Origin of the sequence: Stieleria maiorica, from assembly GCF_008035925.1 — a bacterium.
GTDB lineage: Bacteria > Planctomycetota > Planctomycetia > Pirellulales > Pirellulaceae > Stieleria > Stieleria maiorica.
This window is the reverse complement of record NZ_CP036264.1, coordinates 57,672-173,014: the sequence shown is the minus strand read 5'-3', so window position 1 is coordinate 173,014 and position 115,343 is coordinate 57,672. Positions and strand designations below refer to the sequence as shown.

Below are 115,343 nucleotides of genomic sequence, written 5' to 3'. Positions count from 1 at the left end.
GTGAACCCGAGTCCGAAGGCGGCGCCGACCAGACCGAAGTTTCGCGCCCGCGTGTCGTCATTGGAAATGTCCGCGATGTAGGCGTTGCCGACGGTGAAACTGGCGCCGAAGACGCCCGAAATCAATCGGGCCAGGAACAACAACCACAGGCTGTTGGCAAACCCTTGGATCATGAAATCGACGCCCAATCCGAACAGTGCGACCAACAAGATCGGCCGCCGACCGAATCGGTCCGAAAGCCCGCCCAGGATCGGCGCGAAAAAGAACTGCATCGTCGCGTAAGAGGCGACGATCAATCCGTAGTACCACGAGGCCCCCGACTCATCCAGCCCCGACAATTCTTGGACCAGTGCCGGCAACACCGGAATCACGATCCCGATACCCAGGATGTCGATAAACAACGTCACCCAGATGAACAGCATCCCGGGTTGGCGGCGCTTCGGCGGTTCGGCCGACGCGACGTCTCGGGGCGGGGGGACAGCGGGCGAGTCGGAAGCGGGCTGGGCGGAAGCGATCGCCGTGTCGTCGCCGGACGTTTCGTTCGGCTCAGGCTGATTCATGGGGGACGTTCGGGGGGAGGGTGGTCAGTCGGTCGCAGGACGCAAGCGTTGGGGGCCGCACGAACCGGCGGGACCCTCGCTTGCGAATCACCGCGTGGGGGCTAAGCCGCCAGATTCGTACCGACGTCGGTTCGATAGGCACTCGCCGCGGGCAAGATTCCCGCCAAGGCGGCCAGAATCAAAACGAGCGGGAAAATGTACCACTCATAGGCGCTGGTCGTTAGTATCCCGACTTGGACCCCCGTCCGATCTTCAATTTCACCGCTGAACGCCCAGATCGACGCATGTGCCAAAAACCACCCCGCCAGGGCACCGATCAACGCGACCAGAAAACTTTCCAACAGAATCACCCCCGTGACCGTCCCGCGGCGGGCTCCCAAGGCCCGCATCACCGCGATGTCTCGCCGCCGGTCGTTCATCGAGTTGTAGATCGCGACCAACACGCCGACGGCCGCCACGACACAGGTGATCAGCGTGATCACCAACAAGGCGGCCAACAACGGGCCGATGATCGCATTCATCAGTTTCGCGATCTCCCCGACCGGCGCCGCCGCCTGGCTCCGCAAACTCTCGTTGACTTGGTTTTCCAGCACCACGCCCATCATCGGCATGCCGGTCCGCACCAAGATCGACGTCACTTCGCGCTCGGGGATCGTCAACGGCATCGCTCCACCCGGATCGTCCGGAGCTTCACTCGGCGGCACGATCGTCTCCTCGCCGGTCAGCGGCTTGGCGTGGTTTTCCTGCAGATAAAACCCTTCCAAGTTCACGAACGTCGCTCGGTCATTGGGCGTTCCGGTCGGTGCCAAAACACCCACGACCGTGAACTTTTGGCCATGCCCTTTGCCTTCGGGGTCACCGTGTGTGGAGCTGAACGTGTCCCCGACAGACAGATTCATGTGCGCCGCGACGCGCGATCCCAGCACGGCTTCATAGTAACCGTAGTCGTCGGAATAGGACTCGAGCGCGCGGCCCTCGCGCATCGTGAAGGGTTCTTCCAGCGTCGGCCCGTGCCGCAGTTTTTCAAAGAAGTCCGGCGTGGTGCCGACCACACGGAACTCGCCCAGGTAATCGCCCAACGCCAACGGGATCGCATACCCGCCAGCGATCATCGGGTAGTAGACGCCGTCGCGCTCGCCGAGTGCCGGGTCGCCGCCGTACTTGCGAACCATTTCGGCGCGGGCCGGCGCGTCAAAGAACTCCATGTACTCGGTAAACGGCAGGTTCTCGATCGGTTGGCTCAAGTAGTAAACGCTATTGAGCGTCAGCTGCAGCGCGCTGCCTTTGGGACCGACGACCAGGTTGTAACCGACTTGCGCGTTGCGTGAAAACGCTTCGGTGACGATCCCAAAGACCGCCAGCACCATCACGACCAACGCCACACCCAAGGCCAGCGAAATCGTCGTCAAGACACTCGAAAGCGATCGATAGCAGAAGTTTCGCCAAGCGATTCGGAGCAGCCACATGATCAGGTTCTATTTCGGTTGGGCAGAGTTCGGATCGGCAGAGTGTTGTCGGTCGTCGTTACAGGGTCTGGAAAATACGATTCAGTTCATCCAGATGTTCGACGCGCTCGAACCGCTTGGTCACTTCCATCGAGTGGGTGACCATCATCAGAGCGATGTTCTCGTCGCGGCACGAGCCGATGATCAGGTCCAGCACGGTGTCGCTGCTGGCCGGATCGACGTTGGCGGTCGGTTCGTCGGCCAGCAACAGCTTGGGTTTACCGGCCAGTGCGCGTGCGATGGCGACGCGTTGCTGTTGCCCGACCGAAAGCTGGCTGGGACGATAGCTGGCGCGATCCGACAAGCCGACTTTGCCCAACAGGTCAAAGGCCCGTTCGGTGTCGATCGCACGGTTGCCGAACGCCATCCCCAGTTGGATGTTTTCGATCGCCGAGAACGCAGGCAACAGATTGAACGTTTGAAACACATAGCCGACCGTGGCGGCGCGACAGCGATCGCGGCCTTGTTCGGACAGCCGGGTCAATTCGATGCCGGCGACACGGATGCTGCCTGAATCGGGCGTCAGCAATCCGGCGATCAAATGCAGCAGCGTGGTCTTGCCGCCGCCACTTTGCCCGATCAACGCCATCTGCTCTCCGGCGTCGATCGTCAGCTCGGGGATATCCAGCACGGTCAACTTACCGCCACCGGGCTGGTCAAACGTCTTGATCACGTCGGTGAGCTTGAGCACCTCGGATGATTTCACAGTCGGTTGTTCGGTCACGGTTGGATCGGTGTGGGAGGGTCGGATGGCTGTCGTAGCGGAGGGTGTCAACGGCTTGTTGATTTTCCGAATCCAGGGTGCCTATGCTAGCCCGACGCGTGAGCGAGGGGCAGCGCGGCGTCCCCTCGCTGGCGCGTCGCGCCCGGAATCATTGCGCATGGATTTGGCATGTCGGATAAATCGACTAGCCGTCATGTCTTTCGACGGTCTCACATCGAGGACGAAACTCTTGGCGAGTTCCGATACCTCGATGACTCAAGTTCAACCCCGGCCGCGCATGGCGCGTTGCAGTCCGCGGTCGGAGTCGCGTTTCTTCAGTGTTTCTCGTTTGTCGTGCAGTTTCTTTCCCTTGACCAGCCCCATCACGCATTTGGCCAGGCCTCGGTCGTTGAAATAGACCCTCAAGGGGATCAGCGTCAGCCCCCGCTCGTGGGCCCGGCCGGCGAACTTATCGAACTCGCGGGCGTGCAGCAGCAGTTTTCGGGGGCGGCGCGGGTCGTGATTCCACATGCCGGCGTTGTTGTAATGGGCAATGTCCGCACCGATCAGCCACAGTTCGCGGTCTTTGACGCGAATGTGGGCCTCGTCCAGCGACAATTTGCCCTCCCGCATCGATTTGACTTCGCTGCCCATCAGCATCAACCCGCACTCGATCGAGTCCAATATCTCGTACCGATGGCGGGCCTTGCGGTTTTCCGAGACCATCGTGAATCCCGAGTCGGCTTTCTTGCCGGCCGCCGCACCTTTCTTTTTTGATTTTTTCTTGGCCATGGTGGGGGGATTGTATCCGGACTCGAGTCGTTAGCCATTGCCCTTGAGACAGACTCATTACAATACGGGACCCGAAAGGGTTCACTGTTTGTCCGCGCATCTCGCTCCGTGTTTGTCCATGGCCTTCCGATTACCCGTCGTCGCAGATCCTGAAATCCCCGTCGGAACCGCACTCAGCGGCAGCGGTCGCTTGCCCCGCTGGCTGAAACGCCCCATCCCCAAGAGCAACGCGAACCATATGACCGAGGGGTTGTTGGAGGAGTTGAAGCTGGAGACGGTGTGCGACAACGCCAAGTGCCCCAATCGGATGGAGTGCTACAGCCAGCAGACGGCGACGTTCATGATTTTGGGCAACGTCTGCACCCGACCCTGCGGGTTCTGTGCGGTCCACCGCGGGCGTCCGCCGGAGTTGCCCGAATCGGATGAACCCCAGCGTGTCGCCGAAGCCGCCGCGCGGTTGGGGCTCAAGCACGTCGTGATCACCAGCGTCACACGTGATGACCTGCCCGACGGAGGTGCCGACCACTTTTATCGCTGCGTGGTCGCGGTCCGCGAGCGCTCGGGTGCGACGACCGAAGTGCTGACGCCGGACTTCGTCGCCTGCAAAGACGCCTTGGCGCGGGTGATCCAGGCCAAGCCGACGGTGTTCAATCACAACATGGAAACCGTCCCGCGACTGTACCGCCGCGTGCGTGGTCCCAAAAGCGATTACCAATGGACGCTGGGCATGATGCGAAAGGTCAAAGAGTACGACGCGGAGGTGAAGACCAAGAGCGGCTTGATGCTGGGACTGGGGGAAGAACGCGGCGAGCTGCTCGACGCACTGGCGGACCTGCGCGAGTATGACGTCGACTTCCTGACGCTGGGCCAATACTTGCAACCGGGCGAAAAGTACCTGCCCGTGGTTCGCTACGTTCCGCCGGAAGAGTTCGAAGAACTCGGCGACATCGCCAAGGGCATGGGGTTCAAAAAAGTCGCCAGCGGCCCCTTCGTCCGCAGCAGCTACCACGCCCGCGACATGGCCGAAACGGACGTGTGACTCCGGCCCAGACAAGCAAGGGGTCAAAAAATGGGCTGGTCAAAAAATCGTCGGCATGGGGGATCGCGACAGTTGTGGCCCTCTCATTTTTTGACCACCCAATTCTTTGACCAACATTTCTCCATGACCGTCAAAGCAGGTTGACAGTTCGTCAGCACCAATCCTGCCAGCGGATCACCGCCTCACTTCATCGGCGAGTAATCGGTCGCCTTCATGTAGATCGATTCGGGTTTCTTTGCCAGGCCGCCGACGCCGGATTCTTGAGCCGCCTTTTTCCACGCCGGGTCGGATCCGAACGCCTTCCAGGATTGCTTGGCCGCGTCGGCGCTTTCGTGCTCGATGATGTAGATCAACGTGTCGGCGGAATCAGGCTCATCGGTCGGATGCCAGTAGGCGACGGACTTGATGCCGTGTTTGGCGAACAGATCGATCGTGTGGTCGCGGAACCGGGCGTCCAGTTTTCCGAGTTTGTCTTCGCGCGCTTTGTAGATCCGCAACTCGAACACGTCGTCTTCATCGCCCTCGGCGTTTTCATAGCTGGGCGAATAGTCGGTCGCCTCCATATAGATCGATTCGGGCGGCTCGGCCAATCGTCCGACGCCGGATTCGGCCGCCGCCTTCTTCCACTCGGGATCGGCAATGAAGGCTTTCCACGATTCGGCCGCGGCGTCACGACTGGCGTGTTTGATCACATAGATCAGCGTGTTCTTAGATGCTTCTTCGTCGGTGGGAACCCAGTAGCCGATCGATTCGATGCCGTGCTTTTGAAACAACCGCATCGTGTGGTCGCGAAAGCGGGCGTTGAGCGCATCCAGTTTGCCTTCGGCGGTCTTATAGATCCGCAGCTCATAAACGTCCGCGTGAGCGTCGGGCGCAGTGAGCAACAGGGCGGCAAGCCATCCGAAAGTGGCGACAAGAACGGTTACTCGAGACGACATCATGGCGGGATCCGGGTGTGGAGAAAAAGACATCAGTGGGGCAACAAGAATACCAGATCCCTGCCGCAGCAACCTGCGGCCGACAATTTTCCTACCCCACAATCTTATTGCCCCATCCGTCACGCCGCCTGCACATTGCAGAGAGATCCGGCCAGGAACAGAGAAGGTGGGAGGATGGGGTCAAAAAATGTGTTGGTCAAAAAATCGTCAGGCACGAGATGGTGATCGCTACAGCTGCGGCCCTCCCATTTTTTGACCACCCAATTTTTTGACCAACGAAACGGGATGTTCCGAATCCTCCCCATGTCCTGTCCCGGGGCTCGCAACGACCCTCTGTGCAACGAATCGGCTCAATCCTTTGGGATCACGGTTTGCAATGCCCCATTTGTATGGTCGATGACACCTGTTCCCGGAGGCCAATGAGGAAACCAGTCATCCTTGGTGCGAGCCGTTTTGGAAACGTTCTCGACTTCAAATCGATAGGCTAGCGAGCCGATGCCACCCACCTGTTCTTGGGCCAGCTGACCGGACTTAGGATACAGCGTGCCTTCAAACCGACCCAAGGATGTCACCTCGCATTTCAAGACCGGTTGATTGTCGTGGTAGATCACCTGCCGCAAGACGAGATGCTCCGCAGTATCCGAAATCTCTGCTTCGGCAAGCATCTCGTTGCCTGTCTTGGCTTCCAGTTGCAAAGTAGGCACACCTAAACGCTCACCCCGACCGACAACGCGGAATTTGAAAGGATGCTTGTCAAAAATCTTTCCGCTGGCATCCGCATACTGAGGGATTCCGTGTGGCCCAGACGTGAGAAATGCGTCGAATCGATTTTGATGGTACGCATGAGAACCTCTTTCATTTGCATAGATCAGGCCCTGAAGCCGCTGCCCCTTCAGTGATTCTTTGCGTTCGTATTCGCGATACTCCTTTCCATTCCAGCCAGCAAATCGCTGAAGCAGCGATGGATCAGCCGAATTGGATTCGTCACTTTTCTCGCGATAGGTAATAACGAGCCGATGGATCGTCTCGTCGGTGGCGTCCAACACCATGACATTTTGGAGTCCGAGTGATTTGCCGTCAGCGGTCACCAGGGTCGACTCGTAGTCAAATTCCCAGCCGCTATAGAGCTGGACTCGTTTCAAATGAACACGTGCCAAATCCTCGGCGGAGAGCTCCTCCGCGTCGCATGAAGCGGAAATGAGGATTAAGCAGAGTGAGGCGCATGGAATCAAGTGTCGAACCGCAGGCATTTCCGGTGTCTCCAATGATTTAAGCAGCAGAAGGCTGCCGGGGTTAACGTCAATCGCTAAGTTTGAGTGGGACCCGGTTGCTGAGCGCGCGAACGCTCGGAAGAAGTGGGCCCGCGCGGACCGTTCCTCTGGCGTCGGCCAATTCGACTTGCCGGGCAAGTTACACGCAGTCCGCAACGTCACTCAAAAAATGGCTGGACCGGAACGACGACCGAGTGTCCTGGTGTACCAGGCCAATGGTACGGCATCCAGGGTGTCCTGTCAACGAGGTCGTCGGGATATCGTTTGCCGTCACCGATGGGTAATCTCCACAGGCAGAACAACGGTCGCGTCACGCACCGACAGCGGACGAGGCTCGGTCGATCCCATTGGTTTGCTCACGACTGTTCCCCGCTTGTAGGGACTACCAGCGCGATGACCGAAATCAGATGCCCGGGGTCTGTCCCCGGTTGAGCAGGTCCAAGCCCTGGCCAACTTCAGCCGACAATCTTCCTACCCGCTGTCGCGCCGCCTACGCGTTCCAGACACACCGAGCAAGGAACCGAGAAGGAGAGAGAATGGGGTCAAAAAATGCTCAGGCACGAGGGTGTGATCGCTGCCGCTGCGGCCCTCCCATTTTTTGACCACTCAATTTTTTGACCAAACCATTTCTTCAGCCGGCGACCGCCTGCCATGCGTCACCTGAATAGACGATCAGCCCGGGGTCTGTCCCCGTGGGACCGGGGAGGTCATCTTGACTGCGCCTGGTGTCGAATTGATGACTCGCAAATGCCGCAAGAACCGTAAAATGCGTTCTTTTTCGGTTTGGCATTCAGGGTGCATCCAACGGTCATCTATGTAACTCCATCAGATCCCCGTTCCCGGAGTCTTATTGATGCTGATTCGCCTGTTCGCCTTGCCGGCCGCCCTACTCGCCCTGGCCCTCTGCTTGGCCAATTCCAGTGCCCAGCAACCGATCGTCGGCGGCTGAGCGCCGGCTCATTGGCAGGCGGCGTCTAGAACCCGTCGTGGTCGGCGCGATCGCGTTCGGCGATCGTCATTTTGTACATGTCGTGGATCAATTGAACATCGCATTCGCGTTGTTCCACGTTTCGACGCGAGAACATCCGTTGCTGGGTGCTGACCATGACTTCGGCCGGCAGCAAGGATTGTTGGCCGAACAGCCGCGCGTAGTTGACAAAACTGGGGACGTTGGACGTGGCGAAACCGTACAGCATGCTGCAGACGCCGATGACCTTGCCGGTAAAGATGCTGGTGTTGATGGCGGTTTTGCTGTAATCGCCCATGATGCAGCCGAGGAATTGCATGCCGGTGGCGATCTTTTCGTTCCCGTACTCGATGTTGATTTTGCCGTACGTGTTTTTGAGGTCGCTGTTGCACGTCCCGGCGCCCAGGTTGATCCAGCTGCCCAGGTAACTGTGTCCGAGAAAGCCGTGGTGTTGTTTGTTCGTGTAGGGCTCGATCACCGACGCTTCGACTTCACCGCCGATCTTGACGGTGTGCCCGAGAGAGACGCCGTCTTTCAGCGCGGCGTGTTCGATGATGCGTGTCCCGCGTCCGGCGTAGACCGGCCCGGCCAAAAAGCAAAACGGACCGACTTTGACGTTCTGGTCCAACAGGATCGGACCGTCGCTGGTATCGACGGCGGCGTATTGACCGATCGAAACGCCATCGGCGACGAACACACCGTCGGAGGTTTCGGTGTAGCCGCCGCGGCCGAGTCGCCACTGCATCGCGGCCGGCATTTCTTTCATGTGCCAGGCTACGACGTCATGCGGCCAATAGAACGCCGGCAGGTCGTCCGGGCTGATCGGCAGCGAGTCGGTCGGCAATTCGGCGGCGAGTTCCAGAAGCTGTCCGACGACTCCGTCATCGCTGAGCTTATCCAGATCGCCGACGGACTTGCGCGCCGGTTTTTGAAACGGCGAAATCGGCTCGGCGACGATCTCATCGGCGGCGGGCACCGCAGACTTCAAAATCGATGTTTCCCGGGCCGTCAGCCGGGCGGCCAAGATCGCGCCCGTGCGTTCGCATCGCAGCACCCCCGCCGTCGTGCTGTTGCACAGTGATTTCAGCGCCGCCAGCACGTCGACCCGGGGCACCAACCGCGCGTTGATCAACAGAACCTCTTGGCCTTGGACGGATTCCCGTGACGGCGCCGCAAGCTCTGACTCCAACCATTGGATCGGCGCCAAATACTTGCGGATCGCGACGGTCAATTCGCCAGGCAGATGTCTGAGCCAGTCGACCAACTGGTAACTGGCACAGGTGATCGCATAGGCCGGACGGGCGAGGGTGATCGGGTGTAGCCTGCTGACGGATTCGTCTTCGAAACAGATCAGTTTCATGGTGCGGTTTCTTGGCATGGCGTTGGGGTTGTATCGGTCGCGCAGTGTACCCGAACCGTCGCGATCTTCCGATGCGGTTTCGAGCGACGGGTGAGGCTCGGAGGCCGGATTCGCCGCCGCGGCGGGCTAGGGTTACTTACCTTGTAAACAACCCGATGTTCTGGTGATTGCCGATGTGTCGCCCCGATTCCCGCTCGCTCTGGCTGATCGCCCTCACGGCCGGCGGATGGTGGTTCGGCTCGGCAACGTGCCAGGACCCGACACCGGCAGCACTTCATGACGTGGCGTCGAGCCACAAGCCCGCCGCCGTCGTGATTCCAGATGGTGCAGTGCCGCACGATGAATTGGTCGGACTCGTCGCGGGGCTCGGATCCGAATCGTTCGCCACCCGTCACCGCGCGGAATCCAAGCTGATTGGCTATGCGATCGGCGACCAGTCGGTGGCCGAGCAGGTCAAAGCGTTGCTCCGCGACAATCCGTTTCCGCCCCAAGACATCGAATGCTATCTCTCCAAACGGCGATTGCTGAACCGGCTGGAAATGCGAGAACGCGACCTCTTGATGGAACGATTCTTGTATGATCCCGCCTTCGACCGAAGCTCGCTGCCTGGATGGGAACAGTTTCGCCAATGCGCGGGCGATACCCACGACGCCCGCTTGGTGTTTCGTTGTGCCGTCGAAGATCGTCTCGGCATCGGCCGCTTGCTGGCCGATGGGCCGACCGAAGCGGTGCGTCTGACGGAGTTGGAGACACTGGATCGACACGACAGCGCCGGGTGGTCGGTGGCACTGACGCTGGCGTGTCGACAACAGCGGACCGTCGCCGATCCCCAGACGGTGCGATTGGTCGCATTGCTGCGTCATCCGGGGACCGGGCCGGCCCCCTGGCGCGAGCATGAACAACGCGTGTTGTCGCGCATCATCGCCAGCCTGCTGACATCCACACCGATCGACCTGCGGGATCGATTGGTGATCGGATTGCGCTACGGATGCGACGACGTCGTCGAGTCAGATTGCCGATCCACATTGAACGATCCCGATGAATCGCCGTCACGGATCGTTGCCGCACTGTTGGCCGCATCGAAGCTGGATTTCGCGCCGACGGAAATCGACCAATGGATCACCAGCTATTCCGGCGACGATCGCGTCAGTCATGTTTGGCGTTCGATGATGCCGCCCAAGACGACGCATCGAACCCAAGTCCGCGACGTCGCGCTGGCGCTCAAGCTGCATCGCGCTGGGATCGATCCACGGACGCGAGGGTTTGACGCACTGGCGGCCGACCCGATCCTGGTCTTCCGCCCCTACAGTCTGGGATTCGAAACGGAATCCTCGCGCCGGCGAACCCATGCCAACCCGTAGCACACGCTGCCCGCGACATGCATCGGCAATTTGCAATGTTCAATTTGCAATTTGCAATTTGCAATCCACCTCGATCATGTCTCCCCTGCCAGTCGTCTACTTCAGTTAGTATTCAATTTATTCCGGTCCGTCGCCGTCCTCTCCGAGGTCGGCGTGAAGCAAAGCTTCGCTTTTGCGATCCGCCGAGTTCGGAGAACACGGCGACGCTCCCAACGCAGCGTCAATCCGAGAATTGAGCTGCGGTAGATTGCTGGTCATACACCAACTCCGGCGGGTCTACCCCGCGGCACGATCAATCCGGTCCATGATCGCTCGGCCGATGCCGATTCGATCGCAGCGGTCGATCACAATCAACTCACACTGCGTCGCGTCGGCCTGTCGGATCGCCGTGAACAGGTTCCGGGCGACTTCGTGCAAGTCACCGGACTGGCTGAGCGATCGATACCAGCCGAAAGCGGCGGCGTCCGTCTCCGACAGCGGCGCGAACGTAATTCGTGCCACTCGGGCCGGTTCGATTTCTCCGGGCTGCCAATTCTCGACCAGCCTCAGCGGCTTGGTCGGTGAATAGTGCTTGGCCAACATGCCGGGTGCCGGCATCGCGGCAGGTGGAGCGGTTTGATGGGAGCCGTCGGCGGGCGGGTTCTTTGGAGTGGCCTCGGGGACGATGACAGTGCCGAAGGTATTTCGCAGTTGTTCGACCGAGATGCTTCCCGGACGCAGCAGTTCCACCCCGTCACTTCGCAGACGGATGATCGTCGATTCCAAACCGCACTGGCACTCCCCGCCGTCCAAGATCATCGCGACTTTGTCGCCGAGCCCCTGCCGGACATGTTCGGCCGAAGTCGGGCTGACGTAGTTGGACGGGTTGGCGCTGGGCGCGGCGATGGGAAAGTCGCACGCGGCCAACAGGGCCCGCATCACCGGATGGCTGGGGACGCGGACGGCCACGGTCGGTGCCCCGGCAGTGACTTCATCGACCACATCAGCCGACCGGGGAACCACAACGGTCAACGGACCGGGCCAGAACGTCGCGGCGCGCTGCCACTGGTCGGCCAACCAATCGGGAGCATCGACGCGGACCCAGCGGCGGGCCGACTGGTCCGATTCGACGTGGATGATCAGCGGGTTGTTGGCCGGTCGCCCTTTGGCTTGAAAGATCTTTCGAACCGCAACGGGATTGGTGGCATCGGCGGCCAAGCCGTAAACGGTTTCGGTGGGCACGCCGACCAATTGTCCGTCGGCGAGCAGTTTGGCGGCTTCTGCGATCGAAGCGGCCGAGGCGGATTGGATCTTGGAATCGGCCACGGGACGCTCAGCCGATCACATCGCGTTGCATCGTCGTCAATTCGGCGATCCCCTTGCGGGCCATCGCCAGCATCGAGGCCAATTGGTCGTCGTCGAAGGTGGCTTCTTCGCCGGTGCCCTGGATTTCGACGAATTTGCCGCTGCCGGTCATGACCACGTTCATGTCGACGTCGGCGGCGAAATCGAGTTCGTAGTCGAGATCCAGTTTGACGGTGTCCTTGATCACGCCCACACTGATCGCAGCGATGGAGTCGCGGAGCGGGCCTTCGCCGATCTTTGCATCGGGTAATTCATTCATGACGGCTTTGGCCAGCGCGATGAATCCGCCGGTGATCGACGCAGTTCGCGTTCCGCCGTCGGCTTGCAAAACGTCACAATCGACGACGATGGACCGTTCGCCGAGTGCTTTCAGATCCACGACGGCACGCAACGAGCGGCCGATCAAACGCTGGATTTCTGTCGTGCGTCCGTCGACCTTGCTGCGTTCACGTCGCTTCCGCGGCACGGTGCTGCCGGGCAACATGTTGTACTCCGCGGTGACCCAGCCCTTGCCCTTGCCTTCCATCCACGGCGGAACACTCGGTTCCACCGAAGCGGTGCACAGGACGATCGTGTTGCCGGATTTGTAGAGGACGTTGGCGGGATGGTGGGCGAGGTAGCCGAGTTGGATCTCGACCGGACGGAGTTGGTCGTCGGGACGCATGGAGGGGTTGTGTGGGGTGGTGGGTAGAAACGGGGCGTCCGAGTCGCTCGCCGGAACGTCAGGTCCTGATCGAGGCGGTATCGGCGATGTGCACAGAATCGCACTCATCGTAGATCAAACGTAGCTACCTTCGCCAGAAGGTGGTTCCGCTGTGGTGCTCCACGCTCTGGCGAGCGTCGCTACGTCCGAGTTTCTCAACGGACGTGTTTGCTGATCCAATCCCGGCCGAGCAGCCAGACCAGCAGGCCCTTCTGGGCGTGCATCCGGTTTCCGGCCTGACGGACGATGTCGCTTTGATCCCCGTCGATCACCTCGTCGGTGATTTCTTCGCCACGGACGGCCGGCAGGCAATGCAGGACGCGGGCCGTCGAAGGAGCGGCGTCGAGCAATGTCTTGTCCAGCTGGAACGGTTTGAAGGCCTGGCGGCGCGCGACCACCTCGGCCTCTTGCCCCATGCTGGTCCAAACATCGGTGTAGATCGCATCGGCCGTTTTGACGGCGGCGGCGGGATCATGCAACGTTTCGATTTGGGCGTTCGGATAGCTGGCATTGATCTTTGCCAACCAATCCGCATCCATCTCGTAGCCTTCGGGACAGGCCAATGTGAATCGCATTTGCAACATCGCACAGATCAGCGCCAGGGACTGTGACACGTTGTTGCCATCACCGACGAACACGAGATGTTTGCCGGCGTAGGAGCCGAACGCCTCTTCGATCGTCAAGACGTCCGCCAATGCTTGGCAGGGATGACACAGGTCGGTCAGGCCGTTGATGACCGGCATGGCGTCAAAACTGGCCAACAATTCGACCTGGGCGTGCTGCTTGGCACGACACACGACGGCGTCGACGAATTGGCCGAGCACGTTGGTAAAGTCGGACGGTGACTCGCGTTTTCCCCAGCCGACATCGGAACCGAGAAACAGACTCTCGCCGCCCAGCTGTGCCATCCCCGCCTCGAAACTGACTCGGGTGCGCAGACTCGGTTTTTCAAACAGCAGTGCGATGACTTTGTTTTTCAAGATGTTGGGACGATCACCGGCGGCCAACTTTTGTTTGACGACGCCGGCTGTCCTCAGAATCAGCTTCAAGTCGTCGGGACTGATGTCGAACAGGGATAGGAAGTGTTGCATGAGAAGAACGGCTCACTTGCCAGCGTGATGAGAAACGTGCATTGGCACGACAAGGTTAGTTACTTGTAGATTTCGGTACCGACGCCTTCGGAGGTGTAGATTTCCAACAGCAGCGAATGTCGCAATCGTCCGTCGACAATGTGCACCTTGCCGACGCCTCGGCCGAGCGTTTCCAAACACGCTTCGACTTTGGGAATCATACCCGAGGCGATGTGTCCGGAGTCGATCAAGGCGCGGGCTTCGGTTTCGCTGAGCGAGTGGATGATCGTGTCGGGATCATCCTTGTCCATGCGAACGCCGTTGACATCGGAAAGGAAAACGAGCTTTTCGGCCCCGAGCGCCTGGGCAACCGCCATCGCCGCGGTGTCCGCATTGACGTTGTAACCACGCCCATCTTTGCCTTCGCAAAAACTGGGGATCACCGGGACCTGGTCGGTGTACAACAGCCCTTCGATGACGCTGCGGTCGACTTCGGTCACCCGGCCGACGTGCCCCAAGTCTTCGCCGCTGTCGAGTTTCAACTGCTCGCCGAACAACACGTTGGTGCTGTGCACCGACAGATTCATCGCCCGGCCGCCGAGCCGTTCGATCTCGTCGGTCAAAAACTGATTGACCTCACCGGCCAACACCCTGCGGACGACCTCCAGCGTCGAATCGTCGGTGTAGCGGCGGCCGTGAATGAACTTCGGTTCGACGTTGGATTCGGCCAAGGCACGGTTGATCGCTTTCCCCCCGCCGTGGACGACGACCGGCTTCATGCCCACCGTTTCCATAAAAATCACATCCAACAAGATGTGCATCAGGGCATTTTCGTCATCCAGGACGCTGCCGCCCAGCTTGATCACGGTCGTCTTGCCGCGGAACTTGCGAATCCATCCCATCGCTTCGATGAGGGTATCTGCTTTGGCAATCGCTTCTTGCACGCGGGAGACTCCAAACCGTGGGAAGGTTAAACTGTGCATGTCGAAATGGGCGAAACGAAAAACGGACCATGCTAGGTGCCCGCCCGATGGGGGTCAATTGCGTGCCGGCCCGATGGCCCCAGGTATCTGGAAAGAACCGCGCCGCCGACCAAATCCCGGCCCCCTCGTGCATCCTTTGGAGAAGAAATCTTGATGAAAAAAGCGAATGTCGTCGTCGTCGGCGGGGGGCAAATGGGACGCGCCCTGGTCGGCGGAATGCTCGCCTCCGGTTTCGCTGCGGCCGACCAATTGACGATCATCGACCCCAACCCCGAATGCCGGCAGTGGTGGGCCCAGCAACACCCGGACGTCGCCACGGGCGAGCAAGTCCGTGACCACGCCGCCGGGACAGACGTCTTTTTGCTGGCCGTTAAACCGTATCTGGTTCCCGACGTCGCCGCGGGAATCGCAAAAACGGTCGACCGGCCCACGCTGGTCGTTTCGATCGCCGCGGGCGTCCCGCTGAAAACGCTCTGCGACCACGCCGGCCACCAGCGTGTCATCCGCGTAATGCCCAACACACCCAGCCTGGTCGGTGCGGGGGCGAGCGCGTTTTGCGTCGCCGCGGGCGTCACCGACGAGGATTGTCAGTGGATCCGGCAAGCACTGGCGGGCGTCGGAACAGTCGCCCAGGTCGCCGAAAACCAAATGGACGCGGTGACCGGATTAAGCGGTTCCGGACCGGCCTACATCTGCTTGGTGATCGAAGCCCTGGCCGATGGCGGCGTGCTGGCCGGGTTGCCCCGACCGCTGGCGATGACGCTGGCCGCCCAAACGGTCCTGGGCACCGCCAAGATGGTGATGGAAACCGGACGTCATCCCGGCGAACTCAAGGACGCCGTCGCCAGCCCCGGGGGCACCACCATCGCCGCACTGAAAGTTCTCGAGGAGAAGGGGCTGCGGGCCGCACTGATCAACGCGGTCGAAACGAGCGCCCGACGAAGCGGGGAGTTGGGTTGATTTCAGGTTTCAAGTTTTGGCCTCGTTCCGGCGACTTCGCCTGGGAACAGGCGGAAAGGTCAAAAACTTTGGTGGTCAAAAAATGACGGGCGGTCGCCCGACCGCCGCAAGCGACTCCCCTGGGGTTTTCCCATTTTTCGACCAGCCCATTTTTTGACCAACCCATCTTCCAGCCAGCCGGCAACTGACTTGGAACTTGAAACTCGAAACCTGAAACTCTCCTAAAGCTCCAAGAACAGCCGCGCCGGGTCTTCGATCACTTCTTTGATGGTGCGCAAGAAGCTGACGGCTTCGCGTCCGTCGACGATGCGGTGATCGTAGGTCAGCGCGACGTACATCATCGGCCGGATTTCGACTTTGCCGTCGATCGCCACGGGACGATCTTGGATCGAGTGCAGTCCCAGGATGCCGCTTTGCGGCGGATTGACGATCGGGGTGCTCAGCAGCGACCCGTAGATCCCACCGTTGCTGATCGTGAACGTTCCGCCGATCAGGTCTTCGGCTTGCAACCGGTTTTCGACCGCTTGTTTGGAAAAGTCGGCGATGGTCCATTCGATTTCGGCAAACGACAGGCGTTCGGTGTTGCGGACGATCGGCACGACCAATCCCTTGCCGCCGCCCATCGCGATCCCGATGTCCTGGTAATTGCGATAGATCGCGCTGTCGTCGCGGATTTCCGCGTTGACCGCCGGGAATCGTCGCAGCGCTTCGACGCTGGCCTTGGCAAAGAACGACATGAAACCGAGCTTGACGCCGTGCTTTTCCTGGAAGGCGTCCTTGTACTTTTTGCGCAGATCCATCACGGGCTTCATGTCGATTTCGTTGAACGTCGTCAACAAGGCCGCGGTTTGTTGGGCGCTGACCAGCCGCGACGCGATCGTGCGGCGGAGCATGCTGAGCGGTTTGACCTCTTCGCTGCGATCGGGCGCGCCGGTCACCAGAGTGCTGGCCGGTTTGCTGGCCGCGACGGCGGTCGAAGTGGCGGGTTTTGACGCCGGGGGCTTCTCCGCTGGTTTCGGCTTGGATGCTGCGCCGCCCTGTTCGAGAAACTTCAGGACGTCTTCTTTGAGCAGCCGGCTGCCGGGTCCGGTTGCGGGGACATCGGATGCGGACAGCCCGTTTTCATCCAGCAGGCGTTGGGCAGCCGGCATCACAAAACTGGCGTCGGAGCCGGCGGAGGTCGCCGCCGAGCTGGACTGCGCCGCATCATTTCCGCCGCCGGACGTGCCGGCGTCTCCGTCGGGGCGTGGGGCGACGCGAATCTTTGCGATCACCTCGCCGATCTCGGCAAAGTCTTCGGATTCCTTGCTGATGTTTTCCAGGAATCCGGCGGCCGGCGCGGGCAGTTGAACCGAGGCCTTCTCCGTTTCGATCTCGACAAGATCTTCGCCCTCGTCGACCCAATCGCCTTCGGATTTGATCCAGGTGCCCAGTTGGACTTCGGTGATGGATTCACCCACGGTCGGCACTTCGACGTCTACGATTTCGCTCACGGTTTCCGGCTTCCCAAACAGGATTGGACTTCGACATTGGTTTCTCAGGCTGCGTCGCCGAGCGACGGGCCGCCGACAGGATAACCAGCCGGGGTCGCAGTGTCATCGACGGGGCCGCGGAGAATTGCCGCCCCTTGCTCGCGCTGCGGGCGAGTAAATCAACAAAACCGTCAGCCGCGGAGCATGCGAATCAAGTCGTCGTTGGACAGTTTGGCGGCCGCCTCGGTCCCCTCCATCACGCCGGCGACCAGATCGCGTTTGGATTCGTGCAGCGCCAGAATCTCTTCTTCGATCGTGCCCCGGGCGACGATCCGGTACACCATCACGGGTTTGTCTTGCCCCATCCGGTGGGCCCGGTCGGTCGCCTGGTCTTCGACGGCCGGATTCCACCAGGGGTCCATGTGGATCACGTAGTCGGCCGCGGTCAGATTCAGCCCGGTTCCGCCGGCTTTCAGCGAGATCAGGAAGACATCGGCGCTGCCGGATTGGAATTCGTCGACGGCCACCTGGCGGGCCTTGGCCGGCGTCGATCCGTCCAAGTACTGGTAGCTGAATCCACGCTCCTCGAGCGCCCGGCGGATCAAACCCAAGTGTTCGGTGAATTGGCTGAACACCAGCGCCCGGTGACCTTCCTCGCGCAGGCTGTCCAGCGTTTCACAGAGCTGGTCCAGCTTGGCCGACGAATCGGTCCACTGCTCGTTGACCAAACCCGCATGGCAGGCGATTTGCCGCAACCGGGTCATCAGCGCGAGGATCTTGAAGCGTTGATCCTGGATGTGTGGCAGGGCTTCGATCGAATCGATTTCGCCGATCGCCGCCAAACGCACCTTCTCGTACTCGGCGCGTTCGGCCGGACTCAAGTCGACGTACAGGTTCATCTCGGTACGGGGCGGCAATTCCGTCAACACTTCGGATTTGGTCCGCCGCAACACGAAGGGTTTCAATCGTTCGGCCAATGCCCGCCGCGCCGGCTGGCTGCCTTCCTTTTCGATCGGGGCGGCGAAGCGTTTGCGAAAATGCTCCCAGCCGCCGAAGACACCCGGCGACACGACGTGGAACAGGCTCCACAATTCACCGAGATGGTTTTCCACCGGCGTTCCCGTCAGCGCGACCGTCCAGTCGGCGTCGATCCCGGCGATCGCCTTGCTGGTTTTGCTGCGGCTGTTCTTGATCGCCTGGGCTTCGTCCAACACCATCGTTGACCAATTCACACCGGCAAGCGCCTCGGCATCTCGCAGCGCCAATCCGTAGCTGCAGATCACCAGGGAACCAGGGCCGACCGATGGCAGGAACTCGCCGCGTTCGGTTTCTCGGTACAAGTGAACGTCCAAACCGGGTGCGAATCGCTCGGCTTCACGCTGCCAATTGAATCCGACACTGGTCGGCGCGATCACCAGCGCCGGGCCGTCGGCGGATCGATCCAACAGGACGGCCAGGGTTTGCAGAGTTTTGCCCAGCCCCATGTCGTCGGCCAAGATCCCGCCGACGCCCCACTCGGCCAATTTCCGCAGCCACTTGAAGCCGTCGACCTGGTAGTCCCGCAAATCGGCATCCAAGCCTTTCGGCACGGCCGGGTCAAGCTTTTCCGCTTTGGCCAGACGTTTGACGCACTTCTCCCACGCCCGACTGGCTTTAACGGCGACGTCGGCATCGACCAGTTCGCGGATCGCCGGGGCCGCGGTCGCGTCCAGTTTAAGCGTCTTGCGATCGGTGTGCGTTGCCGCCTGCAGTCGCTTGAGCCGCTGACGCAGCCCCGCGGAGATCCTAGCCCACTGCCCGTCGGCCAGTTTGATGTAATCGCCGATGCCCGTTTGATCGTCGTCGGGAAGCCCGTTGATCAAGTCGCCCAGCGGCATCGAATGTTCGCCGAACGTGCATTCCCCGGTGATTCCGAACCAGTTGCGTTTGTTGGTGATGTCGACCTTGACGTTGCTGCTGGACAGATTGCCGAGCACCGTGACCGGCTTCTCACCCGTGCGGTCCCACAAAACTTCGACGTCGCTTTCGGGCGATTGCAGGTCCTCGATCAAGCGTAACGCGACACCGAAATCTTCGATCGTCCCGAACCCGTCTTCGGGATCGATCGACAATCCCCAACGAGCAAGCAACCGGTCGATCTGTTCGGATTCGTGCGTCACCGTGCGAACGAGCTGCACTTTCTGACCGTCAATCTCGGTGGCCACCACCATCGGATCGGACAACGGACGCCGCAACACCCCGGCGGCGTCGCGGATACGGATCCCGAAATCCAGCCGACCGTCGGCACGGCTGCGCAGCAGAATCGCCGGACGGCCTTCGGCCAACCGGATCGTGCCCGCGGTCGAAGGCGGCAACAGAACGGACAACCGCTTCTGAAACTTGACCAACGGCTGAACTAACTCTTCGAGACGATTCCGGGAAACCGGCGGCAATTGAACCAGGGAACGAATCAAATCGGATTCCGCCTCGGTCGCGTGGCCGATCAGGATCCTGTTGTTCTGCAAATCGAATCGCAAGAAGGCTTCGCGGGAGACGATCACTTGGGTAAGGAACGTTCCGCCCATTTCGTCGCAGAACAAAATGCGAAAGCTGTCGTCGGCAGATCCGATGGCAAGATAATTCGGATAGGTTTGCACACGGATCGGTTCGCGGTCCCAGGCGACATTGTCCTGCCCGACCAACTGTTCGAGCGCGGCCACCGGATCCAATTCGTACCCGTACTGACTGTAGTAGCTTGTGTTCCGTTCGATCAGGCCCACCACCCGCTGGTCGGCTTCGGACAGCGGAATCGAACGATCGTTTAGCAAGTGGTCTAATCGAATCTTTTTGCCTTTGGTGTACCCGTCACCACGTTTCTTTTTTTGCTGAAGCAGTGGCTGGATCGACAGGTACCCCCCACGACTCTCACTGAAATCCCACAGCACGCGCTGCGGAACCGACTCGGCAAGCGGCGGCAGCAAATCGTCATCGCGATCGACGACGTCCGAAAACAGGTCGTTCTGGTCGGCAACGATCTGATTCAGCTGAGCGATGGCGATCGCCGAGGGGTCCGGCAGAAACGATTCCCGCGGCGGTTCCTCCGACAGCATCTGGTCACGCTCGATCTTGGCCCGCAAGCTCCGATCCTGATCCAGTTGCTCGATCGCGTGAATAATGAATTGATAGCAATGCAAACAGGGGTCCATCCCCTCGGATTCCTCGCAGTTGCATCCGGCCGGCGAAGATTCCTCGTCAACGGACAAGTAGACGTTGTGGACCTTCCCATCCTTGCTCCACGTCCCCTGCATTTCTCCGCAGTCATACACCCGATCGATTCGAATATCCGCCCGCGTGGACCGCTCCCTTTTCGAGCGAACATGCGCGGTTTGCACCGAACCGGGAAACTGCCCCTTGAGCTCTCGCAGCCAGTCGATCCACGACTTGGGATCCAGAGCATCAAATTCCGGTTCGTCGAACCAATCGCCGTCGTCGCCGAAGAGCGACATCAACTGACCTAGATCCCCGGAATTGCGTCGCGACGCGAGGACTTTCCGAAGTTTTTCCACTTGGCTTTGAGATCGCGACACGTTGAACTCCGTTTCGGGTGATGGGGGCGTCAGGCGAGTAGCAATTTAACACCGGCCGCTCATTCAGACGAGTTCGTTACCGACTGGTCGGCGAAATCCTGCTTCACCCGCATCGGGACCGCGATTTTCCGCAGTCGAAACTCGCGGAACAGCAGGATCAGATTGATTGCTAGCACCCCCGACCCCACCGCTAGGATCAAAATCGCCACCTCCGCCGGCAACCCCCGCGAGCTAAACGCTTCATTCCAAGTCCACATCCAGTTGCTCGCATGCAGTGCGGAATAGTTCATGGAGATGCGACCTTGCAGAGCGACATCGATGATCGCCGGCACGATCACCCCCATGAAATAGACGACGATCGCCGCAACCAGGGGGGCGACAAAGGAAGGGCCGAACCGCTTCAAAAAAGGCATCGACAGCAACCGAATCGCACCCAAATACCCCAGCAGGTACCCGGTCATCATCGCCGCAAAACTCAGCACCGGTGTGTCCGGCCCTGTCGCTCGCGCCGCCCCCATCTGGCTGCCGAAAACCGCCACGCCGGCCAGCACCACCAGCCCTGCCACACCGGTCGCGACGACGAACATGAATCCGGTCCCCGGTCCGGGCATCCACCACGTGAACAACATGCGGGTCGCGTAGGTCGCCGGCAGACCGCGGCGGACGCGGGGGCTGAGCTCCGACGACTCGCCGCACATGAACATCCCGACCAGCAACCAGAAGATCCCCAAGTACAACAAACCATCGTTGATCCATTCGAGGTCGCCGGTCGCCCAGGCGGCATACGCGATCGTCACCACCCAGATCGCTTGCTGGCAAAACAAAATCACTCGCAACCGCGTCGATCGGTTCTCGGTGACCGGGGCGATCCGAGCCGCCGCTGCGGCAACGAACAGGACCACAAACGACGCCGCAACGGTGAACGAGGACAGAAACCCAAACCAGGTTCCACTCCATTGCTCCGGCAGGACCATCGAAAACACGAATCCACAGCACACAAATTCGACGAATACGATGAACGCGACCAAGGCGACCAGCAGAAACGTTTGCAACGTTCGCCCCTTGGCCAACGTCGACAGCACCAGCGCCAACGCGGTCAAAACCATCGCGGTGATAAAGATGATGGCGACCACCAAGACGATGGTCAGCAACCCGATCCCGCGCAGCAGATAACAAAACGCCAAACAGGGCACGATCGCGGAAAAGTAGATCAACATCTGCAGCACGGCACTGTTCATCTTGCCCGACACGATCCCCCAGGCCGTCAGCCGCGTGATCGCCAACATCTCGTACGTGCCTTCATCCAATTCGGCCGCCAGGGACCGAAACGCCACCAAGGGGACGAAGGCGAACATCGAAATCGACAGGATCAAAAAGTAGCCGATCATCATCGTGTCGCCGGTCGGGATGTAATAAACATCCGGCGCGTTGAACACGATCCCCATGATCGTCCAAGCACACGACGCGGCCAGCAAGCAAAAGAACGTGATCAGGAACTGTTTGCTCTTGAGCGATTGACGGGCTTCCTTGACCAGAATCGGATTCAACAAGCTCGTCAGCCGCTCGGTCGCCCGGTCGATCCAACCCCACCACCCGCTGCCCTCGGGGTCGAGCGCAAGGGCCGGATAGGGGAACGCCTGACCGCCGCCGCCGAGTGAAAGCGTCGCATCGACCGACGACGACGGATCTCCATCGGCCGGCGTCGTGGTATCGCCCCGGTCGGGTATATGCGACTCGGTCATTGCACGTGCCCCGCAGTGACCTTCAAAAACAAATCCTCCAGCGACTCGTCGACCAGCCGGTATTCCAGCACGTTGACACGGGCGTCGCACAGGCGATGCAGCACGTCGATCTGGCGATCACGTTTCCCGTCGATGCGAAACCGCAACGAGCCGCCCAGCTCGACAACTTCCGAGACATCCTCCGATTGCTCCAAGACGTTCTTCGCCGTTTCCGTTTCTCCGTCGATGACGACGATGATTTCCAGATGCGGCTTCGAGTTGCCTTTCAAACCGGCCACGGTGTCGTTGGCCAGCAAGCGCCCCTGTTCGATGATCCCGACCCGATCACACATCTCGGCCAATTCGCTCAAGATGTGGCTGCTGATCAGAATCGTCTTTCCGTCGGCCGCCAGAGATCGAATGATGTGTCGCAATTCGATCCGAGCGCGGGGGTCCAATCCGGCGGCGGGTTCGTCCAGGATCAGCACGGATGGATCGTGGATCAGTGCCCGCCCCAAACACAGGCGTTGCCGCATCCCTTTACTCAAACCGGTGATCGGTTTTTCGGCCATCGATCGCAGGCCCGTAAAGTCCATCACCCAGCGGATCCGACGCGTCCGCTCTCGTCCGACCAGACCGTTGGACCGCGCGAAGAAGTCCAGGTACTCCGCACAATTCGTGTCGCTGTAGGAACCGAAGGAGTCGGGCATGAACCCCAGCCGTCGGCGGACGCGGTCGGGGTCGTTGACCGAGGACAGGCCTTCGACAAACGCATCGCCATCGCTGGGCAACTCCAACGTGGCCAGAATCCGCATGCTGGTCGTCTTGCCGGCTCCGTTGGGACCGATGTAGCCGAACACGCTGCCGCGGGGCACCATAAACGACACATGGTCGACCGCGCGGGTGTTGCCGAACAGCCGCGTCACGTCTTGCAATTCGATCATCGGCCCTTGCCAGGGCGTCGGCGGAACCGCGGCGGTTTTTGGCATCGTCGCATCGGTCATGGCAACAGCCCTCCGATCATTCGGACGCATTCGTCTTGAACACACTGCCGCAGCGCAAACTGCTCCTCCGGGACCACGGTCAGGGCCAAAAACGATCGCCACGGCGGATTGCGTGAGAACGTCAACAGTTGCTCTTCGATCCCCGTTCGGTCATTCATGGAAACGCGGTTTTGATACGGCGTGGGCATCTGGGTCGAATCCGGATCGACGACGCCGAGCGCGATTGCCGAGAACACGTTGGAGTCCGCTTTGTCGAGCGTCACGCTCGCACCGCCGGCCACATCGCGGGCGATCCAATACTTGCCTTTGTCGTCACGCACGCCCACGATCGACAACGGCGTGGCCAGGTGGTTGGTCAAGGTGACCGCATCGCCGCCCCACGTGATCTCCAGCGGACATTCGCCTTCGCCCGGCCGCGTGACCAGGTAATGAACCTGAGTCCGTGTGGGTAGAAAGTCACCGGAATAACGTCGATCGTCCCCGATCTGGTCGATCAGGTATTCGCCCGGTCGTGAGTCGTCGGCGACGTAGTAGTTGTAGTGGTTCATCATCTCCGAATGATGGACCGGCAACACAAACGCATCACCGTCAAACCGCAACCCCCGTTGATTGTCGACCACGGTGTAGTAGGTCTGGCGCGACTGGTCGACGATGGGATAACGAGGTGTTTTTCCCTCGCGCGATTCCGAGACCGGATGCCGGCCATCGATCCAGGTCAGCTGACGAATCCGGGCTCGATTGTCGAACCCATCGGACAGGAACGCATAAAACGCTAATCCCATCGTGGTCAGGAAGGCGAGCGTCGGAGCGAGGAAGTACAGCAAGTAAAGCCGCCCACGTCGCCGCAATCCGAAGTACAACAGCGGGCCCATGACCAACACGAACAGCCCGTTCAGGATGACAAACATCGTCACCGGCGGTTGACCGACCGTCGACATCAACCAAGCCCAGTAGCTGTCGTTGCCCGTGGCATAATCTACCCCGTTGCGCTCGCCCCAGCGCTGCTTGTCCATTTCCAGCGCTCTCCAAAACTGGAACGACCCCGGAAATGGATCCTCTTGGCCGATCAGGACAACGCGTCCCCAGCCGTAGTGCATCACGCCCAACCCGGCCGCCAGTTTCTTCCGCGACACCGTCTGTACCATCGGATGCTTGGCCGCCATCAGATCCTGATAGACCGACTTCCGCGTGGTTTCGCTGGCCGCCCCGTAGGCGTAGGAGTTGGAATAATACGAGCCATAGTTCCACGGCTGGTACTGAATCGCCGACAGGTCGTTGGGCTGATTGAGCGCCAAAGACGTCGCCTGATTGGCCGTGTACCGAAACACTTTGTTGATGTCGACTTGCTCGCCCGCCAACCAACTCGCCGACTCCAGCGTCGACGAACGCTCTGCCCTTTGAGTGGTTGGCGATTGCGACGCGGACTGTGTGGTTGCCGGTTGAGCGGTCGCCGGTTGCGGCGCCGCATAGGCCCAAATCTGGCCGCCGGCTGAAACCCATCGCTTGATCTCCGCCAAACGCTCCGGCTGTTCCTGCTCGATGCGTTGCAGCAACGGATAGGGCGCCAGGATCAGATCCAACTGGCTGTATCCGATCCATGAGCCCTGCAATGCGTCTTCGTCAATCAACCGGAATCGCGCCCAGCCATAGACGACATCGTCGATCAATTTCCGCGCCTGTTTGTCATCCAATCGCTTGATGTCGGCTTTGGTGCTGATCGGCCCTTCACCCAAGACGGTCACGATCGAACGAACATCGGGAAACCGGGCCCAGGCCGCGGTGGAGGTCGCCGCGTCGCGGGGAATCATGATCCCGATCGACATGTATTGCCCCCAATCTTTGACTGTCGCCGGGATCATCAGCTTCGAAGCAACCTTTCCCAACCGGCGACCGTCTTCGATGATCTGGACCGAACACGATTCCCAGCGATAAAAGTGCGGAACCAGGACCGGCAGATCAAAGGTCTTGACGTCCTGCGGAACCGTCGCGTCACAGGCAAATTGAAAGTCGAGCTCCGTCGCGTATTGGGTCCGGGGCCGGAACAGGATCCGCAACCGTCGTTGACGGGTGAACGACTTGCCGATCGCCTGAAACCGCAACGTGATCGGCTGGAACCCCTCGTTGCCCAACCGCTCGGTGATCACAAACATCGTGAACCCGGCTTGGGCCGGATTCGACGGCGCCGCCCCCAACTGGATCTCTTCGGCAGCGGCCGGAACCATCATCAGCGCCCAGCAAACTGCTACGCCCACGCAAAGAATCTGTCTCATGGGGCCTCGCCGTCGCAATGGACGGGCCCCGGTGTCACTGGCCCCGGTGTCACTGGCCCCGGTGTCACTGGCCCCGGTGTCACGTCGGGCATCCGGGTCGCCGGCACGTAAACCTTGGCCGGTTGCTCGGGCCCGATCGCCGCCGAACCGATCGTCGAAAACAAACTGGCCAGCGAAAACGTGGCCACGCACATCAACAACGGCAGCGTCACGACGGCGATCAAGACCGTTGTCAGCACGGCCCACGGCTGTCCGTTGCTGACCGCTTGTTGGACCACACCCATCGCGGCGGCGCACACGGTGACCAATCCGATCAACCATCGCAGCGAGATCTTGGGCAGAAAGGGTTCGGACGCGGTCGGGTCAGCCATAAAACTCTCTTTCCCCAGGGGCAATCGTTCCCCCAACATAACAAATCCTTTTCGACTCCGGCGGCTGACAACCGCTGCAGGGAAATTGGTCAAAAAATGGATTGGTCAAAAAATGGGGTGAACCCAGAGAACGCTCGCGTGGGGGTCGGAAGGTGGTTTGTCATTTTTTGACCACTTCATTTTTTGACCAATCACTCCCTGAAACAAAAAAACCGGGCCCGACAAGTTTCCTTGTCGGGCCCGGTTGTCGCGGGTGATTCGTGCGACCGCTGAGCGGCGATCAAAGACACTCAGCGGCTGGGTCGAAGGGCACGATCAGTTGCAGTTGGTGCAACCGGCACCGGTCGCCATCGGGGCGGCCGCGGCACCGTAGCTGTACACGGGCACTTGGACCGTCGTCGGAACGGGTTTGCAAACCTGAACCTGGACTTCCTTCATGGTCGTTTCCGGGATGCACACGGTGTACTCTTCCGGCACCTCTTCGGTCACGTTTTCACAAACGGTGACGTTGTAGGTTCGGACGCGTTCCTGTTTGACGCAAACGGTGTAGTTGACGTCGCGTTGGCGAGTCTGTTCTTCCATTCGAGTCTTGGTGACCGTGCGGGTGCCCTCTTCCGTCTTGTAGGTCGTTTGGGGCACCATGCGGGTGCGGGTTTCGTTCACCATTTTGGTGACCGGAACCATCTTCGTGTGGGTCTCGTTGCGATACTTGGTGACTTCGCGAGTCCGCTCTTCTTGCTTCGTCGAGCACAACGTCACCATTCGCTTACGGGTCTCGGGGACCATTTCGCAATACGGAACTTCGCGGGTGCGAGTTTCGATCCGAGTCTTCGGAACGTTGACCGTGCGTTTCCGCGTTTCGGTCACCATTTCGCAGTAGGGAACCTGACGTTCATGCGTTTCCATTCGCGTGCGTCGGACCGGAACTTCGCGGGTATGCGTCTCGGTCTTGTACTTGGTGACGTTACAGGTTCGTTCTTCGGGACGCATTTTTCGAACCTGGACGGTTCGCATGCGTTGCTCGGTGCGGTAGCGAGTGACGTTCACCAGACGCGTCTTGGTTTCTGGACGGCAGCGGGTGACCGGGACCTTGCGGGTCTTGGTTTCGGTGACGCAGTGCGTCGTCGTGTAGGTGTACGGCTCCTCGGTGGTCTGACGCTCGTAGGTCGTGACCGGCACCTCTTTGGTGACCAGGTTGGGCACCCAGACTTTGCGGTAGGTCACGACGGGGGCGCATCCGCTGCCGCCGACAACGCCGGCCGCACCGCCACAGGGATCGCACGCGGTGGCGCATCCGCCGCAGGGGTTGCAGGCAGTGCTGCATCCGCCACAGCTTCCGCATCCCGCAGCAGCGGCGGTTTCAACCGCCTGGCATTCGTAGCTGCCGTGGTCTTCGGTGACCGTCTTCATGGTCGTCACCGGGACGCACTTGGTGACCGTTCGTGTCGCGGTCTTGGTTTCCGTCACCGGCGTTTGAACCGTGTAGGTCTGCTCGACTTCTTCGGTGTAAGGGACCATCACCGTGTAAGGCTGCTCGACTTGCTCGGTGTAGGGGACACAGACCGAATAGGGCTGCTCGACCGTTTCGCAGTACGGGACCTGGACGGTGTACGTGTGCGGTTCGGTGTAGGGAACCTGAACGTTGTAGGTTTGCGTCACGGTGTCGGTGTACGGAACGCATACCTGGTAGGTCTCGGTCCGCATCTTCTTGACCGGAACCTGGACGGTGTATTCCTGCTCGACCGGTTCGGTGTAGCGGACACAAACGTCATAGTTTTCGGTGCGGGTCTTTTGGACCGGAACGTGAACGGTGTATTCCTGCTCGACCTGCTCGGTCACCGGAACGGTGGCCATGTAGGTTTCGGTTTCCTTGTAGGGGACACAAACCGTGTAGCTCCGTTCGACCTCGGTGGTCTTGGGCACGCACACCGTGTACGTCTGCTCGACCTCGGTCGTCACCGGGACCTGAACCTTGTAGGGCACTTCCTCGGTGTACTCCACGGGCACGCAAACGGTATAGGTTTCGGTTTTGGTGCGAACCTCCGGCACGTTGACCGTGTAGGTCTGTTCGCGGGTTTGCACCTTGGCCACCTGCCGCGTCACCGTCCGCATGCGGGTGCGGGTTTCGGTCTTGTAAGTCGTCGTCGGAACCATGCGGGTTTCCGACACCAGCTGCGGTCGCATGACCGTGCGGGTTTCATAGGTCACCGTGGGGCAATCAGCCCCGCCGGCCGCGACACAGCCCGAGCCGCTTGAGCAGCCGGTGCAATCGCCGCATTGGGCAAAGACGTTGGCCGCACACAACAGTGCGATGCACAGTCCTGCGAAGCCTCGATTCATGTTCTTGTTCATTCCAGTGAGTCCTCCAAAAAGTCTCACAGCCAGAGAGCCGATGATGAAAATACGGGAGAGTTTTTAACGGCTGCGTAGTTTGGGCTACTGCCCAGCCCCATGAATGTAGACCTGCCCGATCCCCTGTCAACAATTCGCAACGGACAGGAAACCCGAATCGCAGATTTTGCCTAAGCGATCAAAGCAGCACCACGGAAACCGAGCCGCACCGCTAGCGTCTGTCGATCCGACAGGGATCGACCGCGTCATTGGGCTGAAGCGAAAAAGTTCGGTAATTCCCGCATCCGCAATGTTTTTTTCTCAAGCGATCGGGCTCTCGGTGACGACACAGGTCCCGCGTTTGCCGCGGCGTCGTTTTGATCGGAATGGATTGTCGCAAGAAGGCGTCGAGACCCGATCAATGTGCACCGGTGACCAGATCGGACCGCACACCCGTGTTCGCATTGACGACAAATTGGCTCTGCCCCAGCGTCAGCGGCGTTCCCGCAGCCGGCCGCCGAGATTCCGACTCCACCGGACCGCACCAGACGCTTGCTCGCGACGTATCAACCAAGGCGTCCGAGGCATTCGATTTGCCCCCGGTGAACGTGGTTCCCATGCTGCTAGGATCCCATGGGAAGATCCCATGGGAAACAGAGGAGTGATTCGCATCGCGGGGTCTTCGGTGGCGAGGCAGCGCCGTCGGACTCAGGATGACGCACGGCCTCGGCCACGTGATTCGACAAGCCACACTTGATCTGCGCTGGGCGAGGAGTGAAGCATGATCTGGCGGTAGCGGATTCGTTGGAACGGACGAGCACCACTCGCGTCAAAGCAGGACAGCTTGCCGTTTCTGGGATTCGCCCCCGCTGCCAACCGCCTTCCACTAGGGCGGATGATCTGACCACAAGGTGGGTTGACAGGCAACTGAGACGGTTTGGGCGGGCAAAGGCCGGATTCGTTGGGGTTCGAAGGTGGCTGATGACGCGTTTTCTCGTATGATTCTTTGGTGAGGTAGTGCCGATGAACCGACGTATGTATGGATGTGCGTTCATCGATGAGTTTTTCGAGGCGGCCCGGGACAAGTCGCCTTCGCTCGATTTTATCCGCGTGGTCTGAGGCGTGATATGACTCGATCCACTTCCCCGTTCGGCACTGACGACGGCACCGGCCGCCCCGGTGAGTCGCCAGAGACGATTCGGCTGATCTGCGTCGGCGACAAGCAGACGCTTCCGCGCGGGTTCTCTGACAACGAAGTGCTGGCTCTCGATTCCTCCGCGACCGTGCTGGACCAGCTGGCTAGCCCCTCGATCGAGGGCGTCTGGATCGCTCGCGACTTGTTGCCCGAACTGGGCGAACTGCGGGGGATCTGTCAAAGCGGGCTGATGCTCCGCGATCTCCCCGAAGGCGCTGCGTTGCTGGATCACAAGATCCGCGTGCTGTGGGCCAACCGACGCCTGAAGGCTTGGGCCGGGAAGCTGGACGAAGATCCGACCGGCGAGACGATCTACGACCTGCTGGGCAACCCGGACATCATGGGGTCGGATCTGTGCCCCTTCCACACCGCGTTCTCGACGGGCGAGGAAAGCAGCGGAACCTTCCAAACCTCGGACAACCGTTTCTTCCAAGTCCGGGCGGCCCCGGTCGGGGACAATGCTGCCGAGCCCCATTTGGTGGTGACCGTCGGCGACATCACCGAAGAAATCCTGCAACAACAAAAGCTTGCCGCGATCCACCGCGCCGGACGCGAGCTGGCTGATTTGCGGCCGACCGAAATCTACCAGATGGGTGTTGACGAGCGGATCGATCTGCTGAAAGACAACATCCGCCATTATTTGACCGATCTGCTGAATTTCGAAGTGATCGAGATTCGGCTACTGGAACAGGCCAGCGGCAATCTGGTCCCCCTGCTGAGCGTCGGCATCGATCAGGAGGCGGCCGACCGAAAACTGTTCGCCCACCCGCAAGGCAACGGGATCACCGGGTACGCCGCGTCGAGCGGAACGAGTTACCTGTGCTATGACGTCGTCAACGACCCGCTGTTCATTCCCGGCGTGGCCAACGCACGAAGCTCGCTGACGGTCCCATTGATCTTGAACGACCAAGTGCTCGGGACCATCAACGTGGAAAGCCCCGAAGTCGCCGCGTTCAGCGAAAGCGACTTACAGTTCCTGGAAATCTTTGCCCGCGACATCAGCTTCGCACTCAACACGCTTGAGCTGTTGGTCGCCCAGAAAGCCGACACGGCCCAGCAGAGCTGCAACGCGATCCACAGTGCCGTCGCCTTGCCGGTCGACGAAATTCTCAACGATGCCGTCAACGTGATGGAGGACTACATCGGCCACTCGCCGGAAATGGTCGATCGCATCCGGCGAATCTTGAAAAATGCCCGCGACATCAAACAAACGATCCAGCAGATCGGTCAACGGCTGACACCACTGGAAGCCGTCCCGCCGGGGATCTCCTCGGACGAACACGCCCTGCTTCGCGGCAAACGCATCCTGGTCGTCGACGAAGACAGCACGGTCCGCGAAGACGCCCACACGCTGCTGGAACGCTATGGATGCATTGTCGAAACCGCCCGCGGCGGCGATCAGGCCGTGTTGATGGTCCGTGACGCCGGGGAAGACGACAAATACGACGTCATCATCAGCGACATTAAATTGCCCGAACACAGCGGGTTCCAATTAATGATGCGGCTGAAAGAAATCATCGATCCGGTCCCGATGATTTTGATGACCGGATTCGGCTACGACCCGGGCCACTCGATCGTTCACGCACTGCAAAATGGTCTGCATCCCAAGGCACGGTTGTTCAAACCGTTCCGACTGGATCAGCTGATCGACGTGGTCCAGACCGTGCTCCAGGCCGGCGGCGTCGCGCCGCAGGCCGATGCCAATGCCGATCAGGCCACCACAAAGTCCACGGTCGGCTAGGCTTTGTCCCCAAACTCGGCAACTGGCGTATGTGGATGTGGTCGCGGAATTCGCCAAGAATTCCGGCTTTTCCCGTGTGGACTGCCGCGCGTCGAAAGCCTTGGCGGCTTCCGCTACAGCGATCGCGGTGCCGCATAGGGGTTGAGTCGTGGCCGCACCGATTCACCGGCCGGCCCTCCGGGGCCGACGTGTTGCGAGTCCGAACGCGCGCAGACGTCGTCGTCACAGTAGCTGAAATCTCCCCCCGTGGCGATGCTGCGAATGTCGTCACACAGTTGCTGCGTTTGCCGCCATCGAGACCGCGAACGCAAACCTCCCAGACGGTGATCGCGATAGGCCAACGCGAATTCCAGCGGCCCCTCGGCCGTCCGCACGGTCACGACCACGAAATGCAAGCGATGAAAACACCCTGCCGGCCGCACCGACTCCACGCCAACATCAATGATTGAGGCGGGGGGAAACCGGTACCGCGAATAATCGCCTTCCATCGCCACGCCGAACGCATCGACGCGAATCAGCATCACGTCCTCGGCGGTGTCCAGCATGGTCGCGTTCCAGTTCTCGCGCGGCACCCATTCGACCAGGCGGGCCGTCTGGATCCAGTCAAGCTGTCCCGCACCAGCCTCCTGATCCGCGCGCCGCCTCCGCAGGCTGCGACGCAACCGACGCACCAGCCACTGGTTCATCGGCCACTCGGGATAGGTGCCCGCCCAAGAGATTTGGGCGACAATGATCAACGGAACCAGGACGGCCGCGGGCAACAATGCGATGCCCGATCCGACCCATGCCGACAAGAGAAACAACGGGGAAACGAAGCCGACCATCAGCACCGGGGCGAGCAACAACGACGCGTTGAGCATCAGTTTCCAGCCGAGCGTGAGCACCCGGCCGGCGTGGGGTTCCGGGACCGGTGTCACCGTGGCGAGCATCGAGTCGGCGGCGGACGGGTGCATGGAACAGGGCCGATCGGGGACAGCGTCAGGCGTGAAGCATCAAAACCCCAGGTTAATGGTCCGCGACCATTTTCCCAACGGATTTCCACCGCCGCCTGGTAAGTTCCTCGCGCGGCAGTTCGGATTAGACACCCCCATCAACCCTTCAATCGGAAAATCATGGACCTGGAATCGCAAGCACGACAACTGGTGGAACTTCTTGACGAAAAACGTCAGACACTGGTGCTGGCCGAAAGCTGCACCGGCGGGCTGGTCGCGGCCACGCTGGCCACCGTACCGGGCGTGTCGGCTTGGCTGGCCGGATCGCTGGTCGTCTACCAAGAAGCGAGCAAGCAGCGCTGGCTGGGTGTGGCCGAAGAAACGCTCGCCGAACACACCGCCGTCAGCGCCCCGGTCGCGCATCAAATGGTTGCCGGGGCGCTCCAGACGACCCCCCATGCCGACCTGGCGGCCTCGGTGACGGGGCACCTGGGGCCGAACGCCCCGGCAGAATTTGATGGTCTGATTTACGTCGGCGTGGGTCGACGCGGCCAGCCGCCGCGCACCTGGGGCGTGGAGCTGAAGGCCCCCAAGCGTGTCGGCCGGCAACGCGAATCGGCGCTCGTCGTGATCGAAACCTTGATCGGGGTCCTGGAACGGCTGAAGTAGTTTCAGGTTTCAGAGGAGAAACGCCCGCGCGGCGAAAAAACTTCTGGGCAACTTGCACAATTGGCGTTGACGCTTTCTTCGACTTTCTCAATATTCTCGTCTCGTCAGAAGCCGATAGGTTTTCTGCGAAGTGGGAGAATTTGCCGCCGAGGTGCGTTTTCGCCTCGGGACTGGTGATTTTGCTAACACCACCCGACCTCCATTGAGTCGTGACCATATGGGTAAAAAATCAAAGCGGTATCGCGCCGCGCTCGAAAAGCAACCAGCCAACACGCTTCCTCTGGACGAAGCGGTCACCGCGCTCAAGGCGTACGATTCGACCAAGTTTGATCAAACGGTCGAAATCCACATGCGGCTGGGCGTCGATCCGAACCAAGCCGACCAGATCATCCGCGGTTCGCTGGTGCTTCCTCACGGGATCGGAAAACAGCAACGCGTCGTCGTGTTCGCCAAGGGCGACGCAGCGAACGCCGCGAAAGAAGCGGGTGCCGATGAAGTCGGCCAAGAAGACTTGGCCAAGAAGATCAAGGACGGTTGGACAGACTTTGATGTCTGCATCGCCGCACCCGACATGATGGGATTGGTCGGCCCCTTGGGACGCGTTCTGGGGCCTCGTGGTCTGATGCCCAGCCCACGTGCGGGAACCGTCACCCCCGACGTCGGCAAGGTCGTCAGCGAGTACAAGGCCGGGAAGGTCGAGTTCCGCAACGACAAGGGCGGCAACGTCCACGCGATGGTCGGGAAGATGAGTTTCGAAGCTGACAAGCTGGTCGACAACATCAACGCGTTCATCCAATTCGTGGACGGCCTGAAACCGCAGACCATCAAAGGCACGTACGTCAAAGGCGTGGCGATCTGCGCAACGATGAGCCCGAGCGTGCGAGTCACGTGCTAGTCGGCGTCCCCGTCATCCCCACCTCAGTGAACCAATCTGATGAGTAAGTACGTCAAACAACTCGTGACCCGCGACATCCAGCGGCAACTCGACGGCGTCCAAGACGCCGTCCTGGTCAGCACCGTCGGAATGGATGCGAACACGACTAACGAACTACGTGGCGAATTGGCCGAGAGAAACATCACGATGTTTGTCGTGAAGAACTCTCTCGCCCGACGCGCCACCGAGGGAACCTCGTTGGCTGCGGCCTTCGAAGGTGCCAGTGGCCCTGTGGCAGTGTGCTACGGCGGCGAAGACTTTGTGTCGCTGGTCAAGGAAGTTGTCCGTTTGGACAAGGACGACGACAAATACGAGAAGTTCTCCACCACCGGCGGTGTCATGGACGGCGAACGTCTTGACGCCGATGGTGTCAAGGCGGTCAGCAAATGGCCCAGCCGTGAAGAACAAATCTCGATGCTCGTCGGACAAATTCTGGGCCCCGGATCCACGCTTTCCGCCGCGATGCTGGGACCTGGAAAAACGCTGAACAGCCAGCTGAAAAAGATCAGCGAAGGCGACGAGTAGTCGACCGCCACAGCTATCACCCCCCATTCCGTTTTTCAAACAACCGACCATTCGTTTTTTAAGGGAAACCTGTCATGTCTGATGAAGCCACTGCGGTTGCTGAGTTCAGCGCCGAAGCTAAAGAAATGGGCGACAAGATCGCCGAACTGACCCTCAAGCAAGCCAAAGAGCTGAGCGACTACCTGAAGGAAGTCCACGGCATCGAACCGGCCGCCGGTGGCGGTGTGGTGATGGCCGCCGCAGCCGGCGATGGTGGCGGTGAAGCCGCTGCCGAGCAAACCGAATTCGACGTCGTCCTGACCGGCTTCGGCGACAAGAAGCTGAACGTCGTCAAGGTCGTCAAGAACCTGACCGGCGCTTCGCTGATGGAAGCCAAGAAGATGGTCGAAGGCGTTCCCGCGACCCTCAAAGAAGCGGTCTCCAAGGAAGAAGCCGAAAAGGTCAAGGCCGAGATCGAAGAAGCAGGCGGTTCGGTCGAACTCAAGTAGTTCGAATACGACCACTGCAATCGCATCCAAAAAAACTCTGCGCCCCGAGCTCGCTCGCGGCCGCAGAGTTTTTTGTTGCGCCGACTGGCCTCCGCAGCGCGTCGATTGAATCACAACTGCAAACTCAATGCGATCATGCTAGCCCGACGCGTAAGCGAGGGGCCATGGGGCGCCCCTCGCTTACGCGTCGGGCTAGCACTTGGCGGCTTCCGCTACAGTTCCAGCACCTGCTCGACGCGCGGGGCGCCGTACTCGGCCGCCGCCGTCTGCACGACCAGATTGGGCGCCAACTGCGCCGTCCCGGCGTGATGCGTATGGCCACACAACACGGTCAAATGGATCTCCGGCCGTTCAAAGGCAAATCGCTTTAACACCGACCCGACTTGGCCGCAGACAAAGAACGGAGCCCAAAAGTCATCGGTCGTCTGGCCTTCGTACCAGCACGCGTCGCGAAACGGTGGCACATGTGTTGCCACAATCACGCGGTCCGCAGACGCCGGCAACGCGAGCAGCTTTTGCCGCAATCGCTCGGCCGACTGGGCACCTTGCTCGCGCATCAGCCGCGGCCAACGGATCGGATCGACCTGACGAAAATCGTCGATCGCGACAAAGTCATTCAGCCGCACGGGCGAGTTTTCATAGTCACCTTCCGTCCCATCGCCCCAACCGTCTTCCCCCGTCAGAAACTGCCCCGGCGTCAGCTCGACCGGACCGGCATCGGTCAAGTAGCACAGCGACGGATACTCACGTGCGAGCGACGTGACGCTGCGCCGCGTCGCTGCGATGGACGAACCGTAGAAGTCGTGATTGCCGAGCACGAAATAGATCGGCAATCGAATCACCTCTCCCATCCGCCGCAACTGAAAAACCACGTCTTCGGCTTCGGAGAGGTCACCGGTGATCACCAGCACATCGGCGGCGGCCTGGCGGACCTGGTCGATCCAAGTGTCCCAGTCCTTCAAGGCGACGTGGTTGAGATGAATATCAGACGCCCAAGCGAGACGCATGGAAGGACTCCCGGGGAGGAACCGCCTGGCAGACCGGACGGGGACCGGCCACGCCTTGCTCCCAGGATGGACCTGGGCTGCGCAAAATCATTTCGATTTTACCGCGTTTTCTTTCGCAGGATCTTGGCGTTTTCGATTCCGCTAAATCCTACTGGGATCAGCCGTTTGGCGCCAGCCTGCGGGCCTCCATCGACGCTGGGGCCCGAACGCTTGCGCGAATCGGCTGATGCCACTCGTGTTTCGCCGCCCGATGGCGACTGCGAGTCGACCATCCATCGCGGACTGATTGCGCTTGAATTCTGAACCACTGCAGAATCCAGATTTTCCTCGTTCCCGGGCTCCGCCTGGGAACGCACTGCAAGCGTGGCTCCCGCCACACGCGGTCGATCCGGACTCGAGGCGGAGCCTCCGAGACCCTCCGTTCCCGGGCAGAGCCTGGGAACGAGACGTGGGTGGGTACTCGACGACCGTTACTGTGCCGCGGCGGCCAGCTTCGATGCCGCGGCCAGGGCCTCCGCCTTGTCGGTCTTTTCCCAGGTGAACGTGTCGCCTTCGCGTCCGAAGTGACCGCCGGCGGTGGTGACCTTAAAGACAGGGCGACGCAGTTTCAGGTGCTCGATGATCCCGGCCGGGGTGAGCGGGAAATGCTCGCGGACGAGTTCACACAGCCGTTCGTCGGAAATTGCTCCGGTCCCTTCGCTGTCGACGTGCACGCTGACCGGTTCGGTGACACCGATCGCATAGGCCAGTTGGACCTCGCAGCGTTCGGCCAGCCCGGATGCAACGATGTTCTTGGCCACGTAGCGGGCCATGTAGGCTGCACTGCGGTCGACCTTTGTCGGATCCTTGCCGCTGAATGCCCCACCGCCGTGGCGTCCCCAACCGCCGTAGGTATCGACGATGATCTTGCGTCCGGTCAGGCCACAATCGCCGTGGGGTCCACCGACGACAAATTTGCCGGTCGGGTTGATGTGGTACTTGATGTCACCCTTGTCCAAGCCCTCGGGCAACGACGGCTTGATGACGTTTTCAATGATGAACGTTTTGATTTCGTCGTTGGTGACGTCGGGATCGTGCTGGGCACTGACGACCACGGTATCGATCCGAACCGGCGTGTTCCCTTCATACTCGACCGTCACTTGGGCCTTGTTGTCCGGCCGCAACCAGGTGACTTCTTTGTTGAATCGGGCTTCGGTGATCCGGTTGATGATGCGGTGCGACAGCGCGATCGGCAACGGCATCAACTCCGGCGTGTCCTTGCAGGCATAGCCGAACATCAACCCCTGGTCACCGGCACCGACTTCTTTGCCGCTGGCGCTGTCCGAATCGACACCCTGAGCGATGTCGGGGCTTTGGGTATCCAGCGAGACCATCACGGCACAGGTGTCGCCGCAGATCCCCATCTGGTCGTCGGTGTAACCGACTTCGTTGATCGTTTGCCGAACGACGTCGGCATAGTTGACCTTGGCCTGGGTGGAAATCTCACCGGCGATGATGGCCACACCGGTCGTCACCATGGTTTCGCAAGCGACGCGGCTGTTGGGGTCTTCCTCAAACAGGGCGTCCAGGATGGCATCAGAAATTCGGTCGGCCAACTTATCGGGGTGGCCCATACTGACCGATTCGCTGGTAAACAAAAAACGAGCTTGGCTCACAGATCTACTCCAATACGGAATAAGGGGCGGGTAAGCCGTCAGTCCAGACAATTCGGAGACGTCGGCGCCGGCGTGAAGTCGTTACAATAGTGATCCGATAACGTAGTTTGGACAGACCCTGCTGAGAACCGCAAGTCGGCATTCTGGCAGCGGAATTGTCTCGGATCTCGCGAAACGCCGCTTCTTGAACTCCACACCACCCCGAAACGATTCAGCGCCGACGCAGCCCGGCCCGGAGATCCAGCCGCATCGCGCGCCGCCCCTGCTGCTGTCCCTGGTCTTGCACGTGGTGTTGTTGATTCTGATTGCCTGGATCGCATCATCCGCCCCTAAGGGCAGCGGGGAAGCCGTTGACCGCCAGATCGGCATCGCGGTCGTCCACCGGTTGCCCGATCGCGACCGCTACGACGAGGTCACCGCGGAATCCGTGGAAACGGTCCAGGACGACGCCACCGACTCGGCCAGCGCGTCGGCCGCCGCGGCTCCGCCGGCGGACTTTTCGCCGCCGATCGACCTGCAGGGCGTCCTGTCCGCCATGCAATCGACACCGGCCCCGGAAAGCGGCAGCGGGATCGCCGGCGATGTCAAATTCGACTCCGACGCACTGGGCGACGGCGCGGGTGCGCCCAGCCGGTCCTCAACCGGGCAACAAGCAACGGCAAAACTTTTCGGGGTCTCCGGCAGCGGCACCCGATTCGTCTATGTGTTCGATCGCAGCGACAGCATGAACGGTTTCGGCGGGCTGCCGCTACGCAGCGCCAAACGCGAACTGATCCGCAGTCTGCAATCGCTTTCCCCCCAACAGCAATTCCAGATCATTTTCTACAACGAAAACGTCAAACCCTTTCAGTTGTCCGGGATGCCGATGACGATGGTCTCCGGCGAACCGAATCATCTGAAACGCGCCGAGCGTTATATCGAAGCGATCCAAGCTTTCGGCGGCACCAAACACAAAGGCGCCTTGCTGATGGCGCTGCGACTTGCTCCGGACGTGATCTTTTTTCTGACCGACGCCCACATCCCGCGGCTGTCCCAACTGGAACTCCAGGTGATCCAAGACCGTGCCGAGCGCGCCGGCACGACGATTCACGCCATCGAATTCGGCAGCCGCGCCGGCCCTACACCGGACAGTTTTCTGAAACAGCTGGCCGCGATGAACAACGGACAGTACCAATACGTCGACGTGCGGCAACTGCGGTCGGAACCGGCCCAATCACAAGCGGGCGAGGGGATCGAGCGGTGATCCGGACAAGGTGTTACACCAACCCGTTGCCGCAGCTTGTCACGGCCTGCTTGGTCGTGTTTGCAGCGGGGTTTTCAACCAGTGGAACGGCCGGCGGCCAGGCCTCCGCAGCGGCCCGGCCCCCGCACCGCGTGCGGTTGTCACCGCCGCTGGCATCGACCGCCGATTCGACCCAGCACTGGTACGCGCGCCCCCTGACCACGCTGGACGGGACGATTGTCACGTTCGACACCGACCAACTCTCGATCCTGATCGGCGATCAAACCGCCCCCACGCGGGTCGCTTCGGAACGCGTCAATGCGATCGAACTGACCGACGCTCCGGCCGATCAGGTCGCCGCGCTGGACTTGTTCCATCAAGGCGACTTCGCCGCCGCGCTGCCCGCACTGGTTCGCTGCATCAGTGACCAGGACGCCTCCGACCGACCGCCGGTGTGGCGTCAACAATGGCTGTCGATGATGGCGGCCCAGGCGGCGCTGCGATCCGGCCGTGGCGACATCGCGTTGGAGCTGGTCCGTCAGCTCGACGCCCGCCCCTTGCCCCTGATGATCCTGGGAATCCTGCCGATCGACTGGACCGGGACCGTCGGTGACGATCCGACCTTCGTCCAGACCGCCGCCGAACACGCCGCCTCCGATTCCCTGGCGGTCAAACTGGTCGTGGCCAGTTGGCTGCTGCGGTCACCAAAGTATCGCAGCGCCGCCGAAGCCGCGCTGGTGCGTCTGGCCGGACAAGAGGATCGGAGAACGATCGCACTGCTCGCCAGGCAGTTGACACACCGCACCGCGCCTCCCCCGGTCATCAAAGCCAATTTGAATTCCATCGAAGCGGAGATCCAACAGTTGCCGATGGCCCTGCAAACCGCCCCGATGATCTCCATGCTGAATCTGGTGCGCCAATCGGGCCTCGAGGACGCGGCAAAGAAATGGCAGCTGTTGTTGGAACTGGCTGCACCGACGTGGCATCCCGATTTACCCCCTGACGTCACCACACCGTAGCGGAACTCGCCAAGAGTTTCGGCCGTTCCCGACACAGACTCGTTGCGAGGCTCCGACTCGCAACGGAGGCGGAGCCTCACGCCAACTCGTCCCCAGGCCGGACTCTGGGAACGCGACAATGTGACCTGACGCATCCAATTCCATGCCCGACCGCAAGAACATCGAAGCGATCTTTCTAGAGGCGGTCGAGTTGCCCCCGGATCAGCTCTCTTCGTTTCTCGATCGACGCTGCGGTGACGACGCAACGCTGCGCGCCGCCGTGATGGATTTGATTCAAGCCGATCGGCAAGCCGGTGACGGAGCGTTTCTGCGCTCGCATCTCTTTGCAAACGACACTCCCGCCCCGGAAACCGATCCGCCCGTTGAATCAGTCGGCGATGGCAGCGATCGATTCCGCATCTTGCGCGCCTATCGCCAAGGCGGTCTCGGTGAAGTCTTGTTGGCCCACGACCGCCAACTCGATCGCGACGTGGCGGTCAAGCGAATCAAACCACGCTGGGCCGACAACAACGAGGCCCAACAACGATTCCTCCAAGAAGCCAAGGTCACCGGTCGGCTGGAACACCCGGGGATCGTCCCGGTTTATGCGATGGGCACCTGGCCAGACGGGCAGCGCTACTATGCGATGCGGTTCATCGAAGGCGACACGATGAAGGACTCCATCGAGCGTTATCACCGTCGGCTGCAACATTCCGATTCCGACGACGTCAAGCGACTGCAATTGCGAGACCTGCTGTCACGATTCGTCGACGTTTGCAACACCATCGAGTACGCGCACAGCCGACGTGTCCTGCACCGAGACATCAAACCGTCCAACATCATGGTGGGCCCGTATGGTGAAACACTGGTCGTCGACTGGGGGCTGGCGAAATTGTTGGACGAACCGGTCGACGAATCGATGACGGCCGATCTGGCACGAGAGCTAGCCCAAGGCGATGGTTCGACGCCGACACGCGTCGGCGGAACCGTCGGCACGCCGCAATACATGAGCCCCGAACAGGCCCGGGGACAGTTGGAATCGATCGGCACGCGGACCGATGTCTATTTGCTCGGTGCAACCCTGTATCAAATCCTGACCGGTCGCCCGCCACACCATGAAGATTCCATCACCCGTTTACTTGAACGCATCGCCGCCGGAACCCTGACTCGCCCCCGTGAGATCGCCCCCAACATTCCGCCGCCGCTGGAGTCGATTTGTTTGAAAGCGATGGCGACCGAACCGGCAGACCGCTATGCAGACCCGAACCAAATCGCAGACGACGTCAATCGCTGGATGGCTGATCAAGCCGTCTCCGTTCACACCGATTCGATTGCGGTGCGGATGAATCGCTGGATGCGACGCCATCGAACGGCCACCAGCACCCTCGCCGTGGCCGTCGTGCTGTTGGCCATCGGCGGCGTGTTGGGTTCCATCCTTTGGAACGTGGCCAACGTCCGCAAGCTACAAGCCGAACAGGAGCGTCGTTCCAAACGCTTGGAATTGGAAACCAAAGATCGCCAGCGGCTTGCCGAGTTGCAAACGGCCGCCGACGCCGCGGAAACCTTGGCCCAGATCGAAGTCTCCCGCGACCGATTCTCATCCGCCTTGGATGTCCTGCGCAACGCCCTGCCCAGCCTGCAATCCGAACCCCGTTTGGCTGACCAAGCCGATCGGATCGGGCACCAGGCCGACCGTCTGAAAGCCCTCGTCGATTTCTACGCACTCGCCGAAACCGTCGAGCAACAGAATGTGCTCAGCCGTGACACCAAAGCCTTGCTGGCCTGCACGACCGCGCTGAAACGATTGGGAATCTGGGACCGCGCCGATTGGTGGTCGGGGCTGCCCGACAAAGATCTGTCGGCCGAACAACTCGATCGGCTCCAGTGGGACGTCTACCAGCAATTGATGTTGATGGACGCCATGTTGGTCAAATCGATCGGCGTCCGACTGTCCGGCCAAGGGCGCGTCGGCGGTGCGGGTGCGATGCTGCGAGCGGCCGGGCGGCTGCTGACCACCAACGCCGGGATGACCGAAGCCCAAGCCGCATTGGTGGTCAGTGATCGCATCGATCGATTTCGCGTCTCGGAGTCGACGCGGCTGTACCGATCGATCGCAAAGATGCGACTGGGCCAGGGGACGCGTTTGCAGGGCCGAGACTTGGGGCAAACCCGTAACGGCGCCGATGCCCACTCCCTGGCGGTGCTGAGCATGATCGCGGCGATCGACCCCAGTTTCGAATTGGTCTTTCGCGGCTACCAAGGCGACGATTCATTGCTGACCGCCCGTGATCTTTTTGCACGCTCGGCGGCGCTGCGCCCCAAATATTACGGAACCCACTTGGGGCTTGGGCAAGTCCATTACTTGATCGCCGAGCGTCGTGACGACCTGCACTGGGAAGACCTGGCACCGGCGCTACACGCCTTCGGACAATGCATCACTTTGTTGCCGCAGCGATGTTTTGCCTTTGCCGATCGATCCAGCACCTATCGCTGGCAGGCCGACTTGATCGCCAAAGACCAACGTTACAGCCCCGGCGAACGTCGCCGGCGGGTCACCGAACGGTTGCAATGGAGTTTGGAGGACGCACAGCGCGCCATGCGATCCTACGATTCCCATCCCTGGGTCGGATGGCAGGCGGGACAGGCATACGCCCAGGTGAACCAGGTCGATCGGGCGCTGCGATTGTGGATCAAGACCGCCATCGACACCTATCCCCTGGGAGACATCGCCGACGTGCGGTTCGTCGCCGTGGATGATTTGCGGGGACGGGCTGAAATCGGCGACTGGCTGCAGCAACAACTGGCCAAACCGAAATCGGACATGCGTTTCGATCGCGTCGTTGGTTTCACCGCCTTGGCCGGCGTCCGACTCAATCAAGCCCGTGAAGAAGAGGCCTTGGCGGCGATCGAGTCCGCTCTGGCGGTCGAGAGCGACAACATCGACGCGCGGGCCATTCGCGGCATGATCTTGTTGCGCGAGCGCGCCTCGGAAACCGCCCACGTGGATTTCCGAGCGGTGGTCGATGTCGATCCCGATCATCCGCTGGGTGCCTTCGGCCTGGCACAGTGTCTGGAACGGCAAGACCGGTTCGCCGAAGCGGCGGAAATGTTCTTGACCGCCGAGAACGCGGCGCTGACGGGAGAAAACCAAGCAGCCGCGGCGCTCGGACGCTGCCGAAACGCGGCACTCGCCGGTGACCTCGTGACCGCAGAGGTTGCCGTTCGACGCGCGCTTGACGTGGAACCGGCTTGCGATTTGCTGTCCACCGTGCGAACCATCGCGAGCGAACTGAATCGCATGACGCATGCCGAACCGGTCGACCAAATCCGAGTCGACGCGTTAAAAGGATTCATCACGTCGCTGGCCAAGCTGCCACGGGCGACCAAGATCGAAGTGATGCCGGCGGCGCAGCCCGAACGCGTGACCGCCGCGTCGATCTTGAACGGCGGCTTCGAACTCGATTCGATGCGTTACTGGAGTTCCGATTCCGGGGCACCATGGGAAACCACTCCCGGATTCCATTGCTCCGCACAGATCTCCCGGCAAGCCCATACCGGAAACCACTCGCTGCGAATCGAAGCCTCCACTCTCGATGAGCCCCCTCCCGGCAACACCCCCGCAGGAAGAACCGGACAGGAGTTTTCCGTCGTCGCCGGCCGGCAGTACTCGCTGTCGTGCTGGGTCAAAGCTGAAAACGTCTCCGAAGCTGCGATGCGAATCCTGGGTCCCAATGGCGAGACGCTAATGGAATTCGATGCCGGGACGTACCCATGGCGGAGGGTCGCCGGATCGCTGCGGGTGACACAGTCCGCCGACGGGCAACACGTTGCCCCCGGCACGATCATCCCGGTCCGAATCAAAATCGTCGCCAGAGGATCGGGCACACTGTGGATCGATGATCTGACCTGCGAAAGTCAAACGCAGAAAGAGTGACATGCCAGCGGGAAGCGTCTTCGAGCGGCCCACGCCACCCTTGTTCCCGAGACGCATGCCAGCGGGAAGCGTCAGCGAGCGGCCCACGCCCCTTGTTCCCGGGCTCCCGCCCGGGAACACACGGTCCCCGAGGCGGCATGCCAGCCGGACACGTGCTGGCATGGGGGGCCGCTCGCTCTCGCTTCCCGCTGGCATTTTTTTTCCATTTTTGTTTCAGGGGTTTCTCGGGGGCTCTCGCAGGGTCGTGTGAAAGGCAACTCATTCGCTTTAAAACACCCCAAACGCCCGCGAGAACCATGAAACGCTCCACCCTGCTGACCGTCGCTGCTGCCGCCCTGTTCACCGCCGCACTGGCTTGCTCACCGACCCAAGTCTCCGCCCAATCGGCGGGATCCTGGGTCGACATCGCCCGCGGAAAAGCCGGATCCGGCGCCAACGCGTCGGGAATGATCCAAATCGCGAAATCCCGCAGCAGTTCGAAAAGCGGGGTCGATTTCGGCCACGGATTTGCTCTCGGCGCCGGCCCCAACGGCATCGCCCTGAGCAACTCGATCGGGGTCGGTGCCGGCCAAGGCGGGGCGGCCCACAACGTGCAACTGAACATCGGACGCGGCGGAGCCCACGTCAGCCACGGCGGGGTCGTTTCCCAAGGCGGAAACCGACGCGTGATCAGCGGCGGACACACCGGGACGACCTCCGGCGGCAAAGTCTACGGTGGTAGCCACTCGACCGGATTCGGACAGCACACCAAAGCCTATTCCAAGAGCCATACCCGGCAGTGGGGCGGTCAGGTTTATCAGCCGCAAACGACATACAGCCAACCGGCCTACTCGCAACCGACCTCCTCGCGAGGCCGCACGATGACGAACCGTGTCATCCGCAGCGGCGGGATCCGAATGTTCGGCCGCTAAACCGAACCCAACGCCGCCCCTCGTTCCCAGGCTCCGCCTGGGCTGCGCAAAACCGGGATTCTGAGGTGGTTCAGAATTCAAACGAAATCATTCCGCGACGGACGGTCGACTCACAGCCGACATCGGGCGACGAAACACGAGTGACATCAGCCGATTCGCGCAAGCGTTCGGGCACCGGAGTCGATGGAGGCCCAGCGTCCATGAAGCCCGTAGGCTGGCGCCAAACGGCTGATCCCAAGAGGATTTCGCGGAATCGAAAAAGCCAAAATCCTACGAACGAAAACGCGAACGCATCGAACGATTTTGCGCAGCCCGGGCTCCGCCTCAGGTTGCACGCGGTGTGTGGCCGGAGCCACACTCGCATTGCGTTCCAAGGCGGAGCCTCGGAACGAGACAGACGCATTCCAACTCCAATTCTTCAGGACCCATCCCATGTCCATTCGACTCCTCAGCGGAACCGCCGCAACACTGCTCCTTTCGCTCGCCGTCGTCGCCCAAGTGCCGCCCCCGACGGCCGCCGAGCCCCAGGGCGAATTGACGCTCAAACCGGTCCCGCCCCTGCTGCGTCTGCACCTTCCGATCCTCGGGCGGCAACGCGGTGTGTTGATTGAGTCCGTCTTACCGGAGTCGGCTGCGGCCAAAACCGGACTCCGCGACGGCGACATCTTGCTGGAAGCCGGCGGACGAGCGGTTTTGGCCGACGATTCGCTGGACACTCCGGACTCCTCGTTCCCGATCGTCGTGTTGCGTCGTGGTCGGACTCGCGTGCTGCATCCCACCGTCGCCGAACACCGTTTCTTTGACCGAATGTTCGGCCCCCCGATTCCGGGCAATCCACCGACCGGAACCAGTGCCAGTGCCTCGGCGATCAGTTCCGGTTCGGGCAGTCGCGCCGTCTCGATCAGTCGTGCGGGGGACCAAATCGCGATCGAGATGTCGCTGCCGGAGTTGGCCGACGATCCGATCCGTTTGCGAGGCACCGCGGCAGAGATCGAGCAACAACTACAGCAGAGCGCGATCGGCGAAGCCGTCAAACGTGAAGTCCGCGACGCCTTGCGACAGGCACGATGAGCAAACCGGGTGACGCAATCATGTTTAGTCGGCGACCTGCCGACGCACCTGATCCATCGACCAATCGGCATCAACAGCGATCATGATCCGTTCACTCAATTCCGGATCTTGGAAATAGTTGGACACCGCCTGGCCGCTGACCAGATACGCCTCATGTTCCAATCTCTGGATCTCGGCCAACCCGTCATAGCGAAAATTCTCGCCGCTTTCCCACTGGTCCAACATGTACTTGCAAAGTTCGTCGACGTAACGGTCGGCCCGTGCCCGTTCGACCGCCAACCACCACTGCGTCGGCTTGTGGCTGTACTCGCCGGCGAACTGTTCCCCCAGCGACTTCGACTGATACTGACGCCAACTGCGGATCAAACTGTTGCGTCGAGACTGTTGGACGAGATCCTGCTGCGGAACCAACTGAATCAATTCCTTCAATTCCGGTGTCATCCCGTCCTGGTCGACATAGGCCTTGATGACGCGTCCGGCCACCAAATCAGCGACCTCGGCAACGCCCATCAAGACATTGAAATTCACCCCGCCCCTGACCGCTTGTTCCCGAGTTTCGCGCGACCACTTCAGCAACACCCGCACGGCATCAAACTGCAACGTTCGCCACGCATCAAATCGCTCGGCCGCCGGATACACGTGGGGATCCAAGTAGGCTGCGAGATTGAATCGCGCAAAGTCTTGATGAAGTTGCATTCGGGAATCGGAATGCACGTTCAGGACCTGCATGACCTCCTTGAACGAAACATGCTGACCGATGCTTTCGGTCGCGGCCAACTCCTTTGCGATGCGGTCCTGGCGCCCTTCCTGACTCACGGCCGGCTTCAAGGCCAATGTTTCAAGTCGCCGAACGTAGGCCGGATCCAAGATCGCAACCTTGTCGGCAGTCGGATCGACGTGGGGCAATTCGATGGAATACATCTGTTGTCGCCACGCGACACGAGGGGCGGGCGTGGTCACATAGCGTGCCGCGAGCAGCACCACATAGGGCAAAAACAACGCGGCGGCGATAAAACCGACCATCGGTGCCACGTAGACTTTCCCCTTCTCTCCGGCCATCCATTTCGACGTCAGATGCCATGATGCCAGCAGCAGGATTGCCGACGACAAAAGCAACACGGCAGAGGCACGCGTGTAGAACATCAGCAAGCCGGCCAGGACAAACGCCGCCAATTGAACAAACACGGGACCGGCAAAAAACGCCAACGTCGGACGTGGCGACCACTGAGAAACCAATTGCGTCAGTGCAAACCCCGCAATGACGACCATGGCGGTGATCACCAACCGATTATCCCAGCTCCACGCAACCTCGCGGTCGACACCCGACGCCTCGCGATAGGTTCCCGCCAACACCATGATTGCAAGGACGATGGCCGTGGCACACAGTGTCGGTCCGACGCGCGTCAACCAGACCCTCGTCGGAGAGATGCCGCGGTCATACAAGAACACACATCGTTTCCGCACCGAATCGCTGTAGAACGTCAGCGCGGCGATCATGAACAACGGCAAGATGGAAATCGAATAGCCGACCACCAAGAACTCGTTATTCGGCAACGCAGTGAACAAAGCACCGGCGATCGCCATCATCGTCAGCAAGACGAGCTGCCAACGGATCGGCCGCACCTGCAACCACAACAGCGCGAACAGCGGTCGTGGCCGGCCGAACACCATCGCCCCGGCCAGCTTGGACGACGTCACGTCCGGGGGAGGTCGAAACGCACCCGTCGGCGAATCTGCGAGCACTCGCCCCGCACCCCGAGATTCCGGCCAAGTCAATCGCCGCCAGGCGGCCAGCAGACTGAGCCCGGCAAGCAACAGCAACGCCACCGCGATCAGCAAGGCGAACGTCCCGGTGTTCTGCTCGATCACCCGCTGCGGCGGACCGCGAAACTGTGCCGCGGGAAGGATGATGATTGACGCATAGACGACCGCCCAAATCGCTGCCATCAACAGCGGGAACAACAGTACCAGAGCCGTGATCGGTGAGCGAAACCAATAGGCCGTCGTAAAGCTGGACAACATCACCGCGATGCTCAGAGCCACCGCGCCGGCGCAGTGAATCCAGAACGGCTCGGGCAGTCCGCTACTTTGGCGAATCCGATTGATCCAATAATCGCTGAGCGCAGACCAATACATCAGAAAGCAACCGGTCGCGACGATCCAAGCCAGCAACAAACAGACGCTGGTGACCAACAACTTGCTCGCCGCGATCGTTTTCCAGCCGGCGGGAAGGGTTTGCAACCAAGCCAGCGAGCCGCTCTCTTCTTCACCACCGATCAACACGGCCGGCGCACCACAGGCGATCAACATCGGCAGCAGCATCCAGATCGCATAGGCCAACCCCATCCGCTCGGTTCCGACGTGCGTGAATCCGGTGAACAACCCCAACAACAGGAAGAAGCCCACGATCATCGCCGGCGTGGCGATCGCCAACGCCCGAACCGTACGCGCGTCTTTCCAAATCATTCGCTGCAGGATTTTATGGTTCATCGTCGTGCTCCACTTACCGGACGCGGTTCTTCAAACGTTCGATCGACTCCACACCTTGCCACCAAAACATCGGACGAAACACTTCGTACAAACCTGCTTCGGCCGCCGAGTGCGTGAAGTTTGGAACGGTCCAGATTCCGGCCATCGATCCCGATCGCCAATGCTGTTCGGCAAGCATCACTGTTTGATCGACAAATCGTTCCCGCCGTAGCGACTCAATCGATCGAATGAACTCGATCTGTGGGAGCGATGGTCTGATGCCAAAGTAGGTTGATGGATCAGGCTCGGCCGCTCCATATTGCCAAGACTTGATCAGGCTGTTGCGACGAGACTCCAAGACCAGCGAATCGTCGGGAAACAATCCGACCAGTTCTCTGCTGATTTTTGGCGTCAAACTGTGTTCGTCGAGATGTCGGTGCAAAATCTCTGCGGCACACCATTCGGCATATTCCGTAATTTCACTCATCTGCTGGAATGCAGCTCGGCCCAAACGGGCTTCCTCACGCACCATCCGTGACCATTTCAACAACACCCGGGCGACACGCAATTCGACATTGATTTGATCGGTGCCAAAGCGGCCAAGTGAACCCGCGTCTGCTCCGGCGGTATATCCTTCGGGCCAATAGGGAATGCGGGCGACCAATTCATCGAACGAAACGAATTCACCGACGCTCGTCTCAGACTCCAATTCCAGCGCCATTCGTTCGTCGAACCGATCACTTTTGGGCGAAAACAGCAATTCGACACGCAGGTGAGTGTTCCAAAACACGTCCTCGTTCGGGGCGCCTGCCGCAAAGATCTGGATGGGTTTGTCACCCGCCGGTCGCTGCGGAAACTGATAGGCCAACATCCGGGTCCGCCACTGCGTCTGTTCGGCGGGGGTCGTCGCAATTCGCGTTGCTAGAACCAACAGGTAGGGCAAGACCAACGCCAGCGCGAAGTAACCGACAAATCGCGCGGTGTAATCCCGCCCCATCGATCCAGACAACCAACGCGGTGTCAGCCGCCACGAGGCGAACAAAAACACCGGGATCGACACCAGCGCCGCCCACAGAGCGCCTTCGTTGTAGGCGTCAAAGAGCGGGTAAAACAACAGGAACGCCAACACCGCGAATACGGGCGCGGCCAAAAAGGCAAACACCGGCCGCGGCGCCCACTGTGAGACCAATTGGCACAGCGCGTAGCCGACAAAGATCAACAGCGTGCACAACAGAAACTCATCGGACTGCAGTCCCCCAGGGTACACCATGCTGCAAAGCAACTGGCTTGCCGACATCGCCAGGAAAACGATTGCGACCGCGATCGCCGTCGGCATCAACCGCGTCCGCCAAATCAACGTCGTTGACACACCGCGGTCGGCCAGGAACACACCGCGGCGACGGACCGAATCGCCGTAGAATGTCGATCCGGCGATCCCGAACAAGGCCACCGCGGCCACCAAGCTGGCCAGTTCTTCACCGGCGCTTCGTCCCCAGACAGCGGCCGTGATGCCGAGTGCCCCGAGCAGCGTCATGATGGATAGAATCCAAACGTTCTGCCGCGCGGCCTGCCACAACAGCGCCTGCGTTTTGGTCGGACGCCGATGGATCAACGAGACACCGTACCACGAGGTCGGCACCGTGCTGGGTGGTCGAAAGGCGTCGCCGGAGACACGCTGCTTGATCCGCCTGCCGAGCGATTCATCGGGACCGGCCAGCCGACGTCTAGCCATCCACTGATGGAGTGCAAAGAGCAAACCGATCGCCACAACGATCGGCGACGTCAGCACCGACCAGAACTGCAGCGCCGAAATTGATTGCCATCGCGGACGCCCCTGCAGCGTCGTTTCCAGCAGGTATTCCTCGACGCTGACAAACGCGATCGCAAACACAATCATCGCCGGCAACACCGCCAACAGCGCGTTGATCGGTGACCGAAACCAATACGCCGTAATAAAACCGGTCAGCAGTAATGCCAGACTGAACACCCAATTGGGAACGACGGCGACCGCAGACCAATCCGGCAGGTTGCCCGTATTCTCGGCCCATGCGACTACATGTTCGGGCAGAATCACCCACTGCAACCAATACAGAAAACTGCCCAGCATCCAAACGCCCACCAATGCCGCCAAGGCGACCAGCAACTTGCTGATCGAAACCCCACGCCAACTGGCAGGCAACGTCCGCAGCCACGCCAGCGATCCACTTTCCTCTTCACCGCCGACCAACAGCGCCGGTGCACCGAAGGCGAGCAGATTTGGCAGCACGATCCAAATCATTCGCGCCAGGCCCAGTCGTGTTTCATGGTGCAGATCCGTCACCGTGTCGGCGATCAACCACCACAACGCGTTGAATCCGATGATCGCCATCACCGTCGCGACCGCCAACGGCGCCAGCGTTCGCGCGTCTTTCCACATCAAACGCTGCATCACTTTCCGGTTCATCGATCGGTTCCAAGTAGGCGATGGTTCGAATGGCTCGGGCATAGGCGTTGAGGTCTCGTTCCCGGGCTCCGCCTGGGAACGGAAGTTTCTAGAGGCTCCGCCTCGGGTTGCACGCGGTAGGTGTGGCGGGAGCCACACCTGCAGTGCGTTCCAAGGCGGAGCCTTGGAACGAGGTATGTGTTCTTGACGTTTCAGGACCGTACGCTCGCGCGAAACGGCTATTCCCACGTTTGATCAGATTCAATCAACACGCCGTTACACCGCCGGCACGCCCGGCTCGGGGTTGGTCGTTTCTCGCTGCTGCGTCGGCCGGACCGCGTTGGTGTCGCAGACCGCCACAAAAACCTCTTCTAACGTCGGCGTCTCCTCGTCGACTTTGATCACGCCGGAATCGTCGCCGTAGTCGCTGCGCCAGTCGTCGGCCAAGTCGCGGACGACCCAGCGCATCTGCCGCCCGTTTCTCGCTTCGGTTAAAACTTCGCCGCGCGGCATCACGACGGCGGCATCACCGTGTTCCAACGTTGCGGTGACGACACGCGTCGAATCACGCAGCGCCTCCAGCGGCTGAACAAGTTTCAAATCGCCTTGATGCAGGATGCCGATCCAGTCCGCCACCCGTTCGACCTCGTTGATCTGGTGACTGGAAAGCAGCACCGTGCGGCCCAACGATGCCCGATCAACCATCGATTCCAAAAACTGACGACGAACCATCGGGTCGAGCCCGCTGGTCGGTTCATCCAGGATCAACAACTCCGGATCGTGAGACGTCGCCAGCGCGAGTGCGACTTTTGCGCGCTGGCCCTTGCTCATGTTTTTCAACTTGACGCCCGGCGGCACATCAAATCCCATCAGCGTTTCCGCATAACGCGTCGGAAACTCGTCGTCGTAAAACGCCGACGTGAACCACCCGATCTCATCGGCCGTCATCCATTCATACATCGCCGGCGCGTCGGAGACGTAACCGGTTTGTTGGCGGATCTTCTGGCCGTCTTTCAAACACGACATTCCCAACACCGACGCCGATCCGCTGTCGGGCTTTAACGATCCGGTCAAGATCCGAATCATCGTCGTTTTGCCGGCGCCGTTTTCACCGAGCAATGCAAAGACGACGCCCTTGGGGATCTCCAAACTGACGTCGACGAGCGCCCGATTGCGACCGAACGATTTGCTGATGTTTTGTAAAGAGATGACTGCGTTCATGTCAGAATGCTTCCCGATAGAAGACAAGTGGAGAAGAGTCAGGCGTTGCCGTTGCCGGAGACGTATTTCGCTTTTTCAATGATCGCGGACTGTCGATCCAGTTCCGTTTCAAACAATTCACGCAGTTCCGTGGTCGTCATGCCACCGGCCAGAGCGTCGGCCAGCGCCCGCCGAACACTTTCGGCGACCAAAGAATTTCGCGCCTTGGTGCAACGCTTCATCGCATCGCGACGCACTACCATGCCGCGTCCCCGCAGCGGCTCCAGCACGTGATCGGACTGCAATTCCTGATACGCTCGCGCGATCGTGTTGGAATTGATCGCCAAATCGCTGGCCAGCTGGCGAACGCTGGGGACCATCTGGCCGCCGACCAAGATTCCGTCGGCCACGGCCAGTTTGACCTGACGAACGATTTGTTCGTAGATCGGAATATCGCCATCGGCGTCAATCGAAAAGAACATCCAAGCCATCCCCATGTGAAAGCGGCCTTCGGTGTACCCGTGTCATGGTACACCGATCCGGAGGCGGTGTCAAGGAGTTTTGTGGTTGAGGTAGCGGAACTCGCCAAGCGTTTCGGCCCGCCTCGGCGAATCGCGAAAGTCTTGGCGGCTTCCGCGACTGCCCCTCACCGCCGAGTGCCGGGATCCGACGCCCGGCGATCGATCGAAACGCGATCACGCAGACCAGGGAGACAAACGGCATCGCCAGCGGCAACCCCAGCCCGAACAGGCTGAACCCGACTCCCAGGGCAACAAACATCACCACGACCAGGAAGAACGACGTCATCGGATTTACCCGAGTCATCTCGATCGACTCGCGAATGACCGCTCCCCCGCATCGACCGTCCATCGCCAGCGGCACGACGGGCCACAGCCGCATCGCCGTGAACGTCAGTGCCAAAGCACTTGCCAGAAACACGCCGATTGTCGTCAACAGACGGATCTCCGTCGCCTGAACGCCGCTGGCCGCATTGATCATCACGATCGCCACACCGAGGATCACCGCAACAAATAACATGCCGGTCGCCAACGTGATCAAGAGCGCCCCCGACACGGCAACGCTTGGAACGAACCACGAGCGAGTCCGTGGAGGCACTTCACCGTTCTCATCCGGCTCGGCGTCACAAACGTCCACCGCCAGGTTCAGCGCAAACCAGACCGAATAGACGATCAACAGCAAAAACCAAGGCGATCCGATGGCGAGCCACCTTAATGCCAGCGGCCGGTTCGTGATGGCCAAATCATTCAGGTGCGCCAGCGGAACGACCAATCCCAACAACACCAGGACCGACGGAATCAGAAACGGCACGAATAGCGGACGACGTCTCTCCGAAAGCACCGACTGTGTGTCCGTCCAGATGCGTTCGATCGTGATTGTTTGATAACTCGCTGCGGGAGTGGTTTGCGGCACAGGCTCAGGCGCCGCGACCGCATCCAGTTTGGCGGCCGAGGGTGCCGTGGCGGTGAATTGGGATTGGCAGGCCGGACAGACCGCCGCCTTGCCGTCGGCTTCGATCGGCAACTCCAGCGACGCGCTGCATGACGGGCAGGTTTGTTGGAACGAACTCATCGCGGCAGTCTAACATTGGACGGCCAACAAGGTCAGACGCAAGGGCTGGTTGGACGACGTCCTTTCGTGGTCGTCGCGCTACTCCCCTCGGGCGACGGCCCGGAAGGGCCATCGTACAATCTGAAATCGGTCTGCGGCTAATGTACGACGTCCTTTCTAGGTCGTCGCGCCGAGCCCCACGGGCGACGGCCCGGAAGGGTCATCGTACAATCTGAAATCGGTCTGCGGCTTGATGTACGACGTCCTTTTTAGGTCGTCGCGCCGAGCCCCACGGGCGACGACCCGAGAATCGCCTCAAGGCGAAACAGCAGCGGTTGCCGGATCCGTATCACACTAGGATTGCGACAATCAACAACCCGATCGCGACACCATCGGCGATCTGCAACCGATCGCTGCCGGCACTGCGGCGCAGGTAATCGAGCAATCGCCCCGTGGGGCAGCCCAGTCGGCAATATCCCATCGGCACCAGCGCCGACAACAACAGCGTCAAACCGGCCAAGACCAGCGCCGTCCAAGGCGCGATCGTGTAAAGATAGGCGTGGAAGGGCTCCCACGACGACAAGTCGACCGCGGGGAAACGCAGCAGCGTGAGGTACGCCACGACCAGCATCGTCCCCGGGATGTATTTCAACACGGCCAGCAGTGCGGCCGGCGGTTTCCAAAATCGTTTGCTCCGGTGGTGCGGCCGGATCAATTGCTGGAGCGCCCCGTGCGGGCAAAGGTGGTTGCAGTAGGGATTGGACTTCCAACCGACCGGCGCGACAAACGCCACGACCGCAATCGCCGCCAGTGCGGGTGCCAATCGCCAAGCAATCCCTCCACCGCTCCAACCGCTGATCAGGGCCAACGAAATCAGATTTCCCGACCACAGTCCGATCACTGCGATCACGGCCAACAACCAAGCCTTGCGGATCCGAGACCCGCGAAACCAGCCACGCATTCGAAACAGCGGGATCAAGCACAACACGATCACGCAACCGACATCCGCCGCCGTGATTCGAATCTCCCCGCCGCCGGAGAGCCATTCGGCCGATCGATTCCAAATAGATTGCCTTTTGGCATCCGATTCGGCCCGCCGTTGTTGTCTCGCGTGAAATCGATCGGCCGAGGCGACCAGGGTTTCGGCGATCGCCATGCTAGTCATCGTCGCACCGGAAACACCCTCAACCCGTTCTTCTTGCAAATCCATCGCCGCTAATTCGGCGACCGTCTTGCCCTCAAAGAGGGCCCAGAAACCGTACTCGGTCTTGCAGTAGCGGACGTAGGGCTGGTTGTCGAACGAGGACCGTAGCTTGATGTCGGCCACGATCAACGGTCGTGTCTCGGTGCCCTCGATCGGATCGCCCGGTTCGACATTGATCAACAATTCCGTCGGCCCTTGGTAACCGATGATCGAATCAGAAAGCGGCCCGGTGCGAATCAGTCGGCCGAGTTCGTCGCCGTTTGCATCCAGGGCGATCACAACATCCGCTTCGGTGCGACTGGATGACGTTTCCGCAAACCAGCCTTGCAACTCCTCGATGGTCAGCTGCTCGGGGAACACCAACGAAGACACGTCACCGCCGATCCGGCGGAGCACCCCCTTGGCCAGGGCCAGTGATGTCAGCGTTGCACCGGAGACGGCATCGACCTTTTTCCCCGGCGGTGGACCCGCCCAGGTCCAGTCGAGGAACTGTCGAAAGAACTCGGCGTCGTTCTCGACCGCAGTGACGTGTTCTTCGGTGTCCGCACTGCTGATCAGATCGACAGCAATCAAGTTCAAATCCCCATCGACGACGATCATCGCTTCGCTGGGTCCGCGGTAGCCGATGATCTGGGACGCTTCGGGTAAGGTCCTGGCGACACGCCCGATCACGGCACCATCGGCATCGCGGACGGTCCAAAATCCGTTGGCATCCTTGTCGCCGTCGACAACACTTGCCGTCGGCAGAAACGGCCGGATCACATCCACACTCGGCGATGGTGTGGCTTCGGTCGGCGGTGGCATGTCGCGGCGCGGCGACGGGATCATCAGCAACAGCGCGGCGACGACACAAGCGCGAACACTGTGCACAACGGTGGCGCGAAAGGACCCTTGGCGATTCATCAGTGCAGCGGTAACCGTTGATGATGGCTGCGAACTCGGTTGACCCAGGCAAGTGCCGGGCCGTAAGACCGGATCAGCGAAACGATCTTGCTGGTCGACACCGACCACGACGGCGCGAGCAAACTGGGCTGTCCCCCGGCCACCCACAGATCATTCAGCACCAACGCCAACACGGCCGGCTTGTCGTCGTTGGCGTCATTCAGTCGCAGCGAATGGTTCGCGTAGCGGCGGCGGATCGCATCCTCCTCCGGGTTGGCTGTCCAGGCGGTCGGATCGAGCGGGCTGGGCGTGCGAATCTCGATCGCCAACAGGTAACGCAATCGCATCAGCGCCACGTCACGGTTTTGTGCCTGGCTACGCCGCTCGGTCGCTTCGCCGACGATTCCCGTCGCCCGGTGGGTCAGGAACGCGCCGGAACTGGTTTTGTTTCGGTGCTGACCGCCCGGACCGCTCCGCCGCTGCGTGCGCAGCTCACAGCCCGCCAGCAACCGACCGCCGTCGACCACCGCCGGATGCGGCGGATCGACCACCCGGCACTCCATCCGCGAAGTCGCATCAGGGACGATCGCGGTGGGTTTGGATGACATCACAAGGTCGATGAAGGAGGCAAAAACGAGAGCCCGACCAGTATAGAGAATTCACGCGCCCGTTGGTGTCTAGCCTTTAGGCGATTCCTATTCGCTGCGACGCAGCGAGAGAGAGGCGCGCACACCAACGGCCATGCATACCCATAGCCTGGAGCATCGCCCCAGGAACCCGGCGCGGTGGTGAATTAATTGGCCAACGGCCATGCACATCACTCGCTGATGAACGTCACTTGCTCGCTGCGGATCGTGATCGATTCGGGCAGGCCTCGGCCGTCGATTTGGAACAGCACGGTGTGTTTGCCTGGGGACAGCTTGATCGGATCGTCGATCGTCCCGGCCGCTTGTCCGTCCACCCAGACGTTGGCGCGGTCGATGTTGTCGATCGAGAACTCGGCGGCCGTGTCCGAGCCGACTTCGACTTGCGTCCGCAGGTAAATGTTGACCAGCGACGTGTGCCGGGGCTGGGCGGTCATGGCTTCCAACGTCGCCTTTTCGATCTTTCCGCTGACCCGCGCTTGCAGCGGTTTCCAACCCTCGGTCCGCTCCCCGGACACGATCCCCTGGTTGCCCTCCTGTTCAATCCGGTGTGACCCGGCGAACACCTCCAACACCCGCGCGACCGTCTGTCGGCTGGCGTCGTACTCGCCCGGTTTTCCCAGCATGGTCAGAAAGCGGATCAAATCCAGTTGATCTTGTTGCGACACGCGATCAAGCAACCCGGCGGGCATCAACGACTTGCCGGGTTTGACCTGCAGGATTTCCGCTTCGGGAATCCGGACCAGTTTGTTGGTCGCATCACGCAGCACCATTTCCTCGTCCGTGCTGCCCGATTCGATCCCGGAATAAACCTGACCTTCTTCGGTCAGCACGGTCACCGCATGGTAGTTCTCTTTGATCTTGGCATTGGGATCAAACATCGATTCGATGATGTAGTCGACCGGCGCGCTGGCACCCAAGCTGGTCATGTCGGGACCGACCTTTCCGCCCACACCACCGATCGCATGACAGCTGGCGCACTGCAGGCTGCTGCGGCGATAAATCATCTCGCCGCGTGCCGGGTCACCTTTGGCTGCCACCAGCGATCGTAATTCGGCACTCCGCTCGGGCGTCCACTTGTCGGCGGTCATCGTCAATCCGCTCATCGGCATCAACGCATCGACCAAGGCTTGGGCGTTGCGACCGCCTTCTCGGGCGGCGCGGACGCCGGCGCGGGCGGCGACTTCGGAGACACCATCGGCCGGCAACGAACCGACCAGCAACGCTTCGCCGTCTTTGGCCGACAACATCGCGCGCCACAAGGCGAGCGCCGATGCCTCGTCTTCAACGCCAGCCAGCGTGTCATAAAACGGCCGGACGGCTTGTGCGCCGTCCGTCCCGGCCAGCGCCGCAACCAACGACGCTTTGAATTCGAACGTCGCTTCATCGCTCAGCAGCGACAGCAGCGCTCGCGTTGCCGCGTCGCCGCCGCAAGATCGCAGCGCGCTGACGGCTTTGATGCGGGTCGATGGATCGAGTTGCTCGTCGGCGGCAAGCTCCGTCAACGTGGGGATCAGTTTGCGAAGTTGCCAGACGCCGCACAGTTCAATCGCCGCGGCCTGGACTGCCGAGTCAGAACTGGACAGCAGCGGTTTCAAGTCTTCGGCGGGTTGGCCGTTGGGTTTCGGTGCCAGACGACGAAGCCGTTTCGCGTTTTGAAGCGCCGTCAACGCTTCGGCGGTCGCGGCGGGGTCCAGTTTTCCGCCGATCGCATGTTGGTACAGAATCGCGAGCTCTTTGCCGCTGCCCGCTTTGGCGATCAGACCGATCCAGGGCCCCGAACCGTCGCGCGGCAGGCCGTTGTTGGCCAAGTAGCCCGCCAGAAACTCGGTCGCTTGGGCCGGCTGAACGCTGGTCAGGACAAATTCGAGTTGCTTTTGATTCTCCGCCGTGCTCCAGACCGGATCGCGCAGGTCCTTGATCAGCGCGTCGGTGTTTTCGTCGACGTTCAAGAACAGGGCGTGTTGGAGGAATCGATCGGTGGGCTGGTCGAGCGCCCGCAGCGACAGCCGGATCGCATCGACGCCGCCGAGTTTTGCCAAGCCGCGGATGGCCTCCAGTCGAGCTCGCGGGTGCTGGTCGGCGATCCGGTCGGCAAACCATGCCAACGCTTGTTCTCTCTGAATGCTCGCCGTCGGGTCGGTCGGATCGGACCAATCGGCCAAGATCCGCGTCGCAGCGGCACGCACGTCGCCTGCCGAATCGTCCAACAAGGCTTGCAACCATGCTGAATTTGGCATACCGACCGCGGCTGACAGACGCGCGGCGGCCAATCGGTCCGCGGGTGCCTTCGCCGAACTCCATACCCGGTCCAGCTTGGTCGCGGTGTGGTCACCGCGCTCGATCAAGACGCGGCGGGACTGGTCGGCCAGGTAGCGATCGCCCGAATACAGATGGTCGATCAGCGTTTCGGTTTTCTGTACGGTCAGATCGACCGGCTTGTGCAGCGGACGGTCTTTGGCCGTGACCCGCCAAATGCGACCGTGCCAGCGGTCGCGCCTGGGATCGCGGAAATCGACTTCGCCATGATTGATGATCGGGTTGGACCAGTCGGCGATGTACAGCGCCCCGTCGGGACCTTGTTTGATATCGATCGGGCGAAACGTGCTGGCGGTGGTGCGGATCAAGTCAGCTTCTTGTGTCGTCACGAATCCCGAGTCCGTCTGCGACAACGAAAACCGGGTCACGCGGTTGGCCCGAAAGTCACAGGTCACCAACGAACCCTGCCAGTCCGCGGGGAAGCTTTCACCGTAGACGATTTCTCCGCCGCAGAACTTGGGGTAGTTGCCGGGGCTGATCAAATCCAGTTGTTGCCGTGTGCCTGGCGTCGGGTTGAATCTCGCCCCGGGAAACACATACGCGATGCCGGCAAAGCCCGCTCCATCGGTCATGAATGAATGACCGAGGGCGTCGAACTGGTGTCCCCAGGGGTTCCACAGACCGCGGAAGAAAACGTCCATCCGCCGGTGCTTGGTATCGAATCGAAATCCACCGCCGGCTTTCAATCGAACCACACCATGCGGCGTCTCGGCATCCGTGCGGGTGTAAACCGACTGGTTCATGTACAAACGCCCGTCGGGACCGAACAACAACGTGTGCAAGTTGTGGTGCGTGTCCTCGGTGCCGAATCCGCTGAGCACTCGCTCGCGGCGATCGGACTTGCCGTCCCCGTCGGTGTCTTCCAGAAACAACAAATCGGTGCTCTGGGCCACGTAGACCCCGCCGTCGCCCGGAGCGATCCCGGTGGGAATCAACAATCCGTCGGCGAACACGGTCGATTTGTCCGCGGTGCCGTCGTGGTTGGAATCTTCCAACACCAGAACCTTGTCGGGCATCGCCTGCCCGACCTCGATCATCGGATAGGCTTCGCTGCTGGCGATCCACAGCCGACCTTGCGGGTCAAAGTTCATGTGGATCGGTTTGTTCAACATCGGGTTTTCGGCCCACAACGAAACCTCCAGCCCGTCGGCGACGACGAAGTCCGGCGTCGGCTGGGGGGTGAATTCCGCGTACTTGGATTCCAATCGCGTCGCGGCGTCGCGGGCGTCATCGGCGTTCAACTGTCGCAGCGAAGCGATCTTGGCTTCTTCCTGTTCGATCAACGGGTCGAACTGCGGGATCTCGACGGCGTTTTGCCCCTGTTCGTGTTTCCGAAATCCGAACACGTAGGCCATGTTGGCCGGCCGTGAACGGTGGAACCACAGTCGATTCTTCTCCAAGATCACGCGCCGCAGCGATTCAGTTTGCGGGCTGTCTTTCCAAGCCCCGCGATCGATTCCCAATGATGCTCCGATCGCAACGGCGGCGGCTTTGTAGCCTTCACCGTTCAGGTGCACGGGGTCCTTGCGCTCGTTCGTGCTGTCGGCGACCCGCGTCAGATCGACGAAGTGACCACCGGTCTTGTCACACACTTGCGCGATCAATTCTCCATAGGCCTTGACCATTTCGGGGGTCAGAACGGAAGGACCGACCGGTGAAATCGGCGACAAGAATACAAACCGGCAATCGGGATTGATTTGCTTGATCCGATCGGCCAGCCGCTGAAGGTCTTCGGTGAACTTGACGATCGACTGGACCTTGGCCGCGTCGGTGGTGTTCGTCGACGTTTCCAACGCGTTTGCCATGCCGTAACCCACAACGGCGACGGTGGGACGGGTCAATTCGAGTTGCTTTTCCAGTTGCCGCCAGCCTTCCCCGGCGGGTTCATGACCGGCCTGGACCAGACTGAGCCCCTCGCGCGAGTCACCCGCCGGCGTGTCGCCGTTCCAGCCGAGGTTGCGGTAGGTGACGTCGGCGTCGGGAAACGCGGTGGTCATCATCAACTCGATCCAGCCGAAGTACTGTTCTTGCTCGATCAGCCCGTCGCCGATCAAAACGACGCGGTCGCCGTCGCGCAATTGCAGCGGATCGGCGGCACGGGCCGTGGTACCAGCCATGATCACAGCGAGCGAAAGGAACAGAATCTGGAACAGGGGCGCGGAGAGGGACAGAAGGCGAGGGCCAGACGAAATCATCAAGTCGGTCCGTGGTGGGATGGAGCGGAAAACGGGCAAGACCAAGGAAAGGCGGGGACGGACATTGTAGCTGGCCAGCGGGGCCGAACCATCAGTCGATCGGTCGGATCGTCCGACACCCCTGTTTTTTCAGCGCACGTTTATTTCAGTGCATGTTGGTCTCAAACGCTGGTGTCTAGCCTTTAGGCGATTCCCGTTCGCTGCGACGCAGCTTTCTGGAAGTACGATGGCCCTTCCGGGCCGTCGCGACTGGGACTCGGCGCGACGACCCCGAAAGGACGTCACACAGCGGTTTCCAACCCCAACAAAAAAGCCCGATCGCGGATCAACCGCAACCGGGCTCGGGTTTCATTTCAGGGGCGGATCGATGACCCGCGGGGGGCGTCAACCTAGGCGGGGACCGCAGCCGTTTTGACCGTCGCGATGATCGCGCTGGCGACCATGTACGGGTCAGCGTTGGAGGCCGGACGTCGATCTTCCAACCAACCTTTCCAACCATTTTCGACCGTGCCGATCGGGATCCGAATCGAAGCACCGCGGTCGGAAACGCCGTAGCTGAACTTGTCGATCGACTGCGTTTCGTGCAGGCCGGTCAAGCGTTGCTCGTTGTCGGCACCGTAGACGTCGATGTGCTCTTTGATCCGCGGCTCAAAGGCTTGGCAGATCGCTTCGTAAACCTCTTGGCTGCCGCAGGTTCGCAGCGTGCTGTTGGAGAAGTTTGCGTGCATGCCGCTGCCGTTCCAGTCACCGGGAACCGGCTTGCAGTGGTAGTTGATGCCGACGCCATGGGCTTCGGCGACACGATCCAAAATGTAGCGGCCCAACCAGACTTGGTCGCCGGCGTCTTTGGCACCCTTGGAGAAGACTTGGAATTCCCACTGGCCCATCATCACTTCGGCGTTGATGCCTTCGACGTTCAGACCGGCTTCCAGGCACAGCTCAAGATGCTCTTCGATGATCTCGCGGCCGACGGCTTTGCCGTTGCCGACGCTGCAGTAATACGGCCCTTGCGGTCCGGGGTAGCCTTCGGCGGGGAAACCGAGCGGCCGGTTGGTGCCGGGATCCCAAAGCGTGTACTCCTGCTCGAACCCGAACCAGAAATCGCCATCGTCATCGTCGATGGTGGCGCGGCCGTTGGTGCGGTGCGGCGTGCCGTCGGCGTTGAGCACTTCGCACATCACCAAGTACCCGGTGCCCATGCGGCCCGGATCGGGAATGACTTTGACGGGTTTGAGCAGACAGTCCGATGCGCCGCCGGGTGCCTGCTCGGTAGATGAACCGTCAAACGACCACATCGGTGCGTCTTCGACGTTTCCGCTGAAATCGGTGATGATCTTGGTCTTGCTTCTCAGGCTTTGCGTCGGCTGATAGCCATCCAACCAGATGTATTCCAACTTGCACTTGGTCATAAATGAGATTCCCCCTAGGTGAATCAAACGAGTGGACCTGGGAAGACACGCGCCGCGCGCACGGGCTGCCTTCATGTTACAACAATGTCTACGTCTACCTAACGCATCCGAGATGGATTTATGCAGGGTGCCGGATCCGATGGATCCGCCGCCGATGCACTCGGCCATCCGGCCAGCCCAGTTGCAAGTGTGGTGTCAACCGCCTCTGAGCAACTACCGGCCCCGATCTTTCGACCGGATTACCGCAAGAACCGTGCTCCTGATGTTCTCCGGTGTCCTCCTGGACTGGTCAGCGGCGATGCAAACGCGTTGACACGACCGCCGACCGACAGAGAAATACGATAACCAGATTCTTCTACCACGAAAGAGTCAAGTCGTCACCCCGTAAGTAATACTTTCCCGGCGATCCGAAGCCGAATTCCCGTCTCGAACGCCCCCGACCGCGGCCGCTGCGGTTGGCCATAGACCGCGCGAAGGCGACTTATCCGCCGCCGATCGACGCCAGGGGCGATTGAACCTGCACTGACCCGCGTGGTAGGCCGCTGGCCCCCACTTCCTTAGCCCTTCTCTGTGCGCAAAACCAGGCCAGATCGCGGGAGAAGGCAGCCATTGGGATTTGTGTGGATTCCGGTTCCCGACGGATAGAGTCGAGCCAAACTGGACCCCGCAGACGCCAAGTCAACACGTGGAGGTCGATTGCCCGCGGATCCCGCACGTGCCGGTGGGCGGGCGCACTACCGGTCGTCGCGGGGCGCCGTTCTAATGGTTTGCGGCAGCAGCATCCGAATGCCCCGACGACACCGTCGGTGAATCGGCAACGGATGAGATTCATCTTCACCCAGGCGCGACGGTTTTCCTATGTCACAAGCCCCACGCAATCCGTTCGAAACCGCCCCAGATCAGTTCGGTCAACCTGCCCGCAAGAGCAGCAATACCTGGCTGTGGGTGCTCGGGATCATCGGAGGCGTTTTTCTGTTTGGAACCATTCTCTGCTGTGGCGCGATGTATTTCGCGTGGGACCAGGCCGCCGGTGTGCTGGCCGAGGTCGCGGTGGAGGAATACGCCGATGATCCGATCGTGATGGAAAAAATCGGCACGATCCAAAGCAGTCAGATGAACTTGCGTGATGCGATGAAGGAATCGACCAAGGACGAATCGATCACGGCGATGGTGTTTGAGGTCCAAGGCGACAAGGGAAGCGGCAAAATCATCCATCGCACCAACAATCAAACCCAGGAAGTGACCGTGACGCTGCTGCTGGACAGCGGCGAAGCATTCGAATTGGACGCGTTTGACGAAAGCTTTGACGGTTTTGACGCCGAACTGGAGGGGCTGGAAGATCAGGAATCCATCAACGAGGAAGCCGCCGAAATGGAAGCCGGCGAAAACTCGGACACCCAAAGTGTCGAAGTCGGTGTCGAAGTTCAGGATCAGAACGGCGAAAACGTCGAATCGCAGCAAGAGTGACAGACCGGGCGGAGACGATTGCGGCATTGCAAATCCATCGAATCCTCATCGCGATTCGCCGTTTCGCGCCGGCAGACGGGCCGAACGATCGCGCCGGTCTCTAACTGACGATCGGGATTCGGCCTCGATCCATCGCCACTGGACGGGCTGTTTTGAGCCTACAATAGGATTCCGGCTCTCCTCTGTTTCCCGATGGTCAGATTTCTGTCATGGTTCGTCCCAGCCCCGCTTCCGCTCCGCGTTGGATCCTTCCGCTCTGGATCGCTCTGACTGTGTGCCTGATCCCGGCCCCATTTGTCCGCAGCGGACCGGATGCCGTCGCGGCGACTGACGCCGTCGCAGCCACTGACGCCGTCGCAGCCACTGACGCCGCGGAAAACGTGGCGAAACCGGCCGACCGAACCGCGGTGATCATCCCGCTGCACGAAGACATCAATCCGCTCAGCGGCGCGTTGCTGAAACGCAAGTTCGCCGAGGCGGTCGACTCGGACGTGGACGTGATCATCTTGGACATTCACAGCCCCGGCGGGTTGGTCTACGTGACGTTCGAATTGATGGACATGATCTCCGACGCCAAGGACGTCGAAACGGTCGCGTTCATTCAAAAGGACGCGATCAGCGGCGCCGCCCTGATCTCGCTGGCCTGTGACAAAATCATCATGCTGCCGGGTGCGCGGATGGGCGACGCCGGCGAGATCGTGATGGGGGCCGATGGGGCGTTCCGGTACACCGAAGCCAAAAGCCGCAGCGTGCTGGCCCAGAAAGTCCGCGACACCGCCCGCGCGACCGGCCGCCCGTTGGCGCTGGCCGAGAAGATGACCGACAAGGACATGGTCGTCTTTCGCGCCGTCCACAAGACCGACGGAACGGTCCGCTACATCAGCGACAAGGAATGGGAATCGATGGAAAACACCGACGAGTGGGAGCTGGGGAAACCGATCCGCGAAGCCGGCAAGGAGATGTTCTTTACCGTCAACGGTGCGCGTGCCGTCGAACTGGGGATGGCCGACCGGACCGTCGAAAACGAAGCCGAACTGGCCGAAGTCCTGGGAGTGAAAACCCCCATTGCGGTGATGGAACGGACCGGCATGGACACCGCCATCATGATCCTCAATTCCGGATTCGTGACCTTCCTTCTACTGGTGATCGGCATGGTCGCGCTGGTGATCGAGCTGGGCGCCCCCGGCGTCGGCATCGGCGGATTGACGTCGCTGTTGTGCTTCGGGCTGTTTTTCTGGAGCCGGTTCCTGGGCGGGACCGCGGGCTGGTTGGAAGTGACGCTGTTCGTGTTGGGACTGATCTTCATCGGCATGGAGATCTTTGTGATTCCCGGTTTCGGCGTCGCCGGCATCGGCGGGCTGGGATTGATGCTGGGGTCGTTGGTGATGGCGTCGCGTCGTTTCGTCGTGCCCGGCAACGCCGACGAACTGGCCAGTTTGGGCTGGGACGTCGCCACGGTCCTGGGCGCATTTGCGGGCTTCATGGTGGCCATGCTGGTGTTGGCCAATTACATCGGCGACATCCCCGGGCTGGGGCGGTTGACGTTAAAACCGCAAGTCGCCGTCGTCGGTGCCGAAGCCGGACCGTCCGAACCGACCGACGCCGACACCGCCGCCTTGCTGCCGGGCTGGCAACGCGTTTCGCTGGGTGATGTCGGCACCGCCGCAAGCCCGCTCCGCCCGGGCGGCAAAATGAACATCGATGACTACACCGTTGATGTGGTCACCGAAGGCGACTTTGTCGACGGCGGGACGAGCGTGAAGGTGATCGCCAAACAGGGCACACGGATTGTCGTGCGCCCCGTGTAAGGCCGGCGGCCCGCCTCATCCCTTGCTCGCGCCGCGGGCAAGTCAATCAACGGGCCGCTCGGACATCGATGTTCGGCCGGTCTACTCGACCGGCCCCACGGAGTCCAGATCCACCACATCCTGGCAAGCCGTCACGAAACGGTACTCGCCGAGCGTCGGATCCTCGCTGCCCAAGAACTGCTGTGCCGTGACGTCGCTGCTGCAAACGAAACCGCAACTGCGCAGAAACGCTCTCGGATCGGCCGGCCCGTAAACGAACCGCTCTCCGATCATCTCCATCCGATCGACGAACTCGTGGATGTTCGGGTCGCCGGTGCCTTCGTTGATGACAGCCGGTGTGACGCAGTCCATCCACAGCACGCTCTGGGGGTGCTTCATGCGTCTGCGGATCGATCGCAGCAAACGTTGGTTCTGCTGTTCGTCGAAGTACATCGAACAGCCTTCATAGACGAACAACGTGAGCGCGGTTTCGGAGAACGCGAAGTGTTTTTGCAGCAACTCGCCGACGTCGTCCTGTAAAAAGTCCGCCGCGATCTGGTGCCGTTCCGGTGCGTCGGCGACGGCGCCGGATTGTTGCTCCAGCCGCTCGATCACACGCTGTCGCTCGGCCAACATCACGGGCAGATCCAATTCGAACACCGTCGCGCCGCGAAGGTCTGCGGCACGGCGGATCGGTCGCATATCCAGTCCTGCCCCGATCATCACCAGCTGTTCGATGCCGTCGATCGATCGCAAGACTTGATCGCACTGCCGGGTGCGTGCGCCGACCATCGCGCCGAGTTGCGGCAGCACCTTTTGCAACCGCTTGGCCTGTAGCACCCCGTGCGTCCCCGCAGCGACACGATCATGATTGTGCGGGCCGTCGATTCGCAATTGCCGTCCTTGTGCGTCGGTCGTCGTCTGCGACGCGGCCGGCCCCCCCATCGCTCGCAACCCGGCGATGATGCGTGCGGAGGTTTTCAGATTCAATTTGGTCATCGGCGACTGCTCGCCGCCGCTGCGATGCTCCAGCAACTTTTGCGTCGCCTGGGCGAAATAGCGCATCACCGCGACGGCGACGCGTTCACCGTCTTCGGACCAGAATTCGACCTCGATCGTGGCCAACACGACGCGACCGGAAAAGTATCGCGACTGGATCCGCCGCGCCGTTTTTGGATCGACGCGGCTAACGGCACGCAGGTGGCTGGTGCTCGGGTTTTCGTACTTCACGTCCATCCCGACCAACCACAACGAAGCAGACTCCTCCGGGTGTCCGCGATGAATGCCCGTCAACGGCGTGCCGGTCAACAACGTTGTCAACGCCATGCCGCCGGTATAATCGGCCGAAAGCGAAATCAGGGCGGCCTGATGGGTGCCGTGTTGGTTGGTCGTCTCGACGACCAGCGGCAGCACCGATTCGCAAAACCCCGGACCGACCCGGGTGATCTTCCAACCCGTCCACTCGAGCACCGGCACGGCCCGGTGCAGTAACTTGTTCATCAGTTCGGGATTGATGCGTTCTGCATAGTCTTTTTCCCAACCGACTTCACGGTCAGTTTCAATCACAGCCATTGTTGCCCCCAGGTGGTGTGTAAAAAGAGATTGAGCACCTACTATGGTTGGTTCAAAACAATGCTCAATCCATGAGCCACTTTTTTCGCCACCGCGTGAGGGCAAACCCCCTCCGAAGATTGCGCTTCGGCAAACCAGTGCAGACCTACTGTTGGATAGATCATTCTGTCCATGCACCTGATTGAGCACCCGAAATGCAGGCTTCCCAGTCCACCCAATACCGCTACCGCACTCTGCGTGAGTTGCCGGATGTGGCCGGAGTGAACTGCTGGCTCGTCCAGGACTTACAAAGCGAAGATCGTTTGGTGATCCGCGATCTGCCGACGACGATGTTCAAGGAAGGCCTTCGGATTCGGTTTCAGAACGAAGCCCGGCTGCTGAGCGAAATCGACTGCGAGACCTATCACTCGATGGTCTCCTATGACATCGATGACGATCGTATCCGGTTGGTCTATCGCTACCGTGACGGGATCAGTCTGGCCCGCTTGATCGCGCAATCGGCGATGTCACCCAAATCGACGCTGCGGTTGGCGTGTGACCTGTTGAAGGCACTGACCAAGATCCATGAACAAGGCTGTGTCCATCGCGACTGGCGGCCCTCGCACGTGATCCTCAGTCCCTCGGGTGAAGCGGTCCTGGCGGGATACGGGCCGGTGTGGCGAGCCAACCTGGCCGCCGGCGACAGCCCGATCGGGATCGAAACGGTCCGCTACGCGTCGCCCGAGTTGGCGGGGATCGTTCGACATGACATCGGACCCGCATCGGACCTGTATTCGTTGGGGTTGATTCTCTACTCGGCGCTTGCCGGCAGACCGATGTGCGACGCGTCAACGGTCGGCGAAATCCTGTTGCAGCACTCGACACTCAACCTGGATGCCGATCGGTTCCCCGGTGACACGCCGCCCCAATTGGTCTCGATGATCGAGCGGTTGACACAAAAGGAACCGCGTGAGCGTTACCAATCCGCCGCCGCCGCACTGGCCGACGCCTCGGCGATTCTGAAAATGGTCCTTGACGGCGGTTCGGCATCACCGGTGGTGATCGGCCGCAGCGATGCCCGCACCGATTTGGTCGACGCCGCATTTGTCGGACGAGAACCGCAAATGCAGGTCCTGCAAGATTGCCTGACCGAGGTCGCGGCGGGGAGTTGGCGCCAGGCGTTGATCTCCTGCGTATCGGGGATGGGAAAAAGCCGGCTGAACCAAGAGATCACGCGTCTGGCCACACGCCACGGTTTTCTCGTTTTCCAAGGGGAATCGATCCACCTGGCCGCCGCCGAGCCCAACGCGCCGTGGGTGCAGGTCGTCAACCAGGTCGCCCGTTACTGTCAATCACATCCCGCCACCCGCGAGCGGCTTCAAGACGCGATCTCGGATTATCGCGAAGAAGTGATCACGGCCATGCCTTCCTTGGCGGACGTGTTCGGATGGACCGGCCGCACCCTGTCCGGTCCCGACGAACTTGGACAAGGTCGGGTGATCGCGGCGTTCGCGGCGCTGCTGACCCAACTCGGTTCGAGTGATTGCCCGGTGATGATTTCGTTGGACGATTGCCAGTGGATGGACGACCAATCCATTCGCATCCTGCAACGCCTGTCACGCGCCAGCGCGCCCTTTCAATTGCTGTTGCTGTCCACTCGAGCAAACGAAGGCCAGGCGGCGCGGGTTCGCGAAGCCACCCAGCTGGATCACCAATTGGATCTGGGACCACTGGATGTCGACAGCATTCGCCGGCTGAGCGAATCGATGGCCGGTGCGCTTCCGGCCGAAGCGATTCAGGTGATCCAGGACTTCGCCGAGGGCAGCCCGTTCATGGCGGCGGCCATCTTGCGCGGGATGGTCGAATCGGACGTGCTGGTCTCGAATAAGGATCATTGGGTCCTCGACCACGACCGGCTGGAACACTTCCAAACCACCGCCGCGGCGGGCGAAGTCTTGGCGGGCCGGCTGGACAATCTGCCGCCCAAGGCCCGCCATTTTTTGAACGCCGCCGCCGTGATCGGCAGCGAATTCACGCTCGATGCCGTCGTCGAACTCTCGCAAATCGAACTTTCGGAAAGCTTCTCGCTGCTGGCCGACATCCGACGCCATCGGATGTTGTGGAGCAAGCCGGACGGCAGCTACGCGTTCGCCCACGACAAGATCCGCGAGACCGTTCTGGAGCACCTTCAAGGCGACGTTAAACGGCAAATGCACGGTCAAATCGGCCAGTACTTTGCCAAGACCCGGCCGGATCGGATCTACGACCTGGCCTACCATTTCGATGCCGCAGGAATGCACCGTGAGGCCCTGCCCTACGCGCTCACCGCGGCCACCAAAGCGCGCCAAGAATTTTCGCTCGCCAGCGCTCGGCGGCAATTGAACATCGCCGCCCGAGCTTTTCACGTCACCGACGATGCGACCCGGCATCAGGTCGAGTCGATGATGAGCGAAGTGTTGATGCTGCAAGGCGAGTACGACGAAGCCGAACGATGGCTGGCCGCGGCATCGGAGAGTGCGACCACGGAAATGGACATTGCGGTCGTGGCAACGCGCCGAGGCGAATTGGCCTTCAAACGCGGTGACAAAGTCCAGGCGGTGGAGTTCTTTGAATCGGCACTCGCCCGCTTGGGACAACCCGTGTGCCGAAACCGATTTCAGCTGTGGATCCAATTGCTGCGGGAAATCGCGGTGCAAGCGGTCCACACGGCGACGCCATTTTTGATTCGCCGTCGCTCGGCTTCGCCCGACCCCTCCGAACAACTTCCGTTGCGATTGTATAGCAACATCGCCCGCGGCTATTGGTACACACGCGACAAGTACTACACGCTTTGGGCGCACCTGAGCGGAATGAATCGCGGCGAACGCTATCGTCCTTCGGCGGCCCTGGCGCACGCCTACAGCGAACACGCTCCGGCGATGACGCTGCTGGGCTGGTATCGCCGCGGAATCGCTTACGCCATGCGGTCGCTCGATATCCGCAAAGAATTGCATGACGTCTGGGGACAAGGCCAATCGCGGAACTTCATCAGCATCCTGCATTACTCGTTCAGCAACTACGAGCGATGCATCAGCGAAGCCAGCCAAGCCGTTTCGATCCTCGAACGCACCGGTGACTTTTGGGAAGTCCACATCGCACGTTACCAGTACGCCGCGTCGCTGTATCGCCAAGGCAATCTGCGCGAAGCGCTCGATCAGACGCGAATCAACTACCGGTCGGCGGTTCGCCGCAGCGATTTCCAAGCCACCGGAAACATCATCGAAGTCTGGGCCCGGGCCGCACTGGGGAACATCCCCTTGGACGTGCTGCAAATCGAACTCAAACGGAACGTCGACGACGCCCAACGGATCTGCGAAGTCAAACTCGCCTACGGCGTCTATCACTATTACCAACACGGATTTGCCGAAGCGGTCAACGCGCTGACCGAAGCGGTCCAGATCGCCGAGGACGCCTCGGTCGTCAACGCCTACATCAGCCCCTGCTATGCGTGGCGAACGACCGCCCTGCGTCGTCTGCTGGAAACCGAACCGGCACGCACCAAGTCGATGCGGCGGAAAAAACTCCGCGAGCTCGAATCGGCCGCAAAAAAAGCCCTCCGGCTGGCCAAACGCTACACCAATGAATTGCCCCACGCGCTGCGTGAATATGCCGCGGTCTGCGCGCTCAAAGGCCAAACGCGCCGAGCGCTACGGTATTTTCGCCAGTCGTTGCGGATCGCCGAGCAACAGGGCGCTCGGCTGGAAGCGATCCAGACCACGCTGCTGCACGCCCAGCTTGCCGAAGAAACCGGATGGGACGTCGACGAGCTGCTGGTCCGCGAAGCTTCCGAAGACCTGCTGCAACTGAAAACCTCCGTCGGCGCCGTCGACGAGGGCAGCTCGCTTTCGCTGGTCGATCGATTCGACTCGCTGCTGGATGCCGGACGCCGGATCGCCGTCGGCACCGAAATCGACGTGATCCGCAACGAGATCATCGCTGCCGCCTCGAAACTGCTTCGCGGCGACCGTGTCCTGCTGATCCAGCCGGCGGGCGACGACGGCGAAGCGACCACCATCCCGCCGCACACCGTGTATGACCCCGATATCGTCGGCCAAGCGGAACAGGCCGAATCGGCGATCGTCTGTGAATACGAACGCAGTGATGTCTGTGACATCAGGGCCAACCATAGCGACCCCCACCACAACTATGGGACGTTCCTGTGTTGCCCGATCTTCGTTCACGGCAAGATCAATTCGTACCTGTACATCGCCAACTCCTACATGATGGGCATGTTCGGCGAAGACGAATTGCGTATCGCCACCTACCTGTCCTCGGCCGCGGGCGCCGCATTCGAAAAGGCCGACGGCTTCACCCAACTGCAAGAACTGAACCAAACACTCGAACGCAAGGTCGCCCAGCGAACCGAAACGTTGCAACAGCGAAACGAGGAAATCGAACGGGCCGCCGACCGGCTGCGGGCGACCCAGGTCCACCTCCGCGAGGCGAAAGAGGTTGCCGAGCAAGCCAATCGCGCCAAAAGTGATTTCCTGGCACGGATGAGTCACGAGATTCGCACCCCCATCACCGCCGTCCTGGGGTACACCGAACTGATGCTCCGCGGGATCGCCTCCGACCCCGACGAACAACGCCAACACCTGGAAACCATCCATGGCAACGGCAGCCACTTGCTGCATCTGCTCAATGACATCCTGGATTTGTCAAAAATCGAAGCCGATAAGATCGAAGTCGAACAAATCAGCTGCGTGCCGGCGAAAGTCATCGGCGAAGTGATCAAATCGCTGCAAGGAAAGGCGGCTCAGAAAAACATCACGCTGGGGATCGATTCCGAATCCGAGATCCCCGAAACGATCACCAGCGACCCGACTCGGCTGCGGCAAATCGTGACCAATTTGATCGGCAACGCCATCAAGTTTACCGACCGCGGCGGCGTCACCGTGCGATTGTCGTCCCACATCGATGACGCGACCGGGCTGCCCGACCAGCTTCATGTTGCGATTCGTGATAGCGGGATCGGGATGGACGCCGAACAACTTCAAAAGATCTTTGACCCGTTCGCCCAAGCCGACACCTCCACCACGCGGAAGTACGGCGGAACCGGTCTGGGACTGTCGATCAGTAAACGTCTGGCCGAATCACTCGGCGGCGGACTGGACGTGGAAAGCATCCCGGGCGTCGGCAGCACCTTCACCGTGCGGATCGCCGCGGATACCAAACCCGGCGATCGGCTGTTGAGCGATTCCGAAGTGATCGAGCTGGCAACCGGTCGCAATGAAGCGCAGTGGCAGCGGGTCGATCTGAGCGGCGCGCGGGTCTTGGTCGTCGATGACGCCGAGACCAACCGTGACTTGATCCGCCGTTTGCTGACCAGTGCCGGGGCCGAGGTCCGAAGCGTCGCCGATGGCCAACAGGCGGTCGATTTCTTCGTCGATGGCGACGGACACATCGACCACCACCAGATCGATTTGGTCTTGATGGACATGCAGATGCCCGTCCTGGATGGCTACTCCGCGACACAGCAACTGTGCAGCGCCGGATTGCAAATCCCGATCGTCGCCATGACCGCCAACTCCATGGTCGGCGACGACAACAAATGCCGTCAAGTCGGCTGCCGAGATTACGTTTCCAAACCGATCGACTTGGACGCGCTGTTGGAGATGGTTCGTCACTGGTGCGCCGATTCGATCGCCGCACACGACGCGATGGCTAAACCAACCACTTCCGAGCAATCGACTTCCGATCAACTCGATTCCACCCAACCCGCTCCCGCCACCTTGACCGACAACGAATCCACTCCATCACACCTTCCCAGCGACTGGTTACGACAATTCGCCATCGACCTGGTCGCCAAAGTCCACTTCCAAATGCCCGCCATCAAGAACGCATATGAGTGTGCCGACTACGGCGAAGTGGCGCGAAAGCTGCACTGGATCAAAGGCTCCGGCGGCACCGTGGGCTTGAACACGTTGACGGATCTGGCCAAATCCTGTGAACAAGCCGCCAAAGCCTCCGATACCGAGGCCTTGACCGAACGATTGGACGCGATCGAATCCTACGTCACCATGCTGGTCGATGAATGTGGCGACGAACTGCCACAATCGCAATCGGTCGACGGCGTTTCGTGACCAACCAACGCAGCTACCTGCGCCAGAAGGTGGGTCGCCTGTGTTTTTCTGGTTCCGGCGAGCGTCGCCGCGTCAGGCCGAAAGTCTTGGCGACTTCCGCTACGGTGCTGCGTCCTACCGCGCCCGCTGCAGACTCAACGAAAACTGATGCGCGTTGACGGAATTCCAACTGTCATCAAAATCCCCGCCCATGAATCCGCTTTGGTCAACCGACTGGCTGGGTCCGAACGACCACTGATACGCCGCGTCGATGGCAAGCCCGCGCCACTGGCATCCATATCCGAACGAAAGTGCGTGCTCCAAGATCGTTTGAATGTAGGGCGTCACGGTGGAATCGGGAATCGGATTGCGGTGGAACGCGTACCCGGCGCGAAACACTTTGTCGGCGGCGAACTTTCGCTCGATCCCGAATCGCAACGACACCGTGTCACGCCAATCCAGCGGGAACGATTCTAACAACGTCGGGGCGACAAACTGGAACACCCCATTGTCTGGGTCTTGCAGCGACAGATCAAACTGGTTGTAGGCACTCGACCAGTCGTACCAGATGGCATCGAACAACAAGGTGCAACGCTCGTTGTGGCGGTGCGCCAACCCGACCCCCAACGAACGCGGCCATTTGACGTCCAGCATCGAATCGTATCTCGCAGACCCCATTCCGGGAATCTCAACCACCGTCGTGCCGTCCAGCTCCATCGTGGTTTCGTGTTGATAGCTGACCCCGACGGTGGTCGACGCGTTCAAATCGTATTGCATCCCGACCGACCAACTCAACCCCGCGCCGGTGCCTTGCAAATCCATCCGGGTCGGCGTCCCGGCAAACGAGTTGGGCCCTTGCAACGTGTACGGTCCTTCCAATTCGATATGATTGATCGCTGCCCCCAGCGTGGTGCCGACCGACAGCCGATCGGTCAGCTTGAGCGACAGTGTGGGCAGCAAGCGGGCCAGCGCCCCGATGGACTTGTAGTGCTGGCGGCCGGAAAACGGTGCCGGACCGTTCATCATGTATTCGGCCGAAAAGCCGGCGTGAGAAAACACGCCGAAACCGATCGTGACGAAATCATCCATCTTCTTGGCGATCGCGACCTCACCGATCGGAAACGGGTTGTCGATGTCGCCGACGCGGGGGTTGTCACCGTCGTCGTACTCCAAATCGGTCAGCAACAGGTGACCGCCTAGCTCGAACAAGCAATCGGCATCGTTTCGCACCAGGCCCGCCGGATTGTCCAGCATCACGTGTGCGTTGTCGCTCATGGCGATGTTGGCCCCGCCACGTCCGATGCTGCGAGCGGAGATTCCGTCACGAATCGTTCCGTCCGCCACCGCGAACGAACACATGACCCAGCTCGCAAGCGCCGTCATCGCCGCCGTTCGTTTTGATCGCTTCTTCATCGTGCGTCCTGCGTCATCCTGCGCAATGGCCTATCTCAGATCCCATATTAGGGGTTATTCGGGCTGTCACTTGGCCGGACGTGAACAAAGGTCGCAATGGAGGGAATTCCCTCGCGCATCACGGGGTGTCACCGCATTGCCCTGACGTAATTTTAGCTACAGCGTCGTGGCGACGAGCGCGACAACATGCCCCAACAAAATGACTCAGCGGTTCCCGGTGCGACGGGGCGCGCTGAACCTCGATCAGTGGACCCTCTGATGTTCGACGGCCGACAACAAATCGTAAACAGCAAAATTCTGGTCATCGACGATGAACAGATCATCATCGACGTCATCACGGCCCACCTGAACGTGGCGGGGTTTTGGAACGTCGTCGGGATCAGTGATTCGATCGATGCCGTCCAGCGGATGAAGCAGGAAAACCCCGACCTGGTGCTGTTGGACATTTCGATGCCGGACGTCAGCGGAAACTATTTGATTCAAATCGCCCGCGCCGATCCGAATCTAAACTCGGTGCCGCTGATCGTGGTGACCGCCAGTGATTCCGAGGACATCCATCGTCGCGCCTTGGAGCTGGGCGCCGACGAAGTGCTGACCAAGCCCCTGCAACCGGGCGTGCTGGTCAAACGGGTCGAACACGCACTGAGCCGAAAATTGGAATCCGACGTTTCGTCACTGAACCAACGTCAGGAACGCTGCAGACCGGTCAACGAAAAGTACAACGAACTCCGCGGCCTGGGCGGTCGCATCATTTGATCGCGGTTTCGTCACCGACGGAGCCGTGCGGCATCTTTCGACTCCATCGAACTCTCGTAGGGTCACCCGTTTGGCGCCGGCCCAATGCCACCTACTTTATGAGCCGACGGCGCTAGCCGCGGGCCTTGGATTGCCCTTCGAGACTTGTAAGGCCCTAGGCTAGCGCCGACGGCTCAGTGTGTGATCGAAAGATGACGTTGGGCGCCAGCCTACGAAGCACGCCGGTGACCTACCGCCCCACGCTGTGGTCGACCAGGGCGTAACTCTTTTGAAATGCCACGACGGCGTCCTGTTTTCCCATCACCAGAATCGTCTCGCCGCACTGAAACACGCGATCACCGGCGGGATTGAAATCTAGCGAGTCGTCTTTCGTTTTGACCGCCACGACCAGCAATTGGTGGCGGTCGCGAACACGCAACTGGGCGATCGACTGGTTTTCGATCGAACTGCCGTTGGGAATGAACAACTCGTCCAGGATCAACTCCTTGAACTCGGGTTCGTTCAGTGACGAAAAGAACTGTGCCGCCGTCGGACGCGTGACCAGACGCGACAGGTACTCGGCGACCATCTGGTGCCCCATCACGACTTCGTTCGCACCGGCTTGGCGGAGCTTCCGCGAACTGCTTTCCTGGTCGGCCTGGGCGACGATGCGAATCCCCGGACACAGGTTCCGCGCCGACAACGTAATGAATACGTTTTGCGCATCGGTCGGCAACGCGACGACGATCGCGCTGGCCTCGGTGATCCGGGCCTCCTTCAACGTTTCTTCGTCCGTCGCATCGGCGTTGATCGCCAAGTAGCCTTGGTCGATCGCGAGCTGATAGTTGACCGGGTCGATCTCCAGAATCACGAACTTGTAGCGACGCCGTTGCAGGTCCTTTGCCAATACCGGCCCGGTCTTGCCAAACCCACAAATGATCGTGTGGTTCTGTAACCGCGAAAGTTCTTTTTCCATTCGTCGACGTCCAAACGCTTGGTCCAATTCGCCCTGAAGCGTCAACTGGATCATTCCGGTGAATGTGTATGCCGCCGCCGTCGTCCCCAACAAAATGACGACGATGGACAACAGCTGGGTCATCCAGTCTTCACCACTTTGCTCGCTGTAACCGACCGTCGAAATCGTGATCACCACCATCCAACAGGCTTCCAGCCAATCGTATCCGGCGATCAAACGATAACCCACCACGGCCAAGAAGACGATCACGGCAAGCGCCGAAGCGCCGCGACGAATCTTGGTAAAGGGCGAGTTCATCGGCAAATTAACAATCGGTCGGTCGATGCGGGACTTTCCAGCCATCGGCGACTATCGCAACTCGATCTGCGGGTTGACGATGCGTTCCGAGGGTCGCCGTGTTCTCCGAACTCGGCGGATCGAGAAAGCGAAGCTTTGCCCCGCGCCGACCTCGGAGAGGACGGCGACTGTCCAGACCAAACGAAAACGAAGCTGCGGTAGACCACCAGGATACACACTCTCCGCCGCCGCGACCCACTTCACCTGCCGCGATCACAAAACCGCCAAAGGATTCCGCTTGGACTCCAATGTCCCACGCGTCACACCCATCCGGTTGGTCGCGCCGAGCGTCTTCCACACCTGCTCGGCGGTCAAATCGCCACGCAACAGGTCGCGGTACAACGAAACCGTCTTGATCAGCTGCCGTGGCGATTCGTCCAACACCTCCAACCGGAACCAGCGGACCCCTTGGCCGAGCAGCTTGGCGGCCGTTTCCGCGCCGCTTTGCGGTGTCGCATTGTAGAGCGTGTTGCGACATGCAACGTCAGCCTGAAGCGTGTGCTCGGCCCCGACCCGGTCACGTAATTGCACGACGTGTTCGTCGCAGGGCCGGCCACAGTTGGTCTTGTTGGTCCCCGGCGAAAGCACCGAGCAGAACACACAGTGCTCCATGTGGAACATCGGGATGTGTTGGTGCAGCACCACCTCCATCCAATTCGGCGGCACCGATTCGATCAGATCGGCAAGTTGATCGCAGTTCAAATCGTACGACGCCGTCACCCGGCACGCCCCCAAGGAGCGGATCCACTCGGCCGATCGATGATTGGCAACGTTCAACGAAAAATCGGCGACCGTCGCAATCGAGGACTCCCGAAAGTACTCGAGCGCCGCCAGATTCCGCGCCAGAATGAAGTCGGGTTCGTGACGTGACAACACCCGCAACAATCCCATCTCGGCGGGCTTCTGCATCCGCACCGACGCGATGCCGAACGGGATCGACTCTGACGCGACGATCTCCTTCACCGCCGCGTATTGCCGGACGTCGTGAAAGTCGACGTAGATCAGATCGACGGCCGCCCGCGTCGCCGCGGTGACCTGCTCCAGCGTTCGGCACAGGACGGAGATCTTGGGGGATTGGGCGGCTGGTTCGTCGGCGTGAATCGGGGCCAACATCGCCTCGCCGCCGGCGACGCGAACGGTTCGCGCGGGAGGTTCCTCGATCCGCTCGGCCAGTTGCTCGGTCACCCGCCGCCGCAGTTCGTTGATCAGGCTGGCCGGCACCATCGGATCTCCATCGATCACAGCGTCCAGCGTTCGCATCCGGAAGGCCGTCGCGCCCAGACGCGAAAGTTTTTCGGCCAACATGGATTCGGATGCGGGGTGCTTGTTCGCCCGCTCGAGCGGGATGTCCGAGCGAACCGTTTCGGCCAACGACGACGCCCCGACCAGCGTTGCGGTGACTTGCAACCGCTTGCCGGTCGATGCGACGACGGAGAAATCGATGTCGCGCCGCGTCACCGGATCGGCAACATTGAACGACGCCCGCAACCGCCGATTCAATTTGGGGTCGTCGTTCTTGAACACCGAAGCGCCTTCGACGATCATCGACCAATCGATCTCGCCCCGGCCGAATCCGATCCACGCCGTCGTTCCGGCGCGAACCGTTTTCCGTTTTTCGCCGTCGTCGGTGTGCAACGAATACACCCGACCACCGAGCATCGCCTGATCGCTACCTTCGGTTTGCGTCGACTCGATGCCCAGACCATCACCCAGCGAAACGTCGGCCGCCAATCGCGTCTGAATGCGATCGCCATCGATTCGCCGCACCTGGCCCAGCAAGATCCCGCGTTTGGCGCTGTGACGTCCCGGCACCAACCGTTTGTGGTCGTTTCCTTCCAACCATCCCGGTGTAAAGCCGCGCGAAAACGAAAGCTCCATCTCCTGCTTCGCTTTTTCGCCGATGGTGACCCGCCCTTCGGCGGCGGCCTGGTCGATCGACCGGCGATAGTGGTTCGTCAGATTGGCGACGTACTCCGGAGTTTTCAAACGGCCTTCGATCTTCAGCGACGCGACCCCGGCTTGCATCAACGCGACGATCGAATCGTACCCGGCCAAATCCTGGGGGCTGAGCAAGTAACGCACGTCGTCTAAATCGACGTCCTTGCCGTCACAGATCACTTCGTACGGCAATCGGCATGCTTGGGCGCATTGCCCTCGATTGGCACTCCGACCGCCGAGCGACTCGCTGGTCAAACACTGGCCGGAATAGGCCACGCACAACGCCCCGTGGATGAAGACTTCCAGCGGCATCTCGGTCGCCGCGGCGATCTTGCTGATTTCGGCGACCGACAGTTCACGAGCCAGCACCGCCCGCGTGATCCCCAACTCGGACGCCACCGCAATCGTCTCGGCACTGGTCAGACTCATTTGCGTGCTGGCGTGGATTTCCAGTTCGCCGCAAATCTTGCGGACCAGTCGCGCGACACCGAAATCCTGCACCAGCACCGCGTCGACACCGCTTTCGGCGATCCGCTCGATCACCGGCACCAACCGGGGCAATTCCGACGGAAACACCAGCGTGTTCATCGTCGTGTAGCCCCGCACGCCCCGGCTGCGGAGCAGCTTCATCAATTCGGGCAGATCGTCCAGGTGAAAATTCTTGGCCCGGTGGCGGGCGTTGAACCCACAATCCAAACCGAAATAGATCGCGTCGGCCCCGTTTTCGATCGCCGCACGCGCGCAGTCCCAGTCCCCCGCTGGGGCGAGTAGTTCGGGAGGCATGGGGGAAGACGTTGGATCCATAAACGAAAGTATGGCGCAGGCCGCCGCGAAAGCGTAGGGGCAAGTGCGGCAGTTGGGGTGCCAAATCACCGGGGATGCGAGCCGACCGCCCCCTCCCCGAGGTCCCGCGGTTTTTCAGATTCACCCTCCCTGGCAGGGAGGGTGACTTACCTGCGCGAACCCGCGGATCCTCGACTGCATACTATCCGTGGGTTCGCGCTGCCATCCGTGGGCTTCTTCGATTCCCCCTCACCTCCATCCCAAACCACTCGCCACCCGATCCGCCATGGCCCCATCAGAGAAGCACCCCAGATCCTGGCTGGCCTGGTACCTGTGGCTCGTCGGCGTCGTTTCCCAATTGGCGTTTGTGGCCGCCGTGATGCCGGAATCCTGGATCGTCAAAATCACCGCGCGATTGCAGCTGGAACCCTTCCCCGAAACACCCCTGGCGTTCTACCTGGCCCGACAGCTGTCGCTGCTTTACGGGGCCGTCGGAATCGCCCTGATCGTGGTTTCCTATCGGATTTCACGATTCCGCAAATTCATCGGTTTTCTCGCCCTCGGCATCGTCGCCTTCGGCCTGTTGCAGGGGCTGATCGATCTGCAATCCGGGATGCCGATCTGGTGGACCGCCGCGGAATCGATCAGCAGTGTCATCGGCGGCATCCTGCTGTTCTGGTTGCACCACCGCTGTCGCTGATTTTCGCGTTCCGGTCGGGCAACGCGAGCTATCGTTGCGAAGTCTGGCGGTCTCGCCCCGGCGAGACCGACGTGCACCGACCTTCGAGAACGCAACAACGAGACGACAGCGATGCTGAAATACCTGCTGATACCACTCGGCGTTCTCTCGGCGATCGTCTTGGCGGCTCCCGACCTGGTCGTCCTGGGGTATTTCTTTCTGATCATTCCGGGGCTGATTCTGACGGTCGTACCGACGGTGTTCGTTTATCTGCTGGCCACGTTTCTGATTCGTCCCTTTGTGCCGATGTCGTCTCGGATCGGATCAACGGCGATCGCGTTTGGCTTGGCGATCGCCCTCGGTTTTCTGGTGATGTTGCCCTGGCGAATGACGGAACTTCGTCGTTTTCAACAGGCCGCGATCCCCGACATCGTCGCGACACCGGTGATCCGACTGTCGGGACACGTGCTCGTCGATTTTCCCCCCGAGCGTGGTCGAGTGAGCAAAAAAACGTCGTGTGATCACCGTTGCACGGTCTTGCTGGATCTTCCCGGCGTCGAAAGCGTCACCAAAATCAGCGGTGACAACGCGGCAACGTACCGATGCGGCGCCGACGCAGCTGGCACACTGGTTCAGCCGGATCAACCGCAAAAGATTCTTGACGCATTCGGCAAATTGTCCCGACCACATGGGATCGGGGCCTTCGAAGCACGCAAACATTTGGGGCGGGCGTTGCAAGCCGATTGGGCGTTGCGAATCGCTCAGGGGCAGACCTTGCGAAAGGACACACCGCTGGAGAACGATCGCATCGATTGGCGAGTGGTCTACCAGGACATTCGACAACCGGGCCAGCCCCGCATCAAACGATTGGAGATCTGCGACCGCAATGGCACGGTAAAGGCACGGCGATCATTGGTGCAACATCGTGTGCCCGCGTTCTTTTTCCATTTCGGGTTCGAGGGTGCTTTCACCAACGCCCGGTTTACGATCGGCGGCTCCACCTATTCCAATCAGGCACGGTACTTTGACTTCGATCCCGATGTTGAACTGCTGCGCAGCACCGGGATTCCGAAACCGGATCCGGCGCCGGACGCGGTCGCTCGGATGGAACGATCACTGGCTGAAACGCTCGACGACCCGAACGCGACCGAAGCACAACTACTGATGGCCCCGATGTGGTTGAGCCTGTTTCGATACGACGCAGACAAAACGCAAGTCGACACGATCGCGAAGATCTTGCTGGAGGAACGAATTGCCGATCCCTATGAACTGCTGCAAACGGCGCTGCGGAGCAAGACCGACCTGACCGCACTACGCCACGGTTTGACCAAACGTTTCTTGGCGGCCGATGACCCGAAAGCGAGAGCATGGTATGTGACCGCATTGGTCGACATGCCCGATGGGACGTTCGCTCAGCCGAGCAACAACGAACGAGCGATCTGGGAACGAGCCGATTCCGTCCCCGAAGCGGCGCCCTTTTTGGAACGCCTGGCCGATCAAGGAACCGTCGTCGTTCCCATCCTGATGGCGACTCTCGATGGCGTGTTAGAAAAACCGTGGCACGAGCGATGGCGGGTCATTCGCGGCGTTCGTGAAGCCTTCAAGCGATTGGGTCCGGATGCGTCGGGGGCAATTCCACGCATCACGGAGTTGATGACTGAGCAGCGTTCGCCACTGACCAATTCGTCCAAGGATCGTCTCCAGTGGCTCGTGGCACTCCATCGTATGGGCGTGCCCGTCGAGGAATTGCCCTACGGCAGCTGGGTGAAAACCGCCTCAGACCTCCAGCGGCAATCAAAACGAGTTCGCGATCAAGTCGAACGCTACGAAGCCGAGCGACTTGAAGAGGGCTAACCGTGCGCCATGGCGGGGCACCGGATCGGGGCGTAGTGGAAGCCGCCAAGGCTTTCGCTCCACCGGACCGAGTCACCGAACTTGCGGGAAGTGAGTCTGCCCTCGGGGCATCGTCCGTTCTGCGGAATCCGTTCTGCATTACTCTCGTCGAACCGACCATCCGCTACATCAGTTCGCCGTGCGAACGTAGCGACCTTCGCCAGAAGGTGGATTCCCGGCGCTTACCACGCTCTGGCGAGCGTAGCTACGTCAAAGTCGTCGTCGACGTTTCGTCACCAGCAATCCCGCGCAGGCGGTGAGCATGGCGATCGCTCCCGGTTCGGGAACGGCAGCGATTTGCCCGGTGAATCCCGCATTGTTGAAATCAACCTGACCGTTCGTTCCCGAGAAGACGGCGTTGACGAACTGGACGTTCTTCGGATCTCCGATCGCAATCGTTTCGCCGCTGATCGGAAACGACTCTGAACCTTGCGTGTTGCCAAAAATCGGGTCGATGACAGAGAAGTCGCCGACCTGCGTCATCGCGGCATTGAAGAACGTCAGTTCGACCCGATCCACATCGAAGGTCTCGGTCACGTAATTCCAAAGATGAAAGGACGTGAGGTCGTATTCGGTCCCAAAATCGAAGTCGACTTCCAACATCCCACCGTTGATCCAAACGTGTGTCGACTGATTGTGAAATTCGGTTGCATCGGCTGACGGAAGGTCCATGATGCTGGCCAACGAAGCGGCCGTACTGCGGTTGGCAAACGGTTCCGCCGCCATGCTCGCACCAAGTGCGACGGTTGCATTGGAATTGTTCAGAAACACCATTTCCGCATGACCCGAAGAGGTCCACAGAAGACAGCAAGCCATCACCATCACACGACAGAACGTCAACGTCATCATCCACTCCCGAGGAAATCGTCAGATAGCCCCTGAAACGACCGCAGACAGTATCCTAACCGGGACCAATGGCGGCGGGGCGGTTCGCCCCCGATTTTGGTCCAATCTTCCAAGTGCGAATAAAACCCCCGTCCCGAATGGCACGGGCATAAGCCAATACGCTGAGCCGTAGGTGCAAGCCTCGAGCTTTTCCCTCCGTGTTAAAGGCGTATCAAGGCCCGCGGCTAGCGCCGTCGGCTCACTAAGCCTCTGCCATTCAACCCCCGTTCCCTTTAAGGCGCGCGGTTGGCAAGTTAGACGAAGACGTAGGCTTGGATGCGATCGATGGAGCGTTGGGTTTGGGTTGTTGTCCGCAAAGGTGGCATGCGGGTCAGATAGTCTTCGGGTAGACCTCGATCGCGGAGAAAAATTTGCGTCTGATGATATTCGACGTCGCGGAAGGCTTCGGCCCGCTGGTAGAGTCGCACGCCTAGGATCGCGTCGGCGATCTGTGTGATCAGGGTTTGCCATTGGTCGGGATCGACGCTGTCGGGATCGATCGCGGCTGGACGATTGGTTTGGCTGGTGGACGCATCGATCACGCTCTGACGCCACGTCCGCTCCGAATCGCCGACGCCGCCCTCATCGATTTCCAATTGCACCAGGCCAATGATTTCATAAAAGATGGCATCGGCCGTGGCGTCAAACATCGCCGCAGACGGAGCGATAGTTTCATCGCCGAGCAGCGCCGCAGTGACCCGCTCGATCAACCACAACCGCTGGCCGGCGTCCCATTGGTCAAACCAGTCCACACCGTATTCGTGCTGCGGCGCCTCGCCGCGAAGCTGCGCGACATGGGCATCGACCATCATCCCGATCGCCCCCCGGACCAAGTCCGCTTCGGCGCCTGTCAGATTTCGCAGTCCATCGGTGGTTGGCCATGGCATGTTGAATCACTCGCTCCGCTAACGTTGACTCGCGGTCGATCTCCACACGAATTGCGGAGGGTTAATCGTACGATCGGATTGCTACGGACGACTCCACCGATGTTACAATGGGCACCGTCGTCAAGGAATCTAAAATGAGCACCACGTTGAAACTCACCGTCCCCGAATACGAGCAGATGATTGCTCGAGGTGCGTTTACCTGCCTGAAGCGCAAGATCGAATTCATCGGAGGAGAGCTGCGAGAAATGAGTCCTGCCGGGCCGGTGCATGATGACTACATTGAATTCTTGATCGGTTGGGCAGCCGAACTTGCTGCAAAGAACGAATGTCGAATTCGCTGTCGATCGGGGTTGCTGGTCGCCAATAGCGTGCCGGAACCCGATTTTACACTGCTCGCTCCCAAGCGTTACGGACGCAGCCGGCCGACAGCTGATGATGTCTATCTATTGGTCGAAGTCGCAGACTCCAGTTTAACGTACGACCTGGGTGAAAAGTCTCAGCTGTACGCACGAAGCGGAATCCGGGAGTACTGGGTCATTGATGTCGCTGGCCGAACGCTCCATCGACATACTGATCCAGTTAACGGCAGCTATCAAAGTGTCGACCGGTACGACGAACATTCCACCGTGACCCCAGCGTTCTTTCCGTCGCTCGCGCTCTCGCTTTCAGAACTGTTTCTTAAGGACTGACATGGATCGAATTTTGAGTTTCGCACTAGCGGTGGCCGTCCAGTGTTTCGCGCTGTCCTGCTCCGCCGCCGATCGACCGAACATCGTGATGGCGTTTGCCGATGATTGGGGCAAATACGCCAGCGTCTACGCAACGCTCGAGCCCGGTGGTCCCAGCGATGTCATCTCCACGCCCAATTTTGATCGCCTTGCCGCCGACGGTGTGCTGTTCACTCGGGCCTATGTCAGCGCGCCGTCGTGCACGCCGTGCCGCAGTTCGTTGCTATCGGGCCAGCACTTTTGGCGATGCGGCCGGGCGTCGATCCTGCAGGGCGCGACCTGGGACTTTTCCAATCCCGCCTACCCGCTGATCCTGGAAAAAGCGGGTTATCGGATCGGTCACACCTACAAGGTTTGGTCGCCGGGTTCACCCGCCGATGCGCCGCACGGAGGCAAGCGGACCTCGTTCAACAGTCACGGCCGCCGATTCAACGGGTTTTCCCAGGTTGCGATGAAAGCCAAAGATCGCCAAGCCGGGAAAGCGATGCTGTTGGAGGAGGTTCGTCATAACGTGCGGTCGTTTTTGGACGCCGATGGTGATCAAGCCGTCGATGGCGACGCACCGTTTTGTTATTGGTTCGGGCCGACGAACTGTCACCGCAAATGGATCGCCGGCAGCGGCAAGGCGTTGTGGGGAATCGATCCGGACGATCTGAAAGGAAAGCTGCCACCGTATCTGCCGGATGTCGACGTCGTCCGCCAAGACGTTGCCGATTACCTGGGCGAAGCCCAAGCGTTTGACGCGTCGCTGGGCGTGATCGTTGAAGAACTGCGCCGCGTCGGACAACTCAACAACACGATCTTGGTGGTCAGCGGCGACCATGGAATCCCGGGTGTCACGCGTGGCAAATGCAACCTGTACGATTTGGGAACCAGTGTTCCGCTGGCGATCCATTGGCCCGGAGGGATCAACAACCCCGGCCGCGTCGTCGACGATTTCGTCTCGCTGCCCGACCTGGCGCCGACGTTCTTGCAAGCCGCCGGCGAATCGATCCCAGACGTCATGACCGCAAGATCGTTAGTCGGCATCCTGGAAAGTGAACAAGACGGCCAGGTCGATCCGGCCCGCGACGCCGTCTTCACCGGCCGCGAACGTCACGTCGCCGAAGCACGCGCGGGCAACAAGCCCTACCCCCAACGCGCGATCCGCACCGATCAGTACTTGTACATCATCAATTTCCAGCCCGATCGTTGGCCGATGGGTGACGCGGCGGGATTCGGCAGGGAAGACGGCCCGATGCCTTCACTGGAACCATTGCGTGAAAACACACGCAGTGCCTTTGCTGATCTGGATGCGAGCCCGACGAAGGCTTGGGTGGTGCTGCATCGCGAGGAAGACCCCCAGTCGTTCGAGTACGCGGTCGGCCGGCGTCCCCGGTTTGAACTGTACGACATCCAGGCCGATCCGCATTGCATGCAGAATTTGGCGTCCGATGTCAAACACGACGCCACCCGCCAAGCGTTGCACACCCGGCTGATGGCGGAACTGGAACGCACCGGCGACCCGCGGGTCAGCGACGACGTGGTGTTCGAACGATCGCCGTTTACGGACTGATCGGACGGTGAAGAAATGTACGACGTCCTTTCTAGGTCGTCCCGCCGAGCCCCACGGACGACGGCCCGGAAGGGCCATCGTACGTGCGAGAAAAGCATCGCCCTAAACTGGACGGTCCCTCAAGGCGACACACCAACGTTGATGCCCTAACCATTTACCCCTTGGCCAACAGCAGCACCAGCTTCCGTTTTCGACTCAAGCGGACCATCGCCTTGGGCGAGAGTTCGACGCGATTCTTGGCCTTGGCGATGTCGACGCACAACAGCTTGATGCCTTCATCGGAATCGGCGCTGCCGGCAACCACCTCGGCATGCACCATCAAGCAGCGGTCACCCTTGCGGAGCAGATAAACGGCGTCGGCCTGGACGTCCTCGGGCGTTTCCAATGGTCGAAAATCGTAGCGATTGCTGATGAAGTCAAGTTGGCGGTCACCGATCAGTTCGGAAAACTGTTTCAAGAACGCTTCTTCGACAGAATCTTTGGTGATGGTCTGGCGGTCGTCTGCCCCACTGGGACCCTGCTGGTCTTCGCTGGTGGCGGGTTGCGTGGTAACTGCGTCGGCGGTGTCAGATTCGCTGGCTTCGGCTTCGGCGACGGCCGCTTCCACCTCGGCCGCTTTGCGTTCCTCTTTTTCGCGTTCCTTTTCCGCCAACCGCTCGATTTGTGGCAGATACAGTTCGAACTTCTCGATGATCTCGCGCGCCTTGTCCTGTTTTCGCTTCAGGCGACGGATCTGCCGATCGCGATCCTTGGCTTTGGCGTCGACCTCCTTTTCCGGATCCTGGCGCAGGATCCGTTGGCGGCTCTCACGGTACTTTTCGTACGCCTCGTTGAGTTTGGTGTGCGAATCCGCCCATTGGCGTTCCAGGAAATGCGCCCGCGCGTCCATGATCGCCGGCGCCGAACGACTGCCGCGCAATTCGCCGTACAGATCTTGCAGATCGTCGACCGAAACCGGCCGAGCTTTCGTCTTGTCGTTCAAGCGAGTGCACCGCCAAGAGGAAACAGATGAGATGAGTCTTGAAGTTTAACATCCTGCACTGGCGTGGTGTGCAGCTTAGTATTCGATTGGGCTAGACAGTCGCCGTCCTCTCCGAGGTCGGCGTCAGGCAAAGCTTCGCTTTTGCGATCCGCCGAGTTCGGAGAACACGGCGGTTCTCGGAATGCATCGGCAATCACGCAAATTGAACTGCGGTCGACGACTACGAAAGCGTCGCCAGCCCTTGGTCCAACAGCTCGATGGCGTGATCGATGTGGGCTTCGGTGGTGGTCGCCGGGGGCGGCAGGAAACGGATCCGCGTCGGGTCGCCTCCGCAGACGAATCCCAGCAAACCGATATCAAACAGGTGCATCATCAGTTTCTTGGCAGCATCGAAACTGCCGTCGCCGGGTGTGAACGCGACCATCATGCCTTCGCCATACGGCCCGCTGATCTTGCCGGGGTACCTTTCAGCAAGCCGCGCCAGGGCGTCTTGAAAATACGACGCCAAACGCATGTTTTGACCGGCCGGTCCGAAGCAGCCGTTGCTTTCCAGGCGGTCAAGCATTTCGATCCCGGTCGCGATCGAGGCGCTCGCGCCGGTGAAGGTCTGGCTGAGGATCGGGCCGGTGGGTTTCATTTCGCTGCTGTACAACGTCGCACAGACCTGGGTGATTTTGCCGACCGTGACGATGTCGGCGAACTGGTCCAGCCCGAAATGCTGGAACGCGAACGGACGACTGGTCCTGGAAAAGCTTTGGACTTCGTCAAAGATGATCGGCACTCCGGCGTCTTTGAGCGGCTGACACAGCGCGTTGAAGAACTCGTTGCTGCCGGGGTAATAACCGCCTTCACCGGCGATCGGTTCGGCCCAGAATGCGGCGTAGCGGCCCGGGTGACGTTTCAGCAATCGATGCAATTCATCGACGGCCCATCGGGTGCTTCGTTCGGGGTTGGCGGGGTCGCGAAAGGGCAGGTAGTCGACCGGGAACGTCAGCGGCAACCCCGATCGATAATTCGGTCGGTCGGTCAAGGTCGCCATCGCAAACGTTCGCCCGGCAAAGGCGTTGTCGAACGCGATGACGCGATCGGCCGGCGTCTTGTGGTGCATCGCGATCTTGAGCGCGTTTTCGTTGGCCATCGCGCCGCTGGTCGAAAGCAGGCAGTGCGGCAGCGACGCGCCGCCGGACTGGGCCAACGCAGTCAGCTTTTCCATCATCACGACGCTGGCCGGGTTTTGTTGCAAGTTGCCTTGCATCACCGTGTCTTCGATCGCCGCATCGATCGCCGCGGCCACCATTCCCGGGTCGCTGTGCCCGGCACCATGGACCCCGATGCCGCAGATGAAATCCAGTTTGACGCTGCCGTCGGCAAGTTCGACGTAGGGACCGCGGCCGAGCCCCGAGGACAGGTAGGGCCAGATCGGTGGCCCGCCCCGGACGGCAGACAATCGGTCGATCAGGGCAGCGAAGCTCTCTTTCATCGACGTCGGCGACGGACGCACCGACAGTCGCCCCGCGTGCTCACCGATCGCTTCGGCGACCAGACGCTTGGCCTGGGCGATTCGGGGGTCGTTTCGAAGGGCATCAGCGACCGTCTGGGTCGATTCGTTGGCAGGTTGACTCACGCGTGTCGGCTCGGCGGCGGGTTCGGCGAAAAAAGAAAAGAAACAGGCACGTCGGCAGTAATGTAACCAAACGATGCCGCGAGGTTCAGTGTGCCAAACGGTATGACGTCCCGTTCGGGTCGTCGCGGATTCGTTGTACGACGTCCCTTCCGGGGCGTCGCGGATTCGTTGTACGACGTCCCTTCCGGGGCGTCGCGGATTCGTTGTACGACGTCCCTTCCGGGGCGTCGCGGCGAGTCCCACCGACGACAGCCCGCAAGGGCCATCGTACCCCAAGAAAAGCATCGCCCTAAGCTGGACGGTCCCGTGAGGCGATTCTCCCGTCGCTGCGTCGCAGCGAGACGCGACGGCCCGGAAGGGCCATCGTACGGAGACGGGCGATCACCAAACCCCTGCCGATTTCAGCTGCTTGGTCACCTTGCCGGCCCAATCGTTGTTGGACGCCGGCGAGGCGGGGCTGGGGTGCAGAATGCGAGTCACCGTGGCGCGGCAGCCTTCGATTTGGACCACCCGCTTCAGACAGGCTTCGGCATAGACGCCGACTCCGACCAGATGATCCGGATCGAGCGTGCGGATCACGGTCAGCAGGTGCGCGTCACAGACCGCGGTCAGCTTTTCGCGTTCCTCGGCCGGCAACTTGTCCGGCGTGCGGTTGCGGGCCGAGGATTCCATGAAAACCAGCGGGCAGTAATTCAACACGAAGTGGTTTTCAAAAAAGGCGTCGGGCGTCTCGAACTGATCCCGAAACAGCCCCCACAAACGACGTCCGCTGACCTCACTGCGCTGACACTGGAACCCTTCGACGGGGCGTTTTTCGTGCTCGATCGGCGGCTTGTCGACCGGCTGATCGATTTGCAACCAATCGCGGACCGCCGCGACCTCGCCGAACGGGACGCCGGTTTGAGCCATCCCCCAAGGGCCGGGGTTCATCCCCAACAGCACGACCTTGACGTCCTCGCCGACCCAACCCAAGTAGGCCTCGTGCGACTTCCTGGCGTACGACAGCGGGTTGTAAACGTGTGTGACCGGATCGGCGAACGAGAGCAGATCGACCGAATCGGAAAGCTCTCGCGCGGCCCGGACAAGCGTTTGCCTGTTGGTGTGTGAAACGTCGGTGTTTGTCATGGTTAGGATCGCGTTGCTTAGACCGCCAGATACTCTTCAATCGCTTCGGTCAGCACGTCGACCATCGGTTGCTTGCCCGTCCATCGCTGGATGGATTCCAGCAGGATGCCGACCCGAGCTTCCTCGCGGCCGAGCACGTTGTAGCCCAGGGCGCGAATTTGATGGAGGTCATTTTCGGGGTTGGCAAAATCCACCACCAGCGTGTCATCCTCACACGGCGGCCACTGGGACGCGTCAACCGTTTCCGAAACCGCAATCAAACGCGCGTGTTTGATCGCCTCGGTCGACGCCCAAGCGATCGGTGAATGCGACTCCTCGGCGGCGATCTGCGTCGGGAAACTCGGATCCGGGGTCCCGATCCACAGCAGCGGCCCGATTTCCGATTCCAGCGATTCGAAGTGCTTGCGGATCTCGGCTTGCAGCCACGTCGCCATGACGTTTTCGGTCTGCCATTGGCTCTCCGACGGCCCGCCCCGCCAGTAAAGACTTGCTCGCTGGTCGGGGGCGTCGACAGGTGTGACCAGGTTTTGATCCAACAACAACCCGCGAAACCCCAGCACCTCGGCACCCGCGATCGCTTGTTCGACGCGTTCTGGCGGCACGTCACTGGAGATCACCCGCCAGCGGAGTTGCATCGATTCGAAGGCACGCTCGAGCGCAAACTGGGCGGGGTTTCCGGCAATGGGATGCCCGAGAACCAGAACGACGGGCTCGGTGATGCCGTCCATGACGCTGGCGGATTCGCGGCTGGGGGTGAAGGCGGGTGGGAGTCGACGCGCTATTGTAGTCTGACCGGCAGGCGGCCGACTTGGCAAGTCGGGGTGCGCGTCGGCGTCGCTGCCTTAAGGGGCCGTCCAGCGGAGGGCAGTCGAATTTGGGTGTACGATGGCCCTTCCGGGCCGTCGCCCGTGGGGCTCTGTGCGACGACCCAGAAGGGCCGTCGTACAACAAGATGGGCGGCTAAAGCCTGGACACCATCGCGTGCGGTTACCCCACGATGTCGCTCACCACGTTGCCGTACACGTCGGTCAGTCGGAAGTCACGTCCGGCGTAGCGGTACGTCAGCCGAGTGTGATCCAGACCCAACAAATGCAACACGGTCGCATGCCAATCGTGGACATGGCACGGATTTTCCACCGCCTCGAAACCGTGTTCGTCGGTCGCCCCATAGCTCACCCCCCCCTTCGTCCCTCCGCCGGCCATCCACAACGTGTAGCCCTTGTTGTTGTGGTTGCGACCGTTGCCGTTTTGGGCCGAGGGTGTCCGACCGAATTCGCCGCCCCACATCACCAACGTGTCCTTAAGCATGTCGCGTTGCTTCAAGTCCGCCAACAACGCCGCGATCGGCTGATCACAGGCCTCGGCCCGGGCGGCATGGTCCTCGGTCAATCGGGTGTGCTGGTCCCAATTGCCGTGGGTGATTTCGATGAACCGCACGCCTGCCTCGGCAAAACGACGTGCCAGCAAGCACTGACGACCGAACGTTTGCGTCGGTTCCGAGTCGGCACCGTACATCGCAAGCGTGCGTTGGTCTTCGCCCGATAGATCCATCAACTCCGGCATCGCGTCCTGCATCCGAAACGCCAGCTCGTAGGACTGGATCACGCCTTCGACGTTGGCTCCGTCACCGGCCGGCATCTGGCTGCGGTTGAGCGATTGAATGAAATCCAGTTGTCGTCGTTGCTGCTGGGGCGTCCGTTTCGGGTTGCTGATGTCAGGCACCGATTGGCCACCGCCGCCGGAGATGAATCGTGCCGCTTGGGCAAACCGGCTCGCCGCCCCACCGACTTTGGTGCCGCCGTAGATGGCCGGCAGGAACGCGCTGCTGTAGTTGCGCGAACTGCCCGCCGGCGGGCTCAGCGACACAAACCCCGGCAGGCTCTCGTTCTCCGTCCCTAAACCGTACAACGTCCAGGCACCCAACGAGGGCCGAACAAACTGCGCCGTCCCGGTGTGCATCTGCGTCATCGCACCCGGGTGCACCGGTTGATCGCAATGCATCGACCGAATCAAACACAAATCGTCGGCGTGCTTGGCGACCTCGGGAAACAGATCCGAGATCCAAAGCCCGCTTTCGCCACGTTGGCGAAACTGCCACGGCGACTTCAGCAGCGCGCCACCGTACTTGCCGCGTTTTCCGTCGTCCGATGCCAGCGCCGGTTTGTAGTCGAAGGTGTCGACATGCGACGGCCCGCCCTGCATGCACAAGAAGATGACGCGTTTCGCCCGGGCCGGAAAATGCGGCGGCTTAGGCGCCAGCGGATTGGTCGCCACCTCCGCCCCTGCCCCAAAGGCGGACGATCGGGAAAGCGACGACATCCCGGCAAGCGCCAAATAGCCGAACCCGGCCGAGGTGTGTTTCAGCAGATCGCGACGTGTAAACATTGGATTCATCCGACGGGTGGTCAATTCAAGTAACGAAACTCTGCCGCTGCGAACAGCGACTGACAAAATGCCGCGTAGGCCGACTTGGGTAGCAAGCCGGACGAATTGAGGAACCGATGTGACGCGGCGCGTTCTTCGGCCGACGGCGGACGTCCGTAGGCCAACACGAATGCCATTTCGACGCGCTCTTTCGTCGATCCGCCTTCGCTGATCAACCGTTCGGCAAACGATTCACTCAGCCGCATCGTCAGCGGGTTGTTCAACATGTACAGCGCCTGATTGGGCGTGTTGGATGCCTCGCGAGTGCCGATCACCATGCTGGGGTCGGCAAAGTCGAACACTTCCAGGGAACGCGGCACGAAGTCGCGTACCACCGGCAAATAGACACTGCGATGGTCGTCCGAAACGCTGTCCAACGATCCTTCGTCGTGGGCGCTGGCAGCCATCTCTCGGATCTGACGGTCGCCCATCGCCGAACGCAATTGGCTGCGCGCCTGGGCTTGCTGGCGTGGACTGCCGTTCCGCATCCGATCAAAGATCTGGCCGACCTGCCCCCGGCGACTGGTCAACGTGGTTTGCAGGCTGCGGCGGATGGCGTCGCGTGGATCGCTCAGCTGACCGTTGCGAACGCGGGTGTAACCGGCTTGGGCGACCTTGGATCCGACCGGCCGTTCGGTTTCCAGCTCGCCGGCGATCGAGAGCATCGCGTCGCGCAACGATTCCGCGCCCAGCCGTTTGACATTGGCCCGCCACAGCAAGCGATTGTCCGGGTCCGCTTCGTGGCTGGCGACGTCATAGGTGCTCTGCATCCGATAGGCCCGCGTCAACATCATTTGGCGGATCATGGTTTTGACCGACCAGTCCGACTGGACGAATTCGATCGCCAAATGGTCCAGCAATTCGGGATGCGACGGCGGCGTTCCGGTCATGCCAAAGTCTTCGGTCGTCGGCACGATCCCCTGGCCGAAGACGTGTTGCCAAATCCGGTTGACCATCACGCGGGCGGCCAAGGAGTTTTCATCGCTGCCGATCCAACGCGCCAATTCGAGTCTCCCGCTGGTTCCCGGCTTGGGATTCAACGACACGTCACGGAGCGCGACCGGCAAGTCGCGTTTGATTCGGCCGGCCGGTTGATCGATCTCGCCGCGAACCAAAAGCGGAGCGTCACCGACGGTGTCACCGTCTTGCACGCCCATGCAATAGCTCCGCGGCTGGCCGTTTTCATCGACGACACCCAACTTGGCCGACAATTCGCCCAGCTCGTTCGTCAATCGAATCCGCATCTGTTGGGGCGTCGCGCCGGGACGCCGCGATGAGGTCGTGTTGCCACTGCGAAGGCCGACCAAGTCGGCTTGTCGGTCGCGGATGTCTTGGTGCAATTGCTGAAGCTCGTCGGCGGAATACGATCGTCCGATCGGTTCTTCATCCGGGGTCGGCAACAAGATCAAACTGCTTTGCCGTCGTTGCTGGGGACCACCGAAGCTGCCGTACTGCGACGGCGGCGTCCCGAAGAAGGTCTTCGTGCTGCGAAAGATCCCCGCCATCGCGTAGTAATCGGTTTGGCGGATCGGATCGAATTTGTGATCGTGACACCGCGCACAGGCGACCGAGGTTCCGAGGAAGACACGCGTGGTCGCGTCGATCTGTTCGTCGGCCAGGTCGGCGGCGAACTGGGCACCGCTCTGTTCGTTCACGTTCTTGGTGCCGATCGCAAGGAAGCCGGTCGCGACCAGATGCTCGGACCACTGCCGGTCGTCCGCGGCCGGCATCAAATCACCGGCGATCTGTTCCTGGACGAATTCGTTGTACGGTTTGTCGGCGTTGAACGAATTGATGACATAGTCGCGGTAACGCCAAGCGTGGGGATAGGTCATGTTCACTTCGCGTCCGGTCGATTCGGCATAGCGGACGACATCCAACCAGTGCCGCCCCCAATGCTCGCCGAACTGTGGCGAATCCAACAACCGATCCACGACACGGGCGACCGCGGCGTCGGGGTCTTGGTCGAATGCGTCGTCGAACCAACGAAGCTGTTCGGGCGTCGGCGGCAACCCGACCAGATCAAAACAAAGGCGTCGCAACACGATTTGTGCCGGCGCGTCGGCGGCCGGTTGCAAATCAGCGTCGGCGCGTTTGCGTGCCAAGAAGCGGTCGATCGTTGTGACCGCTGTCGCGGTCGATTGCTCAGAAGCAACCGACGATTCCGGCGGCTCGCTGCGCCGCGGCTTTTGGTACGCCCAAAAGGTTCGCTTGGCCTGGGCAATCGTCTCGTCATCGATCGTTTGCGCGGGCGTCTGGACTGGGGTGACGACGCGCGGGTCCGGTGCACCGTCCAAAATCCAGGCTTTGAAATCCGCAATCTCCGCGTCGGTCAACTTTCGCTTGGGCGGCATCACAAAATCGGTGTGGGTGATCGCGCCGAAAAACAAACTCGCCTCAAGGTCACCGGGCACGATCGCCGGTCCGCTGTCGCCGCCATCGATCATCGCCGCTTGGGTGTCCAACCGCAGTCCACCCTTGGACTGGCCGGCTTGTTTGCTGTGACAACCGTAACACTCGCGGACCAATACCGGTCGGATCTTGGTTTCAAAAAACTTTGTCTGTTCGGCCGTCAACGCTGCCGCCGCGTTGCCATCGGCTGCGACAGCCGATCCGGTCACCCCCGCCACGGAGGCTGCGCTTACAAAAAAAAGAACAAGACGCGAAATTTGCTGCAAAAACACCGGATTTCTCCCGGAACAAGCGAGCAAGAAAAGTGATCAGCTGCGGTAGTGTTCCAACACAACGCCGAGCGGAAAGTTTCGTCAGATCGCTCAAAGCCCCGTCAATCGAGTGCGCGAATCATCTCCGACGACGTTGCTGGCGAATCGATGTTGGAACGCTGCCTCTTACATGATACAGGCGACAGAGACGATCGATCTCTGATACACTCGATCGACGCTTGTCCCGGCAACGTGATTCGTGGCAAACCACCCCCGCATCCAGGATTTTTGAACGATGCAAAAACTCGTCGACGGCATCCACCGATTTCAGCGTGATCTATTCAGCCAAGACCAACAGTTGTTCGAAACGTTGGTCGAAGGGCAAAGCCCTCTGGCGCTCTTCATCACTTGCTCGGACTCGCGGATCGATCCGAACCGATTGACGCAAACCAAACCCGGGGAATTGTTTATTCAACGGACCGCGGGGAATATCGTCCCACCCTACGGGAGTGTGCATGGCGGCGAGGCGGCGACGATCGAGTATGCGGTCAGTGTTTTGAAAGTCCGCGACATCGTGATTTGCGGACACAGTCACTGTGGGGCGATGGCCGGATTGCTGGATCCCGGATCGATCGAGAAACTGCCCGCGGTCAAGGCGTATCTGGAACACGCCGAAGCGACCCGCCGGATCGTGGAAGAAAACTATGGCCATCTGACCGAACCGGAAAAACGCCTGACGTTGACGGTGGAAGAAAACGTCTTGGTTCAATTGGAAAGCCTGCGGACGCACCCCTCGGTTGCCGCCGCGGTCGGACGCGGGGAGCTGAAACTGCACGGCTGGGTTTACAAATTCGAAACGGGCGAAGTGTTCGGCTTCGATCCCGACGAGGCCCAGTTCAAACCGCTGGCGGATCTGGCCGTGCCGGTCGACGCACAGGTCCGCACGCTGCCGCCGATCTAGCTGGGGAGCACCACTTTGACGTAGCTACGCTCGATGCGAGCGTGGTAAACCCCGGGGATCCACCTTCTGGCGAAGGTAGCTACGTTTGACCGGCGATTCATAATGTTTCTTGTGCAAAGTGGCGCTGTCCAGCTAGTGCAACCCGTAGCGGCTCATCTTGTAATGCAACGTCCGAACGCTCACGCCGAGTGCTTGGGCGGTTTGTTCGCGATGGAATCCGCACGACGCCAGTGCGACTTTGATGGCTTCCGTCTCGGCCGCCTCGGTCGCTTCGGCCAACGTCCGAACTTCGAAGGATGCCACGGCAGGAACGGCCGTCAATTCCGGCGGCAGGCTGTCGGCATCGATGCTCTGGCCGACGTGCGTGACCACCAACCGTTCGACGACGTTGCGTAGCTGGCGGACGTTGCCCGGCCAGTTGGCCGCCACCAACTTCGCCAGCGCGTCGTCGGTGAATTGTTTGACCGGACGTTTGTGTCGCCCGCAAAAGTGTTTGACGAAGTGTTCGACCAACAGCGGGATGTCATCGCGGCGTTTCCGCAGCGGCGGGATCACCAGCGGGACGATGTTCAACCGATAGTACAAATCGTCACGAAACATCCCTTCGTCGATCAGCGCCAACGGGTCCTTGTTGGTCGCCGAAACGATGCGGGCATCGGAACTCATCAAGTCTTCACCGCCGACGCGTTGAAACTGTCCGGTCTCCAACACGCGTAACAAATCGACTTGGCTCTTGGTCGGGATCTCGGTGATCTCGTCCAAAAACAGCGTGCCGCCGCGCGCCTGTTCAAAGCAGCCAGGTTTCTGGCGTGACGCCCCGGTAAACGATCCTTTCTCATGACCGAACAACTCGCTTTCCAAAAGCGACTCCGGCAGCGCCCCAAGATTCACCGCAACGAACGCGCCGCTGGATCGGCTGCTCAAATCGTGCAGCGCGCGGGCGACCAGTTCCTTACCCGTTCCGCTCTCGCCTTGGATGAACACCGTCGCGTCGGTGTCGGCGACCTGACGCAGCTGCTGGAACAGTTCCTGCATGATCGTGCAGTTGCCGATGATTTCGGAGATCGCACCGGCGTCGGCCAAACGGTCGCGCAACACTCGGTTCTCGCTCTGCAAGCGTCCGTGGTCGAGCGCCCGACCAACCTGCTGGCGAATCAAATTCAAATCGACCGGTTTGGTGATGAAGTCGAACGCACCGCGACGCATCGCATCGACGGCGGTCTCCACCGTGCCATGTGCGGTGATGACCAGCGTGTTGGTTTCCGGGGAGCGCTGTTTGATCAGGGACACCAGATCCAGCCCGTCGCGATCGCCGGGCAATCGCACATCGGCGATCACGACCTGGTATTGGGCTTGGTCCAATTTGTCCAGCGCATGATTGACGTCGCCGGCCGTGTCGATGACGTCGCCGGATTTGGCGAGCCCCTTGGCCAATCCGCTGCGGATGTGGGGCTCGTCGTCAACGATCAAGATGCGGACGGGTTCGGGCATGGGAAGTCGGGTGGGGATTCAAAACGGTTGGGATCTGATCATCCAGCCGTAGCCGGCGTCGTCAAGACGTTCGGCAGGATGCAGGGGAACGGTCACTCCTGACGGCCTGTTAACGTCAGCCCGCACGCGTCAGCAAAGTGCCACGCGGCGCCCCTCGCTCACGCGTCGGGCTAGCAGGATCACATCGATTTCGGATCATCGACTCGACCGACAGGCCGCCCGCGGATTCCGCGACACGGCGGACCGGCAATCCTAACACGAACCGTGCGATTGAGTTTTTGCCCGACGGTATTGCCACAAGTGAAGAACTCGTCCACGATTGGGGGCGGCGAAACGATATCGGCCGATCCATGACACGTCTGGGAAACAACGCTTGCAAGTGAACCGTCTGCAGAATCTGCTGAAGCGATTCGAGCTGCATTCGCTGGGAAAGTGGATCTTTCTGGCTTCGTTGATCGGTGTCGTCGCCGGGCTGGGGGCGATCGCGTTTGATGTGCTCGGTCAGATCGTCGTCCGCTATTCGGTGACCCAGTTTGCCGGTTATCAACCGCTCGATGCGGCCGGCGAGCACCAACGATTTGAATATCAATCGGATTTTTTTTCGCCCTGGATGATCGTCGCCGTGATGGCGGTCGGCGGCTTGCTTTCGGGAATCCTGGTGTATGCCGTCGCCCCCGAAGCCGAGGGTGCCGGGACAGACGCGGCGATCGATGCGTTTCACAACAAACGCGGCAAGATTCGCGCCCGGATTCCGTTCATCAAGACGCTGGCCTCGGCGATCACGCTGGGCACCGGCGGCTCGGGGGGGCGGGAAGGACCGATCGCGTTGATCGGCGCCGGATTCGGTTCCTGGTTGGCGACGCGGCTGAAACTGTCCAACCGCGAACGACGGGTGTTGCTGGCCGCCGGGATGGGGGCGGGGATCGGAGCGATCTTTCGCGCACCACTGGCCGGTGCGGTGTTTGCCGGCGAAATCCTGTACAGCGACGCCGATCTGGAAGCCGACGTGCTGGTCCCGGCGGCCACGGCGTCAGTGATCGCCTACAGCGTTTACGTGCAATCGCTGCCGGTCGAGTCGCGATTCATTCCCTTGTTCGGCGCGGATCTGGAGCACACGTTTGTCTCACCGCTGCAATTGCCCGCCTATGTGGTGTTGGCCGTGGTGTTGTTCGTCATCGGCGCGGTTTACGTCAAGACGCTGTTCGCCACCCAGGCGATGTTTAAGCGGCTGCCGATCATTCCGCACGTGCGTCCGGCGATCGGCGCCGCCCTGGCCGGGACCTTCGGCGTCGGACTGTACCTCGGGTTTGATCGCGACCCCAATCTGCTCGGTTCCTTGGGCACCGGTTATGGGGTGCTGCAAATCGCGCTAACGACCGCCGACCAGATCGGGATCGCCTGCGTCGTGATGGTCGCGATGGCAAAGATCCTGACCACCGCGCTGACGATCGGGTCCGGCGGATCCGGCGGGGTGTTCGGACCGTCGATGGTGATCGGCGGTTGCACCGGGGCGGCCGTCGGATTGGCGTTCCAGCAGGCTTGGCCGGACCTGTTTACCGAACCGGAAGCCTTCGCCGTGGTCGGGATGGCGGGATTCTTTTCCGGGATCGCGCGGGCTCCCATCTCGACCATCATCATGGTCCGCGCCCTGACCGGCGATTACGGCCTGTTGCTGCCCACCATGTTGGTTTCCACGCTGACGTTCATGTTCAGCCAACACTTCCGGCTCTATCACAACCAGCCCCCGACGCGGATGGAATCGATGGCCCACCGCGGCGACTTCATCGTCGATGTGCTCGAAGGTCTTTCCGTCGGCGATCTGTACCAAAAGAATCGCAACCTGATCCTGATCCCCGAAGGCATGACGTTGGACACGATCGTGCATCGCCTGGCGTCGACGCATCAGGATTACTTCCCGGTCGTCGATGAGAATCAAAAGATGGTCGGGATCTTCAGTGACGACGACGTCCGCGCCTACTTGTACGACGACGCGCTGTGGAAACTGGCGGTCGCCCGCGACATCATGGTCGACAACTTTTTGTACCTGACCCCGCAAGACGATTTGAACACCGCGCTGCGCCGCTTCACGTCTCACAACCTGGATGAATTGCCCGTCCTGGATCCCGACCGGCCCGGCGTCTTCCTGGGCATGTTACGCCGCAAAGAAACCATCGCCGCCTACAACCATCGACTGATGGAACTGAAACAGACCGGCGAAGATTAGCCGGTGATCAATTGCAGCAGATCACCGATGGTGCGATGGGATTCGATCGGGTGCCGCAGCGGTACGTCCGTCCGCACTTCGTAACGGTTCTGGCGACCGACACGCTCGCGGCGGATGAATCCCTCCTCCTCCAGGTCTTGCACCACCCGCTGAACCGCGCGTTCGGTGATCCCCACCCGTGCTGCCACTTCCCGCAGGACCAAGTCTGGCTCGGCGTGCAACACGATCAACACGTGGGAATGGTTCGTCAAAAAAGTCCACCGCGAGCCGCTCTCCTTGGCCTTGTCGTCCCGACCGCCGGCAGCGGCCGTCCCGGGGGAGGAACCAGGGGGTTGCGTTAGTTCGCGGGACTTCGCCGCGCGGGTTTTCTTCTTGACGTCGGATTTCATTCGCTTTCGGTCCGCCTGGGATGCGATCGGCACGGGAACCCCATTCTAGCATTCCACCCGCGAAAAAAAATTCGCGAATCAAGAGACGTGAAAACACCGTGTTTTCCCGCCTCTCCGCGGCGCGGCTCGAAAAAACGGCTCAAGATCCCGGCGGAAACACACGAACTTGAATTGACGACAAACATGTCGTGCTTCATAGTTCGTGTATCAAAAGACGTGTATTGCGTTTCGTATTTCCCCGCAAGCCCGTGGAGGCCCCTGATGGCGCTGACGATTGTAATGATAGCCGCATTGCCGGCGGTGATGCTGCTCGCCCTGGCGGCTGCGGTGCCCCGCCGCGTCGCCGACGCCGCGGCACCGCAGCTCCGTCGCTGGGTGACCGCGATCGCGACGCTGCAGCTGGGAATCGCCGTCACGCTGACGATCGGTGTTGCCCTGCGGACGGTCCTGGGCGAGGCCGCCCCCACCGCAGTGCAGGCCGCGTTTCCCGTCGCCGTCGGGAGCTCCTTGCCGATTCATTTGGACGGCGTTTCGAGCTTGATGTGGTTGATGGTCAGTTTCATCGGCTGGGTGATTTGTCGCTACTCGATTCGGTATCTCGATGGCGATCCTTCCCAAGGCAACTACTTTCGCTGGACCGGTCTGACGCTGGCCGCGGTTTCCTTGATGGTCCTGTCGGGTCACTTGCTGTTGTTCTACGTCGCCTGGCTGATGACCAGTTTCGGGCTGCATCATTTGCTGCTGCACGATCCGACGCGGCGAGCGGCGCAGCGTGCCGCTTGGACAAAGTTTACGATCATCCGCATCGGTGACGTGTCCTTGGCGATCGCGTTCCTAATGATCTACGGAGAATTCGGCACGGCACGGCTGGGCGAGATTTTCGCGGAGATCGAAGAAACCGCGGCGGCCGGCGTCAGGCTTCAAGTCGCATCGTTGTTGTTGGTCGTGGCAGCATCGATCAAATCCGCGCAGTTTCCCTTCCACATCTGGCTCCCACAAACCCTCGACACGCCAACTCCGGTGTCTGCACTGATGCATGCGGGCATCGTCAATGCCGGCGGATACTTGATCATTCGCACCAGCCCGATCGTTTCCACCGCTCCGTGGACACTCGCGGTGCTCGCCATCTTCGGTACCGTCACGGCCGCCTACGCGGCGATTGTGATGATGACTCAAACGAGTGTGAAGAAGTCGCTGGCATATTCGACGATCGCCCAGATGGGGTTCATGATGATGCAGTGTGGGCTGGGCGCGTTCTCGGCGGCCTTGCTGCACGTGTTGGCGCACTCGATGTACAAGGCGCACGCGTTTCTGGCCAGCGGCAACGTAATCACCGAGCGATCCCGTGCGGGCGCTTTGGCGATGCCGAAGACTATCGCAGACGGCCCGAAACTCGAAGCTCCCAAACGCCGGGTCACGTGGATCGCGGCGGCCGCGTTGTCGCTCTCCGCATTGACCGGTGCAAGTCTGATTCTGGGGCTTGACCCCTCGACCAAACCCGGTGGGTTTGTCCTGGGTGCCGTCGTGTTCCTGGCGATCACCCAGTGGTTAGAAAAGGTGTTTTCCAGCGGTGATCGACCGCTCGTGGTGCGAAGTATCACGACCGCCGGCGTGCTGTATCTGCTCTATGCGGCCTCCTACCGCGTCGTCGATGGCCTTGCCGCCGGCAGCGTGCCGGTCGCGTCCTTTTCGACCCTCCAATGGTCGGTCATCGGTTTGGCCGTCGGTTGTGGTTTCGCCGGACTGTTGGCGATGGATCAAGCGACGTCGCGACGTGATGGTCCGGTCCGGTTCGGTCGCTGGTTCGTGCATGCCAGCAACGGCTTCTACGTCGAGAGCACCCTGCGAAGGGTCTTCGGATCACTTGCCTCCAGTTAAGCGCCATTCTCATTCTCCGAAACTGACCATCACTCCTCGAACCCTACGCCCCTGGCGAATCATGAATGCAGACATGTCCAACCTCCCAATCTCCGCCCATCCCGGCAGCGACGTCTTTGTCCCGCCAGCCTATGACCAACCCCACATCTATCGCCAGATCGAAGAGATCCTGGGGGAGGTCACACGGGTGGTTTCGAAAGTCTGGCCGCTCCAGGACTACATCGCATTGAATCCATACAGCGGAATCGCCGATCGAACCTTCTCCGATGCAAGAGCGTTCTTGAGGGTCTTTTCCGACTGTGAACTGCTGATGCCGTTGCAATACTATCGTTCGCAGTATGCTCAAGGTCACTTCACCCGAGCCGACGTTCGTCGAGCGATCACGGAATGTCAGCAAAACGGCATGACGGTTCGATTATCGGTCGACGACGTCATGGATCGATTGCGGGCGTCAACGAGCGACGAGTCGTTTCACGGGCAAGCGACGACGTCCAACGACCGACGTCCGATTCGGACGATCGCGGAACTGGCCGATCAAATCTCGCCTCAGGGATGGAGCGAAACCATCACGGACGAACTCGGCAAGTTTTGTTCGGCACACTACGATCAGTCTCAATCCACTTGGTCCAGCCCCTGGAAAGACCTGCCCTTCTACCAGGCCTGGCGGAGCGCGGCGCTGCACGACCGCAACCCGGAGATTCTGGGATTGACCGGTTTTCGACGGTTCGTCGGTCGATTGCCGCACACGCCTAGCGCAGCGCTGGTGAAATTGCTTTTGCACCTGCAGATCCCGACGGCTCTGTGGGAGAGCTTTCTGTTGTGCCAAGCCTTCCAAATGCCCGGCTGGTGTGCTTGGGCAAAGTCGCAAGACGATGCGGAGACGCAATCGGATTCGGAACATCTGATCGGCCTGTTGGCCGCCCGGGCCGCTTTTGAGGTTGCGTTGGCGGATGTGAATAACCTGCGCGTACGCTGGGATGCCATGATCGCCCAGCAGTCGGCGACCTTTCATGCCCCTCCGCGACCTGCCGAGGACGACACGGCCGTGCGAATGCTTCTGCTGCGGGCCAGCGAGATCAACCATCGTGACGGGATCCTGGGTCAGCTAACCAGCAACGAGCCGGCCGAACGAAATCGCAAACTGGCACAAATGGTCTTTTGCATCGACGTGCGTAGCGAACGGATCCGGCGGAATCTGGAGTCACTCTCTCCGGAGATCGAAACCTATGGATTTGCCGGGTTTTTCGGCATGCCGATCGAATACGTCAAACTGGGACAGGATTGCGGCAACCACCACGTCCCGGCTCTGATTCAACCGAGTCTCCGGCTTCATGAAGGTTTGCCTGCGGGAGTGAACGGTTCCGAATCGGAGATCCGAGCTGCACGACAGCGCGAGGGGTTGTGGACCCGCCTCTGGTGCAGTTTCCAGGAATCGGCCGTCAGTTGCTTCTCGTTTGTCGAGACGACCGGACTGTTGTACTCGGCGAAACTGTTGGCCGATTCCCGATCGTCGAAGCGTCGCTCCGGCGACGAAATGCAGTCTGCGACCGGCCCCACTCTGCGTGGCTTGCACCATCAAGGCTGGACGACCTCGCGTCAGGCCGATCTGGCCGAATCGATGCTCCGCAACCTCGGGTTAACCGATGGATTTGCCCGGCTCGTCGTGCTGTGCGGCCATGGCAGCCAAACAACGAACAACCCGCTCGCGGCGGGACTGGATTGTGGCGCCTGTGGCGGACATTCAGGCGAACCGAACGCGCGCTTCGCCGCGCTGTTGCTGAACCAAACGTTTGTCCGTGAAATCCTGGCGGAGCGCGGAATCGTGATCGACAACGCCACCCTGTTCCTGGCGGCGGTTCACAACACGACGACGGATCGAATCGAATTCTTCGATCTCGATTCGGTGCCGGCATCCCACCGCGGCGATGTGCAGGAGTTGGTCAACCGGACACAGCTTGCTTCGGAAAACACCCGACACGAACGCATGCCTACGGTCGGCAGTTCGTCGTCGGCCGAGTTGCAGGCGCGTGCCATGGATTGGTCCGAGGTCCGACCCGAATGGGGCTTGGCCGGCAACGCTGCGTTTGTGGTCGGACCGCGCGAACTGACCCGGTCGATCAATTTGGACGGACGCGTGTTCTTGCACAGCTACAACCACTCGGCGGACAACGACGGCTCGGTTTTAGAGAACATCATGACCGCACCGATGGTGGTCGCTCATTGGATCAACATGCAGTACTACGCATCCACGGTCGACAACCGCCATTTCGGAAGTGGCGACAAAACGATCCACAACGTCGTCGGCGGGTTTGGCCTGTTGTCCGGCGGGGGCGGTGATCTGATGACCGGGCTGCCGACCCAATCGATCCATGACGGCACACGCCACCAACACCAGCCCCTGCGGTTGGAAGTGATTATCGCGGCTCCACCGGCCGCAATCGATCGTGTGCTCGAGAAACATCCATCAATCAGGGAATTGATTGACAATCAATGGCTGCATTTGACCGCGATCGACGATGGAACGTGTTTCCGATACGCCCAGGCGGACTGGTGCGTCGTCGAAGTCGACCGTGTCACCGCCGCCACGAACTGATAGCACCCCAGAACCATTCGCCCCGTTTTCTCCACCTACCACGATGAGGATCCGACCATGTCACTGCTCGCAAATGCCCCGTCGACTTCCAAGGCTCCGTACTACACCGGCGGATCTGTGAAATGCCTTCAAGACGCTTTGATCGACGCATCGAAAACGGTCGATTGGCTGATCATCTCGCACGATGACCCCAAGGTCCACGACCGTATCATGCGGGTGCCCGGTAGCCAATCAAGCTGCCTGCTGACCGTGCCCCAATTTCAGTGGAACTTTCAAACCGGCGAACTCGTTTCATTGCTGGAACGGGCGATCGACCGAAGCGGTGTTCAACGATTGTTGTTGGTCGGACATAGCGACAGTCCCGTGGACGACTCGGAGAGTTCGTTTCAGCGGACGAAAACGCCGCGCCGATTGTTCGACGCGACCCGGTCGATGCTGACCAGAGCTCAGCACGCGAAAAACGATTTTGCAGATCGAGTGAATTCGATCTCCTTGCATCCGACGGTCCACCGAGGCCTCGCCGGCGGTCAGTTGCGTGTGCATGCATTGTTCTATCTTGCGCACAGCGAGGCCTTCCTGCTCTTCGATCCCTCAACGAATGAGTTTCGGCCGCTCGCTTGATCGCTATTCCGTGCCGGAGCGATTCACGGAAGCTTTTTGACGCTGGGATGAATCCGCTACGGATCGGTTGTGAACAAGCTGGCGATCGCCAGCTGGGCGCCCGGCAGATAGAGTGGACCGATGGTGTCCGACTGCTCGTAGGTCTGGATCGACCGGTATCGTTGCTGCTCCGGATCGCGATGCACCGTCACCGTGTTTCCGGCGATGTCGATTTGCAAGTACTCGGGGATGCCCGCGTCGAGGATTGCTGCATGGGCCGCTCGCTGACGCGTCCCGCTGGCATTGGCGGTTACGCCACGGTGATCTCCGGGTCCAAATACACGTCCTGGATGGCGTTGAACAATTCGATGCCTTCACCCATCGGGCGTTGGAACGTTTTGCGGCCGCTGATCAGCCCCATGCCGCCGGCACGTTTGTTGATCACGGCGGTGCGAACGGCTTGTTGGAAATCGTTCTTGCCAGATCCGCCGCCCGAATTGATCAAGCCGCAGCGTCCCATGTAGCAATTGAGGACTTGATAGCGGGTCAGATCGATCGGGTTGTCGCTGGAAAGTCCGCCATAGATCCGTTCGTCATACTTGCCGTACTTTTGGCCGCCTTGGTTGAGCGCCCGGTAGCCGCCGTTGTTGGTCGGCTGTTTCTGTTTGATGAAATCTGCATTGATGGTCGCCCCCAAATGATTCGCCTGGCCGGTCAGGTCCGCGGACGCTTCATAGTTGACTCCATCGACGGTGAACGCCGAATTGCGCAGGTAACACCACAGCATCGTGAACATGCCCAACTCGTGGGCTTCGGCAAACGCATCGGAGATCTCGCGGATTTGCCGTGTCGATTCGGGTGAACCGAAATAGACGGTCGCGCCGACGCCCACGCACCCCATGTTCCATGCGTCGCGGACGCGGGCAAACGGAACCTGGTCGTACGTGGTCGGATAACTCATCAATTCGTTGTGATTGAGTTTCAAGATCATCGGAATGCGGTGAGCGTATTTTCGGGCGATCCCGCCGAGCACACCGAACGTCGATGCGACTCCGTTGCAACCCGCTTCGACCGCCAGTTGTGCGATGTTGGCCGGATCAAAGTAGATCGGGTTGGGCGCGAACGAAGCGCCACCGGAATGTTCCACGCCTTGGTCGACGGGCAAGATCGACAGATAGCCGGTTCGCGCCAGTCGGCCATGGTTGAACAGCGACTGCATCGCGCACAACACGCGCGGGCTGCGATCCGAACCGGCCCAGACCTCGTCGACAAAATCCGGCCCGGGCAAATGGAGTTGCGACGAGGGAATCGTCTCGCACTGGTGGGTCAACAACGCTTCACCTTCACTACCGAGCAGTTCGAGCACATTCGTCTTTGTTTTGGTCGTCATCATGGAATGTCCACTGTGAAAAAACGAGCGGTAATGCACAGACGCCGGGCGAATTCGTCACAAGACCGGGTCGCACTTTGAAGTGACCGGCCGGCGTGGTCACGATGTCCAACGAACTCGCCATCATTTCTAAAGTTGGTCCGATCCGTCTGTGCCCGAACTTCGTTGGCTCGCAAGTTCTGCGCCGCTCGTCGATTGATCCAAAAATTTGCGTGTGCTCAGTGATCCGGTTTACACTGGTGTGCCGTCGCAGCTTGGTTTTCGGGTCGCGGAACTCTCCCAGAGTTCCGGTTTCCTTGTTGATTCGCCGAAAACCTTGGCGGCGTCCGCTACGGCCCACCGCTTCTGAAGCAATCTTCCCTCCAAATCCAACCAGCTCTATATGCCCGATCTGTGGCGAAAGCTGGGCCGCCGGCCCATCCTGCTTGGTGATTCCTTGCCAATCGTGCATCGCCCCGTCATCGACGTGGCGTTCTGGATCGTCTGGCTCTTCGCCGCAACGGGTGTCTTGACCGCCGCCGACGAACACGACGTCCAGTGGTTCGAAAACAAGATCCGGCCGGCATTGGTCGAGCATTGTCTCGAATGCCATAGCAGCGAGACCGAAGCGAGCGGCGGATTGTTGCTCGATTCGCGCGTCGGATGGTTGGCCGGTGGCGATCTCGGCCCGGCAATCGTTCCGGGTGACGCTGCGGCGAGTCGCTTGATCACGGCGATCGCGTACGACGACCCCGCACTGGAAATGCCGCCCCGCGGGAAACTGGACGACGCAACGATCGATGCCTTTCGCCGCTGGATCGACAACGGCGCGGTCGATCCCCGACAACCGACTCGGCAGGGCGCCCGACCGGAACGTCAGACCGGACTGCCGGTCGACCGAGCCGGGGAGCACTGGGCGTATCGGCCGATCGCCCGTTCCACCGCGTCGATCGATGGTTTGATCGACCGACAGATCGAACAGAGCGGTCTAACCGCAGCGCCGCCGGCGGAGCCCCGCGCGCTGGTCCGACGGCTCGTGTTTGATCTGCACGGGCTGCCGCCGTCGCAGCAGACGATCGATCGCTACTTGGCCGACCCGTCGCCGATGGCTTACGACCGCCTGGTGGATCGCTTGCTGGCCTCGCCGCACTTTGCCCAGCACATGGCCCGCCGCTGGATGGACGTGGTCCGCTACGCCGAATCGATCACGCTGCGTGGGTTTATCCTTCCCGAGGCGTGGCGATACCGTGATTACCTGGTCACGTCGTTTGCCAACGACCGACCGTTTGACCAAATGATCCGCGACCAGATCGCCGGCGACCTGCTGCCTTGTGACGACATCGTCGAAACGCAACAACGCGCGATCGCGACCGGATTCCTGACACTGGGCAATTCAAACCTGGAAGACCAAGACAAAACCAAGCTTGAATTCGATCACCTGGATGAACAACTCGAAACGATCGGCCGCGCGTTCTTGGCACAAACGATCGGATGCGCCCGCTGTCACGACCACAAGTTCGATCCGATTCCCACGCGTGATTACTACGCCCTGGCGGCGATCCTGCGTTCGACCACGCCGCTCAAGCACGCCAATTTGTCCAAGTGGATCGAAAAACCGTTGCCGCTCGATCCGGCGACGGAAGAGCATTTTCGTGCATTGCAATCTCGCGCCGACGCCATCGCCGCCGAATTAAAGACCCTTCAGTCGCTGGAAAACGGCACGCCGAGTAACAACAACCGAATCGTCCCGGTCGACACCTTGCCCGGTGTCGTGGTGGACGACGCCGACGCAAGTTACGTCGGCGACTGGACCGAATCGACGTTCGTCAAACCCTACGTCGGCGCCGGCTACCGACATGACGGCACCCAAGGCCAAGGCAGCAAGTCGGTCACCTTCGATCCCGCGGAATTGCCGACCGGACAATACGAAGTCCGCATGTCCTACACGTCGCATGAGAACCGGGCGACGAATGCGGTGGTGAAGGTGTTCAGCGCGAACGAATTGACGACTCTGCGGGTCAACCAACGCCGGCGCCCACCGATCGATGGTCTTTGGGTCTCGCTGGGCGTCTTTCCGTTCGAAAAGGAAGGCCAGACCTTCGTCATCGTCTCCAACGACGCCGCCGACGGTTGCGTCATCGTCGATGCGATTCAGTTCCTGCCGGTTGCCGATCCATCCGCCGTCAACACGGACCCGAGCGATAAAGCTGTGGACGTGGACTTGAAAGCGATCGCCGCACGACAAAAAAAGCTGACCGCGGAATTGAAACGGTTGCAGTCCGAACTGAACGAGCGGCCGATGTATTTAACCATCTCCGAAAGCGAACCGCGCCAGGAAATCCCCATCCGCGTACGAGGCAACGTGCACCAACTCGGCGATACCGTCCGCCGTGGGTTTTTGACGGCGATCGGGCCGGCCCAACGGTATGCCGACAAGATCGGCAGCGACCAAAGCGGGCGGGTGCAGCTTGCCGAGTGGATCGCCGATCCGACAAACCCGTTGACGGCGCGGGTCTACGCCAACCGGGTTTGGTCATGGTTGATGGGCGAAGGACTGGTCGCAACGGAGAACAATTTCGGAACTACCGGCCAGACGCCCTCGCACCCCGAGCTGCTGGACCATCTGGCCAGTGGTCTGATCGATCACGGTTGGTCGACCAAGTCGCTGGTTCGCATGATCGTTCGCAGTGACGCCTATCGCCGCGCCGCAAGCGATGATGCCCAGCGGATCGCCATCGATCCGAACAACCGGCTGTACGCGTCGGCCAGCGTGAAACGCATTCCGGTCGAAGCCCTTCGTGACGCCATGCTGTGTGTCAGTGGTGAAATCGATCACCGGATCGGAGGTTCGACGATTCGGCCCGGCACCCGCTCGGACTACGACTACCGGCACGACTCCAACCGCCGCAGCCTGTACCTGCCGGTGTTCCGCAACTCGCTTCCGCCACTGTTTGACCTGTTTGATTTTGCCGACTCCAGCGTCTCGGTCGGCCAACGCGCTCAAAGCACCGTCGCTCCCCAATCGTTGGCGATGATGAACCATCCCTGGATCATCGAGCGTGCCCGCCAGGCCGCCAAACGACGGCTGGACGAATCCGCCGGGCAATCGACCGAATCGATCATCGGTCGCCTGTACCAGTCCTGCTATGGCCGACCGGCCGATGCGGATGAAATGCAACTCTGCCTGGAATTCCTCGGCGGTGGGGGCACACCACCGAGCGAAGATCGACTGGCCGATCTGATTCAATCCCTGTTCGCTTCCATCGACTTCCGGTATTTGGAATGACCGACGACATGACACCCGCGGGGCAAATGATTGCCCGGCGATTGATGCTACAGCAATCGGCGTGTGGCTTTGGTGCGCTCGCCTGTGGCGCGATGGCTGCCACCACAGCGGCTTCGATCCGTGCCGCGACGGCCGATGGCGCAGCGTCGCCCGGTCCCCATTTCGCACCGCGCGCCAAACGGATCATTTTCTTGTTCATGCAAGGCGGGGTCAGCCAAGTCGACTCGTTCGATCACAAACCCGCGCTCAAAGCACACGACGGCCAGAAGATGCCGTTCGATGATGCCCGCGAATTTGCCCGATCCGGCCAGCGTGGCATCGAGCAACGGCTGATGAAGTCGCCGTGGGAGTTTCAGCCCTACGGCGAGTGCGGACGTTACGTTTCGGAGTTGTTTCCCGAAACGGCACGGCATGTCGACGACCTTTGTTTCGTTCACTCGATGCACACCGATGGGGTTGCCCACGGGCCTGCGACGCTTTTCCTGCATTGCGGATCGACCAACTTCATTCGTCCATCGGTCGGTTCCTGGATCTATTATGGACTGGGCACCGAAAACACGGCGCTGCCGGGATTTGTTTCGATCGCCCCGTCGATCGGGAACGGCGGCCCGCGGAACTATGGCAGCGCCTTCTTGCCCGCCCGGTTCCAGGGCACGGCGATCGGATCGGCCGGCAGCAACGAGCTGGCCATCAACAACTTGATCCGCCCTGACGTCTCGGTGACGCGACAGAAGGCACAATTGGATTTGATCCATCGACTCAATCAACGTCAGATCGACCGACGTGGGATCGAGCACAGCGAATTCGAAGCGATGCAACAGTCCTACCAGCTTGCCTGGCGGATGCAGCAAGTGGCACCGGAGATATTGGATCTGTCCAGCGAATCGGCGACGACGCTGACCGAGTATGGGATGGACGACCCGGCGACCCGCGATTATGGCGAAAAGTGTCTGCTCGCGCGGCGGCTGTGCGAGGCCGGCGTCCGCTTCGTGCAAGTCAACTACGGCGACAACTCGGCCAACCCCGCCTGGGACCAACACTCCAATTTGCCCAAACACGCGACCCACGCCCGGGCCGTGGATCGACCGATCGCCGCCCTGCTGGCGGATCTCAAACGACGCGGCCTGTTGGAAGACACCATCGTCTGGTGGGGCGGCGAATTCGGCCGGACCCCCTATTCACAAAGCAACGGCACCGGCCGCGATCACAACCCGGGCGGCTTTACCGTCTGGCTGGCCGGCGGCGGATTCCGCGGCGGCATGGCATACGGAGCGACCGACGAGTTCGGGTTCGCCAGCGTTCAGGATAAAGTCCACATGCACGACCTGCACGCAACGTTACTGCATCAATTGGGGCTGGATCACGAACAATTGACGTACCGCCACGCCGGTCGAGACTTTCGTCTGACCGACGTCTACGGCCGTGTGATCGACCCGATGCTCGGTTGAATCGAAACCCGTGCTGAGTTTCCATGCGCGGGCGCGCACTTAGCGCCCGACCAACTGGACGTTTTCGGCCCGTGGTCCCTTGGGGCCCTGTCCGACGTTATAAGTCACCTCCTGGCCTTCGCGGAGGTCATTGAATTCGACTCCTTCAACCGACGAACTGTGAAAGAACATGTCACTGTTGCTTCCGTCGCTGGAGATGAAACCGAAACCCTTGTCGGTCACGCGTTTAATCTTGCCTTTTTCCATTTCCGTATCCATTTTAAAAACGATGATGCCCCGATGCGTTGCGAGAAACGTTCGCGCAACTGCGTCGACACGTTGGTTGTTGCACCACAGATGCTTCTGTGATGATTGCTTCTTGATTCACGCTGGAACGCGAAGCGGTTGGTTTAAAGGAGTCTTACGATGGGGGTGCGTCATCGGGATCGACAACAGCTGCCACGTCTGGTGGAATGTCTGGTGAAGCGGATTTGCGTTCGTTTCGACGCTGTCGTTTCTCTTCCGCTTTGCGTTTTTTTTCCATCTCGCGCTGTCGTTTAGCGAAGGTGTTTTGATTTTTCGTGATCTGATCAGCTCCGGTTGAACAAGTAGTGGGATGCAAGTCCGCAGCGGGGCAGGCCGCTGCGGTACAGCGAGCGTCGTTTCAAACCGTCGTCGGGCGGACTTCCAGTTTGATGCGATCGATGACTCGAGAGACACCTTCGACCGACGAGACCGCTCGGATGATCTGCTTGCGTTCGACTTCGTTTTTGATGGTACCGTTAAGCGTGACTTCGCCGCTGCGCACGTCACCACTTACTTTTGGCGAAGTGGAACATTTTTTGGACAACCGGTTTTGAACATTCTTAAGGATCGTTTTGTCGGGGATTCGACTACCGAGGGCCATGCTTTACTCCTATTGAAAGCAGAAGACACAAATACCACCGGCATCGGATCACTGATGGCGCCGACTGAATGAACCGGGTATTGGATTGGTAATGCCAGGTTCGGTTGGAACGTTTCATCCGTCACGTTCCTCCCGTGGTCTGGGAAAAGGATCGGGGGCCGATGGCGTCGTCCCTGCCGATCTGGCGGGGCTGTTTTTATGATCCGACGCAGCGTTTCCGGTTGGCGATTGATCGCGAACAACACCGGATCTCGGGTGGCGAGGTTTAGGTCGCAATTGTCCGCTGCGAAACGCGGCCGCGATCGCCCGCGGCACCTCAGCCTCGGCATTGACCAGATGGGCTCGGTTTTCAGCGACCTTGGCCAACATCTGCTGAGCGCGAGCGACCGCTTCGGCCCGGCGGGCTTCGGCCCGCGCGCGGCCGAGACGGCTCTCCGCATCGGCTTGGTCACGTTGCAATCTGGCCCCAATATTTTCGCCGACATCGATGTCGGCGATGTCAATCGAGACGATCGCGAATGCCGTGTTGGAATCGAGCCCGCGGGCCATCGCTGCCTTTGAAATCTGCAGCGGCATTTCCAACACATCCATGTGCGACGCGGACGACCCGATCGCGCTGACGATCGCCTGACCGACGCGGGCGACGATCGTTTCTTCGGTCGCGCCACCGATCAGCTGATCCAAATTCGTACGGACCGTCACCCGCGCGCTGACGAGCAATTCCACGCCGTTCTTTGCAATCGCACTCAAAGACTTTCGGCCTTGGCCCAACTCTGGGCAATGAATGACTTTTGGGGTCACACTAGTCTGCACCGCCTGAAGCACATCTCGACCGGCCAGATCAATCGCCGCGGCGCGATCAAAATCCAGGTCGATCCCGGCCTGGTGCGCCACGATGATTGCCTGAACCACGTTCATGACATCGCCGCCGGCGAGCGCATGAATTTGCATGTCCGCAGTTCGAATACCGCCCTGACGATCGATCCGCAAGCCGGCTTGCCGACACATGATTTTCGCGGTGACCATCATCGGCAAATCTAACTTGAGCAAATACATCACGACCAAACTTTTCATCGTGATGTCCGCACCCGACATGTAAGCTTGGACCCAGTACGCTCCGCACTTGCTGAGCACCCAGAACAGTGCGATCGCGACCACACTCACGATCAGCGCAGCGGCGACCACAAGTTGCAATCGGGAGGGCATCCCAATACTGAAGACGGGTTCCAATAAGAACGCCAAATGTTTTCCGCGCAGCTAACGTCGCGCTTGTCGAGATTACAAATGCTCTCGACACAGCCTGTTCACATTCCGGCTCACCTCAATGGAGGCTCACCCAAGGACGTTCATCCAAGTGATGCTGACGCTCTTTAGATCATTGGCCGCACGGACGATCAGACGGTTGGTGGCGATCAGATGGGTGCGGGAGGGCTCGCGTCGTCTGCTTGTTCGACACGCGTCGCCGATCAACCGGCATCGCAATGGATCAACCGGCCGATCCTAACCTGGACCATCGTAGCGACGCCGTGGTTTCCCGCAATGGAGAAAACCTGCATTCGGTAAGAATCGACGGCGGCGGACGACTAGGCTTTGTCCCTAAATCCGTAGCGGAAGCCGCCAAGGCTTTCGACTCGCAGCAACCCACACGGGAAAAGCCGAAATTCTTGGCGAATTCCGCTACCACATACGACCCTTGCCGGGTTTAGGGACAAAGCCTAGGCCGCGATCGGCTGATCGGTCCCGCACAGGCTTTGATAGAAACGGTTTTGGCCGATCACTTCGGCGTGTGCTCCGCTGGCGGCGACCTGCCCCTGTTCGACGACGACCACTCGGTGGGCCATCGCCAACGTGCTGGCGCGGTGTGTGATCATCACGCCGGTGCGGCCGACCAGGAACTTTTCCAGAGCCTGGTGGATCAGCTGTTCGCTTTCCAAATCGATCTGGCTGGTCGCTTCATCCAGGATCAAGATGTCGGGGTCGCGAAGAAACGCACGGGCCAGCGCGATGCGTTGCATCTGGCCGCCGGACAACCGCATCCCACCGGTCCCCAGGATCGTCTTGTATCCGTCCGGTGTTTTCTTGCGGATGAAGTCATCGGCAAAGGCCAATTTGGCCGCCCGGACGACGTCGTGTAAATCCGCACCGGGGCTGCCATAGCGAATGTTGTTTTCGATCGTGTCGTCGAACAAAATCGTCCGCTGAGTGACCAGGGCGAGCCGCTTGCGCAGATCACGGGTTCGCATTTCATTGATCGGCACGTCATCCAACAGCACCCGCCCGGCCTGTGGATCATCGAATCGGCACAGCAGGCTGATCATCGTGCTTTTCCCACAGCCGTTGGGACCGACGATGGCGATGGTTTCGCCGTGCGGGATTTCCAGATCGATCCCCCGCAACACCTTCGGCCCCGATGGGTATTGATACTCCACGCCTTCGAATCGGATAGTCGAATGGGGCCGTTGGGGAGACCGTGGGACGGCCGGCTCCTCGACACGGACGGGCATGTCGACGATTTCCATCACACGGACCGCGGCGGCGATGCCGCGTTGCAACCCGCTCCAGACGTCGGCCAATTTCCGCGCCGGATCCGACGCACCGATCAAGAAGCTGAAGAACAAAAAGATCTGCCCCTGTTCCAGCGGTTCGGTCGTCATTTGCAAACCGAACAGATGCGTTTGCTTGTTCAACACCAGGTAGCCGCCAGCCAGGATGGCCAGCGAAACCGTGGTCATGCCCATCAATTCGGTCGTCCCACGTGCCAACGTGTTGTAGAACGCCATCTTCATCGTTTTCTGATAGTAGGCGAACGTGCCGCGTCGAAGTCGGGCGCGTTCAAAGGCCTGGGTGTTGGACGCTTTGACCAGTCGAATTCCGGCGAACGAATCGTTCAGCATCCCGTACAGCTGGCTCATCTCCTCCATCGCACGTTTGCTGGCGCGACGGATGGCCCGGCTGAGTTTTTGCATGATGAACGCCAAGATCGGCGAGACGATCAGCACCAAGAACAACAGACGGTGACACACGATCGCGGCTCCGATCAAACACGCCGCCATCTTCAGCGGTTCGCGGATCATGCGGCCGAGCAAGGTGGAAACACCCGCGGTGACCAGGGCGACATCGTTGGTCAAACGCGCCGTCAGATCGGCCGAACCGTTTTCACCGAACGCGTCCAGGTCCAATCGCAACGCCTTGCGAAAGAAGATCGCTCGCAAGTCGATCGCCGTCCGCCCGCTGACATATTGCACCCACATCATGTTGGCCGTCAGCGCGACCAGCTTCAACGCCGTGCCGATGACCAAGAAAGCCAAAATGGCCAACAACGTGCCGAAGGGTGTCGTCGGTGCATAGGCATCGATCCATGGTTTGGCTTGGCGGTACCAGTGGGCCTTGCCGGATTGACGCGTCTCCTGGGCACGGAGATCGTCAACGGACTCGCCCTGAAGGGTTCGACCTGCCGCGTCCCCGCCGGACTCGATCGCGGCGATCTGGGCTGTGAGCGTCTCGACCGCCTGATCGGCTTCTTGAATGTTGTCGTCGACATACTCCGAAAGCGTGTCGCCGGCAAAGACGACGTCGACGATCGGCAGCACCGCGCTGATGTTGGCACTCCACAGCAACGCGACCGCAAGTGAGGAGACGGCGATGGCTGCGATTGCCCAGTGACGGCGAAATGCCAGTCTTAATACTCGAACGAAAGGCGTGTTCACGGGGCCGTCCTTGGTCACCGTCGTGGGCGATGCTGTCAAATGGGTCGTGCGACGTTGGGGGACGTCGCTTGGGTGATTCGTCCGTTTGCGGGG

General features: G+C 60.5%; 80 protein-coding genes (1 of these 80 only partly in view). 28 read left to right on the top strand and 52 right to left on the bottom strand.

Annotated features, from left to right (window positions below; all coding sequences use genetic code 11):
- The 4 genes from Mal15_RS00650 to smpB all read right to left on the bottom strand — a co-directional run.
- Nucleotides 1–560: the 5' end (the start) of a TCR/Tet family MFS transporter gene (locus tag Mal15_RS00650; protein ID WP_233903210.1), read on the bottom strand. 781 nt of this gene lie to the left of the window's left edge; only the first 560 of its 1,341 coding nucleotides appear in the window; the start codon lies at nt 558–560; its stop codon lies beyond the left edge, outside the window.
- Between the two features lie 101 nt (nt 561–661).
- Nucleotides 662–2,026 carry an ABC transporter permease gene (locus Mal15_RS00645; protein WP_147865975.1) on the bottom strand — a complete coding sequence of 455 codons (1,365 nt, stop codon included), beginning with the start codon at nt 2,024–2,026 and terminating at the stop codon, nt 662–664.
- Nucleotides 2,027–2,084: 58 nt separating this feature from the next.
- Entirely contained in the window at nt 2,085–2,789 is a 705-nt protein-coding gene (locus Mal15_RS00640; protein ID WP_233903209.1) for an ABC transporter ATP-binding protein, read from the bottom strand.
- Between the two features lie 261 nt (nt 2,790–3,050).
- Nucleotides 3,051–3,560: an SsrA-binding protein SmpB gene (gene smpB, locus Mal15_RS00635; protein WP_147865974.1), complete on the bottom strand. Its 510-nt coding sequence runs from the start codon at nt 3,558–3,560 to the stop codon at nt 3,051–3,053.
- 118 nt (nt 3,561–3,678) lie between these two features.
- Between smpB and lipA the strand changes: the two genes are divergently transcribed.
- The gene (gene lipA / locus Mal15_RS00630; RefSeq protein WP_147865973.1) at nt 3,679–4,599 is read left to right on the top strand and encodes a lipoyl synthase; all 921 of its coding nucleotides are present in this window, start codon (nt 3,679–3,681) and stop codon (nt 4,597–4,599) included.
- 182 nt (nt 4,600–4,781) lie between these two features.
- On the opposite strand, the gene Mal15_RS00625 is transcribed toward lipA, so the two are convergent.
- From Mal15_RS00625 to Mal15_RS00615, 3 genes are all read right to left on the bottom strand, one after another.
- Nucleotides 4,782–5,540 carry an NIPSNAP family protein gene (locus Mal15_RS00625; RefSeq protein ID WP_167546548.1) on the bottom strand — a complete coding sequence of 253 codons (759 nt, stop codon included), beginning with the start codon at nt 5,538–5,540 and terminating at the stop codon, nt 4,782–4,784.
- Nucleotides 5,541–5,887: 347 nt separating this feature from the next.
- The gene (locus tag Mal15_RS00620; protein WP_147865971.1) at nt 5,888–6,787 is read right to left on the bottom strand and encodes a hypothetical protein; all 900 of its coding nucleotides are present in this window, start codon (nt 6,785–6,787) and stop codon (nt 5,888–5,890) included.
- Between the two features lie 995 nt (nt 6,788–7,782).
- Nucleotides 7,783–9,135 carry a putative sugar nucleotidyl transferase gene (locus Mal15_RS00615; protein ID WP_147865970.1) on the bottom strand — a complete coding sequence of 451 codons (1,353 nt, stop codon included), beginning with the start codon at nt 9,133–9,135 and terminating at the stop codon, nt 7,783–7,785.
- 173 nt (nt 9,136–9,308) lie between these two features.
- On the opposite strand from Mal15_RS00615, the gene Mal15_RS00610 reads away from it, so the two are divergent.
- A complete protein-coding gene (locus Mal15_RS00610) occupies nt 9,309–10,496 on the top strand; it encodes a hypothetical protein (protein ID WP_147865969.1) in 1,188 nt (395 codons plus the stop codon).
- 276 nt (nt 10,497–10,772) lie between these two features.
- On the opposite strand, the gene Mal15_RS00605 is transcribed toward Mal15_RS00610, so the two are convergent.
- The 4 genes from Mal15_RS00605 to argB form a co-directional block, all read right to left on the bottom strand.
- The gene (locus Mal15_RS00605) at nt 10,773–11,801 is read right to left on the bottom strand and encodes an L-threonylcarbamoyladenylate synthase (RefSeq protein ID WP_147865968.1); all 1,029 of its coding nucleotides are present in this window, start codon (nt 11,799–11,801) and stop codon (nt 10,773–10,775) included.
- Between the two features lie 7 nt (nt 11,802–11,808).
- Complete coding sequence (gene rph / locus Mal15_RS00600; protein WP_147865967.1) at nt 11,809–12,504, bottom strand: ribonuclease PH; 696 nt, start codon at nt 12,502–12,504, stop codon at nt 11,809–11,811.
- A 194-nt stretch (nt 12,505–12,698) separates the two neighbouring features.
- A complete protein-coding gene (argF, locus tag Mal15_RS00595; protein ID WP_147865966.1) occupies nt 12,699–13,634 on the bottom strand; it encodes an ornithine carbamoyltransferase in 936 nt (311 codons plus the stop codon).
- Between the two features lie 59 nt (nt 13,635–13,693).
- Entirely contained in the window at nt 13,694–14,557 is an 864-nt protein-coding gene (gene argB, locus Mal15_RS00590) for an acetylglutamate kinase (protein ID WP_147871781.1), read from the bottom strand.
- Nucleotides 14,558–14,749: 192 nt separating this feature from the next.
- On the opposite strand from argB, the gene proC reads away from it, so the two are divergent.
- The gene (gene proC / locus Mal15_RS00585; RefSeq protein WP_147865965.1) at nt 14,750–15,556 is read left to right on the top strand and encodes a pyrroline-5-carboxylate reductase; all 807 of its coding nucleotides are present in this window, start codon (nt 14,750–14,752) and stop codon (nt 15,554–15,556) included.
- A 221-nt stretch (nt 15,557–15,777) separates the two neighbouring features.
- On the opposite strand, the gene odhB is transcribed toward proC, so the two are convergent.
- The 8 genes from odhB to Mal15_RS00545 form a co-directional block, all read right to left on the bottom strand.
- On the bottom strand, nt 15,778–17,049 hold the full coding sequence (odhB, locus tag Mal15_RS00580) for a 2-oxoglutarate dehydrogenase complex dihydrolipoyllysine-residue succinyltransferase (protein ID WP_147865964.1): 1,272 nt from the start codon (nt 17,047–17,049) through the stop codon (nt 15,778–15,780).
- A gap of 170 nt (nt 17,050–17,219) precedes the next feature.
- The gene (locus Mal15_RS00575; protein ID WP_233903208.1) at nt 17,220–20,594 is read right to left on the bottom strand and encodes a DEAD/DEAH box helicase; all 3,375 of its coding nucleotides are present in this window, start codon (nt 20,592–20,594) and stop codon (nt 17,220–17,222) included.
- Between the two features lie 59 nt (nt 20,595–20,653).
- Complete coding sequence (locus Mal15_RS00570) at nt 20,654–22,336, bottom strand: ABC transporter permease (protein ID WP_147865963.1); 1,683 nt, start codon at nt 22,334–22,336, stop codon at nt 20,654–20,656.
- The gene (locus tag Mal15_RS00565; protein ID WP_147871779.1) at nt 22,333–23,259 is read right to left on the bottom strand and encodes an ABC transporter ATP-binding protein; all 927 of its coding nucleotides are present in this window, start codon (nt 23,257–23,259) and stop codon (nt 22,333–22,335) included. Before Mal15_RS00565 ends, Mal15_RS00570 begins: the two co-directional genes overlap by 4 nt.
- Before the next feature lie 56 nt (nt 23,260–23,315).
- Nucleotides 23,316–25,589: a hypothetical protein gene (locus tag Mal15_RS00560; protein WP_147865962.1), complete on the bottom strand. Its 2,274-nt coding sequence runs from the start codon at nt 25,587–25,589 to the stop codon at nt 23,316–23,318.
- Complete coding sequence (locus Mal15_RS00555) at nt 25,586–25,960, bottom strand: hypothetical protein (protein ID WP_147865961.1); 375 nt, start codon at nt 25,958–25,960, stop codon at nt 25,586–25,588. The genes Mal15_RS00560 and Mal15_RS00555 overlap by 4 nt, the downstream gene beginning before the upstream one ends.
- Nucleotides 25,961–26,275: 315 nt before the next feature.
- A complete protein-coding gene (locus Mal15_RS00550) occupies nt 26,276–28,312 on the bottom strand; it encodes a hypothetical protein (protein WP_233903207.1) in 2,037 nt (678 codons plus the stop codon).
- Nucleotides 28,313–28,709: 397 nt separating this feature from the next.
- Nucleotides 28,710–28,910, bottom strand: coding sequence for a hypothetical protein (locus tag Mal15_RS00545; RefSeq protein WP_147865960.1), 201 nt, complete (start codon nt 28,908–28,910; stop codon nt 28,710–28,712).
- A 508-nt stretch (nt 28,911–29,418) separates the two neighbouring features.
- On the opposite strand from Mal15_RS00545, the gene Mal15_RS00540 reads away from it, so the two are divergent.
- The gene (locus Mal15_RS00540; protein WP_147865959.1) at nt 29,419–31,227 is read left to right on the top strand and encodes a response regulator; all 1,809 of its coding nucleotides are present in this window, start codon (nt 29,419–29,421) and stop codon (nt 31,225–31,227) included.
- A 113-nt stretch (nt 31,228–31,340) separates the two neighbouring features.
- On the opposite strand, the gene Mal15_RS00535 is transcribed toward Mal15_RS00540, so the two are convergent.
- Nucleotides 31,341–32,180 carry a hypothetical protein gene (locus Mal15_RS00535; RefSeq protein ID WP_147865958.1) on the bottom strand — a complete coding sequence of 280 codons (840 nt, stop codon included), beginning with the start codon at nt 32,178–32,180 and terminating at the stop codon, nt 31,341–31,343.
- A gap of 159 nt (nt 32,181–32,339) precedes the next feature.
- Here Mal15_RS00535 and Mal15_RS00530 point away from each other — a divergent pair, with 159 nt between their 5' ends.
- From Mal15_RS00530 to rplL, 4 genes are all read left to right on the top strand, one after another.
- Nucleotides 32,340–32,828, top strand: a complete 489-nt coding sequence (locus tag Mal15_RS00530) for a CinA family protein (protein ID WP_147865957.1) — start codon at nt 32,340–32,342, stop codon at nt 32,826–32,828.
- A gap of 217 nt (nt 32,829–33,045) precedes the next feature.
- Nucleotides 33,046–33,723, top strand: coding sequence for a 50S ribosomal protein L1 (gene rplA, locus Mal15_RS00525; protein ID WP_147871777.1), 678 nt, complete (start codon nt 33,046–33,048; stop codon nt 33,721–33,723).
- Between the two features lie 39 nt (nt 33,724–33,762).
- Nucleotides 33,763–34,287 carry a 50S ribosomal protein L10 gene (gene rplJ / locus Mal15_RS00520; protein ID WP_147865956.1) on the top strand — a complete coding sequence of 175 codons (525 nt, stop codon included), beginning with the start codon at nt 33,763–33,765 and terminating at the stop codon, nt 34,285–34,287.
- A 74-nt stretch (nt 34,288–34,361) separates the two neighbouring features.
- Nucleotides 34,362–34,775, top strand: coding sequence for a 50S ribosomal protein L7/L12 (gene rplL, locus Mal15_RS00515; RefSeq protein WP_147865955.1), 414 nt, complete (start codon nt 34,362–34,364; stop codon nt 34,773–34,775).
- Between the two features lie 212 nt (nt 34,776–34,987).
- Here rplL and Mal15_RS00510 read toward each other — a convergent pair whose 3' ends face one another.
- Nucleotides 34,988–35,782 carry a metallophosphoesterase family protein gene (locus Mal15_RS00510; protein WP_147865954.1) on the bottom strand — a complete coding sequence of 265 codons (795 nt, stop codon included), beginning with the start codon at nt 35,780–35,782 and terminating at the stop codon, nt 34,988–34,990.
- Nucleotides 35,783–36,252: 470 nt separating this feature from the next.
- The gene (metK, locus tag Mal15_RS00505; RefSeq protein WP_147865953.1) at nt 36,253–37,437 is read right to left on the bottom strand and encodes a methionine adenosyltransferase; all 1,185 of its coding nucleotides are present in this window, start codon (nt 37,435–37,437) and stop codon (nt 36,253–36,255) included.
- Nucleotides 37,438–37,621: 184 nt separating this feature from the next.
- Between metK and Mal15_RS00500 the strand changes: the two genes are divergently transcribed.
- The 5 genes from Mal15_RS00500 (at nt 37,622) to Mal15_RS00480 (ending at nt 45,573) form a co-directional block, all read left to right on the top strand.
- Nucleotides 37,622–38,680: a vWA domain-containing protein gene (locus tag Mal15_RS00500; RefSeq protein ID WP_233903206.1), complete on the top strand. Its 1,059-nt coding sequence runs from the start codon at nt 37,622–37,624 to the stop codon at nt 38,678–38,680.
- Between the two features lie 26 nt (nt 38,681–38,706).
- Nucleotides 38,707–39,678, top strand: a complete 972-nt coding sequence (locus Mal15_RS00495; RefSeq protein WP_233903205.1) for a hypothetical protein — start codon at nt 38,707–38,709, stop codon at nt 39,676–39,678.
- A gap of 142 nt (nt 39,679–39,820) precedes the next feature.
- Nucleotides 39,821–43,591 (top strand): serine/threonine-protein kinase, encoded by a 3,771-nt coding sequence (locus tag Mal15_RS00490; RefSeq protein ID WP_147865951.1) that lies wholly within the window; start codon nt 39,821–39,823, stop codon nt 43,589–43,591.
- Nucleotides 43,592–43,887: 296 nt separating this feature from the next.
- Entirely contained in the window at nt 43,888–44,502 is a 615-nt protein-coding gene (locus tag Mal15_RS00485) for a hypothetical protein (protein WP_233903204.1), read from the top strand.
- 432 nt (nt 44,503–44,934) lie between these two features.
- Nucleotides 44,935–45,573, top strand: coding sequence for a PDZ domain-containing protein (locus tag Mal15_RS00480; RefSeq protein ID WP_147865950.1), 639 nt, complete (start codon nt 44,935–44,937; stop codon nt 45,571–45,573).
- Nucleotides 45,574–45,597: 24 nt separating this feature from the next.
- Here Mal15_RS00480 and Mal15_RS00475 read toward each other — a convergent pair whose 3' ends face one another.
- The 9 genes from Mal15_RS00475 to Mal15_RS00435 form a co-directional block, all read right to left on the bottom strand.
- Nucleotides 45,598–48,063, bottom strand: coding sequence for an ABC transporter permease (locus Mal15_RS00475; protein WP_147865949.1), 2,466 nt, complete (start codon nt 48,061–48,063; stop codon nt 45,598–45,600).
- A 13-nt stretch (nt 48,064–48,076) separates the two neighbouring features.
- Nucleotides 48,077–50,485, bottom strand: a complete 2,409-nt coding sequence (locus Mal15_RS00470) for a hypothetical protein (protein ID WP_147865948.1) — start codon at nt 50,483–50,485, stop codon at nt 48,077–48,079.
- Nucleotides 50,486–50,740: 255 nt separating this feature from the next.
- Entirely contained in the window at nt 50,741–51,685 is a 945-nt protein-coding gene (locus Mal15_RS00465; RefSeq protein ID WP_147865947.1) for an ABC transporter ATP-binding protein, read from the bottom strand.
- A 38-nt stretch (nt 51,686–51,723) separates the two neighbouring features.
- The gene (locus Mal15_RS00460) at nt 51,724–52,146 is read right to left on the bottom strand and encodes a GntR family transcriptional regulator (RefSeq protein WP_147865946.1); all 423 of its coding nucleotides are present in this window, start codon (nt 52,144–52,146) and stop codon (nt 51,724–51,726) included.
- The gene (locus Mal15_RS00455; protein WP_147865945.1) at nt 52,130–53,254 is read right to left on the bottom strand and encodes a zinc ribbon domain-containing protein; all 1,125 of its coding nucleotides are present in this window, start codon (nt 53,252–53,254) and stop codon (nt 52,130–52,132) included. The genes Mal15_RS00460 and Mal15_RS00455 overlap by 17 nt, the downstream gene beginning before the upstream one ends.
- A gap of 328 nt (nt 53,255–53,582) precedes the next feature.
- Complete coding sequence (locus tag Mal15_RS00450; protein ID WP_147865944.1) at nt 53,583–55,340, bottom strand: FMN-binding protein; 1,758 nt, start codon at nt 55,338–55,340, stop codon at nt 53,583–53,585.
- Nucleotides 55,340–55,927 carry a peptide chain release factor family protein gene (locus Mal15_RS00445; protein ID WP_199773785.1) on the bottom strand — a complete coding sequence of 196 codons (588 nt, stop codon included), beginning with the start codon at nt 55,925–55,927 and terminating at the stop codon, nt 55,340–55,342. The genes Mal15_RS00450 and Mal15_RS00445 overlap by 1 nt, the downstream gene beginning before the upstream one ends.
- Nucleotides 55,928–56,136: 209 nt before the next feature.
- Nucleotides 56,137–60,399, bottom strand: coding sequence for a PVC-type heme-binding CxxCH protein (locus Mal15_RS00440; protein ID WP_167546547.1), 4,263 nt, complete (start codon nt 60,397–60,399; stop codon nt 56,137–56,139).
- 467 nt (nt 60,400–60,866) lie between these two features.
- A complete protein-coding gene (locus tag Mal15_RS00435; protein WP_147865942.1) occupies nt 60,867–61,886 on the bottom strand; it encodes a glutamine synthetase beta-grasp domain-containing protein in 1,020 nt (339 codons plus the stop codon).
- Nucleotides 61,887–62,744: 858 nt separating this feature from the next.
- On the opposite strand from Mal15_RS00435, the gene Mal15_RS00430 reads away from it, so the two are divergent.
- Both Mal15_RS00430 and Mal15_RS00425 read left to right on the top strand, forming a co-directional pair.
- Complete coding sequence (locus tag Mal15_RS00430) at nt 62,745–63,353, top strand: hypothetical protein (RefSeq protein WP_147865941.1); 609 nt, start codon at nt 62,745–62,747, stop codon at nt 63,351–63,353.
- Nucleotides 63,354–63,562: 209 nt separating this feature from the next.
- Nucleotides 63,563–65,161 (top strand): NfeD family protein, encoded by a 1,599-nt coding sequence (locus tag Mal15_RS00425; protein WP_147865940.1) that lies wholly within the window; start codon nt 63,563–63,565, stop codon nt 65,159–65,161.
- Between the two features lie 81 nt (nt 65,162–65,242).
- Here Mal15_RS00425 and Mal15_RS00420 read toward each other — a convergent pair whose 3' ends face one another.
- On the bottom strand, nt 65,243–66,712 hold the full coding sequence (locus Mal15_RS00420; RefSeq protein ID WP_147865939.1) for a class I SAM-dependent methyltransferase: 1,470 nt from the start codon (nt 66,710–66,712) through the stop codon (nt 65,243–65,245).
- A 194-nt stretch (nt 66,713–66,906) separates the two neighbouring features.
- On the opposite strand from Mal15_RS00420, the gene Mal15_RS00415 reads away from it, so the two are divergent.
- Nucleotides 66,907–72,813 (top strand): ATP-binding protein, encoded by a 5,907-nt coding sequence (locus tag Mal15_RS00415; RefSeq protein WP_147865938.1) that lies wholly within the window; start codon nt 66,907–66,909, stop codon nt 72,811–72,813.
- Nucleotides 72,814–72,927: 114 nt separating this feature from the next.
- On the opposite strand, the gene Mal15_RS00410 is transcribed toward Mal15_RS00415, so the two are convergent.
- Nucleotides 72,928–74,205 (bottom strand): OmpP1/FadL family transporter, encoded by a 1,278-nt coding sequence (locus Mal15_RS00410; protein WP_147865937.1) that lies wholly within the window; start codon nt 74,203–74,205, stop codon nt 72,928–72,930.
- Between the two features lie 258 nt (nt 74,206–74,463).
- Between Mal15_RS00410 and Mal15_RS00405 the strand changes: the two genes are divergently transcribed.
- Complete coding sequence (locus Mal15_RS00405; RefSeq protein ID WP_167546546.1) at nt 74,464–74,961, top strand: response regulator; 498 nt, start codon at nt 74,464–74,466, stop codon at nt 74,959–74,961.
- Nucleotides 74,962–75,190: 229 nt separating this feature from the next.
- Here the strand turns inward: Mal15_RS00405 and Mal15_RS00400 are convergent, their stop codons facing one another.
- Nucleotides 75,191–76,213: a potassium channel family protein gene (locus Mal15_RS00400; RefSeq protein ID WP_167546545.1), complete on the bottom strand. Its 1,023-nt coding sequence runs from the start codon at nt 76,211–76,213 to the stop codon at nt 75,191–75,193.
- Nucleotides 76,214–76,465: 252 nt separating this feature from the next.
- Nucleotides 76,466–78,973: a U32 family peptidase gene (locus Mal15_RS00395; protein WP_233903203.1), complete on the bottom strand. Its 2,508-nt coding sequence runs from the start codon at nt 78,971–78,973 to the stop codon at nt 76,466–76,468.
- A 286-nt stretch (nt 78,974–79,259) separates the two neighbouring features.
- On the opposite strand from Mal15_RS00395, the gene Mal15_RS00390 reads away from it, so the two are divergent.
- Together Mal15_RS00390 and Mal15_RS00385 are read left to right on the top strand one after the other, a co-directional pair.
- On the top strand, nt 79,260–79,673 hold the full coding sequence (locus tag Mal15_RS00390; protein ID WP_147865933.1) for a hypothetical protein: 414 nt from the start codon (nt 79,260–79,262) through the stop codon (nt 79,671–79,673).
- Nucleotides 79,674–79,784: 111 nt separating this feature from the next.
- Nucleotides 79,785–81,506, top strand: a complete 1,722-nt coding sequence (locus Mal15_RS00385) for a hypothetical protein (protein ID WP_147865932.1) — start codon at nt 79,785–79,787, stop codon at nt 81,504–81,506.
- A gap of 249 nt (nt 81,507–81,755) precedes the next feature.
- Here the strand turns inward: Mal15_RS00385 and Mal15_RS00380 are convergent, their stop codons facing one another.
- Both Mal15_RS00380 and Mal15_RS00375 read right to left on the bottom strand, forming a co-directional pair.
- Nucleotides 81,756–82,391 carry a PEP-CTERM sorting domain-containing protein gene (locus Mal15_RS00380; protein ID WP_167546544.1) on the bottom strand — a complete coding sequence of 212 codons (636 nt, stop codon included), beginning with the start codon at nt 82,389–82,391 and terminating at the stop codon, nt 81,756–81,758.
- 293 nt (nt 82,392–82,684) lie between these two features.
- Nucleotides 82,685–83,317, bottom strand: a complete 633-nt coding sequence (locus Mal15_RS00375) for a hypothetical protein (protein ID WP_147865930.1) — start codon at nt 83,315–83,317, stop codon at nt 82,685–82,687.
- Nucleotides 83,318–83,451: 134 nt separating this feature from the next.
- Between Mal15_RS00375 and Mal15_RS00370 the strand changes: the two genes are divergently transcribed.
- Nucleotides 83,452–84,006 carry a Uma2 family endonuclease gene (locus tag Mal15_RS00370; RefSeq protein ID WP_167546543.1) on the top strand — a complete coding sequence of 185 codons (555 nt, stop codon included), beginning with the start codon at nt 83,452–83,454 and terminating at the stop codon, nt 84,004–84,006.
- Between the two features lies 1 nt (nt 84,007).
- Nucleotides 84,008–85,600 carry a sulfatase family protein gene (locus tag Mal15_RS00365; RefSeq protein ID WP_147865928.1) on the top strand — a complete coding sequence of 531 codons (1,593 nt, stop codon included), beginning with the start codon at nt 84,008–84,010 and terminating at the stop codon, nt 85,598–85,600.
- A gap of 154 nt (nt 85,601–85,754) precedes the next feature.
- On the opposite strand, the gene Mal15_RS00360 is transcribed toward Mal15_RS00365, so the two are convergent.
- From Mal15_RS00360 to Mal15_RS00335, 6 genes are all read right to left on the bottom strand, one after another.
- Nucleotides 85,755–86,582, bottom strand: coding sequence for a hypothetical protein (locus tag Mal15_RS00360; protein ID WP_147865927.1), 828 nt, complete (start codon nt 86,580–86,582; stop codon nt 85,755–85,757).
- A gap of 220 nt (nt 86,583–86,802) precedes the next feature.
- Entirely contained in the window at nt 86,803–88,206 is a 1,404-nt protein-coding gene (locus tag Mal15_RS00355) for an aminotransferase class III-fold pyridoxal phosphate-dependent enzyme (protein ID WP_233903202.1), read from the bottom strand.
- 381 nt (nt 88,207–88,587) lie between these two features.
- Complete coding sequence (locus Mal15_RS00350) at nt 88,588–89,331, bottom strand: uracil-DNA glycosylase family protein (protein ID WP_147865925.1); 744 nt, start codon at nt 89,329–89,331, stop codon at nt 88,588–88,590.
- 17 nt (nt 89,332–89,348) lie between these two features.
- Nucleotides 89,349–90,059: a hypothetical protein gene (locus Mal15_RS00345; RefSeq protein WP_147865924.1), complete on the bottom strand. Its 711-nt coding sequence runs from the start codon at nt 90,057–90,059 to the stop codon at nt 89,349–89,351.
- A 259-nt stretch (nt 90,060–90,318) separates the two neighbouring features.
- Nucleotides 90,319–91,716, bottom strand: a complete 1,398-nt coding sequence (locus Mal15_RS00340; RefSeq protein ID WP_147865923.1) for a DUF1501 domain-containing protein — start codon at nt 91,714–91,716, stop codon at nt 90,319–90,321.
- A 20-nt stretch (nt 91,717–91,736) separates the two neighbouring features.
- A complete protein-coding gene (locus Mal15_RS00335) occupies nt 91,737–94,376 on the bottom strand; it encodes a PSD1 and planctomycete cytochrome C domain-containing protein (protein WP_147865922.1) in 2,640 nt (879 codons plus the stop codon).
- Between the two features lie 337 nt (nt 94,377–94,713).
- On the opposite strand from Mal15_RS00335, the gene Mal15_RS00330 reads away from it, so the two are divergent.
- Complete coding sequence (locus Mal15_RS00330; RefSeq protein ID WP_147865921.1) at nt 94,714–95,379, top strand: carbonic anhydrase; 666 nt, start codon at nt 94,714–94,716, stop codon at nt 95,377–95,379.
- A 132-nt stretch (nt 95,380–95,511) separates the two neighbouring features.
- Here Mal15_RS00330 and Mal15_RS00325 read toward each other — a convergent pair whose 3' ends face one another.
- Entirely contained in the window at nt 95,512–96,870 is a 1,359-nt protein-coding gene (locus tag Mal15_RS00325; RefSeq protein WP_147865920.1) for a sigma-54-dependent transcriptional regulator, read from the bottom strand.
- 379 nt (nt 96,871–97,249) lie between these two features.
- On the opposite strand from Mal15_RS00325, the gene Mal15_RS00320 reads away from it, so the two are divergent.
- Nucleotides 97,250–99,094 carry a chloride channel protein gene (locus tag Mal15_RS00320; RefSeq protein ID WP_147865919.1) on the top strand — a complete coding sequence of 615 codons (1,845 nt, stop codon included), beginning with the start codon at nt 97,250–97,252 and terminating at the stop codon, nt 99,092–99,094.
- Here the strand turns inward: Mal15_RS00320 and Mal15_RS00315 are convergent.
- Nucleotides 99,091–99,483, bottom strand: coding sequence for a helix-turn-helix transcriptional regulator (locus Mal15_RS00315; RefSeq protein ID WP_147865918.1), 393 nt, complete (start codon nt 99,481–99,483; stop codon nt 99,091–99,093). The genes Mal15_RS00320 and Mal15_RS00315 overlap by 4 nt on opposite strands.
- 261 nt (nt 99,484–99,744) lie before the next feature.
- Between Mal15_RS00315 and Mal15_RS00310 the strand changes: the two genes are divergently transcribed.
- The 3 genes from Mal15_RS00310 to Mal15_RS00300 all read left to right on the top strand — a co-directional run bounded on the left by Mal15_RS00310 (nt 99,745) and on the right by Mal15_RS00300 (nt 104,575).
- On the top strand, nt 99,745–101,361 hold the full coding sequence (locus tag Mal15_RS00310) for a proton-conducting transporter transmembrane domain-containing protein (protein WP_167546542.1): 1,617 nt from the start codon (nt 99,745–99,747) through the stop codon (nt 101,359–101,361).
- A gap of 73 nt (nt 101,362–101,434) precedes the next feature.
- The gene (locus Mal15_RS00305) at nt 101,435–103,954 is read left to right on the top strand and encodes a YbcC family protein (RefSeq protein ID WP_167546541.1); all 2,520 of its coding nucleotides are present in this window, start codon (nt 101,435–101,437) and stop codon (nt 103,952–103,954) included.
- Nucleotides 103,955–104,011: 57 nt separating this feature from the next.
- The gene (locus Mal15_RS00300; RefSeq protein ID WP_147865915.1) at nt 104,012–104,575 is read left to right on the top strand and encodes a hypothetical protein; all 564 of its coding nucleotides are present in this window, start codon (nt 104,012–104,014) and stop codon (nt 104,573–104,575) included.
- A gap of 56 nt (nt 104,576–104,631) precedes the next feature.
- Here the strand turns inward: Mal15_RS00300 and Mal15_RS33840 are convergent, their stop codons facing one another.
- Genes Mal15_RS33840 through Mal15_RS33835 form a run of 3 tightly spaced genes read right to left on the bottom strand, consistent with a single transcriptional unit; the run spans nt 104,632 to nt 106,395 of the window.
- Entirely contained in the window at nt 104,632–104,805 is a 174-nt protein-coding gene (locus Mal15_RS33840; protein WP_261344629.1) for a Uma2 family endonuclease, read from the bottom strand.
- A gap of 59 nt (nt 104,806–104,864) precedes the next feature.
- Nucleotides 104,865–105,947 (bottom strand): class I fructose-bisphosphate aldolase, encoded by a 1,083-nt coding sequence (locus Mal15_RS00290; RefSeq protein WP_167546539.1) that lies wholly within the window; start codon nt 105,945–105,947, stop codon nt 104,865–104,867.
- Entirely contained in the window at nt 105,901–106,395 is a 495-nt protein-coding gene (locus tag Mal15_RS33835; protein WP_167546538.1) for a hypothetical protein, read from the bottom strand. The genes Mal15_RS00290 and Mal15_RS33835 overlap by 47 nt, the downstream gene beginning before the upstream one ends.
- On the opposite strand from Mal15_RS33835, the gene Mal15_RS00285 reads away from it, so the two are divergent.
- A complete protein-coding gene (locus Mal15_RS00285; RefSeq protein WP_233903504.1) occupies nt 106,390–109,209 on the top strand; it encodes a DUF1553 domain-containing protein in 2,820 nt (939 codons plus the stop codon). The two genes, Mal15_RS33835 and Mal15_RS00285, sit on opposite strands and share 6 nt — an antisense overlap.
- Entirely contained in the window at nt 109,206–110,657 is a 1,452-nt protein-coding gene (locus tag Mal15_RS00280) for a DUF1501 domain-containing protein (protein WP_199773784.1), read from the top strand. Before Mal15_RS00285 ends, Mal15_RS00280 begins: the two co-directional genes overlap by 4 nt.
- Nucleotides 110,658–110,696: 39 nt before the next feature.
- Here the strand turns inward: Mal15_RS00280 and Mal15_RS00275 are convergent, their stop codons facing one another.
- The 4 genes from Mal15_RS00275 to Mal15_RS00260 form a co-directional block, all read right to left on the bottom strand.
- Entirely contained in the window at nt 110,697–110,915 is a 219-nt protein-coding gene (locus Mal15_RS00275) for a cold shock domain-containing protein (RefSeq protein ID WP_315854281.1), read from the bottom strand.
- Between the two features lie 385 nt (nt 110,916–111,300).
- Nucleotides 111,301–111,543 carry a BON domain-containing protein gene (locus Mal15_RS00270; RefSeq protein WP_147865911.1) on the bottom strand — a complete coding sequence of 81 codons (243 nt, stop codon included), beginning with the start codon at nt 111,541–111,543 and terminating at the stop codon, nt 111,301–111,303.
- A 114-nt stretch (nt 111,544–111,657) separates the two neighbouring features.
- Nucleotides 111,658–112,749 (bottom strand): flotillin-like FloA family protein, encoded by a 1,092-nt coding sequence (locus Mal15_RS00265; RefSeq protein ID WP_147865910.1) that lies wholly within the window; start codon nt 112,747–112,749, stop codon nt 111,658–111,660.
- A gap of 509 nt (nt 112,750–113,258) precedes the next feature.
- Entirely contained in the window at nt 113,259–115,250 is a 1,992-nt protein-coding gene (locus Mal15_RS00260; protein WP_147865909.1) for an ABC transporter ATP-binding protein, read from the bottom strand.
- Between the last annotated feature and the right edge of the window lie 93 nt (nt 115,251–115,343).

Excerpts from the sequence above, each read along its gene's own strand:
- Mal15_RS00645 (WP_147865975.1), bottom strand. The coding sequence starts at position 2,026 with ATGTGGCTGCTCCGAATCGCTTGGCGAAACTTCTGCTATCGATCGCTT.
- smpB (WP_147865974.1), bottom strand. The coding sequence starts at position 3,560 with ATGGCCAAGAAAAAATCAAAAAAGAAAGGTGCGGCGGCCGGCAAGAAA.
- lipA (WP_147865973.1), top strand. The coding sequence starts at position 3,679 with ATGGCCTTCCGATTACCCGTCGTCGCAGATCCTGAAATCCCCGTCGGA.
- Mal15_RS00625 (WP_167546548.1), bottom strand. The coding sequence starts at position 5,540 with ATGATGTCGTCTCGAGTAACCGTTCTTGTCGCCACTTTCGGATGGCTT.
- Mal15_RS00620 (WP_147865971.1), bottom strand. The coding sequence starts at position 6,787 with ATGCCTGCGGTTCGACACTTGATTCCATGCGCCTCACTCTGCTTAATC.
- Mal15_RS00615 (WP_147865970.1), bottom strand. The coding sequence starts at position 9,135 with ATGAAACTGATCTGTTTCGAAGACGAATCCGTCAGCAGGCTACACCCG.
- Mal15_RS00610 (WP_147865969.1), top strand. The coding sequence starts at position 9,309 with ATGTGTCGCCCCGATTCCCGCTCGCTCTGGCTGATCGCCCTCACGGCC.
- rph (WP_147865967.1), bottom strand. The coding sequence starts at position 12,504 with ATGCGTCCCGACGACCAACTCCGTCCGGTCGAGATCCAACTCGGCTAC.
- argF (WP_147865966.1), bottom strand. The coding sequence starts at position 13,634 with ATGCAACACTTCCTATCCCTGTTCGACATCAGTCCCGACGACTTGAAG.
- proC (WP_147865965.1), top strand. The coding sequence starts at position 14,750 with ATGAAAAAAGCGAATGTCGTCGTCGTCGGCGGGGGGCAAATGGGACGC.
- Mal15_RS00570 (WP_147865963.1), bottom strand. The coding sequence starts at position 22,336 with ATGACCGAGTCGCATATACCCGACCGGGGCGATACCACGACGCCGGCC.
- Mal15_RS00565 (WP_147871779.1), bottom strand. The coding sequence starts at position 23,259 with ATGATCGAATTGCAAGACGTGACGCGGCTGTTCGGCAACACCCGCGCG.
- Mal15_RS00560 (WP_147865962.1), bottom strand. The coding sequence starts at position 25,589 with ATGAGACAGATTCTTTGCGTGGGCGTAGCAGTTTGCTGGGCGCTGATG.
- Mal15_RS00555 (WP_147865961.1), bottom strand. The coding sequence starts at position 25,960 with ATGGCTGACCCGACCGCGTCCGAACCCTTTCTGCCCAAGATCTCGCTG.
- Mal15_RS00550 (WP_233903207.1), bottom strand. The coding sequence starts at position 28,312 with ATGAACAAGAACATGAATCGAGGCTTCGCAGGACTGTGCATCGCACTG.
- Mal15_RS00545 (WP_147865960.1), bottom strand. The coding sequence starts at position 28,910 with ATGGGAACCACGTTCACCGGGGGCAAATCGAATGCCTCGGACGCCTTG.
- Mal15_RS00540 (WP_147865959.1), top strand. The coding sequence starts at position 29,419 with ATGACTCGATCCACTTCCCCGTTCGGCACTGACGACGGCACCGGCCGC.
- Mal15_RS00535 (WP_147865958.1), bottom strand. The coding sequence starts at position 32,180 with ATGCACCCGTCCGCCGCCGACTCGATGCTCGCCACGGTGACACCGGTC.
- Mal15_RS00530 (WP_147865957.1), top strand. The coding sequence starts at position 32,340 with ATGGACCTGGAATCGCAAGCACGACAACTGGTGGAACTTCTTGACGAA.
- rplA (WP_147871777.1), top strand. The coding sequence starts at position 33,046 with ATGGGTAAAAAATCAAAGCGGTATCGCGCCGCGCTCGAAAAGCAACCA.
- rplJ (WP_147865956.1), top strand. The coding sequence starts at position 33,763 with ATGAGTAAGTACGTCAAACAACTCGTGACCCGCGACATCCAGCGGCAA.
- rplL (WP_147865955.1), top strand. The coding sequence starts at position 34,362 with ATGTCTGATGAAGCCACTGCGGTTGCTGAGTTCAGCGCCGAAGCTAAA.
- Mal15_RS00510 (WP_147865954.1), bottom strand. The coding sequence starts at position 35,782 with ATGCGTCTCGCTTGGGCGTCTGATATTCATCTCAACCACGTCGCCTTG.
- Mal15_RS00490 (WP_147865951.1), top strand. The coding sequence starts at position 39,821 with ATGCCCGACCGCAAGAACATCGAAGCGATCTTTCTAGAGGCGGTCGAG.
- Mal15_RS00485 (WP_233903204.1), top strand. The coding sequence starts at position 43,888 with ATGAAACGCTCCACCCTGCTGACCGTCGCTGCTGCCGCCCTGTTCACC.
- Mal15_RS00480 (WP_147865950.1), top strand. The coding sequence starts at position 44,935 with ATGTCCATTCGACTCCTCAGCGGAACCGCCGCAACACTGCTCCTTTCG.
- Mal15_RS00475 (WP_147865949.1), bottom strand. The coding sequence starts at position 48,063 with ATGAACCATAAAATCCTGCAGCGAATGATTTGGAAAGACGCGCGTACG.
- Mal15_RS00470 (WP_147865948.1), bottom strand. The coding sequence starts at position 50,485 with ATGAACCGGAAAGTGATGCAGCGTTTGATGTGGAAAGACGCGCGAACG.
- Mal15_RS00465 (WP_147865947.1), bottom strand. The coding sequence starts at position 51,685 with ATGAACGCAGTCATCTCTTTACAAAACATCAGCAAATCGTTCGGTCGC.
- Mal15_RS00460 (WP_147865946.1), bottom strand. The coding sequence starts at position 52,146 with ATGTTCTTTTCGATTGACGCCGATGGCGATATTCCGATCTACGAACAA.
- Mal15_RS00455 (WP_147865945.1), bottom strand. The coding sequence starts at position 53,254 with ATGAGTTCGTTCCAACAAACCTGCCCGTCATGCAGCGCGTCGCTGGAG.
- Mal15_RS00450 (WP_147865944.1), bottom strand. The coding sequence starts at position 55,340 with ATGAATCGCCAAGGGTCCTTTCGCGCCACCGTTGTGCACAGTGTTCGC.
- Mal15_RS00445 (WP_199773785.1), bottom strand. The coding sequence starts at position 55,927 with ATGTCATCCAAACCCACCGCGATCGTCCCTGATGCGACTTCGCGGATG.
- Mal15_RS00440 (WP_167546547.1), bottom strand. The coding sequence starts at position 60,399 with ATGGCTGGTACCACGGCCCGTGCCGCCGATCCGCTGCAATTGCGCGAC.
- Mal15_RS00435 (WP_147865942.1), bottom strand. The coding sequence starts at position 61,886 with ATGACCAAGTGCAAGTTGGAATACATCTGGTTGGATGGCTATCAGCCG.
- Mal15_RS00430 (WP_147865941.1), top strand. The coding sequence starts at position 62,745 with ATGTCACAAGCCCCACGCAATCCGTTCGAAACCGCCCCAGATCAGTTC.
- Mal15_RS00425 (WP_147865940.1), top strand. The coding sequence starts at position 63,563 with ATGGTTCGTCCCAGCCCCGCTTCCGCTCCGCGTTGGATCCTTCCGCTC.
- Mal15_RS00420 (WP_147865939.1), bottom strand. The coding sequence starts at position 66,712 with ATGGCTGTGATTGAAACTGACCGTGAAGTCGGTTGGGAAAAAGACTAT.
- Mal15_RS00415 (WP_147865938.1), top strand. The coding sequence starts at position 66,907 with ATGCAGGCTTCCCAGTCCACCCAATACCGCTACCGCACTCTGCGTGAG.
- Mal15_RS00410 (WP_147865937.1), bottom strand. The coding sequence starts at position 74,205 with ATGAAGAAGCGATCAAAACGAACGGCGGCGATGACGGCGCTTGCGAGC.
- Mal15_RS00405 (WP_167546546.1), top strand. The coding sequence starts at position 74,464 with ATGTTCGACGGCCGACAACAAATCGTAAACAGCAAAATTCTGGTCATC.
- Mal15_RS00400 (WP_167546545.1), bottom strand. The coding sequence starts at position 76,213 with ATGAACTCGCCCTTTACCAAGATTCGTCGCGGCGCTTCGGCGCTTGCC.
- Mal15_RS00395 (WP_233903203.1), bottom strand. The coding sequence starts at position 78,973 with ATGCCTCCCGAACTACTCGCCCCAGCGGGGGACTGGGACTGCGCGCGT.
- Mal15_RS00390 (WP_147865933.1), top strand. The coding sequence starts at position 79,260 with ATGGCCCCATCAGAGAAGCACCCCAGATCCTGGCTGGCCTGGTACCTG.
- Mal15_RS00385 (WP_147865932.1), top strand. The coding sequence starts at position 79,785 with ATGCTGAAATACCTGCTGATACCACTCGGCGTTCTCTCGGCGATCGTC.
- Mal15_RS00380 (WP_167546544.1), bottom strand. The coding sequence starts at position 82,391 with ATGACGTTGACGTTCTGTCGTGTGATGGTGATGGCTTGCTGTCTTCTG.
- Mal15_RS00375 (WP_147865930.1), bottom strand. The coding sequence starts at position 83,317 with ATGCCATGGCCAACCACCGATGGACTGCGAAATCTGACAGGCGCCGAA.
- Mal15_RS00370 (WP_167546543.1), top strand. The coding sequence starts at position 83,452 with ATGAGCACCACGTTGAAACTCACCGTCCCCGAATACGAGCAGATGATT.
- Mal15_RS00365 (WP_147865928.1), top strand. The coding sequence starts at position 84,008 with ATGGATCGAATTTTGAGTTTCGCACTAGCGGTGGCCGTCCAGTGTTTC.
- Mal15_RS00350 (WP_147865925.1), bottom strand. The coding sequence starts at position 89,331 with ATGACAAACACCGACGTTTCACACACCAACAGGCAAACGCTTGTCCGG.
- Mal15_RS00345 (WP_147865924.1), bottom strand. The coding sequence starts at position 90,059 with ATGGACGGCATCACCGAGCCCGTCGTTCTGGTTCTCGGGCATCCCATT.
- Mal15_RS00340 (WP_147865923.1), bottom strand. The coding sequence starts at position 91,716 with ATGTTTACACGTCGCGATCTGCTGAAACACACCTCGGCCGGGTTCGGC.
- Mal15_RS00330 (WP_147865921.1), top strand. The coding sequence starts at position 94,714 with ATGCAAAAACTCGTCGACGGCATCCACCGATTTCAGCGTGATCTATTC.
- Mal15_RS00325 (WP_147865920.1), bottom strand. The coding sequence starts at position 96,870 with ATGCCCGAACCCGTCCGCATCTTGATCGTTGACGACGAGCCCCACATC.
- Mal15_RS00315 (WP_147865918.1), bottom strand. The coding sequence starts at position 99,483 with ATGAAATCCGACGTCAAGAAGAAAACCCGCGCGGCGAAGTCCCGCGAA.
- Mal15_RS00310 (WP_167546542.1), top strand. The coding sequence starts at position 99,745 with ATGGCGCTGACGATTGTAATGATAGCCGCATTGCCGGCGGTGATGCTG.
- Mal15_RS00305 (WP_167546541.1), top strand. The coding sequence starts at position 101,435 with ATGTCCAACCTCCCAATCTCCGCCCATCCCGGCAGCGACGTCTTTGTC.
- Mal15_RS00300 (WP_147865915.1), top strand. The coding sequence starts at position 104,012 with ATGTCACTGCTCGCAAATGCCCCGTCGACTTCCAAGGCTCCGTACTAC.
- Mal15_RS00290 (WP_167546539.1), bottom strand. The coding sequence starts at position 105,947 with ATGATGACGACCAAAACAAAGACGAATGTGCTCGAACTGCTCGGTAGT.
- Mal15_RS33835 (WP_167546538.1), bottom strand. The coding sequence starts at position 106,395 with ATGCACGATTGGCAAGGAATCACCAAGCAGGATGGGCCGGCGGCCCAG.
- Mal15_RS00280 (WP_199773784.1), top strand. The coding sequence starts at position 109,206 with ATGACCGACGACATGACACCCGCGGGGCAAATGATTGCCCGGCGATTG.
- Mal15_RS00275 (WP_315854281.1), bottom strand. The coding sequence starts at position 110,915 with ATGGATACGGAAATGGAAAAAGGCAAGATTAAACGCGTGACCGACAAG.
- Mal15_RS00270 (WP_147865911.1), bottom strand. The coding sequence starts at position 111,543 with ATGGCCCTCGGTAGTCGAATCCCCGACAAAACGATCCTTAAGAATGTT.
- Mal15_RS00265 (WP_147865910.1), bottom strand. The coding sequence starts at position 112,749 with ATGCCCTCCCGATTGCAACTTGTGGTCGCCGCTGCGCTGATCGTGAGT.